General features: G+C 69.7%; 102 protein-coding genes, 2 tRNA genes and 1 riboswitch (1 of these 105 cut by a window edge). Of the genes, 48 read left to right on the forward strand and 56 right to left on the reverse strand.

From position 1 onward, the window contains the following. The first annotated feature begins 151 nt into the window (after window positions 1-151). The 6 genes from AB0L89_RS17260 (at window position 152) to pknB (ending at window position 8,307) form a co-directional block, all read left to right on the forward strand. A complete protein-coding gene (locus AB0L89_RS17260; RefSeq protein WP_365141378.1) occupies window positions 152-1,036 on the forward strand; it encodes a DUF3662 and FHA domain-containing protein in 885 nt (294 codons plus the stop codon). 10 nt (window positions 1,037-1,046) lie between these two features. Next, window positions 1,047-1,562 carry an FHA domain-containing protein gene (locus tag AB0L89_RS17265; RefSeq protein ID WP_365141382.1) on the forward strand — a complete coding sequence of 172 codons (516 nt, stop codon included), beginning with the start codon at window positions 1,047-1,049 and terminating at the stop codon, window positions 1,560-1,562. Between the two features lie 123 nt (window positions 1,563-1,685). After that, entirely contained in the window at window positions 1,686-3,227 is a 1,542-nt protein-coding gene (locus AB0L89_RS17270; protein ID WP_365141385.1) for a Stp1/IreP family PP2C-type Ser/Thr phosphatase, read from the forward strand. Between the two features lie 26 nt (window positions 3,228-3,253). Further along, entirely contained in the window at window positions 3,254-4,675 is a 1,422-nt protein-coding gene (locus AB0L89_RS17275) for an FtsW/RodA/SpoVE family cell cycle protein (protein ID WP_365141388.1), read from the forward strand. Then, window positions 4,672-6,135: a penicillin-binding protein 2 gene (locus tag AB0L89_RS17280; protein WP_365141391.1), complete on the forward strand. Its 1,464-nt coding sequence runs from the start codon at window positions 4,672-4,674 to the stop codon at window positions 6,133-6,135. The genes AB0L89_RS17275 and AB0L89_RS17280 overlap by 4 nt, the downstream gene beginning before the upstream one ends. A 168-nt stretch (window positions 6,136-6,303) precedes the next feature. Next, the gene (gene pknB / locus AB0L89_RS17285) at window positions 6,304-8,307 is read left to right on the forward strand and encodes a Stk1 family PASTA domain-containing Ser/Thr kinase (protein ID WP_365141394.1); all 2,004 of its coding nucleotides are present in this window, start codon (window positions 6,304-6,306) and stop codon (window positions 8,305-8,307) included. A gap of 99 nt (window positions 8,308-8,406) precedes the next feature. On the opposite strand, the gene AB0L89_RS17290 is transcribed toward pknB, so the two are convergent. The 5 genes from AB0L89_RS17290 to AB0L89_RS17310 all read right to left on the reverse strand — a co-directional run bounded on the left by AB0L89_RS17290 (window position 8,407) and on the right by AB0L89_RS17310 (window position 12,989). Then, window positions 8,407-9,147 (reverse strand): class E sortase, encoded by a 741-nt coding sequence (locus AB0L89_RS17290; RefSeq protein ID WP_365141397.1) that lies wholly within the window; start codon window positions 9,145-9,147, stop codon window positions 8,407-8,409. A 24-nt stretch (window positions 9,148-9,171) separates the two neighbouring features. Beyond that, window positions 9,172-10,497 carry a class E sortase gene (locus AB0L89_RS17295; protein WP_365142011.1) on the reverse strand — a complete coding sequence of 442 codons (1,326 nt, stop codon included), beginning with the start codon at window positions 10,495-10,497 and terminating at the stop codon, window positions 9,172-9,174. A gap of 128 nt (window positions 10,498-10,625) precedes the next feature. Beyond that, window positions 10,626-11,285, reverse strand: coding sequence for an aminodeoxychorismate/anthranilate synthase component II (locus AB0L89_RS17300; protein ID WP_365141400.1), 660 nt, complete (start codon window positions 11,283-11,285; stop codon window positions 10,626-10,628). A 210-nt stretch (window positions 11,286-11,495) separates the two neighbouring features. Further along, a complete protein-coding gene (locus AB0L89_RS17305) occupies window positions 11,496-12,191 on the reverse strand; it encodes a class E sortase (protein WP_365142013.1) in 696 nt (231 codons plus the stop codon). Between the two features lie 27 nt (window positions 12,192-12,218). Further along, entirely contained in the window at window positions 12,219-12,989 is a 771-nt protein-coding gene (locus tag AB0L89_RS17310) for a DUF881 domain-containing protein (RefSeq protein ID WP_365141403.1), read from the reverse strand. A 141-nt stretch (window positions 12,990-13,130) separates the two neighbouring features. On the opposite strand from AB0L89_RS17310, the gene crgA reads away from it, so the two are divergent. Next, complete coding sequence (crgA, locus tag AB0L89_RS17315; protein ID WP_055701380.1) at window positions 13,131-13,388, forward strand: cell division protein CrgA; 258 nt, start codon at window positions 13,131-13,133, stop codon at window positions 13,386-13,388. A gap of 272 nt (window positions 13,389-13,660) precedes the next feature. On the opposite strand, the gene AB0L89_RS17320 is transcribed toward crgA, so the two are convergent. Continuing rightward, a complete protein-coding gene (locus tag AB0L89_RS17320; protein WP_365141406.1) occupies window positions 13,661-14,557 on the reverse strand; it encodes a rhomboid family intramembrane serine protease in 897 nt (298 codons plus the stop codon). Between the two features lie 113 nt (window positions 14,558-14,670). Beyond that, window positions 14,671-15,204: a peptidylprolyl isomerase gene (locus AB0L89_RS17325; RefSeq protein ID WP_365141409.1), complete on the reverse strand. Its 534-nt coding sequence runs from the start codon at window positions 15,202-15,204 to the stop codon at window positions 14,671-14,673. Window positions 15,205-15,525: 321 nt separating this feature from the next. On the opposite strand from AB0L89_RS17325, the gene AB0L89_RS17330 reads away from it, so the two are divergent. Then, the gene (locus AB0L89_RS17330; protein ID WP_365141412.1) at window positions 15,526-16,236 is read left to right on the forward strand and encodes a DUF5324 family protein; all 711 of its coding nucleotides are present in this window, start codon (window positions 15,526-15,528) and stop codon (window positions 16,234-16,236) included. A 158-nt stretch (window positions 16,237-16,394) separates the two neighbouring features. Here AB0L89_RS17330 and AB0L89_RS17335 read toward each other — a convergent pair. Next, window positions 16,395-16,467 (reverse strand) — tRNA-Ala (locus AB0L89_RS17335). A gap of 182 nt (window positions 16,468-16,649) precedes the next feature. Here AB0L89_RS17335 and AB0L89_RS17340 point away from each other — a divergent pair. After that, window positions 16,650-17,198 carry a hypothetical protein gene (locus AB0L89_RS17340; RefSeq protein WP_055563954.1) on the forward strand — a complete coding sequence of 183 codons (549 nt, stop codon included), beginning with the start codon at window positions 16,650-16,652 and terminating at the stop codon, window positions 17,196-17,198. 49 nt (window positions 17,199-17,247) lie between these two features. Continuing rightward, window positions 17,248-18,834 carry a protein kinase gene (locus AB0L89_RS17345; RefSeq protein ID WP_365141416.1) on the forward strand — a complete coding sequence of 529 codons (1,587 nt, stop codon included), beginning with the start codon at window positions 17,248-17,250 and terminating at the stop codon, window positions 18,832-18,834. A gap of 28 nt (window positions 18,835-18,862) precedes the next feature. On the opposite strand, the gene AB0L89_RS17350 is transcribed toward AB0L89_RS17345, so the two are convergent. Both AB0L89_RS17350 and AB0L89_RS17355 read right to left on the reverse strand, forming a co-directional pair. Then, window positions 18,863-20,218 (reverse strand): hypothetical protein, encoded by a 1,356-nt coding sequence (locus AB0L89_RS17350; protein ID WP_365141419.1) that lies wholly within the window; start codon window positions 20,216-20,218, stop codon window positions 18,863-18,865. Window positions 20,219-20,730: 512 nt separating this feature from the next. Then, the gene (locus AB0L89_RS17355; protein ID WP_003999697.1) at window positions 20,731-20,859 is read right to left on the reverse strand and encodes a DLW-39 family protein; all 129 of its coding nucleotides are present in this window, start codon (window positions 20,857-20,859) and stop codon (window positions 20,731-20,733) included. A gap of 314 nt (window positions 20,860-21,173) precedes the next feature. Here AB0L89_RS17355 and AB0L89_RS17360 point away from each other — a divergent pair, with 314 nt between their 5' ends. Next, window positions 21,174-21,503, forward strand: coding sequence for a DUF6344 domain-containing protein (locus AB0L89_RS17360; protein ID WP_365141422.1), 330 nt, complete (start codon window positions 21,174-21,176; stop codon window positions 21,501-21,503). Window positions 21,504-21,734: 231 nt separating this feature from the next. On the opposite strand, the gene AB0L89_RS17365 is transcribed toward AB0L89_RS17360, so the two are convergent. The 9 genes from AB0L89_RS17365 to dnaA all read right to left on the reverse strand — a co-directional run bounded on the left by AB0L89_RS17365 (window position 21,735) and on the right by dnaA (window position 34,448). Beyond that, window positions 21,735-21,811 (reverse strand) — tRNA-Ile (locus AB0L89_RS17365). A gap of 317 nt (window positions 21,812-22,128) precedes the next feature. After that, window positions 22,129-22,836, reverse strand: a complete 708-nt coding sequence (locus AB0L89_RS17370; protein WP_365141425.1) for a DUF3566 domain-containing protein — start codon at window positions 22,834-22,836, stop codon at window positions 22,129-22,131. 18 nt (window positions 22,837-22,854) lie between these two features. Continuing rightward, window positions 22,855-25,458, reverse strand: coding sequence for a DNA gyrase subunit A (gene gyrA / locus AB0L89_RS17375; protein WP_365141428.1), 2,604 nt, complete (start codon window positions 25,456-25,458; stop codon window positions 22,855-22,857). Window positions 25,459-25,500: 42 nt separating this feature from the next. Continuing rightward, window positions 25,501-27,573, reverse strand: a complete 2,073-nt coding sequence (gene gyrB, locus AB0L89_RS17380) for a DNA topoisomerase (ATP-hydrolyzing) subunit B (RefSeq protein WP_365141431.1) — start codon at window positions 27,571-27,573, stop codon at window positions 25,501-25,503. A 275-nt stretch (window positions 27,574-27,848) separates the two neighbouring features. Further along, window positions 27,849-28,412 carry a DciA family protein gene (locus AB0L89_RS17385; protein WP_365141434.1) on the reverse strand — a complete coding sequence of 188 codons (564 nt, stop codon included), beginning with the start codon at window positions 28,410-28,412 and terminating at the stop codon, window positions 27,849-27,851. After that, entirely contained in the window at window positions 28,409-29,530 is a 1,122-nt protein-coding gene (gene recF, locus AB0L89_RS17390) for a DNA replication/repair protein RecF (RefSeq protein ID WP_365141437.1), read from the reverse strand. The genes AB0L89_RS17385 and recF overlap by 4 nt, the downstream gene beginning before the upstream one ends. Before the next feature lie 52 nt (window positions 29,531-29,582). Continuing rightward, window positions 29,583-30,458 (reverse strand): phosphogluconate dehydrogenase (NAD(+)-dependent, decarboxylating), encoded by an 876-nt coding sequence (gene gnd / locus AB0L89_RS17395; protein WP_365141440.1) that lies wholly within the window; start codon window positions 30,456-30,458, stop codon window positions 29,583-29,585. An 89-nt stretch (window positions 30,459-30,547) separates the two neighbouring features. After that, complete coding sequence (gene dnaN, locus AB0L89_RS17400) at window positions 30,548-31,678, reverse strand: DNA polymerase III subunit beta (RefSeq protein ID WP_055700792.1); 1,131 nt, start codon at window positions 31,676-31,678, stop codon at window positions 30,548-30,550. A gap of 898 nt (window positions 31,679-32,576) precedes the next feature. Further along, window positions 32,577-34,448 carry a chromosomal replication initiator protein DnaA gene (dnaA, locus tag AB0L89_RS17405; RefSeq protein WP_365141443.1) on the reverse strand — a complete coding sequence of 624 codons (1,872 nt, stop codon included), beginning with the start codon at window positions 34,446-34,448 and terminating at the stop codon, window positions 32,577-32,579. A 367-nt stretch (window positions 34,449-34,815) separates the two neighbouring features. On the opposite strand from dnaA, the gene rpmH reads away from it, so the two are divergent. The 9 genes from rpmH (at window position 34,816) to AB0L89_RS17450 (ending at window position 41,793) form a co-directional block, all read left to right on the forward strand. Further along, complete coding sequence (gene rpmH, locus AB0L89_RS17410) at window positions 34,816-34,953, forward strand: 50S ribosomal protein L34 (protein ID WP_003949374.1); 138 nt, start codon at window positions 34,816-34,818, stop codon at window positions 34,951-34,953. 21 nt (window positions 34,954-34,974) lie between these two features. Next, window positions 34,975-35,346, forward strand: coding sequence for a ribonuclease P protein component (rnpA, locus tag AB0L89_RS17415; protein WP_365141448.1), 372 nt, complete (start codon window positions 34,975-34,977; stop codon window positions 35,344-35,346). Further along, a complete protein-coding gene (gene yidD, locus AB0L89_RS17420; RefSeq protein ID WP_365141451.1) occupies window positions 35,343-35,708 on the forward strand; it encodes a membrane protein insertion efficiency factor YidD in 366 nt (121 codons plus the stop codon). Before rnpA ends, yidD begins: the two co-directional genes overlap by 4 nt. A 3-nt stretch (window positions 35,709-35,711) precedes the next feature. Continuing rightward, entirely contained in the window at window positions 35,712-37,028 is a 1,317-nt protein-coding gene (gene yidC, locus AB0L89_RS17425) for a membrane protein insertase YidC (RefSeq protein WP_365141455.1), read from the forward strand. Between the two features lie 14 nt (window positions 37,029-37,042). Further along, on the forward strand, window positions 37,043-37,558 hold the full coding sequence (locus tag AB0L89_RS17430; protein ID WP_365141458.1) for a R3H domain-containing nucleic acid-binding protein: 516 nt from the start codon (window positions 37,043-37,045) through the stop codon (window positions 37,556-37,558). Window positions 37,559-37,658: 100 nt separating this feature from the next. Further along, window positions 37,659-38,378 carry a 16S rRNA (guanine(527)-N(7))-methyltransferase RsmG gene (rsmG, locus tag AB0L89_RS17435; RefSeq protein WP_365141461.1) on the forward strand — a complete coding sequence of 240 codons (720 nt, stop codon included), beginning with the start codon at window positions 37,659-37,661 and terminating at the stop codon, window positions 38,376-38,378. Between the two features lie 301 nt (window positions 38,379-38,679). Continuing rightward, entirely contained in the window at window positions 38,680-39,756 is a 1,077-nt protein-coding gene (locus AB0L89_RS17440) for a ParA family protein (RefSeq protein ID WP_079036777.1), read from the forward strand. Next, window positions 39,753-40,868: a ParB/RepB/Spo0J family partition protein gene (locus AB0L89_RS17445; protein ID WP_365141464.1), complete on the forward strand. Its 1,116-nt coding sequence runs from the start codon at window positions 39,753-39,755 to the stop codon at window positions 40,866-40,868. Before AB0L89_RS17440 ends, AB0L89_RS17445 begins: the two co-directional genes overlap by 4 nt. A gap of 307 nt (window positions 40,869-41,175) precedes the next feature. After that, on the forward strand, window positions 41,176-41,793 hold the full coding sequence (locus tag AB0L89_RS17450) for a GNAT family N-acetyltransferase (protein WP_365141467.1): 618 nt from the start codon (window positions 41,176-41,178) through the stop codon (window positions 41,791-41,793). An 87-nt stretch (window positions 41,794-41,880) separates the two neighbouring features. Here the strand turns inward: AB0L89_RS17450 and trxA are convergent, their stop codons facing one another. The 7 genes from trxA to AB0L89_RS17485 all read right to left on the reverse strand — a co-directional run bounded on the left by trxA (window position 41,881) and on the right by AB0L89_RS17485 (window position 51,828). Then, entirely contained in the window at window positions 41,881-42,213 is a 333-nt protein-coding gene (trxA, locus tag AB0L89_RS17455; RefSeq protein WP_365141469.1) for a thioredoxin, read from the reverse strand. 42 nt (window positions 42,214-42,255) lie between these two features. Next, on the reverse strand, window positions 42,256-43,215 hold the full coding sequence (gene trxB / locus AB0L89_RS17460; protein WP_365141472.1) for a thioredoxin-disulfide reductase: 960 nt from the start codon (window positions 43,213-43,215) through the stop codon (window positions 42,256-42,258). A gap of 226 nt (window positions 43,216-43,441) precedes the next feature. Further along, the gene (locus tag AB0L89_RS17465; RefSeq protein WP_365141475.1) at window positions 43,442-44,467 is read right to left on the reverse strand and encodes a hypothetical protein; all 1,026 of its coding nucleotides are present in this window, start codon (window positions 44,465-44,467) and stop codon (window positions 43,442-43,444) included. Next, entirely contained in the window at window positions 44,464-45,198 is a 735-nt protein-coding gene (sigM, locus tag AB0L89_RS17470) for an RNA polymerase sigma factor SigM (protein ID WP_365141478.1), read from the reverse strand. Before sigM ends, AB0L89_RS17465 begins: the two co-directional genes overlap by 4 nt. Window positions 45,199-45,240: 42 nt before the next feature. Continuing rightward, entirely contained in the window at window positions 45,241-46,956 is a 1,716-nt protein-coding gene (locus tag AB0L89_RS17475; RefSeq protein WP_365141481.1) for a protein kinase family protein, read from the reverse strand. 119 nt (window positions 46,957-47,075) lie between these two features. Beyond that, window positions 47,076-49,439 carry a murein biosynthesis integral membrane protein MurJ gene (gene murJ, locus AB0L89_RS17480; protein ID WP_365141484.1) on the reverse strand — a complete coding sequence of 788 codons (2,364 nt, stop codon included), beginning with the start codon at window positions 49,437-49,439 and terminating at the stop codon, window positions 47,076-47,078. 46 nt (window positions 49,440-49,485) lie between these two features. Continuing rightward, window positions 49,486-51,828: a DUF6049 family protein gene (locus AB0L89_RS17485; RefSeq protein ID WP_365141487.1), complete on the reverse strand. Its 2,343-nt coding sequence runs from the start codon at window positions 51,826-51,828 to the stop codon at window positions 49,486-49,488. Between the two features lie 197 nt (window positions 51,829-52,025). Between AB0L89_RS17485 and AB0L89_RS17490 the strand changes: the two genes are divergently transcribed. Next, window positions 52,026-53,468, forward strand: coding sequence for a CCA tRNA nucleotidyltransferase (locus tag AB0L89_RS17490; protein WP_365141490.1), 1,443 nt, complete (start codon window positions 52,026-52,028; stop codon window positions 53,466-53,468). 136 nt (window positions 53,469-53,604) lie between these two features. Here the strand turns inward: AB0L89_RS17490 and AB0L89_RS17495 are convergent, their stop codons facing one another. The 4 genes from AB0L89_RS17495 to AB0L89_RS17510 all read right to left on the reverse strand — a co-directional run bounded on the left by AB0L89_RS17495 (window position 53,605) and on the right by AB0L89_RS17510 (window position 57,401). After that, complete coding sequence (locus AB0L89_RS17495; protein ID WP_365141493.1) at window positions 53,605-54,126, reverse strand: hypothetical protein; 522 nt, start codon at window positions 54,124-54,126, stop codon at window positions 53,605-53,607. 114 nt (window positions 54,127-54,240) lie between these two features. After that, a complete protein-coding gene (locus AB0L89_RS17500) occupies window positions 54,241-55,497 on the reverse strand; it encodes an MFS transporter (RefSeq protein ID WP_365141496.1) in 1,257 nt (418 codons plus the stop codon). A gap of 75 nt (window positions 55,498-55,572) precedes the next feature. Beyond that, window positions 55,573-56,655 (reverse strand): inositol-3-phosphate synthase, encoded by a 1,083-nt coding sequence (locus tag AB0L89_RS17505; protein ID WP_365141499.1) that lies wholly within the window; start codon window positions 56,653-56,655, stop codon window positions 55,573-55,575. Between the two features lie 59 nt (window positions 56,656-56,714). Beyond that, window positions 56,715-57,401 (reverse strand): PadR family transcriptional regulator, encoded by a 687-nt coding sequence (locus AB0L89_RS17510; protein WP_055699818.1) that lies wholly within the window; start codon window positions 57,399-57,401, stop codon window positions 56,715-56,717. A gap of 373 nt (window positions 57,402-57,774) precedes the next feature. Between AB0L89_RS17510 and AB0L89_RS17515 the strand changes: the two genes are divergently transcribed. Continuing rightward, the gene (locus tag AB0L89_RS17515; protein ID WP_365141502.1) at window positions 57,775-60,537 is read left to right on the forward strand and encodes a transglycosylase domain-containing protein; all 2,763 of its coding nucleotides are present in this window, start codon (window positions 57,775-57,777) and stop codon (window positions 60,535-60,537) included. Between the two features lie 137 nt (window positions 60,538-60,674). Next, window positions 60,675-62,234 (forward strand): glycosyltransferase 87 family protein, encoded by a 1,560-nt coding sequence (locus AB0L89_RS17520; protein ID WP_365141505.1) that lies wholly within the window; start codon window positions 60,675-60,677, stop codon window positions 62,232-62,234. Window positions 62,235-62,371: 137 nt separating this feature from the next. On the opposite strand, the gene AB0L89_RS17525 is transcribed toward AB0L89_RS17520, so the two are convergent. From AB0L89_RS17525 to AB0L89_RS17535, 3 genes are all read right to left on the reverse strand, one after another. After that, on the reverse strand, window positions 62,372-63,403 hold the full coding sequence (locus tag AB0L89_RS17525; protein ID WP_365141508.1) for an alanine racemase: 1,032 nt from the start codon (window positions 63,401-63,403) through the stop codon (window positions 62,372-62,374). Between the two features lie 66 nt (window positions 63,404-63,469). Continuing rightward, complete coding sequence (locus AB0L89_RS17530; protein WP_365141511.1) at window positions 63,470-64,591, reverse strand: peptidoglycan bridge formation glycyltransferase FemA/FemB family protein; 1,122 nt, start codon at window positions 64,589-64,591, stop codon at window positions 63,470-63,472. Window positions 64,592-64,752: 161 nt separating this feature from the next. Further along, window positions 64,753-65,067 carry a hypothetical protein gene (locus AB0L89_RS17535; RefSeq protein ID WP_365141514.1) on the reverse strand — a complete coding sequence of 105 codons (315 nt, stop codon included), beginning with the start codon at window positions 65,065-65,067 and terminating at the stop codon, window positions 64,753-64,755. A gap of 266 nt (window positions 65,068-65,333) precedes the next feature. Here AB0L89_RS17535 and rpsF point away from each other — a divergent pair, with 266 nt between their 5' ends. The 4 genes from rpsF (at window position 65,334) to rplI (ending at window position 67,073) form a co-directional block, all read left to right on the forward strand. Then, entirely contained in the window at window positions 65,334-65,624 is a 291-nt protein-coding gene (gene rpsF / locus AB0L89_RS17540) for a 30S ribosomal protein S6 (RefSeq protein WP_006604399.1), read from the forward strand. 75 nt (window positions 65,625-65,699) lie between these two features. Then, window positions 65,700-66,296 carry a single-stranded DNA-binding protein gene (locus AB0L89_RS17545; protein WP_055699822.1) on the forward strand — a complete coding sequence of 199 codons (597 nt, stop codon included), beginning with the start codon at window positions 65,700-65,702 and terminating at the stop codon, window positions 66,294-66,296. Between the two features lie 75 nt (window positions 66,297-66,371). Next, window positions 66,372-66,608: a 30S ribosomal protein S18 gene (gene rpsR / locus AB0L89_RS17550; protein WP_003949403.1), complete on the forward strand. Its 237-nt coding sequence runs from the start codon at window positions 66,372-66,374 to the stop codon at window positions 66,606-66,608. Between the two features lie 18 nt (window positions 66,609-66,626). Next, window positions 66,627-67,073, forward strand: coding sequence for a 50S ribosomal protein L9 (gene rplI / locus AB0L89_RS17555; RefSeq protein ID WP_365141519.1), 447 nt, complete (start codon window positions 66,627-66,629; stop codon window positions 67,071-67,073). A gap of 126 nt (window positions 67,074-67,199) precedes the next feature. Here the strand turns inward: rplI and AB0L89_RS17560 are convergent, their stop codons facing one another. Next, entirely contained in the window at window positions 67,200-68,537 is a 1,338-nt protein-coding gene (locus AB0L89_RS17560) for an MATE family efflux transporter (RefSeq protein ID WP_365141522.1), read from the reverse strand. Window positions 68,538-68,997: 460 nt separating this feature from the next. Here AB0L89_RS17560 and dnaB point away from each other — a divergent pair, with 460 nt between their 5' ends. Beyond that, a complete protein-coding gene (gene dnaB / locus AB0L89_RS17565; RefSeq protein WP_365141525.1) occupies window positions 68,998-70,473 on the forward strand; it encodes a replicative DNA helicase in 1,476 nt (491 codons plus the stop codon). A 34-nt stretch (window positions 70,474-70,507) separates the two neighbouring features. Here the strand turns inward: dnaB and def are convergent, their stop codons facing one another. Further along, on the reverse strand, window positions 70,508-71,170 hold the full coding sequence (def, locus tag AB0L89_RS17570) for a peptide deformylase (protein WP_365141528.1): 663 nt from the start codon (window positions 71,168-71,170) through the stop codon (window positions 70,508-70,510). Window positions 71,171-71,228: 58 nt separating this feature from the next. On the opposite strand from def, the gene AB0L89_RS17575 reads away from it, so the two are divergent. After that, window positions 71,229-71,822 (forward strand): helix-turn-helix domain-containing protein, encoded by a 594-nt coding sequence (locus AB0L89_RS17575; protein ID WP_365141530.1) that lies wholly within the window; start codon window positions 71,229-71,231, stop codon window positions 71,820-71,822. 61 nt (window positions 71,823-71,883) lie between these two features. On the opposite strand, the gene AB0L89_RS17580 is transcribed toward AB0L89_RS17575, so the two are convergent. Further along, entirely contained in the window at window positions 71,884-72,837 is a 954-nt protein-coding gene (locus AB0L89_RS17580; protein ID WP_365141533.1) for an SDR family NAD(P)-dependent oxidoreductase, read from the reverse strand. Window positions 72,838-72,903: 66 nt separating this feature from the next. Between AB0L89_RS17580 and AB0L89_RS17585 the strand changes: the two genes are divergently transcribed. Both AB0L89_RS17585 and AB0L89_RS17590 read left to right on the forward strand, forming a co-directional pair. Beyond that, a complete protein-coding gene (locus tag AB0L89_RS17585; RefSeq protein ID WP_365141536.1) occupies window positions 72,904-73,389 on the forward strand; it encodes a MerR family transcriptional regulator in 486 nt (161 codons plus the stop codon). Window positions 73,390-73,398: 9 nt separating this feature from the next. After that, window positions 73,399-74,775, forward strand: a complete 1,377-nt coding sequence (locus tag AB0L89_RS17590; RefSeq protein ID WP_365141539.1) for a serine hydrolase domain-containing protein — start codon at window positions 73,399-73,401, stop codon at window positions 74,773-74,775. Between the two features lie 163 nt (window positions 74,776-74,938). Here AB0L89_RS17590 and AB0L89_RS17595 read toward each other — a convergent pair whose 3' ends face one another. Together AB0L89_RS17595 and AB0L89_RS17600 are read right to left on the reverse strand one after the other, a co-directional pair. Beyond that, entirely contained in the window at window positions 74,939-75,391 is a 453-nt protein-coding gene (locus tag AB0L89_RS17595) for a GNAT family N-acetyltransferase (RefSeq protein ID WP_365141542.1), read from the reverse strand. Between the two features lie 53 nt (window positions 75,392-75,444). Continuing rightward, a complete protein-coding gene (locus AB0L89_RS17600; protein ID WP_365141545.1) occupies window positions 75,445-75,903 on the reverse strand; it encodes a MarR family transcriptional regulator in 459 nt (152 codons plus the stop codon). Between the two features lie 139 nt (window positions 75,904-76,042). Here AB0L89_RS17600 and AB0L89_RS17605 point away from each other — a divergent pair, with 139 nt between their 5' ends. Next, window positions 76,043-77,251, forward strand: coding sequence for an MFS transporter (locus AB0L89_RS17605; protein ID WP_365141548.1), 1,209 nt, complete (start codon window positions 76,043-76,045; stop codon window positions 77,249-77,251). Window positions 77,252-77,346: 95 nt separating this feature from the next. Next, complete coding sequence (locus AB0L89_RS17610; RefSeq protein WP_365141551.1) at window positions 77,347-77,772, forward strand: heme-binding protein; 426 nt, start codon at window positions 77,347-77,349, stop codon at window positions 77,770-77,772. 82 nt (window positions 77,773-77,854) lie between these two features. On the opposite strand, the gene AB0L89_RS17615 is transcribed toward AB0L89_RS17610, so the two are convergent. Beyond that, the gene (locus AB0L89_RS17615; protein ID WP_365141554.1) at window positions 77,855-78,724 is read right to left on the reverse strand and encodes a GNAT family N-acetyltransferase; all 870 of its coding nucleotides are present in this window, start codon (window positions 78,722-78,724) and stop codon (window positions 77,855-77,857) included. A gap of 5 nt (window positions 78,725-78,729) precedes the next feature. Further along, window positions 78,730-79,281: a DUF2269 domain-containing protein gene (locus AB0L89_RS17620; protein WP_365141557.1), complete on the reverse strand. Its 552-nt coding sequence runs from the start codon at window positions 79,279-79,281 to the stop codon at window positions 78,730-78,732. Between the two features lie 76 nt (window positions 79,282-79,357). Here AB0L89_RS17620 and AB0L89_RS17625 point away from each other — a divergent pair, with 76 nt between their 5' ends. Continuing rightward, a complete protein-coding gene (locus AB0L89_RS17625) occupies window positions 79,358-79,990 on the forward strand; it encodes a haloacid dehalogenase-like hydrolase (protein WP_365141560.1) in 633 nt (210 codons plus the stop codon). A gap of 368 nt (window positions 79,991-80,358) precedes the next feature. Continuing rightward, complete coding sequence (locus tag AB0L89_RS17630) at window positions 80,359-81,822, forward strand: globin domain-containing protein (RefSeq protein ID WP_365141563.1); 1,464 nt, start codon at window positions 80,359-80,361, stop codon at window positions 81,820-81,822. Between the two features lie 35 nt (window positions 81,823-81,857). On the opposite strand, the gene AB0L89_RS17635 is transcribed toward AB0L89_RS17630, so the two are convergent. The 5 genes from AB0L89_RS17635 to AB0L89_RS17655 all read right to left on the reverse strand — a co-directional run bounded on the left by AB0L89_RS17635 (window position 81,858) and on the right by AB0L89_RS17655 (window position 85,559). Then, window positions 81,858-82,340 carry an NUDIX hydrolase gene (locus tag AB0L89_RS17635; RefSeq protein WP_365141565.1) on the reverse strand — a complete coding sequence of 161 codons (483 nt, stop codon included), beginning with the start codon at window positions 82,338-82,340 and terminating at the stop codon, window positions 81,858-81,860. 59 nt (window positions 82,341-82,399) lie between these two features. Next, a complete protein-coding gene (locus AB0L89_RS17640; RefSeq protein ID WP_365141568.1) occupies window positions 82,400-83,305 on the reverse strand; it encodes a LysR family transcriptional regulator in 906 nt (301 codons plus the stop codon). Window positions 83,306-83,520: 215 nt separating this feature from the next. Continuing rightward, entirely contained in the window at window positions 83,521-84,687 is a 1,167-nt protein-coding gene (locus tag AB0L89_RS17645; protein ID WP_365141571.1) for a cystathionine gamma-lyase, read from the reverse strand. Next, window positions 84,684-85,172, reverse strand: a complete 489-nt coding sequence (locus AB0L89_RS17650) for a low molecular weight protein-tyrosine-phosphatase (RefSeq protein ID WP_365141573.1) — start codon at window positions 85,170-85,172, stop codon at window positions 84,684-84,686. The genes AB0L89_RS17645 and AB0L89_RS17650 overlap by 4 nt, the downstream gene beginning before the upstream one ends. Window positions 85,173-85,181: 9 nt before the next feature. Continuing rightward, complete coding sequence (locus tag AB0L89_RS17655; RefSeq protein WP_365141576.1) at window positions 85,182-85,559, reverse strand: phage holin family protein; 378 nt, start codon at window positions 85,557-85,559, stop codon at window positions 85,182-85,184. A gap of 162 nt (window positions 85,560-85,721) precedes the next feature. Here AB0L89_RS17655 and AB0L89_RS17660 point away from each other — a divergent pair, with 162 nt between their 5' ends. From AB0L89_RS17660 to AB0L89_RS17675, 4 genes are all read left to right on the forward strand, one after another. Continuing rightward, window positions 85,722-86,039: a cupin domain-containing protein gene (locus AB0L89_RS17660; protein ID WP_365141579.1), complete on the forward strand. Its 318-nt coding sequence runs from the start codon at window positions 85,722-85,724 to the stop codon at window positions 86,037-86,039. A 145-nt stretch (window positions 86,040-86,184) separates the two neighbouring features. Continuing rightward, a complete protein-coding gene (locus AB0L89_RS17665) occupies window positions 86,185-86,406 on the forward strand; it encodes a DUF5326 family protein (RefSeq protein ID WP_365141582.1) in 222 nt (73 codons plus the stop codon). Between the two features lie 587 nt (window positions 86,407-86,993). Further along, entirely contained in the window at window positions 86,994-87,719 is a 726-nt protein-coding gene (locus tag AB0L89_RS17670; protein ID WP_365142016.1) for a helix-turn-helix domain-containing protein, read from the forward strand. Window positions 87,720-87,823: 104 nt separating this feature from the next. Continuing rightward, complete coding sequence (locus tag AB0L89_RS17675) at window positions 87,824-88,261, forward strand: SsgA family sporulation/cell division regulator (protein WP_365141585.1); 438 nt, start codon at window positions 87,824-87,826, stop codon at window positions 88,259-88,261. A 62-nt stretch (window positions 88,262-88,323) separates the two neighbouring features. Here the strand turns inward: AB0L89_RS17675 and AB0L89_RS17680 are convergent, their stop codons facing one another. Continuing rightward, on the reverse strand, window positions 88,324-89,808 hold the full coding sequence (locus tag AB0L89_RS17680) for a YibE/F family protein (RefSeq protein ID WP_365141588.1): 1,485 nt from the start codon (window positions 89,806-89,808) through the stop codon (window positions 88,324-88,326). A gap of 71 nt (window positions 89,809-89,879) precedes the next feature. Beyond that, window positions 89,880-90,035, forward strand: a riboswitch (TPP riboswitch). Here AB0L89_RS17680 and thiC point away from each other — a divergent pair. Beyond that, window positions 90,028-91,815 carry a phosphomethylpyrimidine synthase ThiC gene (thiC, locus tag AB0L89_RS17685; RefSeq protein WP_365141591.1) on the forward strand — a complete coding sequence of 596 codons (1,788 nt, stop codon included), beginning with the start codon at window positions 90,028-90,030 and terminating at the stop codon, window positions 91,813-91,815. Its footprint overlaps the riboswitch before it by 8 nt. Window positions 91,816-91,957: 142 nt before the next feature. Beyond that, entirely contained in the window at window positions 91,958-93,061 is a 1,104-nt protein-coding gene (locus AB0L89_RS17690) for a hypothetical protein (protein WP_365141594.1), read from the forward strand. Between the two features lie 146 nt (window positions 93,062-93,207). Here AB0L89_RS17690 and AB0L89_RS17695 read toward each other — a convergent pair whose 3' ends face one another. The 3 genes from AB0L89_RS17695 to AB0L89_RS17705 form a co-directional block, all read right to left on the reverse strand. Then, the gene (locus tag AB0L89_RS17695) at window positions 93,208-94,095 is read right to left on the reverse strand and encodes a hypothetical protein (protein WP_365141597.1); all 888 of its coding nucleotides are present in this window, start codon (window positions 94,093-94,095) and stop codon (window positions 93,208-93,210) included. 180 nt (window positions 94,096-94,275) lie between these two features. After that, window positions 94,276-95,331, reverse strand: a complete 1,056-nt coding sequence (locus AB0L89_RS17700) for a metallophosphoesterase (RefSeq protein WP_365141600.1) — start codon at window positions 95,329-95,331, stop codon at window positions 94,276-94,278. 242 nt (window positions 95,332-95,573) lie between these two features. Then, window positions 95,574-96,695, reverse strand: a complete 1,122-nt coding sequence (locus AB0L89_RS17705) for a LacI family DNA-binding transcriptional regulator (protein WP_365141603.1) — start codon at window positions 96,693-96,695, stop codon at window positions 95,574-95,576. A gap of 606 nt (window positions 96,696-97,301) precedes the next feature. Here AB0L89_RS17705 and hisC point away from each other — a divergent pair. Beyond that, window positions 97,302-98,381, forward strand: a complete 1,080-nt coding sequence (hisC, locus tag AB0L89_RS17710; RefSeq protein ID WP_365141606.1) for a histidinol-phosphate transaminase — start codon at window positions 97,302-97,304, stop codon at window positions 98,379-98,381. A 28-nt stretch (window positions 98,382-98,409) separates the two neighbouring features. Here the strand turns inward: hisC and AB0L89_RS17715 are convergent, their stop codons facing one another. Continuing rightward, window positions 98,410-98,784 carry a cyclophilin-like fold protein gene (locus AB0L89_RS17715; protein ID WP_365141609.1) on the reverse strand — a complete coding sequence of 125 codons (375 nt, stop codon included), beginning with the start codon at window positions 98,782-98,784 and terminating at the stop codon, window positions 98,410-98,412. A gap of 257 nt (window positions 98,785-99,041) precedes the next feature. Here AB0L89_RS17715 and AB0L89_RS17720 point away from each other — a divergent pair, with 257 nt between their 5' ends. The 5 genes from AB0L89_RS17720 (at window position 99,042) to AB0L89_RS17740 (ending at window position 108,374) form a co-directional block, all read left to right on the forward strand. Then, window positions 99,042-100,583, forward strand: coding sequence for a cytochrome ubiquinol oxidase subunit I (locus AB0L89_RS17720; RefSeq protein ID WP_365141612.1), 1,542 nt, complete (start codon window positions 99,042-99,044; stop codon window positions 100,581-100,583). 19 nt (window positions 100,584-100,602) lie between these two features. Then, window positions 100,603-101,607 carry a cytochrome d ubiquinol oxidase subunit II gene (cydB, locus tag AB0L89_RS17725; RefSeq protein WP_365141616.1) on the forward strand — a complete coding sequence of 335 codons (1,005 nt, stop codon included), beginning with the start codon at window positions 100,603-100,605 and terminating at the stop codon, window positions 101,605-101,607. An 83-nt stretch (window positions 101,608-101,690) separates the two neighbouring features. Continuing rightward, window positions 101,691-105,185, forward strand: coding sequence for a thiol reductant ABC exporter subunit CydD (cydD, locus tag AB0L89_RS17730; protein WP_365141619.1), 3,495 nt, complete (start codon window positions 101,691-101,693; stop codon window positions 105,183-105,185). Between the two features lie 270 nt (window positions 105,186-105,455). Then, a complete protein-coding gene (locus AB0L89_RS17735; protein WP_365141622.1) occupies window positions 105,456-107,192 on the forward strand; it encodes a GAF domain-containing protein in 1,737 nt (578 codons plus the stop codon). Between the two features lie 141 nt (window positions 107,193-107,333). Further along, window positions 107,334-108,374, forward strand: coding sequence for a peptidoglycan DD-metalloendopeptidase family protein (locus tag AB0L89_RS17740; protein ID WP_365141625.1), 1,041 nt, complete (start codon window positions 107,334-107,336; stop codon window positions 108,372-108,374). A 16-nt stretch (window positions 108,375-108,390) separates the two neighbouring features. On the opposite strand, the gene AB0L89_RS17745 is transcribed toward AB0L89_RS17740, so the two are convergent. Further along, window positions 108,391-109,311 carry a Cof-type HAD-IIB family hydrolase gene (locus AB0L89_RS17745; RefSeq protein WP_365141628.1) on the reverse strand — a complete coding sequence of 307 codons (921 nt, stop codon included), beginning with the start codon at window positions 109,309-109,311 and terminating at the stop codon, window positions 108,391-108,393. 161 nt (window positions 109,312-109,472) lie between these two features. Between AB0L89_RS17745 and AB0L89_RS17750 the strand changes: the two genes are divergently transcribed. Beyond that, window positions 109,473-110,384: an LLM class flavin-dependent oxidoreductase gene (locus AB0L89_RS17750; protein ID WP_365141630.1), complete on the forward strand. Its 912-nt coding sequence runs from the start codon at window positions 109,473-109,475 to the stop codon at window positions 110,382-110,384. A 19-nt stretch (window positions 110,385-110,403) separates the two neighbouring features. Here the strand turns inward: AB0L89_RS17750 and AB0L89_RS17755 are convergent, their stop codons facing one another. The 5 genes from AB0L89_RS17755 to AB0L89_RS17775 form a co-directional block, all read right to left on the reverse strand. Then, a complete protein-coding gene (locus AB0L89_RS17755) occupies window positions 110,404-110,865 on the reverse strand; it encodes a hypothetical protein (RefSeq protein WP_365141633.1) in 462 nt (153 codons plus the stop codon). 60 nt (window positions 110,866-110,925) lie between these two features. Further along, window positions 110,926-111,474, reverse strand: a complete 549-nt coding sequence (locus tag AB0L89_RS17760) for an RNA 2'-phosphotransferase (RefSeq protein WP_365141636.1) — start codon at window positions 111,472-111,474, stop codon at window positions 110,926-110,928. 141 nt (window positions 111,475-111,615) lie between these two features. Further along, a complete protein-coding gene (locus tag AB0L89_RS17765; protein WP_365141639.1) occupies window positions 111,616-112,548 on the reverse strand; it encodes a MerR family transcriptional regulator in 933 nt (310 codons plus the stop codon). Window positions 112,549-112,616: 68 nt separating this feature from the next. Continuing rightward, window positions 112,617-113,501: a metal-dependent hydrolase gene (locus tag AB0L89_RS17770; RefSeq protein WP_365142018.1), complete on the reverse strand. Its 885-nt coding sequence runs from the start codon at window positions 113,499-113,501 to the stop codon at window positions 112,617-112,619. Between the two features lie 92 nt (window positions 113,502-113,593). Continuing rightward, on the reverse strand, window positions 113,594-115,343 hold the 3' portion of the coding sequence (locus tag AB0L89_RS17775; RefSeq protein ID WP_365141642.1) for an SDR family oxidoreductase. Its footprint extends 32 nt past the window's final position; the window shows 1,750 of its 1,782 coding nt (coding positions 33-1,782); its start codon lies beyond the right edge, outside the window — the gene reads right to left on this strand; the stop codon is at window positions 113,594-113,596.

The raw sequence follows: 115,343 nt of genomic DNA on the forward strand, positions 1-115,343 counted from the left end.
CTCCTGGGAGGATCCACGGACCCTCGCGCGGGCATGCCTTGTGAGAGGCGACACTCGTCGACTGGGCGGACAGGGGGAACCAGCCGATTTCCCGGCGCGTGGATACGATCAGTAAGCAGTACCAGGATGACTACGACGGAGGAGGTGCCCCATGGGAGTCCTGAAGAAGTTCGAGCAACGGCTCGAAGGTCTGGTCAACGGCACCTTCGCCAAGGTGTTCAAGTCCGAGGTCCAGCCCGTCGAGATCGCCGGCGCCCTCCAGCGCGAGTGCGACAACAACGCGACGATCTGGAACCGCGAGCGGACCGTCGTCCCCAATGACTTCATCGTGGAGCTCAGCGCCCCCGACTTCGAGCGGCTGAGCCCGTACTCGGGCCAGCTCGGCGACGAGCTCTCCGGCATGGTGCGCGACTACGCCAAGCAGCAGCGCTACAGCTTCATGGGCCCCATCAAGGTCCACCTGGAGAAGGCCGAGGACCTCGACACCGGCCTGTACCGCGTCCGCAGCCGCACGCTCGCGTCCAGCACCTCCCAGACGCCCGAGCGCGCCCCCGCGGGCCCCGGTGCCGGTGGCTCCGCGAGCCCCGGCCGCGCCACGGGAGGCGGTGGCTACGGCTATCCGCCCACCGGTGCGTCCGGCGCCGGAGCGCCTCCCATGCCCGCCTCACCACCGCCCGGAGCGGGCCGCCCCGGCGGCCCGGCCGCGGCACCGAGCAGACCTCCGGGCTCCGGCTCCGGAGCCCTTCCGGGCGCCCAGGTGCGGCGCTGGATCGAGATCAACGGCAATCGCCATCAGATCTCCCGCCCGACGCTGGTGCTGGGTCGCAGCACCGACGCCGATGTGCGGATCGACGACCCCGGCGTATCGCGCCGGCACTGTGAGATCCGGACCGGAACGCCCTCGACGATCCAGGATCTCGGGTCTACCAACGGCATCGTGGTAGACGGGCAGCACACCACCCGCGCTACGCTCCGCGACGGCTCGCGGATCGTCGTGGGCAGCACCACCATCATTTACCGGCAAGCCGAAGGGTGAAGCGGGGGCAATGTCAGAGCTGACCCTGACGGTCATGCGGCTGGGTTTCCTGGCCGTTCTGTGGCTGTTCGTGATCGTGGCCGTCCAGGTCATCCGCAGCGACCTGTTCGGTACGCGCGTCACCCAGCGTGGTTCGCGCCGTGAGGCGCGGCCGCAGCAGGCCGGCCGCCAGCAGCAGGCGGCGCCGCCGCAGCAGCGCCAGCAGCAGGGCGGTGGCCGCCAGCGTCGCGGCGCCCCCACCAAGCTGGTCGTCTCCGAGGGCATCCTCGCCGGGACGACGGTCGCCCTGCAGGGGCAGACCATCACGCTGGGCCGCGCGCACGACTCCACGATCGTGCTGGACGACGACTACGCCTCCAGCAGGCATGCCAGGATCTACCCGGACCGTGACGGCCAGTGGATCGTCGAGGATCTCGGGTCCACCAACGGCACGTATCTCGACCGGACCCGACTCACCACCCCGACGCCCGTTCCGCTGGGCGCGCCGATCCGCATCGGCAAGACCGTCATCGAGCTGCGGAAGTAGTACGACAATGAGCGAGCGGAGCGAGCGAGCCGAAGCGGCTGTCCAGGCACTGGACGCCGGCGCGCTCCCGACCGGAGGGTGGGCACCGTGCGGATGTACCCGGAGCCGACGGGCGAGGTGCGCATGAGTCTGTCTTTGCGCTTCGCCGCCGGATCGCACAAAGGCATGATCCGGGAGGGGAACGAGGACTCCGGTTACGCCGGACCGCGTCTCCTCGCGATCGCCGACGGCATGGGGGGCCAGGCCGCGGGCGAGGTGGCGAGCTCCGAGGTCATCTCGACGCTCGTCACGCTCGACGACGACGTCCCGGGCTCGGACATCCTCACGTCGCTCGGCACGGCCGTGCAGCGGGCCAACGACCAGCTTCGGCTGATGGTCGAGGAGGACCCCCAGCTGGAGGGCATGGGCACCACGCTCACCGCCCTGCTGTGGACCGGCCAGCGCCTCGGCCTGGTGCACGTCGGCGACTCCCGCGCGTACCTCCTGCGGGACGGCGTCCTGACGCAGATCACGCAGGACCACACCTGGGTGCAGCGCCTGGTCGACGAGGGCCGCATCACCGAGGAAGAGGCCACCACGCACCCGCAGAGGTCCCTCCTCATGCGTGCGCTGGGCAGCGGCGACCACGTCGAGCCGGACCTCTCCATCCGCGAAGTCCGCGCCGGCGACCGGTACTTGATCTGCTCGGACGGCCTCTCCGGAGTCGTCTCGCACCAGACCATGGAGGACACCCTCGCCTCCTACCAGGGCCCGCAGGAGACCGTGCAGGAGCTGATCCAGCTCGCGCTGCGCGGCGGCGGCCCCGACAACATCACCGTGATCGTCGCCGACGTCCTGGACATCGACAGCGGCGACACCCTCGCGGGCCAGCTGTCCGACACCCCCGTGGTGGTCGGCGCGGTCGCCGAGAACCAGCTCCAGGCCCAGGACGACGGCGCCATGCAGACGCCCGCGGGCCGCGCGTCCGGGCTCGGCCGTCCAGTGCCGCCGCAGCCCTCCGGAGGCGGCTTCGGGCCGCCCGGGAGCGGCGACACCGCGGGCTATGTCCCCGAGGGCAGCTTCGGGGCGTACGACGACGAGGACTTCGTCAAGCCCCGCGGCGGCCGCAAGTGGCTCAAGAGATCGCTCTACTCCGTGCTGGCGCTCGCCGTCATCGGCGGCGGTCTCTACGGGGGCTACCGCTGGACGCAGACGCAGTACTACGTGGGCACGAAGGACGAGCACGTCGCCCTCTTCCGCGGCATCGACCAGGACCTGGCGTGGGTCAGCCTGTCGAAGGTCGAGAAGGACCACCCCGAGATCGAACTCAAGTACCTGCCGCCGTACCAGCGCAAGCAGGTCGAGGCCACCATCGCCGAGGGCAACCTCGACGAGGCCAAGGGCAAGATCGACGAGCTCGGTCTGCAGGCCTCCGCCTGCAAGAAGGACGCCGAGCGCCGCAAGGTCGAGCGCGAGAACAACGCCAAGACCGGCGAGGGCGAGGCGGGCGGCACGACCGGGCTGCGCGAGGCGCCGAACCCGAACCCGACCACCTCGCCGTCCGGCAAGAACGACGCGAACGACAAGACCGACAAGAACAAGTCCGAGACCGCACCGACTCCCACACCCGGCCCCAGCCTCTCCGAGGATGAGCAGAAGCTGGTCCCGCTGTGCGGTAAGCAGTAAGCAGCCGTTGGGGGCCCTTGCACGCCATGAGCAGTAGTACTACACACACGTCGACGATCGGCGCGATCGGTGCGCCGAGCCGGCGCAACACCGAGCTCGCGCTGCTCGCGTTCGCAGTCGTCATCCCGCTGTTCGCCTACATGAACGTGGGGCTGGCCCTCACCGGTGAGCTGCCCACGGGCATGCTCGGGTACGGCCTCGGCCTCGGCATGCTGGCCGGCGTCGGCCACATCGTCGTACGCAAGTTCGCCGCGTACGCGGATCCGTTGCTGCTGCCGCTCGCGACGCTGCTCAACGGCCTCGGCCTGGTCGTCGTCTGGCGACTCGACCAGTCGGAGAAGCTCCAGCAGCGCGCCGAGGCGCAGTTCGGCGCGTTCAGCCCGTCGGCGCCGAACCAGCTGATGTACTCCGCGATCGGTGTCGCCCTCTTCGTCGGTGTACTGCTCCTGCTCAAGGACCACCGCGTCCTGCAGCGCTACACGTACATCTCCATGGTCGGCGCCATCGTCCTGCTGCTCCTCCCGCTCGTGCCGGGCCTCGGCATGAACGTGTTCGGCGCCAAGATCTGGATCCGGGTCGGTGGTTTCTCCATCCAGCCCGGTGAGTTCGCGAAGATCGTCATCGCGATCTTCTTCGCCGGATATCTGATGGTGAAGCGGGACGCGCTCGCCCTGGCGAGCCGCCGCTTCATGGGCCTTTACCTGCCGCGCGGCCGCGACCTCGGCCCGATCATCGTCGTCTGGGCGATCTCGATCCTGATCCTGGTCTTCGAGACCGACCTCGGTACGTCGCTGCTGTTCTTCGGCATGTTCGTCGTGATGCTGTACGTCGCCACGGAGCGCACCAGCTGGATCGTGTTCGGTCTGCTGATGTCCGCCGTCGGCGCGGTCGGTGTGGCCTCGTTCGAGCCCCACGTGCAGCAGCGTGTGGACGCCTGGCTGAACCCGTTCGCCCCGGAGACGCTCGCCCAGACCGACCAGATCGCCCAGTCCCTGATGGCGTTCGGCTCCGGCGGCGTCCTCGGCACCGGCCTCGGCCAGGGCAACTCCGACCTCATCGGCTTCGCCGCCAACTCCGACTTCATCCTCGCCACCTTCGGCGAGGAGATGGGTCTGGCCGGCGTCATGGCGATCCTGCTCATCTACGGCCTGATCGTGGAGCGCGGCGTGCGCACGGCTCTCGCCGCCCGCGACCCGTTCGGCAAGCTCCTCGCGATCGGCCTCTCCGGAGCCTTCGCCATCCAGGTCTTCGTCGTCGCGGGCGGCGTCATGGGCCTGATCCCGCTCACGGGTATGACCATGCCCTTCCTGGCGTACGGCGGTTCCTCCGTCATCGCCAACTGGGCCCTGGTCGGCATCCTGATCCGGATCAGCGACACCGCGCGCCGCCCGGCCCCGTCGCCCGCCCCGAACCCCGACGCCGAAATGACCCAGGTGGTCCGACCGTGAACAAGCCCCTGCGCCGGATCGCGATCTTCTGCGGGCTGCTCGTCCTCGCCCTGCTCGCCCGGGACAACTGGCTCCAGTACGTCCAGGCGGACACCCTCGCCAAGCACGAGAAGAACCGCCGCGTCACCATCGAGCGCTACGCCCAGCCGCGCGGCGACATCATCGTCGACGGCAAGCCCATCACCGGCTCGAAGGCCACCCCGGGCAGCGACCTGAAGTACAAGCGCACCTGGAAGAACGGGGACATGTGGGCCCCCGTCACGGGTTACTCCTCGCAGCGCATCGGCGCCAGCCAGCTGGAGAACATCGACGACGGCATCCTCACCGGCAACGACGACCGGCTCTTCTTCCGCCGCACGCTCGACATGCTGACCGGCGAGAAGAAGGAGGGCGGCAATGTCGTCACCACCCTCAACTCCGCCGCGCAGAAGGCCGCGTACGACGGCCTGAAGAGCAAGGGCAAGGGCGCCGTCGCCGCGATCGACCCGTCGACCGGCGCGATCCTCGCGCTGGCCTCCACGCCGTCGTACGACCCGGGGACCTTCGCGGGCAACACCGACAAGGAAGCCCAGCACTTCCTCGACCTGGACAAGGACAAGGACAAGCCGCTGGTCAACCGCGCGCTGCGCGAGACCTACCCGCCCGGCTCCACCTTCAAGGTGGTCACGGCGGCGGCCGCCCTGGAGCACGGCCTCTACAGCAGCATCGACGAGAAGACGAAGTCGCCGCTGCCGTGGACGCTGCCGAACACGCAGACCCCGCTGAAGAACGAGAACAACATCCCCTGCAAGAACGTCTCGCTGCGTGAGGCGCTGCGCATCTCCTGCAACACCGTCTTCGGCAAGATCGGCTCCGATCTCGGCAAGGACAAGATGCTGGAGACGGCGAAGAAGTTCGGCTTCAACTCCGAGCAGTTCATCCCCGTCCGCTCCAACGCCTCCAACTTCCCCGAGGACATGGACAAGCCGCAGACCGCGCTGTCCTCCATCGGTCAGTTCGAGACGGCCACGACCCCGCTCCAGATGGCCATGGTCGCCTCCGCGATCGCCAATGACGGCACGCTCATGGAGCCGTACATGGTGAGCGAGCTCCAGGCCCGCAACCTCGACGTCATCGAGAAGCACTCGCCGAAGGAGATGAGCGAGCCGCTCTCGAAGGAGAACGCCCAGAAGCTCCAGCAGATGATGGAGACGGTCGTCAACGAGGGAACCGGAACCAACGCCAAGATCCCCGGCGTCACTGTCGGAGGAAAGACGGGTACGGCGCAGCACGGCGTCGCCAACAGCAAGAACCCGTACGCCTGGTTCATCTCGTACGCCAAGACGGACTCCGGTTCGCCGGTCGCCGTCGCCGTGGTCGTCGAGGACAGCGATGCCGACCGAGGTGACATCTCCGGTGGCGGACTCGCGGCGCCCATCGCCCGGGACGTGATGAAGGCAGTCATCGAAAGCAAGAAGTGACCCCCATCACGCTCCCTCCACATCGGTGCACGTTGCGGTACCGGTCCGGTATCGGGTGACGGTCGCGTCCGGGTCACGCAAGTCGAGCCGGGTACGGTATGCCCGGACAGCACACCGCCGGACCACACAACGGTGCGGTCGGGACCGACGGAGAGGGCTGGATTAGCTATGGAAGAGCCGCGTCGCCTCGGCGGCCGGTACGAGCTGGGCCAGGTGCTCGGCCGTGGTGGCATGGCCGAGGTGTACCTCGCGCACGACACCCGGCTCGGCCGCACCGTGGCGGTGAAGACGCTGCGGGTGGACCTCGCACGCGACCCGTCCTTCCAGGCCCGGTTCCGCCGTGAGGCCCAGTCGGCCGCCTCGCTCAACCACCCGGCGATCGTCGCGGTCTACGACACCGGCGAGGACTACGTCGACGGGGTCTCCATCCCGTACATCGTGATGGAGTACGTCGACGGCTCCACGCTGCGCGAGCTCCTGCACTCCGGCCGCAAGCTGCTGCCGGAGCGGGCCATGGAGATGACGATCGGCATCCTCCAGGCCCTGGAGTACTCGCACCGCAACGGCATCGTCCACCGCGACATCAAGCCGGCGAACGTCATGCTGACGCGCAACGGCCAGGTCAAGGTCATGGACTTCGGCATCGCGCGCGCGATGGGCGAGTCCGGCATGACGATGACGCAGACGGCCGCGGTCATCGGCACGGCGCAGTACCTCTCGCCGGAGCAGGCCAAGGGCGAGCAGGTCGACGCCCGCTCCGACCTCTACTCCACGGGCTGTCTGCTCTACGAGCTCCTGACGGTCCGCCCGCCGTTCGTCGGCGACTCCCCGGTGGCGGTCGCCTACCAGCACGTACGGGAAGAGCCCCAGGCCCCGAGCGTCTTCGACGGCGAGATCACGCCCGAGATGGACGCGATCGTCCTCAAGGCGCTCACGAAGGACCCGGACTACCGCTACCAGTCGGCCGACGAGATGCGCGCCGACATCGAGGCGTGCCTGGACGGCCAGCCCGTCGCGGCCACCGCCGCCATGGGCGCGGTCGGCTACGGCGGCCCGGACGACCAGCAGACGGCGATGCTGCGCCCGCAGAACGGCGGCCAGACGTCGATGATGCCGCCGGTCAACCCGGACGACGGCTACGGCTACGACGAGGGCCGCGGCCGCCGCCAGAAGAAGAGCAACGCGTCGACCTGGCTGCTGGTCCTCGCGGGCGTGCTGGTCCTGGTGGGCGCGATCCTCATCGGCAAGTGGGCGTTCAGCGGCGGTGGCGGGGACGACTCCACCAAGGCGCCGAACTTCGTGGGCGAGAAGCTCGATCGGGCCAAGGAGTCGGCCGAGAACGTCGGCCTCAAGCTGGAGATCGGCAAGCGCGAGCCGTGCGCGAAGTACCCGAAGGGTGTGGTCTGCGACCAGGACCCGGCGGCCGACTCCGAGATCAAGAAGGGCGAGACCGTCACGGTGACGGTGTCGACCGGCTCACCGAAGATCATGGTCCCGGACGTCCAGGGTCTGAGCTTCGACGAGGCCGAGAAGCTGCTCAACGACAAGGGCTTCTCGAACATCGAGCAGAAGACCGAGGAGTCCGACCGGACCGCGGGCAAGGTCATCGCCCAGGACCCGGAGGGCGACACCAAGGCGGAGAAGAGCGCGACCATCACGCTCACCGTCGCCAAGAAGAAGGCCCAGAGCACCGTCCCCAGCGTGGCCGGCAAGACCTGGGAAGAGGCCAAGCAGCAGATCGAGGCCAACGACCTCGTCGCGCAGCGCGAGGACGTGGCCAGCGAGGACGTCGAGGAGGGCAAGGTCATCCAGACCACGCCCACGGCCGGCAGCCCGGCCGACCCCGGCTCCACGGTCACCGTCCAGGTCGCCAAGAAGGCCGAAGAAGCCACTGTCCCGCCGCTGGCCGGACAGAAGCTCAAGGACGCCCGCAAGGCCATCGAGGACGCCGGTCTGACGGTCGGCACCATCACCGGCCCGCAGGACGACGACGCCCTCGTGGTCCTGCCGCAGCCCAACACCGGCGAGAAGGTCGCGCCCGGCTCGGCGGTCAACCTGACCACCGCGGGCGGCGGAGGCGGCAACGGCAACGGCGGAAACGGCGGTGAAGACGGCGGAGGCGGCGGCTTCATCGAGGGTGCCGGCGGCTGGGGCCGCCACAACGACGACTGACGCGCCCCACCCCGCCCGATCATGGGAGAGCCCCGGTACCGCTGAGCGGTACCGGGGCTCTCCCGTTCGTACGGTTGCTTCGAGCGGACGTCCTGCCGCTTACTTCAGCTCCGCCGGCGGCGTCCGCTTGTTGTCGACCTTCTCCACGCGCTCCAGCTCGCCCCAGACGATGTAGCGATAGTTCGAGGTGTAGACCGGCGTGCAGGTCGTCAGCGTGATGTAGCGGCCCGGCTTCTTCGCGCCCGATTCCTTGGGGACGGGGTCCAGGACCTTCACGTTGAACTTCGAGGTCTCGGGCAGCGTCGCGTACACCTTGTAGACGTACCACTTGTCCCGGGACTCGTAGACGATCGCGTCGCCCTTCTTGAGCTTGTCGATCTTGTGGAACTTCGCGCCGTGCCCGTCGCGGTGCGCGGCCAGCGTGAAGTTGCCTTCCTTGTCCTGGGGAAGGGCCGACTTGATCGGGTCCTTGTAGTAGCCGGCGACACCGTCGTTGAGGACCTTGCTGCTGGTGCCCTCCTTGACCAGGACCTCACCGTTGCCCATCGCGGGTACGTGCAGGAAGCCGATGCCGTCCTTGGTGTCGATGCTGCCGGGGCCGCCCGCCCAGCGGTCGCGCACGCGGTCGCCCTGCCGGTGCGCCTCGCGGTCCGCTATGACGTTGGTCCACCAGAGCGAGTAGACGACGAACAGGCCGAGCACCAGGCCCGCGGTGATGAGGAGTTCGCCGAAGACGCTGACGGCCGTGGCGACGGGACCGCGGCCCCGCCTCCGTGGCGCAGGCTCGGACGCGGGCGACGCGTCGGCCTGCTTCTCGTCGTGGTCGGTGGTGGCTGCCACTGGATCTGCCCCGTTCTCACACTTCTAGTTGACGAGCGCGCTCGGCTTTCCCTTGCTGCGCGGCCGTTCCTCGACCATCTTGCCCCAGACGATCATTCGATACTTACTCGTGAATTCCGGGGTGCAGGTGGTCAGTGTGATGTACCGACCGGGTTTCGTGAAGCCGGAACCGGGCGGAACGGGGCCGATCACACGGGTGTTGCCGGGGCTCGTCTGCGGCAGGATGCTCGCCATCTTGTAGACGAAGTACTTGTCCTGCGTCTCTACGACGATCGGGTCGCCCGGCTCCAGACGGTTGATGTACCGGAACGGCTCGCCGTGGGTGTTGCGGTGGCCCGCGACCGCGAAGTTCCCCTGCTTGGCGTCCGGCATCGGGGTCTTGGTGGCGCCCTCGTTGTAGTGGCCGACCATGCCGCGGTCGAGGACCTTCTGCTTGTCGATGCCCTCGGCGACCGGCACGACCACGTCGAGGCGCGGGATGTGCAGCAGCGCGAATCCCTGGCCGGGCTCGAAGGCGCCGGGCTTGCCCTTGCCCTTCGCCCAGCTCTCCTGGAGGTCGTGGGCGGCGCCGTCCGCCTGCTGCTGGGCCCGGATGTTCGTCCACCACAGCTGGTAGGTGACGAACAGAAGCATCAGGACGCCGACGGTGATGAAGACTTCGCCGAGCCCCCTGCTGATGACCGCGCCGGGCGACGGCCTGCGGGCACGCTCCGCGCGACGGGCCTCAAGGCGGGAGAGGGGCGCACCCTGCCGGGGCTCCGTGGGATGCGACTCCGTGGGGCGCGTCGACTCCGTGGGGCGCGCGCCGCCCTTCTTGGCGGCCTTGCGGCGCGCCGCGCGGCCCTCCGTGGGCCGGTCGGGGGCCGGCTCGGCTATGCGGCGGGTGTCCTCGGTCCGCAGCGCCACGGTCTCGTCGTCGGGTATCGGCTCGGGCGCGGGCCGTTCGGGGGCGTACGCGCCGTACAGCTGCTCGTACGTGGGCTCGGCAGTCTCCTGGGACTGCGGCTGGGACTGCGGCTGCGGCTGCGGCTGCGGCTGCGGCTGCGGCTGCGGCTGCGGCTGCGGCTGGGATTGATCCCCGTACCAGTCCCGGGCATACCCCGCGGGGTCGTACCACTCCTCTTCCTGAAGTGCCGCAGGCACCGCGGGCCCTTCAGGCACCCGAGGCGCCTCAGGCACGGGAAGCCCCTGAGACCCCTGAGGCACGGCCTGCCGCGGCTCCGAAGCCGTGGCTTGCGGCGGCTCCGCGGGACCGCTGCGGAACCACGGCGAAGGATGCTGCCCCGGCAGGGGATCGGTCAGCGGGTCGGCCAGGTCATCGACGGCCGCCTCCAGCGCGCCGCCCTGCAGCCCGCCGCCCTCCGACGCGCCGTTCCCCGGTGCTCCGGCGCCCCCGGAGGCGACGCCACCACCGTCCCCGTACGCGTCACTCGCGTCGTACGGAGCTCCGGAGGAGTCGCGCTCGGGGCGCAGGGCGGTCACGCCGTGGCCCTGCCCACCACCGGGGCGAGCCCGCTCGACCGTGCCACGGCCCCCTTGTCGCCGCACTCCACCAGCCAGTTGGCGAGCATCAGATGGCCGTGCTCGGTCAGCACCGACTCGGGGTGGAACTGGACGCCCTCGACCGGAAGTTCACGGTGTCGCAGGCCCATGATGATGCCGTCCTCCGTGCGCGCGGTGACCTCGAGGTCCGCCGGGACGGTGGCGGGCTCGGCGGCCAGCGAGTGGTAGCGGGTCGCGGTGAACGGCGACGGCAGCCCCGCGAAGACGCCCTTGCCCTCGTGGCGTACGAGGGAGGTCTTGCCGTGCAGCAGCTCCGGGGCGCGGTCCACCACACCGCCGTACGCCACCGCCATCGACTGCATGCCGAGGCAGACGCCGAAGACGGGCACACCGGTGGCGGCGCAGTGGCGCACCATCTCGACGCAGACGCCCGCCTGCTCCGGGGTGCCGGGGCCCGGCGAGAGCAGGACGCCGTCGAAGCCGTCCTGGGCGTGCCGGAGCTCGACCTCGTCGTTGCGCACGACCTCGCACTCGGCGCCCAGCTGGTAGAGGTACTGGACGAGGTTGAAGACGAAGCTGTCGTAGTTGTCCACGACCAGGACGCGGGTGCGGCCGCCGCCGCTCGCGGTGCTCACTGGCCGTCCACGGTGACGTCGTTGAAGGGCAGCAGCGGCTCGGCCCACGGAAACACGTACTGGAAGAGCACGTAGACCACCGCGAGGATGAGCAGCAGCGAAATCAGCGCCCTCACCCATGCGTTTCCCGGCAGATGCCGCCAGATCCAGCCGTACATGCCGTCCCTTCCGTCGCGTACGGCCAGGCCTCCCGCGCCGTACGGCACCAGACTAACGGCGCAGTGCCTCCGGTTTCCCGGCCTCCACAGGCTGCGTGGCATCCAAATGCGCCCAGACGATCAGCCGGTGACTGTGGCCCCACTCTGGTTCACAGGTCGTAAGGGTGAGGTAACGCCCCGGGCCGTCATAGCCGGATTTGCGCGGCACGGGATCAATGACACCGATGTCGCCGGGGAGCGTCTTGTAGGGCTTCTTGTCGATGCGGTACGTGAACCAGGTCGCGCCGTCGGTCAGGACGACGGGGTCGCCGGGGCGCAGCTCGGGGAAGTCCTTGAAGGGGTCGCCGTAGGTGCGCCGGTGGCCGGCCACGGAGAAGTTGCCCTTCTGCCCGAGCTGGGCGGTGGAGGCGTAGTGGCCGAGGCCCTTCTTGAGCACCTCGGCGCCGGTGCCCTGGAGCACGGGCTTGTTCCACGTGAAACCGAACCGCGGGATGTACATGACGGCGAAGGGCTTGCCGTCCTTGTAGGGGGCGGGCTTGTCCGGGGATTCGTCGACGGCGTCACCGCCACCGTTCGTCCCCGCGGGCACGGAGCCCTGCGCCCAGCGGTCCTGGAGCTCGTCGATCTGGCTGTCCATGGCGCTGTCGGCCTTCACGCCGGTCCAGAACAGGACGTACACCACGAAGAGCACGATCAACGTGCCGACGGTGATGCACAGTTCGCTGAACGTCCTGACGAGCACACGCACCGACACAGGACGGCCCCTCCCTGGGTGCTACTCCACGGGCTTCGCGTAGTGGAGATCCACTGTGCCCGAGTAGCCGGGAAGAGTCACCGCCCCGTCGTCGTCGACTTTCCAGCCGAGCCCGTAGGCGTTGACGTACAGCATGTAGTTCTGGATCTCGGGAGAGGCGGCGAGGGCGCTCTTGAGCTGGTCGGGGTCGCCGACCGCGGTCACCTTGTACGGCGGGGAGTAGACGCGGCCCTGGAGGATCAGGGTGTTGCCGACGCAGCGCACGGCGCTGGTGGAGATCAGGCGCTGGTCCATGACCTTGATCCCCTTGGCGCCGCCCTGCCAGAGGGCGTTGACCACGGCCTGGAGGTCCTGCTGGTGGATGACCAGGTCGTTCGGCTGGGGCTCGGGGTAGCCGGGGAGCTTGGCACTGGCGTCGGGCGGGGCGTCCGCGAGGGTGACCGTGACCGCCTTGCCGCTGAGCTTCTTGGTGCCGGCGTTCTTCTCCAGCGCCTTGAGCCGGGCGTCGTCCGCCTTGGTGCTGCCGTTGTCGCGCTGGGCGAGCGATTCGACGTCGTCCCGGAGCGAGCCGTTGGACTCGTCGAGCTCGCCGTTCTTGTGGCTGCGCTCTTGGATGAGGTCGGAGAGCTTCAGCAGGGAGGCATCCGTACGGATGTTGGTGCCCTTGGCCGTGTTGAAACTCGTGAAGAAGATCAACCCGGCGAGCGCGAAAACCGCACCCGTAAGCACCCGAACCGGACGCCATCGGGGGCGACGACCGGCACCTTTGTGGGAGTCGGCAGAATTGCTCAACGTACCCTTATCTCCTTCAGCGCCGCGGAAGCACTACGCTAACGGACGCCCGGGGGAGGCCTCAGCTCCCCGCAGCGTCCGCCCGGCGCCAGACCACAGTTACCTGCGCGGCCACGCAGCGCATCGACAGGAGAGACCCTCGTGCCGAAGTCACGTATCCGCAAGAAGGCAGACGACTACACGCCGCCGCCCTCGAAGAAGGCGACGAACATCAAGCTGACGAACCGCAGCTGGGTGGCCCCGGTGATGCTGGCGATGTTCATCATCGGGCTCGCCTGGATCGTCGTCTTCTACGTCACGGACGGCAAGCTGCCGATCGACCCGCTGGGCAACTGGAACATCGTGGTCGGCTTCGGCTTCATCGCGGCGGGCTTCGGCGTCTCCACCCAGTGGAAGTAGCCCCCGTTCCACGGGAGTGTCCACCGGAGTACCGGCACCGCCACGCGCAAGCCTTGCCCTGAGTTATCCACAGCGCTATCCACATGGGGAAAAGGTCTGAAGATCTGTGGATAACTCTCAGCCGGTTGACGCCGGTGTGACTGACCCACCGGATCTCTGTTCGTGCCACGCCCCTTGTCCTTCCTGGGGAAACCCAGGTCAGGGACAAGGGGCACGGTTGTTCCCCACAGGATGCACAAGATCCACCACACGCTGTGGACAACGTGGGTACGTCAGGTGAGCTGCCCGGTCCTGATGACGACCATGACCACAGCCGCGACGAGCACCAGTGCACAACTGCCGAACTGGATGAGACTCCGCCGCTCGCGGGGCGCGTGCACCATCGCGTAGCCGACGATGATGCCGCCGACGAGGCCGCCGATGTGGGCCTGCCACGAGATGTTGGGCCAGAAGGCCGTGATCACCAGGTTGATCGCCAGGAGTGCGATGACCGGCCGCATGTCGTAGTTCAGCCGCCGCATCAGGATGGCGGTCGCGCCGAACAGACCGAAGATCGCGCCGGAGGCACCGAGCGAGGGCTGGTTCGGCTCCGCGAGGAGATACGTCAGCGCACTGCCGGCGAGCCCCGACGCCATGTACAGCGCCAGGAAGCGGGCACGGCCGAGCGCCGCTTCGAGCGGACCGCCGATCCACCACAGGCTGAGCATGTTGAGGGCGATGTGCATGATGCTGCTGTGCAGGAACATCGCCGTCACCAGGCGATACCACTGCCCCTCGGCGACGCCTTCGACCGAACCGAGCTCCGGCACGAAGGCCCGCCCGAGCATGTCGTACTGATCGGTGAAGCGGTCCCCGACCGTCAGCTGCACCAGGAACAGGGCGAGGTTCAGCCCGACAAGGATCTTCGTGACCAGCCGCGGGTCGGCGGTGATCGCGCCGCCCGCCATCGTGCGCGGCTGGTTGGCCGCCGGCGCGTGACCGGTGCCCGAGCCGCCGCGGACGCAGTCCGGGCACTGGAAGCCGACCGAGGCGCTGATCATGCACTCGGGGCAGATGGGCCGCTCGCAGCGCGTACAGGTGATGCCGGTCTCACGGTCCGGATGCCGGTAGCAGCCGGGCAGGCCCGATGCACCCTGCGGCTCCTGCGGGCTGCCTGGCACCTGGTCCATGGGGTCCCCTCAATCTCCGTACGAAGGCACAGTGACGGCACACGTGGCAACGCACCGCCCCGCCCTTCCTTACGGACGGGCGGGGCGGTTTTGTTCCCTCGCGAATACGCAGGTCAGGCGTCGCGGGTCTCGATGACCACGGACTCGATGACCACGTCGTTGACCGGACGGTCGGTGCGCGGGTTGGTCTGGGTGGTCGCGATGGCGTCCACGACCTTCTGGCTGGCCGCGTCGGTGACCTCGCCGAAGATGGTGTGCTTACGGGTCAGCCACGCGGTCGGCGACACAGTCACGAAGAACTGCGAGCCGTTCGTGCCCGGACCTGCGTTGGCCATGGCCAGCAGGTAGGGCTTGTCAAAGGCGAGGTCCGGGTGGAACTCGTCCTCGAACTCGTAGCCCGGACCACCGGTGCCGTTGCCCAGCGGGTCGCCGCCCTGGATCATGAAGCCACTGATCACGCGGTGGAAGACGGTGCCGTCGTACAGGCGGTCCGAGGTCTTCTTGCCGGTCGCGGGGTGGACCCACTCGCGCTCGCCCTGAGCGAGCTCAACAAAGTTCTTGACCGTCTTGGGCGCGTGGTTCGGCAGGAGCCGGACCACGATGTCGCCCTGGTTGGTCTTCAGGGTGGCGTAAAGCTGCTCAGCCACGATCTGCCTTCCGTTGTCTTCTGTGACCCCCCGATCCTCGCACGGACCGGATTGGGACGAGTAGCCACCGAGTGGGCGCGCGCCGAAGGGATCCGTGGCATTGTCGGCCAAGAGCGCTTCTTGCACCGATTCGATCGCATTGAACGGGGGCAGGCGATCCATCGGGCTGAGCAAAGACAAGCCGTGATCACAGAACGGCCGGAGTCCGTGTTCTCGTGACCCGGATGCCCGCCCGCGCATGCCTCGGAGCGATCCGGAAGGCATGATCCCTGAAAGGGTGGAAAGGTGACATACCTATACGCCACCGAGGAGGAGGATCCCGTGACCCGCATCGACAGCGTGCGCGCCGCGACCGGCTCGGCGAAGGACAGCGTCCGGCACGCCGCGGAGGCGGTGGCCCCCTATGCCGGCACGGCCAAGGACCAGGCAACGCACTACGCGCACGAGATGCGCGCGCGTCTGGCGCCCAAGGTGTCGCAGGCCGCGCACCAGGCCGCCGAGCAGGCCCGTGTCCAGTACGGCGCGCATGTCGCCCCCCGCGTCGAGCAGGCGCGCACCCACGTGCCGCCGAAGGTCGACCACGCCGCGCACGAGGCCGCTGTCCGTACCCGTAAGGCCGCTCGCCAGGCCGCCGAGTACTCCAGGCCCCGCATCGAGCACGCGGTCGCCGCCGCGCAGCCCGTCCGCGAGGAGGCCGCTTCCCGTGGCACGGCGGCCCTCGCCGCGCTGCGCGGTCAGGTCTCGCCGAAGGAGATCCAGCGGCTGGCCCGCAAGCACGAACGCCGGGCCAGGGCGGCCCGCCTCGCCAAGGGACTCGCCGTGGCCGGCATCCTCGCCGCGGGCGCCATCGCCGCCTGGAAGTGGTGGGACAAGCAGGCCAACCCGGACTGGCTGGTCGAGCCGCCCGCGGCCACGGAGGTCCCGGACCGCACGCCGCTGACCTCCGTCGACGGCAGCGGCCAGTCGTCCCTCGACCCCGAGGTCCAGGCCAAGCAGGCCGAGGCCGAGGCCGCCGACCGCGACGAACACTGACCCGAGCCCGGACAGGCCCGCACAGCACGACGACGTGGGGCGGAGGACCTTCTGGTCCTCCGCCCCACGTCGTTTCACGTGAAACGACGGCCCCTCCCCGGGACACAAAAAAGCTCCTCCGCCCTACGTTTCCGCAGGTTGGAGGAGCTTTTGTGCTGTGGAGCCTAGGGGAGTCGAACCCCTGACATCTGCCATGCAAAGACAGCGCTCTACCAACTGAGCTAAGGCCCCGTGAACGATGCGTCGGACCGGAAGAATCACCTCCCGGCGTGCATCGCAGACCAGAGTACCGGGTCTCCCCCCGGATCTCGCAAAAGGATTGGGGGTCCCGGTCCACGACCACGCTCCGTAAGATGCTCGACGTGGTTCGCGGCAGCGAACCGCGGTCTTAGGGGAAGCGATGGGGAGACGCAATGGACGCCGCACAGCAGGACACCACCGCGAGAGCACGGGAGCTCCAGCGGAACTGGTACGGAGAGCCGCTGGGGGCGCTCTTCCGTCGCCTCATCGATGATCTGGGCCTGAACCAGGCCCGCCTCGCCGGAGTCCTCGGCCTTTCCGCGCCCATGCTCTCCCAGCTGATGAGCGGTCAGCGGGCCAAGATCGGCAACCCCGCCGTCGTCCAGCGCGTCCAGCTCCTCCAGGAACTGGCGGGCCAGGTCGCCGACGGCAGCGTCAGCGCCGCCGAGGCCACCGACCGCATGGACGAGATCAAGAAGTCCCAGGGCGGCTCCGTCCTGACCAACACCTCGCAGACGGCGACCAGTTCGGGCGCGCCCACCGTCAAGCGCGTGGTGCGCGAGATCCAGTCCCTGCTGCGCTCCGTCGCGGCGGCCGGCGACATCATCGATGCCGCGGACTCCCTCGCCCCCACCCACCCGGAACTGGCAGAGTTCCTCCGGGTGTACGGCGCCGGGCGCACCGCGGACGCGGTCGCCCACTACGAGGCGCACCAGAGCTGAGCCGTCGACCGGGCCGCCGCGCGGCCCGGAAGGGGAGCGGAGCGCGACCATGGGTGAGGTCTTCGCCGGCCGGTACGAACTGGTCGACCCGATCGGCCACGGGGGAGTCGGAGCGGTCTGGCGCGCCTGGGACCACCGGCGGCACAGATATGTGGCCGCCAAGGTCCTTCAACAGAGCGACGCACATTCCTTGTTGAGGTTCGTGCGGGAGCAGGCGCTGCGCATCGACCACCCCCATGTGCTCGCGCCCGCCAGCTGGGCCGCCGACGACGACAAGGTCCTGTTCACCATGGACCTGGTCGGCGGCGGCTCATTGGCGCATGTCATCGGGGACTACGGCCCGCTGCCGCCCCGCTTCACCTGCGTCCTCCTCGACCAGCTCCTCTCCGGCCTCGCCGCCGTCCACGCCGAAGGCGTCGTCCACCGGGACATCAAGCCGGCCAACATCCTGCTGGAGGCCACCGGCGCGGGTCGACCGCATCTGCGCGTCTCCGACTTCGGCATCTCGATGCGCAAGGGCGAGCCCCGGCTGACCGAGACCGACTACGTGGTGGGGACGCCCGGCTACTTCGCCCCCGAGCAAATGCTGGGCGCGGAACCGGACTTCACCGCCGACCTCTTCGCCGTCGGCCTGGTCGCCCTGTATCTCCTGGAGGGCGCCAAGCCCGATGCCAGGGCCCTGATCGAACACTTCGCCGAGCACGGCACTCCACGCGCCCCACGCGGCATGCCTGAGCCCCTCTGGCAGGTCATCGCGACCCTGCTCCAGCCGGACCCCCAGACGCGCTTCCGCACCGCCACAGGCGCGCGCAAGGCGCTTGCCTCCGCCGCCGAGATGCTGCCCGAGCCGGGCCCGGACGACGAGCTCATCGAGATATTCGACCAACTCGCCCCGCTACCGACGGGGTTCGGCCCCGATGGCCCGCTGACGACAGCGCCCCGGCCGGCCCCGCTGTCCGGTCCCGGGACCTCTGCCCACGGGCATCCCGGCCACGCGCCCTCTGGTCACGGGCATCCAGTCCAAACGCCGTCTGGCCAGACGTACCCAGGCCACACCCACTCCGCCCCGGGCCCCGGAGCGCCCGCCGCCCATGCGTCGACCGGCACCTCGTCCGGCCCCACGCCGTACCTGCCCGCCCCATCAGGCCTCACCCCGCCCGCTCCGGCCCCATCCGTGCCTACGCCATCCGCTCCCTTCGCACCAGCCCTCTTCCCACCCGAGCCCTTCGCACCCGCTCCCTCCCCCTCCGCCTCGGAGACGGGCAGCTTCCACCTCCCGCCGCCGGTGCAGCCACCTCAGCCTTCGACTCCCCCCACGCCGACTCCCGTGCCGCCACAGGCGCCCACGCCCGGCCCCACAGCTGTGCCCTCCCCCCACCAAGCCGCGCGCCACGACCCCGCACAAGCCGTGACGTCGTCGGTGCCCCGCGCCCACGCCTCTACTTATCCATACACCGCTCAAGCCGCTGAGGTTCCACCTCGGATCCCGCTGAATCCGACGGTCCCGCAGCCCTACGCCATGGCGTTCCCCACCCCGCCGCGGCGCCCCGGACCGCCCGCGAAGGTCGCGGTCCCGATGCTGCTCCTCGCCCTGCTCTGCCTCACGGTCGGCACCTGGGCGCTGACCCGGATCTGACGGCCCCACAGCAGTCGGCCGGCGGCCCTCACCACCCCTGAGGCGGCCCGAACCGCGCCGGCTGCCCGGCCCCGCCACCAGACCCGGCACCCGGCACGCCACCGCCACCGGCACCAGCCCCGCCACCAGCACCAGCACCAGCACCAGCACCAGCACCAACCGAAGCCGCCACAGCGGCCGCCGCGTCCGCTGCCGCCGCTGCCGCCACGGCCGCCCTCCGCCGCGCCACCAGCGTCCACACCCCCAGAATCCCCAGCAGCACGACCCCGGTCCCGATCCCCCCGGCGGCGACCACCACCATCACCTCGTCGCGACCGCCCCCGCCCTCGCCCCCGGCGGCCGTCTCCCCCCGCCTCGCCGCCGCCGTGTCCCGCTCGGTCACCCGGAACTCATCGGCGGGCCGTGGCGAGCCCGCGTACGCGGGACCCGGCTTCGGCGCCCCTGCCACATCCACACGCAGCGTCAGGTCCAACGGCCCGTCACCGAACTTCTCCGCGACATCGGAGCCGAGGTGGACCGCCAGGTAGTACCAGCCCGCGAACCTCATCGCCGCCACCTCGTCGGCGGGGGCGAAACGATTCTCGTAGGCGATCGGCGGCAGCGGGTCCAGAGCCGCCGCCTTCTGCCTGCCGTCGTAGGCCGTGCGTGCGTCGTCCACCTGGGCGCGCACGGGGTTGTACAGCGACATGACCAGAGCGGACGAGACGTACCCGCTGCCGCGCGCCGTCCCGCGCCGCCCCACGCCGTCCTGCTCACCGCTCCCGTCGGAACCGGCCCCGCCCGGACCGTCCCCCCGCACACTGCCGAGCTCCGCCGTGGCGGAGAGCCGCTGTCCCCAGTCCACCGGCACGCGGTAGAAGAGGGTCTCTCCGGGCTCGATCTCGGCGCCCCAGACCCCTGCCTCCAGCCCGCGCGCCCTGTTGAAACTCGTGCCGCCCTCGCGCGAGCGCCGCTCACCGGCAGGCGGCACAGGCGTCGAGGAGTCCCACGACCCCGGCGGCTCCTTCTCGCCCGCCGCCCCATCTCCCGCCTTCAGCGCGGGTTCTGACGCGACGTGAATCTCCAGGTCCCAGTCCCCCTGGGCGGTCCCGGAGGACCTGGTCCGCTCGACGAGCACGTAGTACGTACCGGCTTCCGCGCAGCTCCTCTCGTCAGGGCCGACCCTGCGCGACGCCGTGGCCGTGATGGGCCGCGGGCTCTCCGAAGAGCCGAACCGCGCCTCCTCCGCCTCCAGGGGACTGCAGTTGTTGCCGTCCGCGTCCTGCACGGACACCTCGACCCCGTCGGCGTACGACACCTTGGCGCCGGGCTCCGGGACCGCGGTGACCGCGACGTACGCGCTCTCCTTCGCGTCGAGCTCCAGGCGGTAAAAACGCTGTCCCACGCGCGGGAGGGTGCTTTTGTACGTCCTACCGGGGCTGAGCCGGTGCCCCGCGACGTTGCTCGTCGCGCCCTCGACCGTCTCGGCGCCCTCAGCGAACGCGTACGGTCCGGGCGTCCCCGCAGCCCCCGCCTGCCCCGGAAGCGCCGCCACCGCGCACAGTGCGGCGGCGACGACCGCGGCCGGCACCGCTCGGCCACGGACCCGCCCCGCCGCTCCCCGGCACCCGCCCAGCCGCCGCCCCATCACGCGCCACCCCTCGTCGTGAACACAGCCGTCCCACCCGTCCCGACCGTCCTGCCCGCCGGGCACCGCGCGGACACCACCACGGCCCGGCCGACGCCGCAACCGAGCCACGGCGTGACCACACTCCGCACAAATTCGCTTAAGCAACCATTCGATTCACGCAAGCGAACCCCTGCGGTCACGTCCGCCCCTGCCCCCACACCAGCCCCGGGACAGCACAAAGCCCCGGCCGCAAAAGCGACCGGGGCTTGTGAAGTGACTGCTGATACTCACGAACCCGTGGGCACGGAGTCAGTCGCCTCCGTCCACAGATCCTGCTCGGCGCGATCCGCCTGGATCTGGCGGTACACGAGGAGCCCGCCGATGGCGGCCAGTGCGACCAGGAGAAGCTTCTTCACCGCGCGACCTCGTCTTTCCTTGACGTAGGGGACTTCTGGCGCCCGACTATACACACCGATCGATATCGATCGGTGACCTGGATCCACCCCCAACTCCCGCCCCCTGCACAGCAATCGAACCGGACTCGAATACTCCGCTTCGATACCGTCCACTGTGATTTTCGCCGCTCTTGCCCCTTTACCTGGCCTCTTGGGGCCATCCGGGTGGTGTTCATCTGAACATCGACGCGGCGCGAGCGTCGGTCCACCACTCTCGGCCCCGCATACACATCATGAGGAAAGTACGCAAATCGCCCAACCTGAATTGAGGGGTCATGACCGGCAACACGGCCAAGAACCTGTGGACCACGATCGTCACCGCCTTCCTCGCGCTGTTCGCCGCGCTGGGGCTCACCACGACGGCCACCGCGGCCACGGCGGTACAGGAGACCACGAACGCACGCCACGCCACGGCGAGCGCGCCCGCGCCGGCCACGGCCTTCTGGTCGGCGGCGCACGAACGGTCCTTGCCCCCGACGATGAAGCAGCGCATCCGCGCCGAGGCCCACGGTTCGTCGCCCAGTTGCCGGCACCTGTCCCCGACGGACACGGAAGCCGAGACTGAGAACACCGCCCAGGAGCCCGGCCTCGCCGCGGAGCCGTAATCCGGCCCGCCCGGCTCACCGGGCCTTTCTGACCGGCCCGGACAGGGCCCACGCCCTCCCCAAGCCTCAGCAGAGACCCCCAAAGCCTCAGCAGACCCCCAGCCACCGCCCGGGCTGGGGGTTTCTTGCGGCCCTGCCGCCGGGAGGAGGTGTCCCGTTGCCGAAGGGGCGCCCCGGCAACCCCCTCGGAAACGCCAAAACCCCCAACCGCAATGGTTGGGGGTTTCGTGCTGGTGGGGCTAACAGGATTTGAACCTGTGGCCTCATCCTTATCAGGGATGCGCTCTAACCAACTGAGCTATAGCCCCGCCGCGCTTCGGTGTGTGTCCCGCGCGCTGACCTCTGAAGATTAGCGCACCTGGTGGCCAGTCCCAAAATCGATACCCGCGCAGCGACGGGACGGGGACCGCGCGGCAGGCAGAAGCCGGGCTTCAGCAGTACAGGAACCACGCTCAAGCCATGGGACGGAAGGCAACAGGAGAAGAGCGGAAGCGCCTCAAGAGCCGAACCAGCCAGACCGAGCAGTCCCGCACGGCACCGTCCCGCCCGGCTGCGTCCCTCTGGGACCGACTCCCCGCTCCCCGCACCCGCCCCGCTACGCCCGGCTCACCGCCGCGCCTGCGTCCTACTCGTCCTCCGCCAGCGTCAGCTCGACGCCGCCCACGAAGCCCGCGGAGAGGTTGTAGATGAAGGCGCCGAGCGTCGCCAGGGCCGTCGCCAGGACGACGTCGATGACCGCGATGATCGACGTGAACATCAGGACGCGCGGCAGCGACAGGAAGGACTGCAGGTCGAAGCCGTTGGACTCGTTCGAGCCCGTCGCCTCGGAGATCGTGCCGCCGACCGTGGAGAAGACGCCCATCGCGTCCATGACCATCCACAGGACGGCCGCCGCCACGATCGTGCAGATACCGAGCGCGATGGAGAGCAGGAAGCTGACCTTCATCACCGACCACGGGTCGGCCTTGGCCACCCGCAGCCGCGCCTTGCGCGTGCGCGGGGTCGTGCGCGCCCCGGTCCGCGGCCGGCGCGCGCCCGTCTGGCCGCCCTGCTGATACGCCTGCGGCGGGTGGTACGGCTGGGACGCCTGCTGCTGGGGCTGGCGCTCACCGGGCAGTGCCCCGCCCCCCGTCGCGCCCTTGGCGCCCCCGTACGAGGCGTCGTACTGGCCAGAAGCCTGACCAGCGGTCCCTGGCCCTCGGGTGTCCGTCACAGTCCCCCCCTGGGATCCATGAGACTCATCTGAGTCGTGTGCATCTGTGGCGGAGCCACGGGCACCGTCCGTGCCGGTAGTGCCGGTCCGATTCGCCCCGGCGCCCGTGGCTCCACTCACGATGACTCACTCCTCGCGCTACTCGGCCGAGGAGTCCGTTCCCTCGTCCGTACCGACGACCGGCTCGGCGGCGTCCGACTCGTCGACGACGACATCGCCATCGACTTCCTCGGCCTCGCGTCCGGCCTCGGCGTTACGAGCGATACCGACCACGGCATCGCGCTTGCCCAGGTTGATCAGTTGGACGCCCATGGTGTCACGGCCCGTCTCCCTGACCTCGTTGACTCGCGTACGAATCACACCGCCGGACAGCGTGATGGCGAGGATCTCGTCCGTCTCCTCGACCACCAGCGCGCCGACGAGGGAACCCCGGTCCTCCACGATCTTGGCGGCCTTGATGCCGAGGCCACCGCGACCCTGAACGCGGTACTCGTCGACGGCAGTCCGCTTCGCGTACCCACCGTCGGTGGCGGTGAAGACGAACGTACCCGGACGCACGACATTCATCGAGAGCAGCTCGTCGCCGTCGCGGAAGCTCATGCCCTTGACGCCCGAGGTGGCGCGGCCCATCGGGCGCAGCGCGTCGTCCGTTGCGGTGAACCTGATCGACTGGGCCTTCTTGCTGATGAGCAGCAGGTCGTCCTCGGCCGAGACGAGCTCGGCGCCGATCAGCTCGTCGTCCGAACCGTCCTCGGTCTCGCGGAGGTTGATGGCGATGACGCCGCCCGACCGGGGTGAGTCGTAGTCCTTGAGCGGGGTCTTCTTTACGAGGCCGCCCTTGGTCGCGAGGATCAGATAGGGCACCGCTTCGTAGTCACGGATCGCGAGGATCTCGGCGATCTGCTCGTCCGGCTGGAAGGCGAGGAGGTTCGCCACGTGCTGGCCGCGGGCATCGCGTCCGGCATCGGGCAGTTCGTACGCCTTCGCGCGGTAGACGCGGCCCTTGTTGGTGAAGAACAGCAGCCAGTGGTGCGTCGTCGACACGAAGAAGTGGTCGACGATGTCGTCCTGCTTCAGCTTGGTGCCGCGCACGCCCTTGCCGCCGCGCTTCTGCGAGCGGTAGTCCTCGGTCTTGGTGCGCTTGATGTAGCCACCGCGCGTGATGGTGACGACGATGTCCTCTTCGGCGATCAGGTCCTCCATGGACATGTCGCCGTCGAAGGGCACGAGCGCCGAGCGACGGTCCTCGCCGAACTTCTCGACGATCGCCGCGAGCTCCTCGCTGATGATCTGGCGCTGCTTCTCGGGCGAGGCCAGGATCGCGTTGTACTCGTTGATCTTCGCCTGGAGCTCGTCGTGCTCGGCGACGATCTTCTGGCGCTCCAGGGCGGCGAGCCGGCGCAGCTGCATCTCGAGGATGGCGTTGGCCTGGATCTCGTCGATCGAGAGGAGGCCCATCAGGCCCTCGCGCGCGATGTCGACGGTCTGGCTGCCGCGGATGAGGGCGATGACCTCGTCGATGGCGTCGAGCGCCTTGAGCAGGCCGCGCAGGATGTGGGCCCGCTCCTCGGCCTTGCGCAGGCGGAACTTCGTACGCCGGACGATGACCTCGATCTGGTGCGTCACCCAGTGGCGGATGAACGCGTCCAGCGAGAGGGTGCGCGGCACACCGTCGACCAGGGCCAGCATGTTGGCGCTGAAGTTCGACTGCAGGTCGGTGTGCTTGTAGAGGTTGTTCAGGACGACCTTGGCGACCGCGTCCCGCTTCAGGACGATGACCAGGCGCTGGCCGGTGCGCGAGGACGACTCGTCGCGGACGTCGGCGATGCCGCCGACCTTGCCGTCCTTCACCAGGTCGGCGATCTTCTGCGCGAGGTTGTCGGGGTTGGTCTGGTACGGGAGTTCGGTGACCACCAGGCACTGGCGGTTCTGGATCTCCTCGACCGCGACGACCGCGCGCATCGTGATGGAGCCGCGGCCCGTGCGGTAGGCCTCCTCGATGCCCTTGCGGCCCACGACGAGCGCGCCGGTCGGGAAGTCGGGGCCCTTGATGCGCTCGATGAGCGCGTCCAGGAGCTCCTCGTGGGAGGCGTCGGGGTGCTCCAGCGCCCACTGGGCGCCCGCCGCGACCTCGCGGAGGTTGTGCGGCGGGATGTTGGTGGCCATGCCGACCGCGATGCCCGCGGAGCCGTTGATCAGCAGGTTCGGGAAGCGCGCCGGCAGGACCGTCGGCTCCTGGTTGCGGCCGTCGTAGTTGTCCGTGAAGTCGACGGTGTCCTCGTCGATGTCACGGACCATCTCCATGGCCAGCGGCGCCATCTTGCACTCGGTGTAGCGCATGGCGGCGGCCGGGTCGTTGCCCGGGGAGCCGAAGTTGCCGTTGGAGTCCACCAGCGGCATCCGCATCGACCACGGCTGGGCGAGGCGCACCAGGGCGTCGTAGATGGAGGAGTCGCCGTGCGGGTGGTAGGTGCCCATGACGTCGCCGACGACGCGGGCGCACTTGTAGAAGCCCTTCTCGGGGCGGTAGCCGCCGTCGTACATCGCGTACAGGACGCGGCGGTGGACGGGCTTCAGACCGTCGCGCACGTCGGGCAGCGCGCGGGACACGATGACGGACATCGCGTAGTCGAGATAGGAGCGCTGCATCTCCGTCTCGAGCCCGACGGGCTCGACACGCATGCCCACGCCAGGAACGACGGGTTCCTCTTCGGGCGTCACAGGGGTGTTCTCGTCGGCCATTGCTGGTCAAAGTCCTTTCGAGGTGCGGCTTGTACGGCCGACTCAGATGTCGAGGAAGCGGACGTCCTTGGCATTGCGCTGGATGAACGAACGACGCGCCTCGACGTCCTCGCCCATCAGCACCGAGAACAGGTCGTCGGCCTGCGCCGCGTCGTCCAGGGTCACCTGGCCGAGAACGCGGTGTTCCTGGTCCATCGTCGTGACGCGCAGCTCCTCGGCGTTCATCTCGCCGAGACCCTTGAAGCGCTGGACCGAGTCGTCCTTGATGCGCTTGCCGGCCTGCCGGCCGAGCTCCACCAGGGCGTCGCGCTCGCGGTCCGAGTACGCGTACTGGAAGTCGTCCCGGGTCCACTTGATCTTGTACAGCGGCGGGCGCGACAGGTAGACGTGCCCGGCCTCGACCAGCGGCCGCATGAAGCGGAAGAGGAAGGTCAGGAGCAGCGTGTTGATGTGCTGACCGTCGACGTCGGCGTCCGCCATCAGGATGATCTTGTGATAGCGGAGCTTCTCGATGTCGAAGTCCTCGTGCACACCGGTGCCGAACGCCGAGATCAGCGCCTGGACCTCCTGGTTGTGCAGGATCTTGTCGACGCGCGCCTTCTCGACGTTAAGGATCTTGCCTCGGATGGGCAGGATCGCCTGGTACATCGGGTCGCGGCCGGACTTCGCCGAGCCACCGGCGGAGTCACCCTCGACGATGAAGATCTCGCACTTCGTCGGGTCGTTCGACTGGCAGTCGGAGAGCTTGCCCGGCAGGGAGGCGGTCTCCAGGAGGCCCTTGCGGCGGGTCAGGTCGCGCGCCTTGCGGGCGGCGACGCGGGCCGTGGCGGCCTGGATGCCCTTGCGGATGATGTCCGCGGCCTCGTTCGGGTTCCGGTCGAACCAGTCCGTGAGGTGCTCGTGGACGACCTTCTGGACGAAGGTCTTCGCCTCGGTGTTGCCCAGCTTGGTCTTGGTCTGGCCCTCGAACTGGGGCTCGCCCAGCTTGACCGAGATGATCGCGGTCAGACCCTCGCGGATGTCCTCGCCCGTGAGGTTGTCGTCCTTCTCGCGGAGCAGCTTCTTGTCGCGCGCGTAGCGGTTGACCAGGCCCGTCAGCGCGGCCCTGAAGCCCTCTTCGTGCGTACCGCCCTCATGCGTGTGGATCGTGTTCGCGAAGGAGTACACGCCCTCGCTGTACTGCGAGTTCCACTGCATCGCGATCTCGGCCGAGAGGAGACGCTCCTTGTCCTCGGCCTCGACGTCGATGACGGTCGGGTGGACGACCTCGCCCTTGCGGGAGTTGAGGTACTTCACGAAGTCGACGATGCCGCCTTCGTAGTGGTACGTCACCGAGCGGGCCACGTCGTCGTCGGCGCCCTCGGCGCTGTCGGCACCGGCGACGGCCTTGGCCGACTCGCGCTCGTCGGTGAGCTTGATCGTCAGGCCCTTGTTGAGGAAGGCCATCTCCTGGAAGCGCCGCGACAGCGTCTCGAAGGAGTACTCGGTGGTCTCGAAGATGTCGCCGTCGGCCCAGAAGGTGACCGACGTACCGGTCTCGTCGGTGGCCTCGTGCTGGGCGAGCGGCGCGGTCGGCACGCCCGCCTTGTAGTCCTGGGTCCAGCGGTGGCCGTCGGTCTTGATCTCGACGGAGACCTTCGTGGACAGCGCGTTCACGACGGAGACACCGACGCCGTGCAGACCACCGGAGACGGCGTAGCCGCCGCCGCCGAACTTTCCGCCCGCGTGCAGGACGGTGAGCACGACCTCGACGGCCGGCTTCCCCTCGGAGGGGATGATGCCGACCGGGATGCCGCGGCCGTTGTCGATGACGCGGACGCCGCCGTCGGGCAGGATCGTCACGTCGATCGTGTCCGCGTGGCCGGCCAGTGCCTCGTCGACGGAGTTGTCCACGACCTCCTGCACCATGTGGTGCAGGCCACGCTCACCGGTCGAGCCGATGTACATGCCGGGTCGCTTGCGAACTGCGTCCAGTCCTTCGAGGACGGTGATCGCGCTCGCGTCGTAGGAGGCGTCTGTGGCCCCTACGTTCGCGTGCGCCTCAGCGTCGGTGGACGGGATGTTCTCGTTGGGGTTGCCGGAATCGGCCACGAAGCGCCCTTTCTGGCACAGCACAAGCCAAGCACCCGGCGGTGGCCGGAGCGGCTGCGGCGTGTTTGTTCGGTAAGCCCTAGTCAGCGTTGCTCGGTGCGTCCCACAAGTGGGGCGGGATTAGCTTCCAGTCTACCGGTAGCGCCGACAGTGATGGGGGTTTGCCGGTACCTGAGTCCTCATGTGCCGCCCTGAACCGGCCTCGGCCGACTCCCCATATGGGGCCCAGGGCTCCAGAACGCTCACAGCGGCACTCAGCGCTTCGGGACGTCAACCACGAGCTACCGCCGGGAACGGCCTCAGCCGTAGGTGTCACCGGGGCCCGTGCTGCCCGGTGCGCGCAAGGGTCCGAAGCGACGCGCGGGACCCCCGGGACCCAGGACTTTGATGAGGCGTACGGTGCCGTGGCCGAGGTCCTCGTTGAGGCGCGCGACCAGCTGTGGGGCGAGCAGGCGCAGGTTCGTCGCCCAGGCCGTCGAGTCGCACTGCACGGTCAGGACGCGCTCGTCCTCGTCGTACTTCTGCGGGACGCAGTGCTTGGCCAGATCGTCGCCGACGATCTGCGGCCAGCGGCCCATCACACCGCCCACCGCGGCCGGCGTCTCCCAGCCGCGCTCGGTGATCAGACGGTTGATGGCGGAGCCCAGCGGCAGCGGATCACGCCCGTCCGCGCGCGCACCGGAGCGCAGGCCGCCGCGCCGGGCCTGCTTCTTCTGCTGTGCGGCATCGCCACGCGCGCGTGCCTGCTCCTTCGCGGCGCGCAGGGCGACCCGGGCGAGGTCGACGCCGGAGGGCTCGGGGGTCTTCGGAGCGGGTCCCGGGGTGTCCCCGGCCGCGTCCTTGGCAGGCTCTTCGCCGCTCATACGCGCTCCACCGCGCCGTCGGACACCGCATACCGCGTGCCGGTGAGCACCTCCGGGACGTCGTCGTCCACCGCGGCGGTGACCAGCACCTGCTCGCCCGGGGCGACCAGCTCCGCGAGCCGTTCCCTGCGGCGGGCGTCCAGCTCCGCGAAGACGTCGTCGAGGACGAGCACCGGCTCATTGCCCTCGGCCCTGAGCAGGTCGTACGAGGCCAGGCGCAGCGCCAGCGCGTACGACCAGGACTCGCCGTGGCTCGCGTACCCCTTCGCGGGGAGCTGGCCCAGCTTGAGCACCAGGTCGTCGCGGTGCGGGCCGACGAGGGTGACGCCCCGCTCGATCTCCTGCTTGCGGGCTTCTTCGAGGGCGGCGATCAGCTGTTCGTAGAGCGCCTCGCGCGTGTGGGCCTCACCGGGGGCCGACGGCTTGTACTCCAGGGAGATCGGTCCGCCGCCGGGCGCCAGCTGTTCGTAGGCCTTGTCGGCCAGCGGCTGAAGCGTCGAGATCAGGTCGAGCCGCTGCGCGAGCAGCTCGGCGCCCGCGCGCGCGAGGTGCTGGTCCCAGACGTCGAGGGTGGACAGGTCCATGGAACGCCCGCCGTGCCGGCGCGCGAGCGCGGCGGACTTCAGGAGGGTGTTGCGCTGCTTGAGGACACGGTCGTAGTCGGACCGGACGCCCGCCATGCGCGGGGAGCGGGCGGTGATCAGCTCGTCGAGGAAGCGCCGCCGCTCCCCGGGGTCGCCCTTGATCAGCGCGAGGTCCTCGGGAGCGAACAGCACGGTCCGCACGATCCCCAGCACATCACGCGGTCTGACCTGCGAGGACCTGTTGATGCGGGCGCGATTGGCCTTGCCGGGATTGAGTTCGAGCTCGATCAGCTGCTGGCGCTCGCCCTGCCGGACCGCGGCCCTGACGACGGCGCGCTCCGCGCCCATGCGCACGAGCGGCGCGTCCGAGGAGACCCGGTGGCTGCCGAGCGTGGCGAGGTAGCCGACGGCCTCGACGAGATTGGTCTTCCCCTGGCCGTTGGGCCCCACGAACGCGGTGACGCCCGGATCGAGAGGGACCTCGACCCGGGCGTACGAGCGGAAGTCGGCCAGCGACAGATGCGTGACGTGCATGGTGTGCGCCGACCTCCCCCGGCTGACCCGTGCTCAGCGCACAGGCTGTGGATTACTTCTTCTCCACCGCGTGGCCGCCGAACTGGTTGCGCAGCGCGGCGATCATCTTCATCTGCGGCGAGTCGTCCTGACGCGAGGCGAAGCGCGCGAAGAGCGACGCGGTGATCGCCGGCAGCGGGACGGCGTTGTCGATGGCGGCCTCGACGGTCCAGCGGCCCTCTCCGGAGTCGGCCGCGAAGCCGCGCAGGTTCTCCAGGTGCTCGTCGTCGTCCAGGGCGTTGACCGCGAGGTCGAGCAGCCAGGAACGGATGACCGTGCCCTCCTGCCAGGAGCGGAAGACCTCGCGGACGTCGGTGACCGAGTCGACCTTCTCCAGGAGCTCCCAGCCCTCGGCGTAGGCCTGCATCATCGCGTACTCGATGCCGTTGTGGACCATCTTGGCGAAGTGGCCCGCGCCGACCTTGCCGGCGTGCACCGAGCCGAAGTCGCCCTCGGGCTTGAGCGCGTCGAAGATCGGCTGCACCTTGGCGACGTTCTCCTTGTCGCCGCCGTACATCAGCGCGTAGCCGTTCTCCAGGCCCCAGACGCCGCCGGAGACGCCGCAGTCGACGAAGCCGATGCCCTTGGCGGCGAGCTCCTCCGCGTGCTTCTCGTCGTCCGTCCAGCGGGAGTTGCCGCCGTCGACGACGATGTCGCCGGGCTGGAGGAGCTCGGCGAGCTCGTCGATGGTGGACTGGGTCGCGGCACCGGCCGGGACCATCACCCACACCACTCGCGGGCCCTTGAGCTTGCCCACAAGCTCTTCGAGGCTGTGGACATCCGCGAGGTCCGGGTTGCGGTCGTATCCGATGACGGTGTGACCTGCGCGGCGGATGCGCTCGCGCATGTTGCCGCCCATCTTGCCGAGGCCGACGAGACCGAGCTCCATCAGAGGTTCCTTCACTAGCGACGTGGCGTTACGGCACTTTCGTACCTGCGTCCGAGCCTACGCCCGGACGCACGCACACACCTGTGGGCTCAGCCGCTCAGACGTACCGGCATGATCAGGTACTTGTAGGCCTCGTCCGCCTCGGCGTCCAGGGCCGGCTTGCCGCTCAGCAGCGCGGGCTTCGTCGAGGTCGTGAACGACAGCTGGGCGACCGGGGAGTCGATCGCGCTCAGGCCGTCGAGCAGGAACGTCGGGTTGAAGGCGATCGAGATGTCGTCGCCCTCCAGCTGGGCGTCGACCCTCTCCACAGCCTGTGCGTCGTCGCTGGAGCCCGCCTCCAGGATCAGCACGCCCTGCTCGAAGCTGAGCCGCACCGGGGTGTTCCGCTCGGCGACCAGGGCCACACGCTTGACGGCCTCCACGAAGGGGGCGGTCTCGATGACGGCGACCGAGTTGAACTCGGTCGGGAACAGCGTGCGGTACTTCGGCAGGTCGCCCTCGAGGAGACGCGTGGTCGTACGCCGGCCGGCGCCCTCGAAACCGATCAGGCCCTCGCCCGCACCCGAGCCGGAGAGCGCCAGGGTGACCGTGTCGCCGCTCGTGAGCGCCTTGGCGGTGTCCAGGAGCGTCTTGGCGGGGACCAGGGCGACCGCGGACGCCTCGGGGTTCTCCGGCTTCCACAGGAACTCGCGGACCGCGAAGCGGTAGCGGTCGGTGGAGGCCAGGGTGACCGTGTCGCCCTCGATCTCGATGCGGACACCGGTCAGGACGGGCAGCGTGTCGTCGCGGCCCGCGGCGATGGCGACCTGGGAGGCGGCGGAGGCGAAGACCTCACCGGGGACGGTGCCCGTGGCGGTGGGCATCTGCGGCAGCGCCGGGTACTCCTCCACAGGAAGGGTGTGGAGTGTGAATCGCGAGGAGCCGCAGACCACCGTCGCCCGTACACCGTCTGTGGAGATCTCCACCGGGCGGTTGGGGAGCGCGCGGCAGATGTCCGCGAGCAGTCGGCCCGACACGAGGACCGTGCCCTCTTCGTCCACCTCGGCGTCCACCGAGACACGTGCCGAGACCTCGTAGTCGAAGCTCGACAGGCTCAGCGCGCCCTCTTCGGCCTTCAGCAGCAGGCCCGCGAGGACGGGCGCTGGCGGCCGTGCCGGGAGGCTGCGTGCCGCCCACGCCACTGCCTCCGCGAGTACGTCGCGTTCCACCCGGATCTTCACCTAAGCCGCCCTCCTGCTGTTGCTGGCTGCTCTCGCCCGCTGGGCCTGTGGCCCTCGTCGTCTGACTCGGTGTCTCTCAGCCATGCCGTGGGAAGGACACCGGGGACCAGTCTGACGCACCGCACTGACAGTCGGTGCCCGTCGGGGTCAAGTCGTGCCGAGCCGCACCGGAGCTCCGGAGAGCGAGTTGTGCACAGGCCCCCCTTCCAAACGAATTCCCCGGACTCTCTAGTTGGGAGTAGTAGTAGGGCCTGTGGAAACCGTGGATAACCGCGAATGCGCTGGTCAGGGCCGGTTTTTTATCCACTGCGCCTGTGGGCGGAGGCGGTGGACAACCAGGGGTTTCTGTGGACGGGCGAAAGTTCTGCACACCCGATGCACAGGGAGGGGCCACTTCTCCCCAGCGCTGTCCCCAGCTTTACCCAGCTTCCCCACAGGCCAACCGACCACATTGGTGTGACGCCTTTCACTCGACCCGGTGAGAGGGCGCGTTGCGTTGCCGAACAGTGGACAGCCGTGTGGAGAAGCTGGGGACGGCTGGGGACAACGCGTCCGAGCCTGTGGGCAGCCGGTGGACAACTTCATGCACAGCCTGTGGATGAAGTTTTGATCCACAATCTGTGGACAGTCTTCGTCCACGAATCCACAGCCACCTGACCTGGCCTGATGATCTCTCAGCAGGGTCCCCTGTGGACAGCGTCTGGACAACTTCCCGGTCCCCAGGGTGTGGACGCGAAAAAGTTCGCACATCTGTGGAGAACCCCCGTCTGAGCAGGGGAAATCGAACAGCTCCGCCCTCCACGCGCGCGTGCCGGAGCCACCGGAACACGTCCGCACACACCAAAAGGGCGCCCCAGGAGATGTCCTGGAGCGCCCTCGGAGGCCTTCTCGGCGGCTGTCAGCCGTTCTTGATGCGGTTGGTGAGCTCGGTGACCTGGTTGTAGATGGAGCGCCGCTCGGCCATCAGCGCGCGGATCTTGCGGTCCGCGTGCATGACGGTCGTGTGGTCGCGGCCGCCGAACTGCGCGCCGATCTTCGGCAGGGAGAGGTCCGTCAGCTCGCGGCACAGGTACATCGCGATCTGGCGTGCCGTCACCAGCACGCGGCTGCGCGAGGATCCGCACAGGTCGTCCACCGTCAGGCCGAAGTAGTCGGCGGTCGCGGCCATGATGGCCGTCGCGGTGATCTCCGGAGCCGCGTCCTCACCGCCCGGGATGAGGTCCTTGAGGACGATCTCGGTGAGCCCGAGGTCCACGGGCTGCCGGTTCAGCGACGCGAACGCGGTGACCCGGATCAGCGCGCCCTCCAGCTCACGGATGTTCCGCGAGATCCGCGACGCGATGAACTCCAGGACCTCCGGCGGGGCGTTGAGCTGCTCCTGCACCGCCTTCTTACGGAGGATCGCGATACGTGTCTCCAGCTCCGGCGGCTGGACGTCGGTGATCAGTCCCCACTCGAAGCGGTTGCGCAGCCGGTCCTCCAGGGTCACCAGCTGCTTGGGCGGCCGGTCGCTGGAGAGGACGATCTGCTTGTTCGCGTTGTGGAGCGTGTTGAAGGTGTGGAAGAACTCCTCCTGCGTCGACTCCTTGTCCGCGAGGAACTGGATGTCGTCGACGAGCAGGATGTCCATCTCGCGGTAGCGCTTGCGGAAGCTGTCGCCCTTGCCGTCGCGGATGGAGTTGATGAACTCGTTGGTGAACTCCTCGGAGCTCACGTAGCGCACGCGCGTCCCGGGATAGAGGCTCCGGGCGTAGTGCCCGATCGCGTGCAGAAGATGCGTTTTGCCGAGTCCCGACTCCCCGTAGATGAAGAGCGGGTTGTACGCCTTCGCCGGCGCCTCGGCGACGGCGACCGCGGCCGCGTGCGCGAAGCGGTTCGACGCGCCGATGACGAAGGTGTCGAAGAGGTACTTCGGGTTGAGGCGCGCGGTGGGCTCGCCCGGCCCCGTCGCGGGCGCCGGCTGCGCGGCCAGCGGGCCGGGGGCGCCGCTCGACGAGGTGGGACCGACCGGGCCTCCCCGGTGCACGCCGTGGCCGTTGCCCCGGTGGTCGCCGGACGGCTCGGGCAGGTCGTGGCGCTCGCGCCGGTCCTGCGGCTCGTGGCGCTGCTGCTCGTACGGCGGGCGCTCCTGCGGCGGCTGCGAGCGGTAGTCGCGCTGCGGCGGCTGGACCGGGTTCGCGTACGGGTCGCGGTCGGGGAAGCCGAGCCGCGGCTGCTGCCAGCCGTAGTCGTCCTGCGGCGCGGGCTGCTGCGGCCAGGCGCCGGGGGTCGGGCGCTGGTAGTCCGGGTAGGCGGGCCGCGCGGTCGGCAGCTGGTCGGGCCGGCCGCCGCCCTGGTGCTCGTCGGAGGGGCGGTGTCCGTAGCTCTCGTACGACTCGCGCCCCTGCCCGGAGACGGGCGGCAGCTCGGGCTCTTCGTAGCGCTGCTGGTGATGCTGCTGTTGCTGAGGGGGCTGCTGCTGGATCGGCGGCGCCGGCGGACCCACGGGCTCGCCCACGGAGTCGTCGACCGTGATGGCGATGCGGATCGGGCGGCCGCACTCCCGGCTCAGGGTCTCGCTGACGACGGGCGCGAGACGGCCCTCCAGTACGCCCTTCGCGAATTCGTTCGGCACGGCGAGCAGCGCGGTGTCGGCGACCAGCGCCAGCGGCTGGCAGCTCCTGAGCCAGCGCTCGTCCTTCGCCTCGACGCCCTGCCCGCGGCCCTCACCCAGCAGATGTTCCAGAACTCGTGGCCACACTGCGGCAAGATCGGCAGGTACGTCAGCCACAGGGCACGCTCTCTCACGGGGTCCCACGAAGGTGTGGTTCATGGGACGGAAATCGGGATCGGCAGGGGGAAGGGAACGAATCGGAGTTCAGCCACGGTAGTCAGGGCGACGGCTGCGGTTCAAGTTGTTGTCCACAGGCTGTGCACAGTGTCTCTCCAAGGGGGCCGGTTTGACCGGATGGCGTAGCCCCGCGTACCGTAACCAGGTCGAGTTGTCGATGGCTGCTGCCGCCTGCCTCCGATGGGCAAAGATCACGATCAGTGATTGTGAAGCGGTGCACTCGGTGCGTATTCGCGAGCTTCTCGTGGGCGCACGGTGACAGCCAGGCGATGTCCCGCCATCAACGAATCATTTCTGGAGCCCCCGAGTGAGCAAGCGCACCTTCCAGCCGAACAACCGTCGTCGCGCCAAGACCCACGGCTTCCGGCTGCGCATGCGCACCCGTGCCGGCCGCGCGATTCTCGCGTCCCGCCGTGGCAAGGGTCGCGCCCGCCTGTCCGCCTGATCCCAGTCAGGTCATGACGTCGTGCTGCCTACCGAGCATCGGCTGAGGCGGCGCGAAGACTTCGCGACCGCTGTACGCCGAGGGCGCCGGGCCGGACGCCCGCTCCTCGTCGTACATCTACGTAGCGGTGCAACGGACCCGCACGTGCCGGGGGAGAGCTCTCCTCCGACACGTGCGGGTTTCGTCGTCAGCAAGGCCGTGGGCGGAGCGGTCGTACGCAACAGCGTGAAGCGCAGGCTTCGCCACCTGATGCGCGACCGGTTGGCCCTGGTGCCCCCCGGTAGCCTGGTAGTCGTACGAGCGCTGCCCGGAGCGGGCGACGCCGACCACGCACAGCTGGCCCGAGACCTGGACACCGCCTTGCAGCGGTTGCTCGGAGGGGGCGCGCGATGAAGTACCCGCTGCTGGCTCTGATCAAGCTGTACCAGTGGACGATCAGTCCACTGCTGGGCCCAGTGTGCAAGTACTACCCGTCGTGTTCCCGCTACGGCTACCTGGCCATCGACCGGCACGGTGCGATCAAGGGAACGGCGCTCACCGCCTGGCGCATTCTGCGGTGCAATCCGTGGTCGCTCGGCGGTGTCGATCATGTTCCGCCGCGCAAGCGTCCGCGGTGGCACGAGATGCTGCGCGCTGCCTGGCGCGAACGCAAGGGCGGGCCCTCCGCCGCAGGCGTGCCGACCGGAGATCTCCCCCGAGAGACCCGAGCGACGGCCGCCGAGACCGAGACCCCGTCCCATGCTCAAGGAGCCTGATTAGTGGACACGATTGCCAGTCTCTTCAGCTTTATCACGACACCAGTCTCGTGGGTCATCGTCCAGTTCCACTCGGTGTACGGGAAGATCTTCGGTCCCGACACGGGCTGGGCCTGGGGCCTGTCCATCGTGTCCCTGGTGATCCTGATCCGGATCTGCCTGATCCCGCTCTTCGTGAAGCAGATCAAGGCCACTCGGGCGATGCAGACGCTGCAGCCCGAGATGAAGAAGATCCAGGAGCGCTACAAGAGCGACAAGCAGCGCCAGTCCGAAGAGATGATGAAGCTGTACAAGGAGTCGGGTACCAACCCGCTCTCCTCGTGCCTTCCCATCCTGGCGCAGTCGCCGTTCTTCTTCGCCCTGTACCACGTGCTCAACGGCATCGCCACGGGCAAGACGATCGGTGTCATCGACGACCAGCTCCTGGAGAGCGCGCGTAAGGCGCACATCGTCGGCGCCCCGCTGGCCGCGAAGTTCACCGACAGCGCGGACAAGGTCGCCTCGCTGGGTGCCACGCTGACGGACGTCCGCGTCGTCACCGCGATCATGATCATCCTGATGTCGGCGTCGCAGTTCTTCACGCAGCGCCAGCTGATGACGAAGAACGTGGACACGACGGTCAAGACGCCGTTCATGCAGCAGCAGAAGCTGCTGATGTACGTCTTCCCGATCATGTTCGCCGTGTTCGGCATCAACTTCCCCGTCGGTGTCCTCGTCTACTGGCTGACCACCAACGTGTGGACCATGGGCCAGCAGATGTACGTGATCCGCCAGAACCCGACGCCGGGCTCCAAGGCCCAGGCCGCCTTCCTGGAGCGTCTCGGGAAGCAGATCGAGCACACCCAGAAGGTGCGGGGCCGCGGCAAGACCAACGTCATCAAGGCGATCGTCGCCAAGGGCCGGGACCGCAACGAGTTCGAGCGGAAGTTCATCAACGGCCTGAGCAAGGCCGGACTCTCCGCCCAGGCCGACGGCACCATCGTCCAGAGCGAGGCGGCCGTCGCCACGGAGACCGAGGACGGCTCGCCCGCCGCCGGTACGCCAAAGCGTCAGCAGCCCAAGCGCCAGAGCAAGGCCAAGCGCCAGTCCGGCAGCACCACGCAGGCGGGCGCCAAGACGGACGCCCCCGCGGACGAGCCCGCCGAGACGAAGCCCTCCCTGGACAAGGCCGACAAGCCCCAGGGCGACGCCCCCAAGACCAAGCAGGCCGGCGGCAGCACGACGGGCGACAAGCCCGGCGCCGGTCAGCGCAGCCGAGCCAAGTCGGGACAGCAGCGCAAGGGCCAGCAGCGGCCCAAGCACCCGTCCTCCAAGAAGTAGAAGGAGCCCATCCCGTGACGGAAGGCACCACCACCTCCGCCGCAGCTGAGGCCGGCGACACCCTCTCCCGCCTCGAGCAGGAGGGCGAGATCGCGGCGGACTACCTCGAGGGTCTGCTGGACATCGCCGACCTCGACGGCGACATCGACATGGACGTCGAGGCCGACCGGGCCGCTGTGTCGATCATCAGCGACTCCGGCAGCCGCGACCTGCAGAAGCTGGTCGGCCGTGACGGCGAGGTCCTGGAGGCGCTCCAGGAGCTCACGCGTCTCGCCGTGCACCGCGAGACCGGCGACCGCAGCCGCCTGATGCTGGACATCGCGGGCTATCGCGCCAAGAAGCGCGAGGAGCTGTCCGAGCTGGGCGCCAAGGCCGCGGCCGAGGTGAAGAGCTCGGGCGAGCCGGTCAAGCTCAAGCCGATGACGCCGTTCGAGCGCAAGGTCGTGCATGATGCGGTCAAGGCCGCCGGCCTGCGCAGCGAGTCCGAGGGCGAGGAGCCGCAGCGCTTCGTCGTCGTGCTGCCCGCCTGATCGGCCCAGCGCATTCCCGGCCCCGTCTGTTCGCAGGCGGGGCCGATCTTTGTCAGCCTGTTAGTCAGCCACCCCAGTGCGGTACGGAAGGACGGTCCCCGTGACGGAGGCAGCGGAGCTCCCCCCGGCGCCGGAAGAGGCCCGGACAGTATTCGGTGATCGCTTCCCGGACGCGGTCAGGTACGCGGAGCTGCTCGCCGATGCGGGAGTGCAGAGAGGCCTCATCGGCCCTCGCGAAGTGCCCCGTCTGTGGGAGCGGCACCTGCTGAACTGCGCGGTGCTCTCGGAGGTCGTGCCCGAGGGAGTCACAGTCTGCGACGTCGGCTCCGGCGCCGGCCTTCCCGGCATCCCGCTGGCCCTGGTCCGTCCGGACCTCAAGATCACGCTCCTTGAGCCGCTGCTGCGGCGCACGAACTTCCTCACCGAGGTCGTCGAACTGCTCGGCCTCGACCATGTGACGGTCGTGCGGGGCCGCGCCGAGGAAGTCCTCGGCAAGCTGCCTCCGGTCCACGTAGTGACCGCGCGCGCCGTCGCGCCGCTGGACCGTCTGGCGGCCTGGGGCGTTCCGCTGCTCCGTCCGTACGGGGAGATGCTGCTCCTCAAGGGCGACACCGCCGAGGAAGAGGTCAAGGCAGCGGGAGCCGCCCTGAGCAAGCTCGGCGCGGTGGACACTTCCGTCCTCCAGGTCGGTGAGGGCGTGGTGGATCCGCAGTCCACGGTCGTGCGCGTCGAGGTCGGGGAGAGCCCCGGCGGTGTGCGCTTCGCCGCCAAGCGGGCGAAGGCCGCTCGCGCAGGGCGCGCTCGGCGCCGACGCGGCTGACCGAACCCCATTCCGCTCGTCGTGACCCAGTGCCTCTGATCCGTCCTGACGACGAGCCGTACTCCACAAAAGCTGTCAAACGTATACATACCGGGGTGTCGCACCAGCGGCACCCCGGCTGCCGTGCATCGTGTTTCACGTGAAACGTCGCTCACTGCTGCATGGCATCATCAGTCGCGGCCGCGCTGCGGAACCCCGCGACCGTCGACCACTCGGTTCCCTCGATAAGGGCACGGAGTTGTCCACAGAGGTGGATTCGTCCACAGAAGCCAGGGCCTCGCTGGTTCACGAACCCGAAAGCATGGGAGGCTCTGTTCATTGCGAGCCTGATGTCGAGGAGAGTGAATCCTTGCGGTCCGACGCCAACATCGCGGGACCGATGACCGATCCGGTCCCCGGTCCCCGTACCGAGTCGGCGGGGGAGGATGTTTCACGTGAAACACCGACCCCGATGGACGACACACCCATCGGTCGTGCTGCCCAACTGGCGGTGGAAGCACTCGGCCGCGCAGGCGAGGGCCTGCCCCGCCCCGAGCAGACCCGCGTCATGGTGGTCGCCAACCAGAAGGGCGGGGTGGGCAAGACGACGACGACCGTCAATCTCGCTGCCTCGCTCGCTCTGCACGGCGCACGGGTCCTGGTGATCGACCTCGACCCGCAGGGCAATGCCTCCACGGCTCTCGGTATCGATCACCACGCCGAAGTCCCCTCCATCTACGACGTCTTGGTCGAGAGCAAGCCGCTGGCCGAGGTCGTCCAGCCGGTTCCCGACGTCGAGGGTCTCTTCTGTGCCCCCGCCACCATCGATCTCGCCGGTGCGGAGATCGAGCTGGTGTCTCTGGTGGCGCGGGAGAGCCGGCTGCAGCGAGCGATCCAGGCGTACGAGCAGCCGTTGGACTACATCCTCATCGACTGCCCGCCGTCGCTGGGCCTCCTGACGGTCAACGCCCTGGTGGCCGGCGCAGAGGTGCTGATCCCGATCCAGTGCGAGTACTACGCGCTGGAAGGCCTCGGCCAGCTGCTGCGCAACGTCGATCTGGTGCGGGGTCACCTCAACCCGAACCTGCATGTGTCGACGATCCTGCTCACCATGTACGACGGCAGGACCCGTCTCGCCTCCCAGGTGGCGGACGAGGTGCGCAACCACTTCGGCGACGAGGTCCTGAGGACGAGCATCCCGCGCTCGGTGCGCATCTCCGAGGCGCCGAGCTACGGCCAGACGGTGCTCACCTACGATCCCGGATCGAGCGGCGCTCTCTCCTACTTCGAAGCGGCACGTGAGATCGCGCTGCGCGGAGTCGGGGTGCGCTACGACGTCCAGCACGCCCACTCGGGCGCTCAGAACGACCAGCAGAGCATGACGGAGGGGATGCAGTGAGCGAGCGACGGAGAGGGCTGGGGCGAGGCCTCGGCGCCTTGATCCCTGCAGCCCCGACGGAGAAGCAGCCCCCGCAGACCGTGAGCGGGGCCTCGACCTCCCCCACGGCCGTGCCCGTGCTCACGGCCGAGCGCGGTGTGGCGGCCGCGAAGGTGACGGCGCTTCCACAGAGCCCCGTTTCACATGAAACGGCGGAGCCGCCCCAGCGGGCGGCGGAGGCGCCGGAGACCGCGACCGTGGCCGGTGCGCACTTCGCCGAGCTTCCGCTGGACTCCATCAAGCCCAACCCGCGGCAGCCGCGTGAGGTCTTCGACGAGGACGCCCTCGCGGAGCTGGTGACCTCCATCAAGGAGGTCGGGCTCCTCCAGCCGGTCGTCGTGCGGCAGTTGGGCCCGGCGCGCTATGAGCTCATCATGGGTGAGCGGCGCTGGCGGGCCTGCCGTGAGGCGGGACTGGAGCGCATCCCCGCGATCGTGCGGGCCACCGAGGACGAGAAGCTCCTCCTGGACGCGCTGCTGGAGAACCTGCACCGCGCTCAGCTGAACCCGCTGGAAGAGGCCGCGGCCTACGACCAGTTGCTGAAGGACTTCAACTGCACGCACGACCAGCTGGCGGACCGCATCGGCCGGTCCCGTCCGCAGGTCTCCAACACGCTGCGGCTGCTGAAGCTGTCGCCGGCGGTGCAGCGCAGGGTCGCCGCCGGGGTCCTCTCCGCAGGACACGCCCGTGCGCTGCTCTCCGTCGAGGACTCGGAGGAGCAGGACAGGCTCGCCCACCGGATCGTGGCCGAAGGCCTCTCGGTGCGTGCCGTCGAGGAGATCGTGACCCTCATGGGGTCCCGGCCGCAGAGCGCTCCGAAGTCCAAGGGGCCCCGGGCCGGCACTCGGCTCTCCCCGGCGCTGAGCGGTCTCGCCACCCGACTTTCGGACCGGTTCGAGACCCGGGTGCGGGTGGACCTGGGCCAGAAGAAGGGCAAGATCGTCGTCGACTTCGCCTCTCTGGAGGACCTGGAGCGCATCCTCAGCACGCTGGCTCCGGGAGAGGGGCCCGTCCTGAAGAACGGCCTCGCCGAGGACGCCTCCGACGAGGACAACGAGGACGGCAAGGCCTGATCCTCAGAGCTCGGCACCGCGAGAGCGGGCCGTGTCCGGTCTGTACCGGAACACGGCCCGCTCTTTGCTTTCTTACGGTATCGATGCAATCACATCGTGGATACGATGCCGTCGGGTATGGCGCATCCACCTGACGGCACCTCATTGGGGAGGCGGGGGCCATGCGAGCGATGAGCCGCACCGGACTGATGACCGCGAGCCTCGGCCTGGGAGCGGTCGGCGGCTTCGTCGGCAGCCTGCTCAGGGAACGCAGTGCTCTGACAGCCGCTCGCAGCGCGGCGGGCGAAGGAAATGAGGAACTGCCGTCATGGGGCGTCGGCTCGTACCGCTCACGCTGGACAATCTCCCGGACCTCCCCAACCGCTGCCGCGCGTGCGTCTTCTGGGAGCTGGACCCGGTCAGCGGCCAGGCCGCGGTAAAGGCCGGCACCCCGGAGCTGGAGAAGGAAGCCTGGATCTCCGCGGTCCTGCTGGAGTGGGGATCCTGCGGCCGGGTCGTCTACGTCGACGACGTGCCGGTGGGCTTCGTGCTCTACGCACCGCCGGCGTATGTCCCGCGCTCCACCGCGTTTCCCACGAGCCCTGTCTCGCCCGACGCCGTGCAACTGATGACGGCCTGGATCATGCCCGGCTATCAGGGGCAGGGGTTGGGCAGAGTGATCGTCCAGACGGTCGCGAAGGATCTCCTGCGCCGAGGGTTCAAGGCGATCGAGGCCTTCGGCGACGCACGGTGGGAGAAGCCGGCGTGTGTCCTGCCCGCGGAGCATCTTCTGGCGGTGGGCTTCAAGACGGTCCGGCCGCACCCCGCCTATCCGCGGCTGCGGCTCGAGCTGCGTACGACGATCTCCTGGAAGGAGGACGTCGAGCTGGCGCTCGACCGTCTGCTGGGAGCCGTACAGAAGGAGCCTGCGTTGCGGCCGCTGTGACGCCCGCGCCCGGCCCTTGAACGGCGAATGGACCAGCCCCCGCAGGGACTGGTCCATTCGTGTTTCACGTGAAACATCGCCGCCGAGTTACTCGGCGATGAAGTCCGCGAGGTCCCTCTCGATCGCGGCCTTCGGCTTGGCGCCGACGATCGTCTTGGCCACCTCGCCACCCTGGTACACGTTCAGGGTCGGGATGGACATGACGCCGTACTTGGCGGCCGTGCCGGGGTTCTCGTCGATGTTGAGCTTGACGATCTCGATCTTGTCGCCGTGCTCGGCCGCGATCGCCTCGAGGGACGGGGCGATCTGGCGGCACGGACCGCACCAGGCGGCCCAGAAGTCCACCAGTACGGGCTTGTCGTTCTTGAGGACGTCCTCCTCGAAGGAGGCGTCGGTCACGTTCTTCAGGGTGCCGGCCACGGCAGTCTCCTTAACTTGGTGCGGTGGGGAAGAAGCGGGGGGTCAGACGGTGGCAGCCGCGGTCTCGCTGTCGGCGAGAGCAGCGAGGAAACGCTCGGCGTCGAGGGCGGCGGAGCAGCCGGTGCCGGCCGCCGTGATCGCCTGGCGGTACGTGTGGTCGACGACGTCACCGGCGCCGAAGACACCGGTCAGGTTCGTCCGGGTCGAGGGCGCCTCGACCTTCAGGTAGCCCTCGTCGTCCAGCTCCAGCTGGCCCTTGAAGAGCTCCGTGCGCGGGTCGTGGCCGATCGCGATGAACAGGCCGGTCACCGGCAGCTCGGACGTCTCGCCGGTCTTGAGGTTGCGCAGCGTCAGACCGGAGAGCTTCTGCTCGCCCTTGACCTCGGCGACCTCGCTGTCCCAGATGAACTTGATCTTCGGGTCGGCGAAGGCGCGCTCCTGCATCGCCTTGGAGGCGCGCAGGCTGTCGCGGCGGTGCACGATGGTCACGGACTTGGCGAAGCGCGAGAGGAAGGTGGCCTCCTCCATCGCGGTGTCGCCGCCGCCGATCACGGCGATGTCCTGGTCCTTGAAGAAGAACCCGTCGCACGTGGCGCACCAGGAGACACCGCGTCCGGAGAGAGCGTCCTCGTTCGGGAGGCCGAGCTTGCGGTGCTGCGAGCCGGTCGTGACGATGACTGCCTTCGCGCGGTGCACGGTGCCCGCGGTGTCCGTCACGGTCTTGATCTCGCCGCTGAGGTCGACGGCGACGACATCGTCGGGGACGAGCTCGGCGCCGAAGCGCTCGGCCTGGGCCCGCATGTTGTCCATGAGCTCGGGGCCCATGACGCCGTCCTGGAAGCCGGGGAAGTTCTCCACCTCGGTGGTGTTCATCAGCGCACCGCCGGCGGTGACGGCGCCCTCGAACACCAGCGGCTTCAGCGACGCGCGCGCGGTGTAGAGCGCCGCCGTGTAGCCGGCGGGCCCGGAGCCGATGATGATCACGTTACGGACGTCGGTCACGGCTTGATTCCTCGTCTCTGGGGACTGCTGCGTACTGCGCGGGGGTGCCTGTCTCAGGACTCTCACCCCACCCAACGGATCCTACGGGGCTTGCATTCCCCGACGTGTCCGAGCGCACGGAAGCGTGTCAGGGCGGGAGGGTGCCATGCACCACAAGACTGCTGGCCGCAGCGTCGAGCGCACGTAAAGAGCGCCGTGAAAATCCGGGCTGGTGGTGCCCGCGACGTCAGCTCCGGGGGTACGAGTGCGTCTCGAGGACCTTGCCCGTCGACGGCGAAGACTTGCCGACACAGGCGGCGTCGACGACGTACGCGGAGACCTTGGTGCTGTCCGATTCATGGGGCACCACGACGAGGTAGGCCCGCTTGTCTTCGTAGGAGCCCTCTTCGGCGGCGAGAGGCGTCTTGTCGCCGATGCCGCGCTGAATGCACTCCGGCACCTGGACCGAGGACTGCTCGTGCACCGGGTCCTTCGACTTGGGTGACTCCGGGCTGGAGCGCGTGTCGAAGGACGGTGTCGACTCTTCGACCTTCCCTCCGACGTCCTTGGAGCCCTTGACGGGGGTCTTGGCCAGGAGGTCGGCGACTTGTCCCTTGAGCTTGCCCTCGGAGAAGGAGTTCGCGGAGTTCTGGCGTCCCGGTGTCTCTCCGGTCGTCCCTGAGTCGCTGCCCAGGGTCTGGATCAGCAAGGAGCCGAGGCCGATCGCGGCCGCGGTGAAGACAGCGCCGAGCACGGCGGTACGCCGACGCGTCCTGCGCAGTCGGCCGCCGCGTCCCGGGCCGGTGGTGGCCGCACGGGGGTGTCCGGCCGGCCGATCGACGGTGCCGGAGGACGTGGAGGACGAGGAAGCGGGCGATGTTTCACGTGAAACACGACTGGCGGTCGACGACGAAGAGCCGGACGCCCTTACGGTCGCCGCCTCGGCTGCGGGCTCGGACATCGATTCGGACGGTGCACCGGACGTCACTTCCGCCGTGAGAAGGCCGTCGGAAGCGGTGGAGTCCAGTAGTGCTTCGGCGGCCAGCGCGGCGTCGATGCGCCCCGCGACATCGGCGGGCATGCGCGGCGGGCCCGGCAAGGTGCCGAGCATGCCGCGGATCTCCTCCAGCGAGGCGTAGACGTCGGCGCAGAGCTCGCAGCTGTCCAGGTGCTGTCGCACGTCGCTCGTACGCGACGGAGAGAGCAGACCTTCGGTCAGATCGGAGATCTCAGTGACTTCCGGGTGCCCGGCCGAGTCGGTCGTGGTTGTCACGCTCGCCCACCTCCGCCCTTCACGGCAGCTGAATCGCTTGGTCCTGTATCCCGTGGCCCTGCTGCCGGTGGGACGGATGTCCCCTGCGTCCGGTTCCTTCCTGAGCCGGGCTTCTTGCTTCCGTTGTCGTCGCCGCTGTCCCTGTTCCGCGTGGGTGCTTCCGTGCGCAGGTGTGTGAGCAGCGGCAGCAGTCTGGCTCTGCCGCGTGCGCAGCGGCTCTTGACCGTGCCGGTGGGGACGTCGAGGACCCGGGCCGCCTCGGCCACCGGGTAGCCCTGCATGTCGACCAGGACGAGGGCGGCACGCTGATCGTGCGGGAGCGTGCCCAGCGCCTCCACGAGCTCTCGGTGCACATCGCCCCGCTCGACCGGAGCGGCCGCCGACTCCTCCGGCTCCAGGAGCTGCTCCAGCCGTTCGGTGTCGTCGATCGGGGAGGTCTTGCGCGAGGCCGCCTTGCGGGCCCGGTCGAGACAGGCGTTCACGGTGATCCGGTGCAGCCACGTCGTCACGGCCGACTGGCCGCGGAACGTGTGCGCCGCGCGGTAGGCGGAGACCAGCGCGTCCTGCACCGCGTCGGCCGCTTCCTCGCGGTCCCCCAGCGTGCGCAGGGCGACGGCCCACAGCCGGTCGCGGTGGCGCCGCACCAGCTCACCGAAGGCGTCCTTGTCGCCGGCCACATGGCAGGCGAGGAGGTCCTGGTCGCTCATGTCACCGTGCGCGGTGCCGTCCACCGAACCCCCTCCTCCCCCTGTGAGCCTCGTCGAGCCGGTCGCTCAGCCCTTGAACTTCACGTCCGTGATGCCTTGCTTGAATCCCGCCCCGTAGTACCCGTCCGTGCCGGAGTTCGGCACCTCGGTCATCCACAGGAGCACGTACCGCGCCTTCACGGGCTTCTTGGCCGCGATCTTCAGATTCTTGCCCGATGTGGTGGCGTTAGCGATCTTCTTCATGGACTCGATGCCCGCGGAAGGCGTCAGCGAATCCGTCGCGTACAGCGCGGCCGTGGTGCGGTTGCCGCCGTAGCGAAGGCCTATCGACGCCTCGGAGACGTTCTGTTCGGAACCGAGGTCGTAGACGATACCGACACCGGGCTTGTACGGCGCGAGCTTCGGGCCGTCGTTGAACGTCTTGGTGCGCCAGAGCGTGGCCGGGTCATTGTCGTAGGTGTTGCCGACGGTCTCCGAGCTCTGGACGCGGCCATCCAGTGAGAACTCCTCGGCACCCTTGACGGCGATCGGCTTCTTGGGCCGGGGCTGGCCCTTGTCGCCGCCGTCATTGGTGTGGGACGTGCCGGGGTCATCGGAGTTCTCGCGGTCCATCAGGGCGTCCGCCAGCTGCCAGCTGCCCAGACCGAGCGCGGCGATGAGGAGTGCGGACACGGCCCACTTCAGGGCCCGGCCCGTACGGCTCTGCAGCGGGGGCGGCGGGGCCTGTACGGGCTGCGTGGCACCCGGAGGCGCGGTGCGGCCGTACGTGCCCTGCTGGTAGGTGGTGCGCTGGTACTCCGGCGGCGCGGTGAAGGCGGGCTCCGGCGGGCGGATGCGAGGCATCTCGCCGATGGCCTTCACCAGCTCCTCCGGCGTCGTGCACGGCGGGTCCTGGCGGGACGCGGTCGCGCCGTCGTTGACGAGCGCGCGCATGGCGAGCTCGGAGAGGCCGCGATGGACGCCCGCGCGCACCTGGTCGGGGGCGATGAGCCCGACGCCCTTGGGAAGCCCGGAGAGGCCGTACGCGTCGTCCTCGTAGGGCCAGCGCTGGGTCAGCGAGGCGTACAGAAGTGCGCCGATCGCCTCGGTGTCCGTGCGCTGGGGGGTGTCGGAGCTGATGCCGCGCAGCGCGGCGTTCACGGCGAGGCCGCGGATGCGGTACTGGCCGGTGGACGTGCGCAGGACGGCGCTCGGCGTCAGCCGCAGATGCGCGAGGCCCTCGCGGTGCGCGGCGGCCATGGCCTGGGAGACCTGGCTGACGAGCTGGTACGCGTCGTGGGCCTCGAGCGGGGCCGCGGCGAGGAGCGTGGTCAGCTCCGTGGCGTCCGGGAGCCACTCGTGCACCACGTAGACGAGGTCGTTCTCCTCGACCGCGTCCAGGACCTGGACGAACCGCGGGTCGCCGAGCAGCGCCGAGGAACGGGCCGCGGCGAGCACCGAGCGGGCCCGGGGATGATCCGCGGGCAGGAGATGCACGCCGACGGCTCGGCGGAGCTTCTCGTCCACCGCGCGCCAGCTACTGAAACCGTCCAGACGGGTGACGCACTCCTCCAGGCGATAGCGTCTGGCGAGCTTGTGGCCACTGTGCAGTTCCGGGGGTGAGGAGGCCCCGCGGCCCGTGGGCGTGTCGGTCTTCTTCTCCGCCGCGTCTTCGTCTGCTGCCGTGTCCCGCTCCCGGGTCTGGGCCACCCCGTCGGCCGTGGCCTGCTCCGCCTTGGCGGTCAGCGGCTCGTCACCGCTGTTGTCTGCCACGTCGACGGCAGACGTGCTCCGTTCCGCCACCGTCGTTCCTGCCTCCCCATCCATTGCGCTTCGTCAGACGCCAAAGCCAATTGTGCCCACAGTCCGGCGCTATGCACGACACGCGGTGGCCCACGATGGTTGTGCGAACCCCGTTCGTCTCAGCGGCCGAGACGCCCGCGGACCATGCCGACCATCGAGTTGAGCTCCGCGATGCGCATGCGCTTCGCCGCGACGAAGAAAACTCCGAGCAGTACGGCACCACCGGCGATCAGTGCGGCCAAGGACCCGAGGACCCCCTGTCCGAGGCCCTGGGTGACCGCGTACGCGGCGCCGCCGCCGAGCAGCGCCGCGGGCACCGCGGCGATACCGAGACGGGCGTAGGTGCGCAGCACGTGGACGCCGTCCAGATCGCCGCCGAGGCGCTTGCGCAGCCGGCGCCAGGCGACGCCCACGCCGATGGCGTACGCGAGGCCGTACACGGCCGCCATGCCGGTGACCGCCCAGCGGGTCGGCAGCACCATGTAGCAGGCCGCCGATGCGGCCGCGTTGACGGCGGCGACGATGACCGTGTTGTAGAAGGGCGTCCGGGTGTCCTCGTAGGCGTAGAACGCGCGCAGCACGACGTACTGCACGGAGTAGGGGATCAGGCCGAGGCCGAAGGCCATCAGCATGAAGCCCATGTTCGTGGCCTGGGCGCTGCCCGAGGAGCCGAAGATCAGGGTGCACATCGGGATGCCGAGCGCGACGAACCCGAAGGCGATCGGGACGATCGCCACGGCCGTGGTGCGCAGGCCCTGCGAGATGTCGTCGCGGACCGCGCCGGTGTCCCCGTCGTGCGCGGACCGGGACAGCCGGGGCAGCAGGGCCGCCATGAGGGAGACCGTGATGATGGCCTGCGGCAGGCCCCAGATGAGCTGGGCGTTCGCGTAGGCGGCGAAGCCGATGCCGCTGGTTGAGGGCAGGTCGGTGGTGGCCGCGGTGGCCAGCTGGGTGACGACGAGCGCGCCCGCCTGGTTGGCCAGGACGAAGAGGATGGTCCACTTGGCGAGCTTGGCGGCCTTCCCCAGGCCGTGGCCCTTCCAGTCGAAGCGGGGACGCAGCCGGAACCCGGTCTCGCGCAGGTACGGGATCATCGCCAGCGCCTGGACGACCAGGCCCAGCAGGATGCCGACGCCGAGGAGCTTCTCGGCCTGCGGCGGGATGCTGTTCACGGTCATGCCGGACTCGGCCGACGACCCGTACACCCAGATGAACATGCCGAGCGTGAAGATGATGACGATGTTGTTCAGGACCGGCGTCCACATCATGGCGCCGAACCTGCCGCGCGCGTTGAGGATCTGCCCCATCACCACGTGGACGCCCATGAAGAAGATCGAGGGCAGGAAGTAGCGGAGCAGCGTGGTGCCGACCTCGGTGGCCGCCGGGTCGTTCGCGACCGGTACGGACATCACCTTGACCAGTTGCGGGGCCAGGACGATGCCCAGGACGGTGAGCACACCGAGCGCCACCATCACGAGCGTCAGCAGGCGGTTGGCATAGGCCTCGCCGCCGTCCTCGTCCTCCTTCATGGAGCGCACCAGCTGCGGTACGAACACGGAGTTGAGGCCGCCGCCGACGGTGAGGATGTAGATCATCGTCGGGATCTGGTAGACGACCTGGAAGGTGTCACCCAGGAGGCCGACGCCGAGCGCCGAGACGATCAGGGCGGAGCGGATGAAGCCGGTGAGACGCGAGACGAGCGTGCCGGCCGCCATGACGGCGCTCGACTTCAGCAGGCTCGACGCGCGGCCGCCCGACTTGGGGGCGGGGGCAGGCGCGGGAGCGGGCGCCGGGGGCGCCGCGGGGGCGGGCACGACCGGCTGCTCCGCCTGCGGGTAGCCGCCGTCGACGGGCTGCTGCTGGTAGGCGCCGGGCTGCTGGTAGCCGTTGTCCTGGGGGTACGCGGTGCCCTGCTGGTACCCGTCGCCCTGCTGATAGCCGTTGTTCTGGGGGTAGCCGCTCTGTTGCTGCTGGCCCTGGTAGCCGTGCTGCTGGCTGCGGTAGCCGCCGGGCTGCTGGTCGCGGAAGAGGTGGGCGAAGGCGTCCGGCTCGTGGTGCTCCTCGCCGGCCTGGGTGACCAGGTCGTCGACGCCCACGAACTGCGTCGTGCGGGCGTCGTCGCCGTACGGGAGGTGCCGGGTCGGGCCCTCCGGCTCGGGGGCCGGGGTCTGGGCCCACACGCGGGGGTCCGGGGCGTGCTGCGAGGCGGGCGGCTGTCCGTAGAGCGGTTGCTGCTGCTGATAGGTGCCGGGCGGCGGCGGAGGGTGTGCCGCGCGGTCGTAGAGCGCCTCCGTCACCGGGTCCTGGGCGGAGAGGTCCTGCGCCCGGTAGGGGTCCTGGTCGTAGGCGTCCTGGAGATACATGTCCGGCGCAGGCTGCGGCGGCGGCACCTGCCCGTGCTCGGGGGAGCCGGGCGGCGGGCCCCCGGGCGAGGCGGAACCGCCCGCGCCCTGGCCACGGTCACCGTCGTACGGCGCGTTCATGGTTACCCCACCTCATCGTCCCCGGGCCCACCGGCCACGACATCGCTCAACGGTCCACTCTCTCACCCGTGTCCGACGGGTCGGTGCTTTCCGGAGCGGTGTTTGGTGTCGGGTCACTCGGCTGCTCGGGGTCGCCTGCCCCCGGCTCGTCGCCGGAATCGCCGTCGGAGCCCGTGTCGGGGCCTTCCTGGGCGCGTTTGCGGGCCGCGCGCTTGCGCTGGGTGTACATCCGGAATCCGGCGAGCACGAGCAGCAGGAGGCCGCCCGCGATGACGAGCATCACCGTGAGGGTGACCTCGGTGACGTTGACCTCGAAGGGCACGGCGTCGCCGTAGGGCTCGTTGTCCTCCGTGTAGAGCTGGGCGTACACCGGGACCGGACCGTTGGCGTTGGCCGTGGTCGTGAACTTCACCGACTGCGAGTGGCCGCCCGAGATCTTGATCGGCTTCTCCTCGCACCGCTCGTCGCCGATCTTGAGGCGGGTGGGGTTGCGCGAGCAGAGCCGCAGGATCAGGTGGTCGACACCCTGCACCAGGTTGTTCTGCACCGAGACCGGGATGGTCGCGCTGCGCCCGGAGAGCTTCGCGCCGGACCTCGGGATCAGCGCCACCTGCTCGGTGAGCTCGTTCAGGTAGTTCCACACGCTCGACTGGTAGGCGCGCGCGTCCGCCGGGCGTCCGCGCCAGGACGTCGACATCTCACGGTCTATGGCCCTCCCGAAGGGGGTGACCACGCGGTCCTTCTCGGTGAGGATCACCTGGAAGCGCTCGAGCCGCTTCTGGGTGTTCTGAATCTTCTCGAAGGCCTGCTGCGGCAGCTCCTGCTTGCGCAGCGAGGAGGGGTACGCCGAGGCCGACGGCACCCGGGTGGTGGCCTGCGGGTCCGGCTTCGCCTTCGCCGCGGCCGTCAGGTCCTCCGGCTGCGACCACCGGCCGTCGGCGAGGCCGGTGAGCGCCTTCGCCATGGCCTGGGCCTGGCTCGCCGAGGGCATGCGCTGCGGGGCCACGACGATGCTGCGCTGCTTCTCGGGGTCCTGGAGGTTGACCATCAGGCTCTGGGCGAGGAACTCCTGGACGGCGAGCGTGGAGTTCTCGGCCTCCGTCATGTCGCCCTCGAAGGCCGTCGAGAGGCGCGTGTCGGCCACCACGGCGGTCGTGCCGCCGCCGATGGGCCGCGCCGCGGTCGGCGCGTACTGCAGGTTCGTCTCGCGCATGCTGTCGCCGCGGGCGATCACGGTGTGGGCGCCCGCGGAGGTCGCGACGTCGACGATCGACGGGTCGACGGCTCCGTCGGCGGGCCAGGCGAAGTCCGTGCTCGGCTTCACGTGGAGGATCGTGTCCACGGCCTCGGCACCGACTTCGGTGGCCTCCTTGAGGTGGCCCAGGGAGCCGCTGACGGCCTTGCCGTTGTGCGCGAGCGAGGCGAGGTCGGGGTCGGCGAAGGGCAGGGCGACGACCTTCTTGCCCTTGACGGCGCTCTCCAGGTCGTTGAGCCACTGGTTGGCCACCGCCTGGTGCCGGCCGGCCCTGGTGGTGCTCCCGTCGGGGTTCTCGATCCGGTAGTTCTTCGTCATCGCCTCGACCGAGGCGAGCAGGTCCGGATCGATGACCCAGGTGACGTCGAGCCCACTGCCGAGGGACAGGAGCTGTTCCAGGCGCCCGCCCGAGGCGAGCTCGTCGGCCAGGTCGTCGTTCTTGAAGACGGGCGTCTGCTGCTCGTCGGACTCGGTCTTCGCCGTGAGGTGCGTGGCGGAGATGAGCGGCCACAGATAGGTCGTCTTCGTCTTCGTGTCCGGGGCGTCCGTCTGCCACGGCAGGAAGGTGCGCTCGGCGCCGAGTACCTGCGGGTAGGGCTGGGCGCTGCTCTGGCCGGTGAGGGAGACGCCCAGCTGGTAGACGCCGTCGGCGCCGAGGTCCAGCGCCTTGACCGGTACGGAGATGCTGAAGTCCTGACGCACACCGGGGACCAGCTTGGAGAACTTGTCGACGTACTTTCCGTCGACCTCCGTGCCCTCGGCGCCCGGCTGGAAGCCCGTGCGCTTGGCGGCGGCGTCGATCTCGCTGCGGCTGTTGAGGACCGGCCCCACGCGCAGGCCGACCTTGGCGTCCGTCACCGTCTGCTTGGTGTTGTTGGTGACCGTGCCGGACACGACGAGTGTGTCGCCCTCACCCGGCGTGGTGGGGGTGAGCTTGTCCAGCGAGACGTCGACGGAGCGGGAACCGGTGGCGTCGGCCATCGCGCTCGGCGCGTCGGCCTGCGCCACGGGGAAGGCCGGCACCTGGAGGAGGCCGGCCAGCAAGGGGGTGCCCGCCAGCAGTGCTGCGGTGCGCCGCAGCCACCGGCGGGCAGGTGAGGGACTGGTCCCCGGGAAGTCTGCCGCCTCGGCCACGCGTTCGCCCGTCCCTCGTCGTCGTCAGTGGTCGTCGGTTGTGCGTCCACGCATGGTAACGATGCGCGCTGTGGCGAAGTGCCGCGGACTGCTCCACATGATCGGAAGACCTGGCCGGATCAGCAGGTGTGGGGCTTGCGCGGCCCGGCGGGAATCGGGTCGGCCCCGGGGGCCGGGGCCACGTACCCTTTTCTGTTGTGCCGAACGCCAATGAAGACAATCCCAGCGCACTGAGCCAGGTGCAGCGCCGCGCGGTCAGCGAACTGCTGCGTGTGTCCCCTGTCGCGGACGATCTCGCCCGCCGTTTCCAGGAGGCCGGGTTCTCCCTCGCCCTGGTCGGTGGCTCGGTCAGGGACGCCCTGCTGGGGCGGCTCGGCAACGACCTGGACTTCACGACGGACGCGCGCCCCGAGGACGTCCTGAAGATCGTCCGTCCCTGGGCCGACGCGGTGTGGGAGGTCGGGATCGCCTTCGGCACGGTCGGCAGCCAGAAGGACGGCTATCAGATCGAGGTCACGACGTACCGCTCCGAGGCGTACGACAGGACCTCGCGCAAGCCCGAGGTGTCCTACGGCGACTCGATCGAGGAAGACCTCGTGCGCCGTGACTTCACCGTCAACGCGATGGCCGTGGCACTCCCCGAGAAGGAGTTCGTCGACCCGCACGGCGGGCTTGAGGACCTCGCGGAGCGTGTCCTGCGCACCCCCGGCACCCCCGAGGAGTCCTTCTCCGACGACCCGCTGCGGATGATGCGGGCCGCGCGCTTCGCCGCGCAGCTGGACTTCGAGGTCGCCCCCGACGTCGTCGCCGCGATGAAGGCGATGGCCGAGCGCATCGAGATCGTCTCCGCGGAGCGCGTGCGGGACGAGCTGAACAAGCTGATCCTCTCCGCGCACCCCCGCAAGGGGCTGGCGCTGCTCGTGGAGACGGGGCTCGCCGACCGCGTCCTGCCCGAGCTGCCGGCGCTGCGTCTGGAGCGGGACGAGCACCACCGGCACAAGGACGTCTACGACCACTCGCTGATCGTCCTTGAGCAGGCGATGGCGCTGGAGACGGACGGCCCGGACCTCACGCTGCGCCTCGCGGCGTTGCTGCACGACATCGGCAAGCCGAAGACGCGGCGCTTCGAGGGCGACGGCCGCGTCTCCTTCCACCACCACGAGGTGGTGGGCGCGAAGATGACCAAAAAACGTATGACCGCGCTCAAGTACTCCAACGAGCTCGTGAAGGACGTCTCGCGCCTCGTCGAGCTCCATCTCCGCTTCCACGGCTACGGCACGGGTGAGTGGACCGATTCGGCCGTACGACGCTACGTACGCGACGCGGGCCCGCTCCTGGAGCGTCTGCACAAGCTGACCCGCTCCGACTGCACGACGCGCAACAAGCGCAAGGCGAATGCCCTGTCGCGTGCGTACGACGGCCTGGAGGAGCGCGTCGCCCGCCTCCAGGAGCAGGAGGAGCTGGACGCGATCCGTCCTGACCTCGACGGCAACGACATCATGGAGGTCCTGGGCGTGCGCCCCGGCCCGGTGATCGGCCAGGCCTACAAGTTCCTGCTGGAGCTGCGGCTGGAGAACGGCCCGATGGAACGGGACGCGGCCGTGGCGGCGCTCAAGGAGTGGTGGGCCGAGCAGAACTGAGGCTCTCCGAGCCGGGCACGAGCGGTGTGTTTCACGTGAAACACACCGCACTGCTGGGACAGAGTGCGACATAGCTGGATATGCCGAGGGGCGCTGTTTCACGGTTTCACGTGAAACAGCGCCCCTCGGCTGTCTCCTACTTGGTCTTCTTCAGGCAGAGCACGACGTTGTGGCCCTTGCCCTGCTGGTAGTAGGCGATCTCGGAGGTCTTCACGGCCTCGCACTTGTCGGCGTCACTGGTGTTGTCGAACTTCTCGACGACCTTGTACTGGGAGTCGCTGGAGGAGCAGTCGACTTCCTCCAGGTCCGGCCGGAACTCGGTGCCCTTGTTGTGCATGCAGCTGCCGACCGTGGTGGATTCGGCGTCGCTCTTGCCGAGGTACCACTTGCCGACGCCGATGAGGATGGCGACCAGGATGAAGCCACCTATGCGCAGGAGCAGCTTCCGGCCACCGCGCCTGGGAGCGGCCGGCGGCGGAACGGGCGCGCCCTGGTTGAAGGCCGGATATGGCTGCTGGGGCATGCCCGGCTGGCCCTGCTGCGGGTACGGGGCCGTCGGGGCCTGCTGGCCGTACGGAGCGCCGCCCTGGGGCTGGCCATAGGGGTTCTGGCCCTGGGGCGGGTACGGAGTCTGGCCCTGGGGCGGCGGAGTGGTCACTTTGGGGGTCCCCCTCGAACGAGAGCGCGATGGCGCGAATAAGACGCCCGTAAGTTATCCGGGAGGACTGACATCTCTGAAGCCCAGAGGGGCTCTGTGTCACTGATGTGACACTTACTGCGCGTCAAAACGGGCCATAGCCGCAGCAATTGCCGCGTACAAAAGCGCCACCCCCACGACCAGCGGAACCGATCTGCCGTCAGGAGGCAGGACCAGCGCGGCCACCGCTGCCGCGCCGACGAAGGCGACGTTGAAGAGCACGTCGTAGACGGAGAAGATGCGGCCGCGGAAGCCGTCGTCCACCGAGGACTGCACCACCGTGTCCGTGGCGATCTTCGCGCCCTGGGTCGTGAAGCCGAGGATGAAGGCTGCGATCAGCAGGGGGGCCGGTTCGAAGGCGAGGCCGAGTGCCGGCTCCAGGACCGCCGCCGCTCCCGCGCAGGCCACGATCCAGCCGCCCGCGCCCAGCCGCGCCACCGCGGAAGGCGTCACCACGGCGGCCGCGAAGAAGCCCGCGCCGGAGATGCCCACGGCCAGACCGAGCAGCGCGAGCCCGTCGGACTCGGTCGACGACCACGCGTACCGGCACAGCATCAGGAACATGACCGTGAGGGCGCCGTAGCAGAACCGCATCACCGTCATCGCGGCCAGCGCGCGGGCCGCCGAGGGGCGCTCGGCCAGGTGCCGCACCCCCGCCCGCAGCCCCCGTGCCGTCCCGGCCAGCGCGGCCGCGAGCCGCGGCTGCACCAACTCCGGATCCGGGCCGAGCAGTTCCCGGGCCATACGGAGCGAGGCGAGCGCCGCGCAGAGGTAGAGGGCGGCGCCGAGCAGGACCACCGCCGCGTCCGAGTCCGACCCCACCAGGCGGACGACGAAGGCGAGGCCGCCGCCCACGGTCGCCGCGAGCGTCCCGGCGGTCGGCGAGAGGGAGTTGGCGATGACCAGGCGGTCGGCGTCGACGACCCGGGGCAGGGCGGCAGAGAGACCGGCCAGGACGAAGCGGTTGACGGCCGTGACGCAGAGCGCGGAGGCGTAGAAGAGCCAGTCGGGCACGTCGCTGAACATCAGCACCGCGGTCAGCGTCGCCAGCCCGGCCCGCAGGAGATTGCCGTGGAGGAAGACCTGGCGGCGCTGCCAGCGGTCCAGCAGGACGCCGGCGAAGGGGCCGATCAGGGAGTAGGGGAGCAGCAGCACGGCCATGGCGGACGCGATCGCTCCGGGCGAGGTCTGCTTCTCCGGGGAGAACACGACGTACGTGGCGAGCGCGACCTGATAGACCCCGTCCGCGCCCTGGGAGATCAGCCGTACGGCGAGCAGTCGTCGGAAGTCCCGCAGTCGCAGCAGTATCCGCAGATCACCGACGACAGCCATGAGCCAAGCCTCACATACGTCGAGGGTCCCCGGGCGTCATGCCCGGGGACCCTCGACGGTGACAAGGAGAGCTGTTTAGCGCTCGACCTCGCCCTTGATGAACTTCTCGACGTTCGCGAAGGCCTCGTCGTCGAAGTACTGCACCGGCGGGGACTTCATGAAGTACGAGGACGCGGAGAGGATCGGGCCACCGATGCCCCGGTCCTTGGCGATCTTCGCGGCGCGCAGGGCGTCGATGATGACACCGGCCGAGTTCGGGGAGTCCCAGACCTCGAGCTTGTACTCCAGGTTCAGCGGGACGTCACCGAAGGCGCGGCCCTCGAGGCGGACGTACGCCCACTTGCGGTCGTCGAGCCACGCCACGTAGTCCGACGGGCCGATGTGGACGTTCTTCTCGCCCAGCTCGCGGTCGGGGATCTGCGAGGTGACGGCCTGCGTCTTCGAGATCTTCTTCGACTCGAGGCGGTCGCGCTCGAGCATGTTCTTGAAGTCCATGTTGCCGCCGACGTTGAGCTGCATGGTGCGCTCGAGACGGACACCGCGGTCCTCGAACAGCTTCGCCATCACGCGGTGCGTGATGGTCGCGCCGACCTGCGACTTGATGTCGTCGCCGACGATCGGGACACCGGCCTCGGTGAACTTGTCCGCCCACTCCTTGGTGCCGGCGATGAAGACCGGGAGGGCGTTGACGAAGGCGACCTTGGCGTCGATGGCGCACTGCGCGTAGAACTTCGCGGCGTCCTCGGAACCGACCGGCAGGTAGCAGACGAGAACGTCGACCTGCTTGTCCTTGAGGACCTGGACGACGTCGACCGGGGCCTCGGCGGACTCCTCGATGGTCTGGCGGTAGTACTTGCCCAGGCCGTCGTGGGTGTGGCCACGCTGGACCTGCACGCCCGAGTTCGGCACGTCGCAGATCTTGATGGTGTTGTTCTCGCTGGCGCCGATGGCGTCCGAGAGGTCGAGGCCGACCTTCTTCGCGTCGACGTCGAACGCGGCGACGAACTCGACGTCACCGACGTGGTAGTCGCCGAACTGGACGTGCATCAGGCCCGGGACCTTGGTGTCCGGGTCTGCGTCCTTGTAGTACTCGACGCCCTGGACCAGCGAGGCGGCGCAGTTGCCCACGCCGACGATGGCTACGCGAACCGAACCCATTCCGGTTGCTCCCTGTGTGATCTCGGTATTCCGGATGAAACCCCGCGGAACGCTGGGTCTCACTTGGCGGGGTCGTCGGACGGATCCGGCGGCGGGTCGTTCTCCCGCCGCCGGGGCAGGACCGTCGACTCCCCTGATGTGCTGTTCTGCTGAGCGGAGCTTTCGGGGGCGGACCGTTGCTGGTCGCGTCCCGCTCGCTCGCTCTCGATGAGCTCGTTCAGCCAGCGCACTTCGCGCTCCACGGACTCCATGCCGTGCCGCTGCAGCTCAAGCGTGTAGTCGTCCAGGCGCTCCCGGGTACGGGCCAGGGAGGCGCGCATCTTCTCCAGGCGCTCTTCGAGGCGGCTGCGGCGGCCCTCGAGCACCCGCATGCGTACGTCTCGCGAGGTCTGCCCGAAGAAGGCGAAGCGGGCGGCGAAGTGCTCGTCCTCGTACGCGTCGGGGCCGGTCTGCGAGAGCAGGTCCTCGAAGTGCTCCTTACCTTCCGCCGTCAACCGGTACACGATCTTGGCGCGACGCCCTGCGAGTGGAGCTGCGAGGGCGTCCTCGGAGGTGCTGCCCGACTCCTCGATCAACCAGCCGTTGGCGACCAGCGTCTTGAGGCACGGATAGAGGGTCCCGTAGCTGAAGGCGCGGAACACTCCCAGCGACGTATTGAGTCGTTTCCGCAGCTCATAGCCGTGCATCGGGGACTCGCGGAGCAGACCGAGCACAGCGAATTCCAGGATGCCGGAGCGCCTGCTCATCGTCGCCTCCCGTCTGCCGCGGTCTCTCAGTACGACCTTTATGCCGAGCTGATGTATCGACTCGATACATCGAGACGATAGAACGGTGACCCGGCTGAAACAAGAGGGGGCACGGTGAACGGCGTCACATCACCGATTCGTAGGAAGTAACTTGCCTGATTTGGGGTGAACTTCGGCTCTAAGAGGGTTTTGACGGTGCGTAGTCTGTGCGCCATGCATGCCGCCGGGAACCATGTGACGCCAGGGAGCGTCGTCGTCCCCGGTGTAGTGCGGGTGGGCGCCGGAACGGGCGCATCCGCACGTCGGGGGGACCGGAAACCAGCCGCCGTTTCCAGGCGTGGACAGCTGCGCCTGCCCGAGGAGTAATCGTTCGATGAGCGAGCACCGTCGCAAACCGCCGCAGCCTCAGGGCGGCGGACGCGCCGCGGCCAGGCGCGGCGCCCAAGGAGCGCCGTCGGGCCGCCGCGCGGCACCGCGGGGCGCCACTGGATCGCCCTCTTCCTCATACGGGTCGCACGGCTCGGAGGCCCCCGAGGACGGGGACCGTCCCTACGGCGGCCGGGCCGAGGCCCGGCGTGCCGCGCAGCGCAGCGGCTCGACCGGCGCGGGAGGCGGTCGCCGCAGGGCATCCGAGGGTGCCGGCGGCGGACGTTCCGGTGGTGGTGGCCGTCGGGGCGGTGGCGGTTCCGGAGGTCCGGGTGGACCCGGGCGCGGCAGGGGCCGCGGTGCCGAGCCGCCCCGCAAGAAGAGGTTCATCGACTATCCGCGCGCGAACCGGGACGGCCTGAAGCGCTGGATCCCGTCGTGGCGTCTGGTCACGGGACTGTTCATCGGCTTCCTCGGCAGCCTCATGGCGGTCGCCGGCATCTCGTACGCCTTGGTGGAGGTGCCCGAGGTCGACAAGGCGGCGAAGGCCCAGAACAACGTCTACTACTGGGCCGACGGCAAGCAGATGGTCGCCACCGGCGGTGAGCGCAACCGTCAGATCATCGACTACGACGACATCCCGGAGGAGATGCGCTTCGCCGTCATGTCGGCGGAGAACAAGACCTTCGAGGACGACAAGGGCATCGACCCGATGGGCATCACGCGCGCCCTGGTCAACATGGCCAAGGGCGGGCAGACCCAGGGTGGCTCCACCATCACCCAGCAGTACGTGAAGAACGCGCGCCTGGGCGACCAGTCGCAGACGTTCACCCGTAAGTTCAAAGAGCTCTTCATCTCGATAAAGGTCGGCCGGACGGTCTCCAAGGAAGACATCATGGCCGGGTACCTCAATACCGCCTATTACGGGCGTGGTGCCTACGGCATCCAGGCGGCCGCGCGGGCGTACTTCGACAAGGAGGCCCGCGAGCTCGACCCGAGCGAGTGCGCGCTCCTCGCCACGGTGCTCAAGGGCGCCACGTACTACGACCCCGCCGGCTCCCCCGAGATCGACCCCGCGGCGAACCGGCAGGACAACACCGCGCGCGCCAAGAAGCGCTGGGCCTGGATCCTCGACGAGGAGGTCAAGGACGGCCGTCTGACCGCCGAGCGGCGGGACAAGTACAGGAAGTTCCCCAAGCTGCAGAACCCGCGGTCCAACGCCCAGCTGGCCGGCCAGACCGGTTACCTGGTGGACCTGGCCAAGGCGTATGTCATCAGGAACACCGACATCACCGCCGAGAAGCTCCAGCAGGGTGGCTACGAGATCCACACGACCTTCGACCGGAAGAAGGTCAAGGAACTCGAGAAGGCCGTGAAGAAGGTCCAGAAGGCGAAGATCAAGCCGAAGCTGAGGCCGGAGAAGGACACGCACGTCCAGTTCGGTGGCGCCTCGGTGGACCCGAAGGACGGCGCGATCAAGGCCATCTACGGCGGTGAGGACGCGACGAAGCACTTCACCAACAATGCCGACCAGACCGGTGCCCAGGTCGGTTCGACGTACAAGCCGTTCGTGCTGGCCGCCGCCTTCAAGTACGGCGTGCGTGACCCGGACGGCCCGGAGGTCCAGTCCGAGGCCGAACGCAGCATCGTCAACCCGAAGAGCCTGTACAGCGGCAAGAACAAGCTCAAGATCCAGAAGTACAACGGCGACGTCTGGACCGACCGCGAGGGCCAGCAGTGGAACCAGCGGAACGACGGTGACCGGTCCTACAACGAGCCGACCTACCAGATCGACCTCCGTGAGGCGATGAGGGAGTCGGTCAACTCCGCCTATGTGCAGCTCGGCATGGACGTCGGCCTGGACAAGGTGAAGGAGACGGCCATGGAGGCCGGTCTCAAGGACGACAGCTCCATGGCCAGCGCCAACTACCCGTCCTTCTCGCTCGGCACCTCCTCGCCCAGCGCGATCCGGATGGCCGGGGCGTACTCCACCTTCGCGGCCAGCGGCAAGCAGAACGATCCGTACTCGGTCACCGAGGTCAAGCACGAGGGCAACACCGTCTACCAGCACGAGAAGAAGACCCAGCAGGTCTTCACGGACCAGGTGGCCGACAACGTCACCGACGTGCTGAGGACCGTCGTGGAGAAGGGCACCGGCACCTCGGCGCAGCTGCCGGGCCGCCAGGTGGCGGGCAAGACCGGTACGACCGACGGCAACAAGTCCGCCTGGTTCGTCGGCTACACGCCGCAGCTCTCGACGGCGGTCAGCATGTACCGCCTCGACGACGACGAGACCAACAAGAAGCGCGAGTTCCTGGAGATGTTCGGCACGGGTGGCGAGGAGAAGATCCACGGCGCCTCGTTCCCCGCGCAGATCTGGCAGGACTACATGTCGGAGGCGCTCAAGAACGCGAAGGTGATCAACTTCCCGGTGCCGGAACCGATCGGCAAGGTCGTCGGCGAGACCCCGCCCCCGCCGCCGTCCCCGACGGAGACCGAGGAGCCGGAGGAGAGCCCGACGCCGACGCCGACGGAGACCGAGCCGTCGAAGCCGCCGTCGGAGTCACCCGACCCCAGTGAGTCCTGCGATCCGTTCGACTGGGACTGCAACCACGACGGTGGCGGGCAGAACGGCGGTGCCGACGGCGGCGCCAACGGCGGACCCGGCGGCGAGTCGCCACCGGCCACCGAGGACCCGGCCGGTGGTGGCGCGAACAACGGCAACGGCAATGGCAACGGAGGCGGCTTCATCGCCGGGCCGGACAGCTGAGCCGAGACCGTAGGGCGCCGGGCCGGCGGAACGCCGGGGACTCCCCCGCTCATGTTTCACGTGAAACGAGGGCCGTCGCACCCATCGGTGCGGCGGCCCTCTCCGTGTTCTCAGTCGCGTACGGCAGGATGGCGGGCATGCCCAGTGCAGACCGCAGCGCAGACCCCAGCGCACAGACGCCGCACGCGAGTGTGTACGAGCCTGTGAGCCCGCAGGAGCCGGAGCCGGTACGGCCCACGAAGGAGGACGAGGTCGCCCGGGCCGGCAGCGAGCTGATCGGCGGCCCCATCGGCCGAAGAGTGCTCTACGCGGCGACCTGGTGGACTCCCGTCCGCGTCATCATGCTCGTTGCACTCGGGATGTTCGCGCTCGGCATGGTCCAGAAGATGCCCTGCTACAACGGCGCATGGTTCTTCGGGGCGAGCTCGCAGTACACGCACGCGTGCTACTCCGACATCCCGCACCTCTACCAGGGGCGCGGCTTCGCCGACGGCCTCGTGCCGTACTTCGACAAGCTGCCCGGCGACATGGAGTACCTCGAATATCCGGTCCTCACCGGGGTGTTCATGGAGGCGGCCTCCTGGGTGACGCCAGGCGGCGGCTCCATCCAGCACCAGGAGAAGATCTACTGGATGGTCAACGCCGGGATACTGATGGCCTGCACGGCGGCCATCGCCGTCTGCGTCGCACGCACCCACCGGCGCCGTCCCTGGGACGCTCTGCTCGTCGCCCTGGCGCCCGCCTTCGCGCTGACGGCCACCATCAACTGGGACCTGCTCGCCGTCGCTCTCACGGCCGCCGCGATGCTGATGTGGGCCCGCGCGCGTCCCCTGGCCTTCGGTGTGCTCCTCGGGCTGGCGACGGCCGCCAAGCTCTACCCCGTGCTGCTGCTCGGACCGCTGCTGATCCTGTGCTGGCGCGCGGGCAGATGGCGGGAGTACGGGACCGCCCTGCTCGGCACGGTGGCCGCCTGGCTGGTCGTCAACCTTCCGGTGATGCTGCTCGCGAGCGACGGCTGGGCGAAGTTCTACACCTTCAGCCAGGAGCGCGGCGTCGACTTCGGCTCCTTCTGGCTGATCCTCTCCCAGCGCATGGACTCCCCGCTGACCACCGACACCGTCAACACCCTGGCGGCGGCCCTGATGCTGCTCGCCTGCCTGGGCATCGGCGCACTCGGGCTCACCGCACCGCGCCGTCCGCGCTTCGTGCAGCTGGCCTTCCTGGTGGTCGCCGCCTTCATCCTCACCAACAAGGTCTACTCGCCGCAGTACGTCCTGTGGCTGATCCCCCTCGCCGCGCTCGCGAGGCCGCGCTGGCGCGACTTCCTGATCTGGCAGGCGTGCGAGGTCGCGTACTTCCTGGGGATCTGGCTGTACCTGGCCTACACGACGAGCGGAGACGCCCACAAGGGACTGCCGACCGAGGGCTACCAACTGGCCATCGTCGTGCATCTGCTGGGGACGCTGTATCTCTGCGCCGTGGTCGTGCGCGACATCCTGATGCCGGAGCGGGACGTGGTGCGCAGATCCGGGGACGACGACCCCTCAGGGGGCGTTCTGGACGGTGCGGAGGACGTGTTCGTCCTGGGGGACCTCGGCCGTCCGGCACGGGGCGAGGCGCTCTCCGGCGCCAGCCCGTGCGTGAAGTGGGGCTCGGCGACCGATGGCCGCGCTGAGGCTCCTGGGGTTTCACCCTGAGCGAACGAAGGGCGGCGCCGACGAAGGCGCACGGCTCATGCGGAAGGGCCGGTACGACGTGTGTCGTACCGGCCCTTCCGCAATGCTGACGCGGTCCGCGCCCAGCGGCCTCGGTGGCCTGAGCCGCTTCGGTGACCTCAGCGGTCGACGAGCCGGTCGAACTGCGTGGTGGTGTGCCGCAGGTGGGCCACCAGCTCCTCGCCGACCTTCGGCTCCTGCGCGTCGGAGGGCACGAAGAGGATGGAGACCTGCATGTGCGGCGGCTCCGCGAACCAGCGCTGCTTGCCCGCCCAGACGAACGGCGAGAGGTTGCGGTTGACGGTCGCCAGACCGGCGCGGGCGACGCCCTTGGCCCGCGGCATCATGCCGTGCAGCGCCTTCGGGGCCTCCAGGCCGACGCCGTGCGAGGTGCCGCCGGCGACCACGACCAGCCAGCCGTCGGAGGCGGCCTTCTGCTGGCGGTAGCCGAAGCGGTCGCCCTTCGCGACGGCGGTGACGTCGAGGACGGCACCGCGGTACTCGGTGGCCTCGTGGTCGCCCAGCCAGAGGTTCGTGCCGATGCGCGCCCGGAAACGGGTCTGCGGGAACTGCTGCTGGAGGCGGGCGAGTTCGGCGGCCTTGAGGTGGCTGACGAACATCGTGTGCAGGGGCAGGCGGGCCGCGCGCAGGCGGTCCATCCAGCCGATGACCTCCTCGACGGCGTCCGAGCCGTCGGTGCGGTCCAGCGGCAGGTGGATCGCGAAGCCCTCGAGGCGCACGTCCTCGATGGCCTGGTGCAGCTGCGGGAGCTCCTGCTCGCTGACGCCGTGGCGCTTCATCGAGGACATGACCTCGATGACGACGCGGGCGCCCACGAGGCCGTGCACGCCGTCGAGCGACGACACGGAGCGGATGACGCGGTCGGGCAGCGGCACCGGCTCCTCGCCCCGCCGGAACGGGGTCAGGACGAGCAGGTCGCCGCCGAACCAGTCCTTGATCCTGGCGGCTTCGTAGGTGGTGCCCACGGCGAGGATGTCGGAGCCGAAGCGCGTGGCTTCCTCCGCCAGGCGCTCATGACCGAAGCCGTAGCCGTTGCCCTTGCAGACCGGGACGATGCCCGGGAACTGCTCCAGCATGTGCTTCTGGTGTGCCCGCCAGCGCGCGGTGTCGACATAGAGCGTGAGCGCCATGGCTGGATCCCGGAACCTTTCTCGTGTCTGCGGTGTATCAGAGTTATGGAAGGAAATTGTGCGGGATCAGCGGCGCGACATGTAGATGTCGAGAGCCTTGTGCAGCAGCTTGTTGAGCGGGAAGTCCCACTCGCCGATGTACTCGGCGGCCTCGCCTCCGGTGCCGACCTTGAACTGGATCAGACCGAAGAGGTGGTCGGTCTCGTCCAGCGAGTCGGAGATGCCGCGCAGGTCATAGACGGTGGCGCCCATGGCGTACGCATCGCGCAGCATCCGCCACTGCATCGCGTTCGAGGGCCTGACCTCGCGCCCGATGTTGTCCGACGCGCCGTAGGAGTACCAGACGTGCCCGCCGACGACCAGCATCGTCGCGGCCGAAAGGTTCACGCCGTTGTGCCGCGCGAAGTACAGGCGCATGCGGTTGGGGTCCTCGGAGTTGAGGGCCCGCCACATCTGCTCGAAGTAGGCGAGGGGACGCGGGCGGAACTTGTCGCGGATCGCGGTGATCTCGTAGAGCCGCTGCCACTCGGCGAGGTCCTGGTAACCGCCCTGGACGACCTCGACGCCGGCCTTCTCGGCCTTCTTGATGTTGCGGCGCCACAGCTGGTTGAAGCCCTTCTGGACCTCGTCCAGGGAGCGGTTGGCCAGCGGCACCTGGAAGACGAAGCGGGGCTGCACGTCGCCGAAGCCGGCGCCGCCGTCCTCGCCCTGCTGCCAGCCCATGCGGCGCAGCCGGTCGGAGACCTCGAAGGCACGCGGCTCGATGTGCGTCGCCTCGGTGTCGCGCAGGCGCTTCACATCGGGGTTCTGGATGCCCGCCTTGATCGCCGGAGCGTCCCAGCGGCGGATCACGACCGGCGGACCCATCTTCACGGAGAAGGCGCCCTGCTGCTTCAGATGCGCGAGCATCGGCTGCAGCCACTCGTCCAGGTTCGGGGCGTACCAGTTGATGACCGGGCCCTCGGGGAGGTACGCGAGATACCGCTTCAGCTTGGGCAGCTGCCGGTAGAGCACCAGGCCCACACCGACCAGCTCACCGGTCCTGTCGTCGAACCAGCCCAGGTTCTCCGAGCGCCATTCGCTCTTCACGTCAGCCCATGCCGGGACCTGGCAATGACTCGCCGACGGCAGGGTCTGGATATATGCCAGATGCTGCTCGCGACTGATGGTCCTCAGGGTCAGACTCATTCGGGGCGCTCCTCGGGCTGGTGTGTCCCCATGGGTACAGGGGCTCCGGCTCTCGCGCCGAAGCCTACTGCGCCCTGCGAGCGACCCGTCTGGGCGTATGGGACCCGGGCCCCCGGCCGACCGCGCGACCGGGGTGCCGTGAGGCCCTCAGCCCCGGTGACTCAGCCGACGACTCCGCCGAAGAGCCCGCCGTGCGCCATGCCGAGGAAGAAGCCGACCGCGGAGGCGCCGAGCCCCAGGATCAGTCCGAAGCGCTCCCTGGTCGTCACGGAGATGAACTGGCCGTACGCCCCGGTGGCGATCCCGACCAGGCCCGCCCACGAGCTGAGCAGATGGAGGTTGTGGAACATCGCGGTCACGAAGGCGATCGCACCGAGCACCAGCGTCACGCCGACCAGCGTGTCCTGGAGCGGATGGGGCTTGCCGTCCGTGGCGAAGAGGGAAGTGGCGGTGTTCGGTCGCATTGCCTGTGCCATGTGAGGCACCTCCTACGGAAGGCGGCGGATCGTAGCGCCATACACACCCGATGTGTACAGATTCTGCCCGCCCGCCGCCGGATTTCAACCGGAAGCCTCGGTGCGGGTACTCTGTACCGTCTGCACCGGTGTCTGCCCAGGCCACAGCAAGAGCCCCCGCTCGCGGGAGCCGATTGTCAGTGGCGGCCGATACCGTTGCGTACGCATCACGACCCTCCTGCCACGGAACGACCGTGGCCGCTGAGTCCAAAGGAGGTGGGTTCCACATGCGTCACTACGAGGTGATGGTCATCCTCGACCCCGATCTCGAGGAGCGCGCTGTCTCCCCGCTGATCGAGAACTTCCTCTCCGTCGTCCGTGAGGGCAACGGAAAGGTCGAGAAGGTCGACACCTGGGGCCGTCGTCGTCTCTCGTACGAGATCAAGAAGAAGCCCGAGGGCATCTACTCGGTCATCGACCTGCAGGCCGAGCCTGCGGTCGTCAAGGAGCTCGACCGCCAGATGAACCTGAACGAGTCGGTCCTCCGGACCAAGGTCCTCCGTCCCGAGACCCACTGAGCTTCCTAGCTCAGCGGCACTCGGGATTCGAGTAGCAGCAAGCAGCCAGCAGCAAACCCGCCGAGAGGTTCCCCCATGGCAGGCGAGACCGTCATCACGGTCGTCGGCAATCTTGTCGACGACCCCGAGCTGCGCTTCACCCCCTCCGGTGCGGCGGTCGCGAAGTTCCGTGTCGCGTCCACCCCCCGCACCTTCGACCGTCAGACGAACGAGTGGAAGGACGGCGAGAGCCTGTTCCTGACCTGCTCGGTCTGGCGTCAGGCGGCGGAGAACGTCGCGGAGTCGCTCCAGCGAGGCATGCGCGTCATCGTGCAGGGCCGGCTGAAGCAGCGGTCCTACGAGGACCGTGAGGGCATCAAGCGCACGGTCTACGAGCTGGACGTCGAGGAAGTCGGCGCCAGCCTGAAGAACGCCACGGCCAAGGTCACCAAGACCACCGGTCGCGGTGGCCAGGGTGGTTACGGCGGCGGCGGTGGCGGCGGCCAGCAGGGCGGCGGCTGGGGCGGTGGCTCCGGCGGCGGTCAGCAGCAGGGTGGCGGCGGTGCTCCCGCCGACGACCCCTGGGCGACCGGTGCGCCCGCCGGCGGCGGCCAGCAGGGCGGCGGCGGTGGCGGCTGGGGCGGAAGCTCCGGCGGCTCCGGTGGCGGCTACTCGGACGAGCCCCCCTTCTAAGCCCTCAGGGCTTTGTGGCCCTCGGGCCAGGGGTGGGGCCGTACCCACACTTCTTGATCACACAGGAGAAACACCATGGCGAAGCCGCCTGTGCGCAAGCCTAAGAAGAAGGTCTGCGCGTTCTGCAAGGACAAGGTCACGTACGTGGACTACAAGGACACGAACATGCTGCGGAAGTTCATTTCCGACCGCGGCAAGATCCGTGCCCGCCGCGTGACCGGCAACTGCACGCAGCACCAGCGTGACGTCGCCACGGCCGTGAAGAACAGCCGTGAGATGGCGCTGCTGCCCTACACGTCCACCGCGCGATAAGGGAAGGGTGACCGACTAATGAAGATCATCCTCACCCACGAGGTCTCCGGCCTCGGCGCCGCCGGCGAGGTCGTAGACGTCAAGGACGGCTACGCCCGCAACTACCTGATCCCGCGGAACTTCGCGATCCGCTGGACCAAGGGTGGCGAGAAGGACGTCGAGCAGATCCGTCGTGCTCGCAAGATCCACGAGATCGCGACGATCGAGCAGGCCAACGAGATCAAGGCCCAGCTCGAGGCCGTCAAGGTCCGCCTGGCCGTCCGCTCCGGCGACGCCGGTCGTCTCTTCGGTTCCGTCACCCCGGCCGACGTCGCCACGGCGATCGAGGCTGCCGGTGGCCCGAAGATCGACAAGCGCCGCGTCGAGCTGGGTGCGCCGATCAAGACCCTGGGCGCCCACGCGACGTCCGTGCGTCTGCACCCCGAGGTTGCCGCCAAGGTCAACGTCGAGGTTGTCTCCGCCTAAGCACTGCGCTTGGCAGGACTGAGTGAAGGGGCCGCACCCAATGGGTGCGGCCCCTTCCTCGTGAGAACTTCTGCTGTGGTTTCCGCCGCCGTTTCACGCTGTTTCACGTGAAACAGCGTGAAACGCTCAGCGCGTGGCGCCCGTGACGATCCAGCGGCCGGAGCGGGAGCGCAGCCACAGGGTCAGCATCCGGACCGCCATCATCAGCGTCATCGCCCCCCACACGGCCGTCAGACCCCCGCCGAGGCTCGGTACGAGCAGGGCGACCGGCGTGAAGACCGCCAGGGTGGCGAGCATGGCCCAGGCGAGATACGGACCGTCGCCCGCGCCCATCAGGACGCCGTCGAGGACGAAGACGACGCCGCAGACCGGCTGGGCGAGCGCCACCACCACGAGGGCGGGCAGTGCCGCGTCCTGGACGGCGGCATCACTCGTGAAGAGCGGGATGAACAGCGGCCTGGCGAGGACGACCAGCAGACCGAGGACGACGCCCGAGGCGACGCCCCACTGCACCATCCGCCGGCAGACGGCGCGTGCGCCGTCCGGATCGTCGGCGCCCAGATAGCGCCCGATGATCGCCTGCCCGGCGATGGCGATGGCGTCCAGGGCGAAGGCCAGCAGGCTCCACAGGGACAGGATGATCTGGTGGGCGGCCACGTCGGCGTCGCCGAGGCGGGCGGCGACGGCGGTCGCGATCATCAGGATGGCCCGCAGCGAGAGCGTACGGACCAGAAGGGGAACCCCGGCCTGGGCGGAGGCCCGGATGCCGGCGGCATCGGGGCGCAGCGAGGCGCCGTGCCGCCGGGCGCCGCGTACGACGACGAAGAGGTACACGGCGGCCATGCCGAACTGGGCGATGACGGTGCCCCAGGCGGAGCCGGCGATGCCGAGGTCCGCGCCGTAGACGAGGCCCACGTTGAGGACGCCGTTGGCGACGAAGCCGCCGATCGCGACGTACAGCGGGGTCCTGGTGTCCTGGAGGCCGCGCAGTACTCCGGTGGCGGCGAGCACCACGAGCATGGCGGGGATACCGAGGGAGGAGATCCGCAGATACGTGACGGCGTAGGGGGCAGCGGTGTCCGAGGCGCCGAAGAGTTCCACGAGCGCCGGCGCGGTGGGCAGGACGACGGCGATGACGGCGGCGCCGAGCAGCAGGGCGAGCCAGATGCCGTCCATGCCCTGGCGGATGGCGGCCTGGAGGTCGTCGGCGCCCACTCTGCGGGCGACGGCGGCCGTGGTGGCGTAGGCCAGGAAGACGAAGACGCTCACCGCGGTGGTGAGGAGGGCCGAGGCGACACCGAGGCCGGCCAGTTGGGCGGTGCCGAGGTGGCCGACGATGGCGCTGTCCGCCATGACGAAGAGGGGCTCGGCGACGAGTGCGCCGAAAGCGGGGACGGCGAGCGCGATGATCTCTCGGTCGTGTCTTCGCCGGGCGGCCTTGGGCGCCGCGGGAGCCTGTGTCATGGGCACCAATCTAATCTTCCACAGGTAAGAGATGCAATGTTCTTTGGACCCTTACCAGAGCTCTCGCCGGATGCTCCGCGGCGCGCCGTTTGCGTCGATCTTGGTCCGACTGGGAAAGTTTTTCTTCTGCACAGCCGGTGGATGGGAAAGTCGCAGGTCAGAGGGGATTTCTCGGACTGCCTGAGGGCTTGTTCACAGGGCTGTCCACCGGGCCGTGCACAGGTTTGGCGGGGTTCTCCACAGCATCGGGCCCGTCATCCACACCGCCTGTGGATAACCAGATTGGCTGACGGTGCCCACAGGCCTAACGTGGTCCGGCGCCCGCCTCGTCGTACGACCTCGGAAACCCAGCAAAACCGACGCGTCAGAACCGGAGTTGGGCCCCCTTATTTGTCAGTGTCGTGCCATAGGAAAGAGGGGCACGGCGAGGTCCGCTCGGCGGACGGGAGGAGGTGGCCCGGTGAGTATCTCCGAGCCTTTGGACGACCCCTGGGCCGACAGCGGTCCCAGTGATCGTCTGCCCGTCTCCCGCCAGCGCCGCGACGGTGGCCGGGGCGGCCGCGACGAGCAGCACGAGCGCGGCCGCGAGGGCGGGTGGGACGGCGGAGGTTCGTCCTTCGAGCGCGTTCCCCCGCAGGATCTCGACGCGGAGCAGTCGGTGCTCGGCGGCATGCTGCTGTCCAAGGACGCCATCGCCGATGTCGTGGAGGTCCTCAAGGGCCACGACTTCTACCGCCCCGCGCACGAGACGATCTACGCCTCGATCCTCGACCTGTACGCGAAGGGCGAGCCGGCCGACCCGATCACCGTGGCGGCCGAGCTGACCAAGCGCGGTGAGATCACCAAGGTCGGCGGCGCATCGTATCTGCACACCCTGGTCCAGACGGTCCCGACCGCGGCGAACGCCGAGTACTACGCGGAGATCGTCCACGAGCGCGCGGTCCTGCGCCGTCTCGTCGAGGCCGGTACCCGCATCACGCAGATGGGATACGCGGCCGACGGCGACGTCGACGAGATCGTCAACAGCGCCCAGGCCGAGATCTACGCGGTCACCGAGCAGCGCACCGCCGAGGACTACCTGCCGCTCGGCGACATCATGGAGGGCGCCCTCGACGAGATCGAGGCGATCGGCTCGCGGTCGGGGGAGATGACCGGCGTGCCGACCGGCTTCACCGACCTCGACCAGCTCACCAACGGTCTGCACCCGGGCCAGATGATCATCATCGCGGCCCGTCCCGCCATGGGTAAGTCGACACTGGCCCTCGACTTCGCGCGCGCCTGTTCGATCAAGCACAACATGCCGAGCGTGATCTTCTCGCTCGAAATGGGGCGCAACGAGATCGCGATGCGTCTGCTCTCCGCCGAGGCCCGGGTGGCGCTGCACCACATGCGCTCCGGCACGATGACCGACGAGGACTGGACCCGGCTCGCCCGGCGCATGCCGGACGTCTCGGCCGCGCCGCTCTACATCGACGACTCCCCGAACCTGTCGATGATGGAGATCCGCGCCAAGTGCCGTCGGCTCAAGCAGCGCAACGACCTGAAGCTCGTCGTCATCGACTATCTGCAGCTGATGCAGTCGGGCGGCAAGCGGTCCGAGAGCCGCCAGCAGGAGGTCTCCGACATGTCGCGAAACCTCAAGCTGCTGGCCAAGGAGCTGGAGCTCCCGGTGATCGCGCTGTCCCAGCTGAACCGTGGCCCCGAGCAGCGTACGGACAAGAAGCCGATGGTCTCCGACCTGCGTGAATCCGGCTCGATCGAGCAGGACGCGGACATGGTGATCCTGCTGCACCGCGAGGACGCCTACGAGAAGGAGTCGCCCCGCGCGGGCGAGGCGGACATCATCGTGGGCAAGCACCGTAACGGCCCGACGGCGACGATCACCGTCGCCTTCCAGGGCCACTACTCGCGCTTCGTGGACATGGCGCAGACCTGATCCGGGGCCGGACGGCTGCCCCGGCGGCGGATGCCTAGCCGGCCAGTTCGGCTGCCCTGCTCGCGCGCTGGGCGAAGACGTCGTCCTGGCGGCTGTCCATCTGTCGCAGGGCGTCCTTGCGGTCCCGCTTGGAGAGCCGGTCGAGGTAGGTGTGGCCGACGAGGTGGTCGAACTCGTGTTGCAGGCATCGGGCGAAGTAGCCCGTTCCCTCGACGACCACGGGTTTGCCGTCCTTGTCGGAGCCGCGGACGACGGCACGGTCGGTGCGGGGGACCTCCATGGTGGCGCCGGGGACGGACAGGCAGCCCTCGAAGTCGTCCAAGAGCCGCCGGTCGGCCGGATCGGGCAGCTCCAGAACGGGGTTGGCGATGTGGCCGACGTGCCGGATGCCCTGGTCGTCCGGGCAGTCGTAGACGAACAGGCGCAGATCGACGCCGACCTGGTTGGCGGCGAGACCGGCGCCGTCGGCCACGTACATGGTCAGGAACATGTCGTCGATCAGCGTCGACAGCTCCGCGGTACCGAACTCCGTCACGTCCCGGCAGGGGCGGCCCAGCACGTCCTCGCCCACCACGGTGATCCTGCGGACCGAGCCCCGTTCCGCCTCGGGCGGCAGGGTCGGGAAGCTGTCGACGGGGCTGCCCTGGACGCGGACTCGCCGGTCGACCGGACGGGATCCCTCGTGCTGAACAGACATGACTGCCTCCCCTTCGTCGTGCTTGCCAAGAGCTTTGCAAAGTAGCAGAGTTTGCAAAGTGACTGAAGATGATGTCAACCACCGCCCGGACTCCAGCGGCACTGGTGGCACCGGAGACGGCGAGCTGCGCGAGCACGAAGTCCGCACCGCCCTCCTGGGTCTGCTCGCCGAAGTCGGCACCGTCACAGCGACCGAAGCCGCCTCCCGGCTGGGCCACAGCTCTGGCCTCTGCTCCTTCCATCTGCGGCAGCTCGCGCGCCACGGGTTCATCGAGGAGGCGCCCCACAGCGGCGGCCGCGTACGGCCCTGGCGGCTGAAGCGGCACACTCCCGCCGACGGCGAGGCCGCGGCGGAGGCCGGGTTCGGCGACCTGGCCCGCGGACTCGAGGACGAGAGCTGGCAGCGGTGGCTGGCCCAGCGGGACGCGGCACCGGCCGAGTGGCGTCACGACGAGGCCTTCAGCGCCATCGCCTATCTGACCCCCGACGAGATGAGCCGGGTCGCGGACGCCGTCCGGCGGGCGCTCGCGCCCTACCAGGACCGCGAACAGCGCCCGCTGGCCCGGCCCGACGGGGCTCTGCCGGTCGCTCTCATCACCCGCCTGTTCCCCCTGCTGCCCCACTCGGCGGACGGCGCGGCGGAGCAGGACTGAACCACGCGCGTGGCGCGGCTCCAGGAAATCTGACGCGGGCCCGGGAAGCGGGTGCAGCGGCTCAGAACGCGCTGAGTCCGGTGAGTTCGCAGGAGAGGTCCCAGAGGCGGGACGCGGCGTCGGGATCGACGGCCCACGGCTTGACGCCGCCGATGAGCATGTCGTCGGTGGCGGCCGGTTCGGCGATGTCGCAGTCCTGGCAGTACGCCCCTCCGTGGCCGTCGAGGAGTGGCGACGTCGCCGCCCACACAGCCGTCGCCGCGCCCTGCTCAGGGGTCTTGAACCCGTCGGCGGGGGTGCCGTCCTCGGTCACCCAGCCCTGGGCGTGCCACTCCTCGCGGGGAATGTGGCGCTGCAGCGGCGTGAGGATGCTGCCGGGGTGCACGGCGAAGGCATGCAGGCCCTGCGCGGCGCCGAGTCGGTCGAGGTGGCGGGCGAAGAGGGCGTTGGCGGTCTTGGACTGGGCGTACGCCAGCCATCGGTCGTAGCCGGTACGGAAGTGGAGGTCGTCCCAGCGGATGTCCGACAGGAAGTGTCCGGAGGACGCGACGGCCACCACCCGGGCCCTGCCGGGGGTGAAGGCCGGCCGCAGGTGCTGGGTGAGCGCGAAGTGCCCGAGGTGGTTGATCGCGAAGTGCGCCTCCCAGCCCGGACCGAGACGGGACTCGGGGCAGGCCATCACGCCCGCGCCGTTGATGAGGACGTCGAGGGAGCGGCCGGTCTCCAGGAAGCGTCCGGAGAAGGTACGGACGCTGTCCAGGTCGGCCAGGTCGAGGGCGTGCACCTCGGTCCGCGGTATGCCGCGCAGGGCCTCTTCGGCGGTGTCGGGGCGGCGCGCCGGTACGACGACGTGCGCACCGGCGCGGACGAGCGCGCGGGTGGTCGCCAGCCCGAGGCCGGAGTATCCGCCGGTGACCAGGGCGGTGGTGCCCGTCAGGTCGATGCCGGCGAGGACGTCGTCGGCCGTGCTGCGGGCGCCGAAACCGGTGCCGAGCTTCCGCTGTGCTGTGATCATGTCCGCGACGCTAGGACCTAGACCGCGCGCTAGGTCAAGGGATCGGCACGGCCGTACGGTCGTGGCATGAGTGACAATGCGGCCGGTCCTGCCGGTGGAAGAGCGGGCGAGGGCGGTCTGCCCATAGGCAAGGTCGCCGAGGCGACCGGTCTGAGCGTGCACGCGCTGCGGTTCTTCGAGCGCGAGGGGCTCTTCCTGCGCGACATCCCGCGCTCCGGCGGCGGCCAGCGGGTCTATGAACAGGCGGATGTGGACTGGCTGTTGCTGTGCGGGCGGCTGCGCGACTCGGGGATGCCGATCGCCACGGTCAAGAGGTTCGCGGCGCTCGTCCGCTCGGGGCCCGGCAATGAGCGTGAACGGCTCGCGCTGCTCCAGGAGCACGAACGCGACGTACGCGCCAGGATCGACGACCTCAGCGCCTGCCTGGACGTCATCCAGGGGAAGGTCGCCGTCTACGAACAGCACGTGCGTGACGGCACGGCCGCCGGACTGTGGGCGCCGGTGTCGGGATCGCCGTCGAATTCGCTCGACCAACCGACGTCTCCCAGGTGAACTGGTCCCATGACGACACCCCATGAAGAGCTGCTCCCCACCACCCGCCGAGCCCTGCTGCACCGCATCGCCACCGCGCAGACGGAGGGCCGGGCCCCCTCGGTGGTCGCCTCGGTGGCCCGCGACGGTGAGCTGGTGTGGAGCGGCGGCCGCAGCATGGTGGACGGGCACGAGCCGGACGAGAACGTCCAGTACCGCATCGGTTCGATCACCAAGACCTTCACCGCCGTGCTGGTGATGCGGCTGCGGGACGAGGGGGTGCTGGACCTGGGTGATCCGCTGGAGAAGCATCTGCCGGGGACCGGCGCGGGCGAGGCCACCATCGCCGAACTCCTCGCGCACACGGGTGGGTTGGCGGCCGAGACGCCGGGCGAGTGGTGGGAGCGCACCCCCGGCACGACGCGCCCCGAGCTCGCCGACGTCCTCGGCGAGCACCCCTTCAAGCACCCCGTCGGCCGCCGCCACCACTACTCCAACCCCGGCTATACGTTGCTCGGATCGCTGGTGGAGGCCCTGCGGGGCGCCCCGTGGGAGGACGTGCTGCGCCGGGAGATCCTGGAGCCGCTGGGGCTGAGCCGTACGAGCGCGCAGCCCGAGGCCCCGCACGCGGGCGGCTGGGCCGTGCATCCCTGGGCGGACGTGATGATGCCGGAGCCCGTCGAGGACCTGGGCCTGATGGCTCCGGCCGGTCAGTTGTGGTCCACGACGGCGGACCTGGCGCGCTTCGCATGGTTCCTGGTGAAGGGCGACGACCGGGTCCTCGGCGCGGAGTCCGTGCGGGAGATGCGGACGCCCGCGGGACCCTCGCAGCCGGGGGAATGGGACAGGTCGTACGGCCTGGGCATGGACCTGCTGCGCTGGGAGGGGATCGGGCTGGCCGGGCACACCGGCTCGCTGCCGGGCTTCCTGGCTTCGCTGTGGGTGAGCGAGCAGGAAGGCGTCGCCGCGGTGGCCCTCGCCAACTGCACGTCCGGGCCGCTGATGGGGACGCTGGCCGCGGACCTGGTGAAGATCGTTGCCGAGGCCGAACCCCGTATCCCGGAGCCGTGGCGCCCGCTGCCCGAAGTCGACGAGAAGGTACTGGAGTTGACGGGTCCCTGGTACTGGGGGACCCAGGTGCTCGCGCTCCGGCTGACGGCCGACGGCGGAGTCGAGCTCGGCCCGCTCTCCGGTGCGGGACGCCAGGCCCGGTTCCGGTCCAATGGCGACGGTACGTGGACGGGGCTCAACGGCTACTACGCGGGCGAGCTGTTGCGGGCGGTACGGCGGCCGGACGGTTCGGTGAGCCACCTCGACCTGGGGTCGTTCGTCTTCACCCGCGAGCCGTACGACGCGGGGGCGCCGGTTCCGGGCGGGGTGGACCCGCAGGGGTGGCGCGGCTTCTAGCGGCGGAACGGGATCCCACTGGAGGGGGCTCGCCAGAGCGGTTTCGCTGGAGGGGTCTACCTGGAGGGATCTACCTGGAGGGGCTGTTTCACGTGAAACAGCCCCTCCACCACATCGGCCGAGCCCATCAACCGCGGCCACGGAAGCGCCGCGCACCGCCCTCTCAGAGCTGCAGCTTGAAGCCCACGTGCGACGCCTCGAACCCGAGCCGCTCGTAGAAGCGGTGGGCGTCGGTGCGGGTGGCGTCGGAGGTCAGCTGCACCAACTGGCAGTTCTGGCGACGGGATTCCTCGACGGCCCACTCGATGAACCGCGTGCCGAGCCCGCTGCCGCGCTCATCGGCGTGGACGCGCACGCCCTCGATGATCGACCGCGTGGAGCCCTTCCGGGAGAGCCCCGGAACGATCGTGAGCTGGAGCGTGCCGACGACACGGCCCTCGCGTACGGCGACGACCAGATGCTGGTTCGGGTCGCCGGCCAGCCGCTCGAACGCGGTGACGTACGGAGTGAGGTCGTCCGGCGACTCACGTGCGGCGCCCAGCGGGTCGTCGGCGAGCATGCCCACGATGGCGGGCAGATCCTCGGTGACGGCAGGACGTATTTCAAGATCTCCCATGGCCGCAGCTTATGCGGACCGGCCGCTCCGAGGGCAGGTGCCCGTGGGCATTCCTAGGCGGGCACGCGCAGTGTCTCGACGGCCTTGACCAGCGGCGCGAGCTCCGGGTTCTGCGCGGCCTCGTCGAGGGCCTCGCGCAGGGCGGCGTCGTTGGTGGGGCGGGCCTGGTCGAGCAGTGCGGTGCCGGCCGCGCTCACGTCCGTGTAGATGCCGCGCCGGTCGGTCGGGCACAGGTAGCGGGACAGCAGTCCGCGCTCCTCGAGGCGGGTGACCAGGCGCGTGGTCGCGCTCTGGCTGAGCACCACGGCGTCGGCGACCTGCTTCATCTGCAGGTGGCCGCCCTCTCCGTCGTGCTGACGGTTGAGGACGTCGAGGAGGCTGTACTCGCGCACGCTCAGGCCGTGCTTGGCCTGGAGAGCGCGCTCTACATGGGCCTCGATCTTCCCGTGGAGCAGGGAGAGCGCGCACCAGCTCTGTGCGAGCGCGGTCAGCGCGGGGTCTGTCGCTGTCATGGCTGTTGTTCCTCCGTCCCGGAGCGGCTGCACCCAGAGTAATCCACCGGTGCAATATCCGGCGCTTGCAATTAACCAGCGCGTGCAACTATTGTGGACGCACGCTAAGCGCACCTGCAACCGTCTGGAAGGTAGATCCATGCCTCTCGCGCTTCTGGCCCTCGCGATCGGGGCTTTCGGAATCGGAACCACCGAGTTCGTGATCATGGGACTGCTCCCCGAGGTCGCGGGTGACTTCGGCGTCTCCATCCCCACGGCCGGCTTCCTCGTGACCGGCTATGCCCTCGGCGTCGTGCTCGGCGCCCCCCTGATGACCGCCCTCGGCACGCGCGTCTCCCGCAAGCGGATGCTGATGCTGCTGATGGGACTCTTCATCGTCGGCAACCTGCTCTCCGCCGTGGCCCCGGCCTTCGGCGTGATGCTGGCGGGCCGCATCGTCGCCTCGCTCGCCCACGGCGCCTTCTTCGGCATCGGCTCGGTCGTCGCGGCCGAACTGGTGGCACCGGAGAAGAAGGCGGGGGCCATCGCCATGATGTTCTCGGGCCTCACGGTCGCCAACGTCATCGGTGTGCCGCTCGGCACCTTCGTCGGCCAGGCCATCGGCTGGCGGATCACCTTCGTGATCGTCGCCGCCCTCGGCGTCCTCGGCCTCGCCGGTGTCGCCAAGCTCGTGCCGGACCTGCCCAAGCCCGAAGGCGTACGGCTGCGCGACGAGATCGGCGCCTTCCGCAACGTACAGGTGTTGCTCGCCATGGCGATGACGGTCCTCGGCTTCGGCGGTGTCTTCGCGGCCATCACCTACATCACGCCGATGATGACCGACGTCGCCGGCTACGCGGACTCCTCCGTCACCTGGCTGCTCGTCCTCTTCGGCCTCGGCATGGTCGGCGGCAACCTCGTCGGCGGCCGGTTCGCGGACCGCGCCCTGATGCCGATGCTGTACGTGTCACTGGGCTCCCTCGCCCTGGTGCTCGCCCTGTTCACCCTCACCGCGCACAACAAGATCGCCGCCGCCGTCACGGTCATGCTGATCGGGGCCCTGGGCTTCGCGACCGTGCCGCCGCTGCAGAAGCGGGTCCTGGACTACGCCTCGGGCGCCCCGACGCTCGCCTCCGCGGTCAACATCGGCGCCTTCAACCTGGGCAACGCGCTGTCGGCCTGGCTGGGCGGGCTCGTCATCTCCGCAGGCCTCGGCTACACCGCCCCGAACTGGGTCGGCGCGGTCCTCGCCGCCTCCGCCCTCGTCCTGGCCCTCGTCTCGGCCGCCCTGGAGCGCCACTCCAGCGCTTCGAGCCTGGTCGTGACCGGTGCGGCGCCCGTCGAGCGGGCCACCCCGGTCCACCACTGACCTCCCGGCTCCCCCGCACCGGGCTCCTGGCCCCCACTGACCTCCTGAATCACCTCCGTTCCACCACAGCACCACCCCTCAAGGAGAAACCCCTCATGAGCACCACCACCGCTGCCGTCGCCCCACTGACCATCGAGGACGCCGAGGCACTGGTCACCACTGCCCGTCGCGCGGCCGAGGAAGCCGGTGTCACGGTCAGCGTCACCGTCCTCGACGCGGGCGGCCACCTCCTCGCCTTCCGGCGCGACGACCGGGCCGTGCTGATCTCCGGCGAGACCAGCACGCGCAAGGCCTACACCGCCCTCCAGCTGAACGCCCCGACCGCCGACCTCGTCGACGCGGTACAGCCCGGCGGTCTCTTCCACACCCTGCCCACCGCCCTCGACCGGCCGCTGCTCTTCATCGCGGGCGGCATACCGGTCCACCGCGACGGCCGTCTGATCGGTGCGATCGGCGTCGGTGGCGGTGCTCCGGAGCAGGACCACGGCTTCGCGACGGCGGCCGTGGAGGCTCTCGCGTAACGCCTGCGAAAGGCGCACCGGCGACGCATGCGAAAGGCCCGCTCCCTTCGGGGGGCGGGCCTTTCGAGGTGCGGCGGCGGGGTCAGCCGGCCGCGACCGTGAGCGGTGCGAAGCGGCGGGTCCAGTCGCCGGGCAGCTCCGGAGTGCCGTACGCCATCACGGAGTTGAAGGCGACGGACTCGAGACCGTTCTCCTTCACCCATGCCAGGAGCTCTTCGTGCCGTACGTCGATGTCCGTGCGCAGCGGACGGTGGGTGTGGGCGGCGAGCGAGGCGACGAGGGCCTTCGCGGTCTCGGTGTCGCGGGCGATGAGCGGGCCCACGACATGGGTCTCCATGTTCGGCCAGGCGCCCGCGTAGCCGATGATCTCGCCGCCGGCCTCCGCGACCCGGAGCTGGTCGGTGAAGGCGGGCAGCCGGGCGATCACGTGCGTGCGGTCCTGGCCGAAGACCTCGGTGTCGAGCCGGAGGATGCCGGTCAGGTCCTCCGCGGTGGCGGCCCGGGTGGCGACATCGGGCAGCGGGCCGGTCGGGGCGAAGCGGCCCCGGACCATCTCGGCGCGGCCGATCGTCTTGAAGCCGAGCTGCTCGTAGAGCGGGCGGCCGTTCGGGGTGGCGTGGAGCGTGAGCGGGGTGGTGGCCGACTCTTCGACGGCGTGCTGCATCAGGCGGCGGCCGATGCCCCGGCGGGCGTATCGCTCGGCGACGAGGACCATGCCGATCGCCGCCAGACCGGGGCGTTCCTGAGGGCCGTACCGGGTCACGACATAGGCACCGATCAGGCCGTTGCCGTCGGGGTCGTCGATGCCGTAGCCCGTTCCGGCCGAGAGCAGCAGGCCCCACTTGTGTTCCTCGCGGGGCCAGTCCCGGTCATCGGACAGGTCGGCGCAGGCCTTCAGATCGCGGGGGGTGAGCCGGCGGATGGGCAGTGCGGAGAGGGAAGGTGTCGACACCCGGGTCAGGCTGTCTGACGTACGTCCTCGGCGTCCACCCGTTTGTGGGCAGAAGCACGTTGCTTTTCGCCGCGTTGCTTCCGCCCGCGCCGGGTGAGCCCCCAGGGCTTGAGCACCGAGATGACCGTCATGAAGAGATAGGCGCTGAGCGAGACGATGGGGCCTGCGATCAGGCCGCTCGGATCCGTCAGGGGGTCGCCTGCCGCCACGGTCGCGGCCGTGGCGTCGACGCCTGGGCGCAGCGAGAAGGCAGACGCGACGGTGGTGGCCAGCGTCAGCCAGAACTTCGCATAGACCCAGCGATGCCTGGCCAGCCCCCAGGGCGTGCCCAGGGACAGCAGCAGTCCGCTCAGCAGGGTGAGCAGAGCTAGGGGGAGTACCAGCCAGTCCGTGAAGACCTTCATCGAGCGGACGGAGGCCTCGATGCTCCCGGGGGATTCCGTCGTGACCGCGGGCAGGGCGAGAGCGAGCAGCCCGAGCGTGAGCCCGAGCCAGCCGGCTGCGCCGACGACATGGACAACCAGGGTGGCCCGACGTGCGGGGCGGCTTAGTTTCACGTGAAACACGGTGCCAAGCAGAGTCGACAGGGGCGTCTGACAGCGGGAGTAACCGCGGGTACTAGCCTCGGCGTACATGGCACGCCTACATCTCTTCGACATGGACGGAACGCTGCTGCACGGCACTGCGGCGCCCGTGGAGATCTCCCGGCAGCTCGGCCTGGACCAGGAGATCGCCGAGCTGGAGCGGGACTTCGTGGCGGGGCACATCGACTCGCCGACGTATGCGGTGCGGGTGCATGCGCTGTGGGCGGACCTCACGGACGCGCAGGTGACGGCGGCCTTCGAGGGGGCGCCCTGGCTGTCCGGCATCCGGGACACCTGGGCCGAGATCCGTGAGGGCGGTGACTATTGCGCGGTGGTGTCCCTGTCTCCGTCCTTCTTCGTGGAGCGGCTCCTCGGGTGGGGCGCGCATGCCGCGCACGGGTCGCTCTTCCCGGCCGTGCCGTTCACCGAGCCCGTCGATCCGACGGGCATCCTCGACCCGGCGGCCAAGGTGAAGATCGCGAACCGGCTCTGTGAAGAGTTCGGGGTGGGCCTGGGCGATTGCGTCGCGTACGGCGACTCGTTTTCCGACCTCGACTTGTTCGGTGCCGTGCCGGTTTCCGTGGCCGTCAATGCGGACCAACGGCTGGTGGGAGTGGCCACCCACTCCTATGTCGGGCGGGATCTGCGTAAGGCGTACGAATTGGTGCGGCACGCCCGGTAATTGAGGCAATGGGCAGTCCGGCGCATTGAATTCAGGGTGAAGGGAAGGGGGGCTTGTGTGCCCGGCGCCTGCCGGTATGGTCGACTCCGATTCGAGCCGGGTGCGCTTCTTCGCACTCTGGGGGGCACAACGCAGGTCAATGAAGCCTAACGGGCCCAAGAGATCCAGAACCCGTACTTCTCGTAATACGACCGGCGCGTCGGCGGTGAATGGGATGCTGCAGTGAGGGACTGCGGCCAATGTCACATTCTCTACCTACTTGTCCGTAGGGTCCCGGAACCCGAGGTTCAATGTGGCCGTATCGGCCATCGAGGCAGAGCGAGGAAAGCAGGCAGCTTCCGACCGGAAGTGCGCAGACCGACCGAGAGATGTTCGAGGCGAGGCACAGCATGGAGGCTCCGACCACCACGTCGGCGGACGACGGCACTGCCGGTGACGGGGGCGGCTGGTTCACCCCGCGCAGGCCGTCCCAGCGGCAGGAGGAGGGCGTTCCGCGGCAGTCCGGCGCATCCAGGCCCGGCCCCGAGCCCGCACCCGCACACGAGCGCGCCGGCGAGCGAATAGCCGCCCCGGCGACCGCGCCGACCGTGACCGCCGAGGGGCCCGCACCGAGCGCCGCGACCGCGAGGAGCGCACCGCCCGCGGTGCCCACCGAGACTGCCCCGGCACCGGCACCGGCCCCGTCGCCCGCGCCCGTCCCGCAAGCGGAGCCGTCGGCGAAGGCCTCCCCCGACGCCGTCCTGGTGCAGCGCACGATGGCCGAGGTCGGCCCTGTGGCCGACAAGGTCACCTCGTACTTCTACGCGCTGCTCTTCACCCGCCATCCCGATCTGCGCGCCCTGTTCCCCGCGGCGATGGACACCCAGCGGGACCGGCTCCTCAAGGCTCTGCTGACCGCGGCCGAGCACATCGACGACACCGCCGTGCTCGTCTCGTACCTGAAGAACCTCGGCCGCGGACACCGCAAGTACGGCACTCGGCCCGAGCACTATCCGGCCGTCGGTGAGTGCCTGATCGGCTCCTTGAGCCGGTACGCGAGCGCCGTCTGGGACGAGGAGACCGAGGCCGCCTGGGTCCGGACGTACACCACCATCTCCCAGGTCATGATCGACGCGGCCGCCGAGGACGAACTGCGTGCCCCCGCCTGGTGGTACGCCGAGGTCGTCTCGCACGACCTCAGGACCCCGGACATAGCCGTCGTCACGGTCCGTCCCGATCAGCCGTACCCGTTCCTCGCCGGGCAGTACACCAGCCTGGAGACGCCCTGGTGGCCGCGGATATGGCGGCACTACTCCTTCGCGTCGGCACCCCGCTCCGACGGGCTGCTGTCCTTCCACGTCAAGGCCGTGCCGGCCGGCTGGGTCTCCAATGCCCTGGTGCACCACGCCCGTCCCGGCGACGTCCTGCGGCTCGGCCCACCCTCCGGTTCGATGACCGTCGACCACACCACCGACAGCGGCCTGCTCTGTCTGGGCGGCGGCACCGGCATCGCACCCATCAAGGCCCTGGTCGAGGACGTCGCCGAGCACGGCAGACGGCGCCCCGTCGAGGTGTTCTACGGCGCTCGCACCGATCACGACCTGTACGACATCGACACGATGCTGCGGCTCCAGCAGAGCCACCCCTGGCTCGCCGTCCGCCCGATCGTCGACCAGCAGGCCCAACTGCCGGACGCCGTGCGCGAGTACGGCCCCTGGAACGAGTACGACGCGTACCTATCGGGACCGCCCGGCATGATCCGCAGTGGCGTGGACGCCCTGCGCGACGTCGGCATCCCTGAGGGAAGGATTCGCCACGACTCCGTCGAGGACCTGGTGGCGCACGGAAGCTGACGAAGCGAGACGAGGGCAGGCTCCGTGAGGAGAGCTCAGCCCAGGTCGGGGGCGTGCATCGCGCGTACGCCCTCGATGTTGCCGTCGAGGTAGTGCCGCAGCGACAGCGGTACGAGATGGACCGAGGCGATGCCGACCCGGGTGAAGGGCACGTGCACGATCTCGTACTCGCCGCACGGCTCCTCGATCTCGGGGCCGTGCCGCAGGCCGGTGTTCATGGACTCCAGGCGGCAGACGAAGAAGTGCTGCACCTTCACACCGGTGGCCCCGCCGTCCTCACCGATGTGCTCCACGGTGTCGACGAAACAGGGCACGACGTCGGTGACCTTGGCGCCGAGCTCCTCGTGGACCTCGCGGTGCAGCGCGTCGACGACGGTGGCGTCCTCGGGCTCCACTCCACCGCCCGGGGTGACCCAGTACGGATCGACGCCGGGCTTGGTCCGCTTGATCAGGATCAGGTCGTCTCCGTCCAGCAGGACGGCACGTGCGGTGCGCTTGACCACGGGTCGGACGGTCATGGGTGAAATGTGGCCCGGACTGTTCCACGTGAAACATCGCGAACCATCGGCGACCTCCATCAAGCCCAGTGGACGGCGGCACGCAGCAGCCACTCGTGCGCCCGCGCGATGTGCGGCATCGCGAGCGTGCCCGCGCGCACCACCAGAAAGTACGTGCGCAGCGGCGGCACCGTGGGGTCGAGCAGCGCGACGACGTCGCCGCTCCTGAGAGCCTCGGCGCACAGATAGCGGGGCAGTACGGCCAGGCCGGCGCCCGCGGCCGCGCAGGCGAGGACCGCGCGCAGATCCGGCACGATGACGGCGCCGGACGCCGTGGGGCGGGCGTCGAAGACCGCCGCCCAGTAGCGCGAGACGAACGGCAGCGACTCGTGCACCTCGATCAGCGGAAGGTTCTCCAGTGACGGAGCTCCCCTGCGGCGCGGTGTGCCCGGACCGACGTGGGCGGCCCAGCGCTTTCCCGCGACCAGGACGTGCTCCTCGTCGCAGAGAGGTGTCGCGGTGAGCAGCGCGCCGCGTGGCCGGGCCGTGGTGATGGCCAGGTCGTGGTGTCCGGCGGCGAGCCCGTCGAGGACCTCGTCGGCGGTGCCGAACGAGGCGCGCAGGGCGTAGCCGTGGCCGTCCTGGCCGGTCAGCGTGGCAAGGGCGGGCAGGGCGCGTTCCGCGGTGAACTCCGGAGGGCCCGCGAGGTGGAGCGTGCGCACCGCCGAGTCCTCGTCGAGCCCGGACTCGGCGATCTCCACCAGGGCGTCCAGATGCGGGGCGGCCTTGTGGGCGAGCTCGTCGCCGATGGTCGTGGGCGTCACGCCACGGGCCTGGCGCAGGAACAGCGGGCGGCCCAGCTGCCGCTCCAGCGTGCGGATCTGCGAGGTCACGGCGGGCTGGGAGAGTCCCAGCAGTGCTGCCGCGCGCGTGAAGGAGCCGGCCCGGTGCACCGTCACGAAGGTGCGCAGCAGGGCCAGATCCATGGCGGCGTCCCTCCCCTCCCTGCCCTCAGGGCGCGCCCAACTATAAATATGTCGATAGGTCTCTGTCGCTACTGTGATTGGACACTGACACAGAGTCAACTAGCCTTGTTCGCGCGGTTCTTCGCGCGCAGAACCGGAACGGTCCGAGCCACGAGGGGGGAGGCTCGGACCGTTCGTTGTGCGTAGAACAGCTGCGTGCGGCCCGCCGGAAGCGGTCAACCCGTCGAATCGCCCGACTCGTCCAGCGCGCGCAGCACGTCCGCCACCAGGTCGGCGGGGTCCTCGGCGCCCGCGGAGAAGCGGATGAAGCCCTCCGATACGGCGTCGCCGCCCCAGCGCCGACGGCGCTCGGCCGTGGACCGCACCCCGCCGAAGCTCGTCGCGTCGTCGACAAGGCGCAGCGCCTCGAGGAAACGCTCGGCACGCGCGCGCGTGGGCAGCGTGAAGGAGACCACGCACCCGAAGCGCCGCATCTGCTGCGAGGCGATCTTGTGCGAGGGGTCGTCGGGCAGTCCGGGATAGCGCAGCCCCGACACCTCGGGACGGTCGCGCAGCGCCTCGGCGAGGGCCAGGGCGTTCGCGTTCTGCCGGTCGGCCCGCAGCTGGAGCGTGGCGAGCGAGCGGTGCGCGAGCCAGGCCTCCATCGGCCCCGGGATCGCCCCGACGATCTTGCGCCAGCGCCGCACGGACGCGGTCAGCTCCGCGTCGCGACAGGCGACGTACCCCAGAAGGATGTCGCCGTGCCCGGTGAGCATCTTGGTGCCGCTGGCCACCGAGAAGTCGGCGCCGAGCTCCAGAGGACGCTGGCCCAGCGGTGTGGCCAGGGTGTTGTCGACCGCGACCAGGGCGCCCCGCGCGTGTGCCGCCTCCACGAGCCGGCGCACGTCGCACACGTCGAGCCCCGGGTTGGACGGCGTCTCGATCCACAGCAGCTTGGCGCCGTCCAGCACGTCGAGCTGGGCGTCACCGCCGGTCGGGGCGGTGCGCACCTCGATGCCGTAGGCCGTGAGCTGCTCGCGGACCAGCGGGAGCACCTGATAGCCGTCGTCCGGCAGGACCACCGTGTCCCCGGCGCGCAGCTGCGAGAACAGCACCGCAGAGATCGCGGCCATGCCGGAGGCGAAGACCAGCGTCTCGACGCCCTCCGAAGAGCCCGCGTCCGGAGCCTCCAGCTGGCCGATGGCGCGCTCCAGATGCGTCCAGGTGGGGTTCTCGTCCCGTCCGTAGGCGTATCCGCCCGTGGGGTCGCCCGGCAGGTGGAAGTGGGCCGCGAACACCGGGCCGGGAAGAGTCGGTTCGTGTTTCACCGGCTCGGGGAGACCGGCCCGCACCGCGCGCGTGCCGTCGCCTATGGGACCCGTGGGCTCCGATTCCGTCGTCATGCCGCCCGCCTTTCCACCGCTTCACGTACCGCGTCGAGCAGGCCTTCGCTCGCCGCCTCCACCATTCTCAGGCACTCCTCGAACCCCTCGAAGTCCCCGTAGTAGGGGTCGGGCACGTCCAGGTCGTCGGCGGCCGGGTCGTACGAGCGCAGCAGCCGCACCTTGTCCGCGTCGGCCTCGGTCGGCGCGAGGCGGCGCAGCGCCCGCAGATGCCCGGCGTCCAGCGCGATGACGAGGTCGAGCCCCGCGAACCGGTCGGCACGGAACCGACGGGCCACGTGGTCGCTCTCGTAGCCGGCCGCCCGCAGGACGGAGACGGTGCGGGGGTCGGCACCGTCCCCCTCGTGCCAGCCGTCGGTGCCCGCGCTGTCGACCGTGACCAGGTCGCCGAGACCGGCCTCTTCGACGCGGGCACGGAAGACGGACTCGGCCATCGGGGACCGGCAGATGTTGCCGGTGCAGACGAAACACACGGAGAAGGGCATGGGGCGGGATCAGTCCTCGTCGGGGAGCACGACGTTCATGGCCCAGGACACGACCGAGATGATCAGGCCGCCCAGGACGGCGGTCCAGAAGCCCTCGACGTGGAAACTGACGTCGAGCTTGTCGGCCAGCCACGAGGTGAGCAGCAGCATCAGCGCGTTCACCACGAGGGTGATCAGGCCGAGGGTCAGGATGAACAGCGGGAAGGTGAGGACCTTCACCACCGGCTTGACCAGGAAGTTCACCAGCCCGAAGAGCAGGGCGACGATGATGAGCGTGCCCGCCTTCTTGCCCGTGCTGTCGCCGGTCAGGGTGATCTTGTCGAGCAGCCACACGGCGACGGCCAGGGCCGCGGCGTTGGCGATCGTCTTGACTACAAAATTCTTCATGTGTCTGATCGTGGCAGACGCGGGCCGCGAACAGTCGGCTCGCCAGGGACGGCGGGCGCCGGCGCGACGTGCGGCGGCAGGATGAGCGGCGACGAGCGGCAGCAGTGGCGAGCAGCGGCTGCGGCACACGACATGAGCAGCGGCAAGGGGCGTAAGAGGGCGATGAAGGCATTCCGACTGGACGAGCTGGAGGCGGAGCGGGCCGCGAACGACGGCGCGTATCTGCAGTTTCTGCGGGAGCGGAACATGTCGGTCGGGCTGTACGCGCTCAACGCCGGGGACAGCGACCCGCAGCAGCCGCACGGGCAGGACGAGGTGTACATGGTCGTCAGCGGCCGGGCCTCGATCACGGTCGGCATGGAGACCACGCAGGTGGCACGAGGAAGTGTCGTCTACGTGCCGGCCGGGGTCGCCCACAAGTTCCACCACATCAGCGAGGACCTGCGCGTACTCGTCGTCTTCTCCCCTCCTGAAGGCTGACTCGTTCAGGGCTCCGACCTCGGGGTTCCCTCAGGGTCGGATCAGGGGAGTACGGGGGATCCGGGGCCCCCGTTCGGCTCTTCGGCGCCCTAGCATCGAATGCAAGAAGAACGAACGTGCGCAGACACGGAGAGAGGTAAGGGCGATGGCGGCGAAGGAGATCTTTGCGGGAATGCCGTGGTGGGTGAAGTGGGTGGCCGTGCCGGTCATCGCGCTCGTCGTGTTCGGCAGCCTGATAGCGAGCGTTGTCGGATTCGTGGTCGCCCTGCTCTTCAAGGCGCTGCTTTTCGTCGCACTGGTCGGTGGACTCATCTACGTCGTACGGAAGTTCATATCCGGCTCGTCTTCTTCCCGCAGCGACTGGTGACGTCCGCTCGGTACTGCTGTTCGGTAACTCCCGCGCGGTGACTGCTGATCGGTGAATGCTGTTCCGTGACCGCTGTTCGACCGTTGTTCCATGACCACCGACTGGTGACTTTTCGCAACGGTTCCCTCGCGCGGGGGAAGTTTCCCCGGCAGGACTCCGTAGAGCGGTGGCCAAGGGTTAGAGTCCGAAAGGCCGACGCGGGGGCGATCCCCGCGGACGGGCGCACTGCCCCTTCCCGCGGTGATCCGGGCAAGGGCGGAGACCCCCACGCGTTTCGGGAGCGAACCTTGGCCGCGGTCGACATCACCACTTCACCGGTTGACGCCCCTTCGCCAGTCGGCACTTCACCGGCCGCCGAGGTATCCGCGACGGACGTGGTTTCCGCGGCGGACGTGGTTTCCGGGACGGGCATGGCCTCCGCGACGGAGGTGGTGTCCGCGAGGGATATGGCCTCCGCAACGGACGGGGTGTCCGCGACGGACGCGGGCCGCCTGACGGATCCGACCTCCGAGACCACCGCACTCTCCCCGACCACCACAGTCCCTCTGGGCGAGGCAGCCGCTGTCGCACCCACTCTCATCGGCTCCGTGCAGCGGGCCATGCGGCTCCTGGAGGCCGCCGCCTCGCACCAGGACGGGGCGCCGGCCAAGCAGCTGGCCCGCGAGGCGGGCCTCGCGCTGCCCACCGCGTACCACCTGCTGCGCACCCTGACCCACGAGGGCTATCTGCGCCGTGAGAAGGGCGTGTTCGTGCTCGGCGAGGCCGCCGAGCGACTGAGCAGCAGCGGGGCGCAGCAGAATCGTCGCGGCACGATCGACGAGTCGCTGGCGCACTGGCGCGACACCATCGGCGTCCCCGTGTACTTCGCGGTCTACCGCGAGGGCGAGATCGATCTCGTGGCCGTGGCCGACACCCCGAACAACCCCGCCGTCGAGGAGTGGGCGGACTTCCGTGAGACGGGGCACGCCCACGCGATCGGGCAGTGCCTGCTCGGCCAGCTCGACGAGCGGGGGCGGCAGGACCACCTCGCCCGCTATCCGGTTCAGTCGATCACTCGCTACTCGGTTCGGGACGACCGCACCTTCATGCGGCGGCTCGATGCGATGGAGCGGATGCGACCTGTCGTGGAGCGCCAGGAGTACGCGCTCGGGACCGTCTGCGCGGCGATTCCGATCACGGCGGGGGACACCGCGGCGACCATGGCCATCTCGGTTCCGGCCGCTCACGCGGACCGGCTGCTGCCCGCGGCGCAGAGGTTGCAGCGGGAGATCGGAAAGCTACTAGGGACACTCGCCTTCTCTATCAGCATCTGAAAACTCACTCCTTGTGATCTGGTGTGTACGTTAAGCAAGATGCCAGGAGTGTCAGGGAGTTGGTTCCTGGCCATGTGCGGGCTATATGACGGGGTAGGGCGGCGATGGGCGAGTCGGTGCAGGCAGAGGTCATGATGAGCTTCCTTGTTTCCGAGGAGCTCTCGTTTCGCATCCCGGTGGAGCTGCGCTATGAGATCAACGATCCCTATGCCGTGCGGCTGACGTTCCATCTGCCCGGTGATGCCCCGGTGTCGTGGACCTTCGGGCGGGAGCTGCTGATCGACGGCGTGAGCAGGCCGTGCGGGGACGGGGACGTGCGCATCGAGCCCACCGATCCCGACCTGCTCGACGAGGCGCTGATCAGGCTTCAGGTCGGCGGTGACCAGGCGCTGTTCAGGGTCGGCATTCCGCCGCTGCTCGCCTTCCTCGACCGTACGGACAAGGTGGTGCCGTTCGGGCAGGAGCGGGCGCTCGCCGACTTCGACACGCATCTCGACGAGGCGCTGGACCGGATCCTCGCGGAGGAGCAGAACGCGGGCTGAGCTTTTGGGGGCAACGGGCCGACACGAATGGCAGATTGCTGCATTTTGCATCCGCCCCGGCGTCACGTCTTGCGGCGCCGCCCCCGTCCACCGCGTGAGGGGCGGGCGGCGGGGACGCCGGACGCCGAAGCCGCGGCACCGGCATGGGAGCCGGCACCGCCGCGCCCCGCACCGGCCCCCGCACCCGCACCGGAGGAGCGGTCGGCGGAGACGACCAGGGCGGCCAGCGCGGTCGTCACCGGCACCGAGGCGACCAGGCCGATCGACCCGATGAGGGTGCGCACGATCTCCTCGGCGACCAACTCGCTGTTGGCCACGGTGCCCATGCTGGACTGGGCGATGGAGAAGAGCAGCAGGAGGGGCAGCGCGGCGCCCGCGTAGGCGAGTACGAGGGTGTTGACGACCGAGGCGATGTGGTCGCGGCCGATGCGGATGCCCGCGCGGTAGAGGCCGCGCCAGCCCATCGAGGGGTTGGCCTGGTGGAGTTCCCAGACCGCGGAGGTCTGCGTGACGGTCACGTCGTCGAGCACGCCGAGCGAGCCGATGATGACGCCCGCGAGCAGCAGGCCGCTCATGTCGATGGACGGGTACAGGCCATGGATGAGGCCGGTGTTGTCGTCCGTGTTGCCGGTCAGCGCCGCCCAGCCGATGAAGAGCGAGCCGAGGAGGCCGATGAGCAGCAGGGAGATCAGCGTGCCGAGTACCGCGACGGAGGTGCGGGCCGTGAGGCCGTGACAGAGATAGAGCGCGATCAGCATGATGGCGCTCGCCCCGATCACCGCGACGACCAGCGGGTTCGAGCCCTGCAGGATCGCCGGCAGGATGAAGAGGGTCAGCACCATGAAGCTGATGGCGAGCGCGACCAGGGCCATCACACCGCGCATCCGTCCCACCACGACGACGGCGAGCGCGAAGATGCCGGCGAGCAGGGCCATCGGGATCTTGCGGTTCACATCGGTGACCGAGTACTGGAGCCCCTCGGGTGCCTTGGGTTCGTAGGCGACCACCACCTCCTGGCCCGTGCCGAGTTGCCGGGGCGAATCCGGCTGGATGATCTCGATGAAGGTGCGGCCCTTGTCCTTGCCGCTGGTCACCTCGATCGTCGCCTTCTTGCAGATGCCCTGGGCGTTGGACTGCGCGGACTGGCCCTCGGCGGTGGACGTGTCGCCGTTCGGCGTGGGCTGCGAGGGGCTGAGTTCCTTGCAGGGCAGCTCCAGCACCTTCGTGACCTTGGCCGACTGCATCTGCCGGTCGAAGCCGACGCCGGTCCGCTCGTGCGACGGCGCACCGCCCGGCCAGAGCACCACGAGCCCCACGACGACCGCGGTGGCGAAAGGAATCAGCACCGCGGCGATGACCTTGCGCAGATGCTGGGAGACCGGCGCGGCCGGGCCGTGACTGTGACTGTGGGAGTGCCCTCCGTGCCCATGTCCGGGGGACTGTCCAGGGGAACGCCCCTGCCCGGGAGGCTGGCCCGGACCCTCCGGAGGCGGTCCCGGGACGGGCGGTTGCGACGGCGGCGGGGACGGCGGCGGTGTGGTGGTCACTGACCGATCATCGCAAGAACGGAGGGGGCCCTCTGTTCAGCGCGCCCGACATGACGCTAGCGTGGAGGCACCTTTGCAATCGCGGGAGCTCGGAGCACCGGGCTGAGAGGGCGCTGACCTCCGTACGAAAGGCACCAGTGGTGGTGCGGACCGTACGGGATCCGCTGCGTCGACCGCCGAACCTGTTACCGGGTAATGCCGGCGTAGGGAGTAGGTCTCATGACCACATCGGACGCACGCACGCCTGCCTCGACGCAGCACGAGAGCGACGAGGCCGGGAAGTCCATCGGCTGGCACAAGGCGTACGTCGAGGGCTCGCGCCCCGACCTGCGCGTGCCGGTCCGCCAGGTGCACCTCACCAACGGCAAGGCCGTGACCCTGTACGACACTTCCGGTCCGTACACCGACCCGTCGGCCGAGACCGACGTCCGCCGCGGTCTGCCGCCGCTGCGGGAGAACTGGATCATCGCCCGCGGCGACACCGAGGAGTATGCGGGCCGTCCGCCCCGTCCCGAGGACGACGGCATCAAGCACACCTCGCCGCGCGGCGGGCTCAAGAACCTCGACGCGGTCTTCCCCGGCCGCCCCCGCCAGCCGCGCCGCGCCCGCCAGGGACAGGCGGTGACGCAGCTCGCGTACGCCCGTCGCGGCGAGATCACGCCCGAGATGGAGTTCATCGGGATCCGCGAGAACCTGGACCCCGAGATCGTGCGCGCCGAGGTCGCCGCGGGGCGCGCCGTGATCCCGGCCAACGTGAACCACCCGGAGATCGAGCCGATGATCATCGGCAAGAGGTTCCTGGTGAAGGTGAACGCCAACATCGGCAATTCCGCCGTCACTTCCTCCATCGAGGAGGAGGTGGACAAGATGACGTGGGCGACCAAGTGGGGCGCCGACACGGTCATGGACCTGTCCACCGGCCGCAACATCCACACCACCCGCGAGTGGGTCCTGCGCAACTCCCCCGTCCCGATCGGCACCGTTCCCCTCTACCAGGCCCTGGAGAAGGTCGACGGCCGCGCCGAGGAGCTGACCTGGGAGATCTACAAGGACACGGTCATCGAGCAGGCCGAACAGGGCGTGGACTACATGACGGTGCACGCGGGCGTGCGCCTTCCGTATGTCCCGCTCACCGCGCGCCGCAAGACCGGCATCGTCTCGCGCGGCGGTTCGATCATGGCGGCCTGGTGCCTCGCGCACCACAAGGAGAGCTTCCTCTACGAGCACTTCGAGGAGCTCTGCGAGATCCTCGCGGCGTACGACGTGACGTACTCGCTCGGCGACGGCCTGCGGCCCGGCTCGATCGCGGACGCCAACGACGAGGCGCAGTTCGCCGAGCTCCGCACGCTCGGGGAACTCAACACGATCGCCAAGCGTCACAACGTACAGACGATGATCGAGGGCCCCGGTCACGTCCCGATGCACAAGATCAAGGAGAACATCGACCTCCAGCAGGAGATCTGCGAGGAGGCGCCGTTCTACACCCTCGGCCCGCTGACCACGGACATCGCGCCCGCCTACGACCACATCACCTCCGGCATCGGCGCCGCGATGATCGGCTGGTGGGGCACGGCGATGCTCTGCTACGTCACGCCCAAGGAGCACCTGGGTCTGCCCAACCGCGACGACGTGAAGACCGGTGTCATCACGTACAAGATCGCGGCGCACGCCGCCGACCTCGCCAAGGGGCACCCGGGCGCGCAGGACTGGGACGACGCGCTCTCGGACGCCCGCTTCGAGTTCCGCTGGGAGGACCAGTTCAACCTGGCCCTCGACCCGGTCACGGCAAGGGAGTTCCACGACGAGACGCTGCCGGCCGAGCCCGCGAAGACGGCGCACTTCTGCTCGATGTGCGGGCCGAAGTTCTGCTCGATGAAGATCTCCCAGGACATCCGCCGCGAACACGGCGGCGACCTGGCCGCCGACGACATCGAGGCGGGCATGGAACAGAAGTCGAAGGAATTCGCGGCGTCGGGCAACCGGGTCTATCTGCCGATCGCCGACTGACCCTGCGCCATGGGCTGAGTTCCTGGTCAGGGCCCCGGTCACCATGCCCGGGGCCCGCCAGGCTCTGGCCGGCCCTGCTCCGTGCCGTAACGGAACAGCCAAGATCGCGCACGGGACGATCCGCGTCCCTACCCTGCCTGACATGGGCGGGATCGATGTGGCCAACGGAGTCGTCGGCGCGGTACTGGGGATGTTGTTCGCGGTGCTGTTCCAACAGCCGTTGCAGAACTCCTGGTACAGGCTGCGGACTCGCTCCACGAGAGCGGTACGCAGCCTGAGGCAGCGCGAGGAGTCCAGCCCCGCGTGGAGCACCTTCTCGCTGGGCCCTCTCCACACGTCCGCCCTGATCGTGGAGGGTGACGGCGAGTCGTCCATACCGGCCGACGCCATCTACGTGCAGGTCCTCGACGAGGAGATCGAGCTGCCGTCGCAGATGGCCGGGTGGCGCGCCGAGATCGAGGCCGAAAGCGCACTCTTACGCGCGGAGGGCCGAACACCGCTGTGGAACGGTCCTCGCTACGCGGTCGATTCCTTCGACGTCTCCCGCACGGCCCTCGACGAGCAGCCCGAAGTCCACCTGCGACTGCGCCCGACCGACTACCACGCGTTTCTCGTGGCTCAGCAGCTCGACCGTCGGCTGGCCGATGGGACGACTCCTCGGTCCCGCTATCTCGACCCGGACAAACCACTGGAGGCACCTGCGTTTCTGCAGTGCAGTTTCGCCACGAACATCGCGGTGGTGACCGCTGACGACATGCTGGTCGTCAGCCAGCGCAGTGACCGGGTCCGGATGGCCCCGGGGGTCTGGAACTCCTCCGTGAACGAGGGCATGTCACGGCATATCGATTCATCCGGCCGGAGCGCTCCTGACCTGCATGCCGTCGCGCGACGCGGCATGAGGGAGGAACTCTCCCTCGAACCGAACGAGTACTCACTCGACCTGCTTGCCTTCGTGCTGGACATCGAGAAGCGCCACTGGAGCGCCCACTTCTACGCCAGGCTCAAGGACTTGACCCGCGAAGGTCTGCAGGCGCGTATGAGCAGAGGAGTCGCGGACAGATGGGAGCATCAGACCATCGACTGCGTGCCTTTCCGCCCGGCAACCGTGGTCAAGTACATGCTGCGTGCCGATCGGATTCACCGGTGGGCACCCCTTGCGCCGGCGCTCTTCCACCTTGCGTTGGTGCACGTCTACAGCCGCACAACGGTCGAAAGGGCCGGGGCACAGGTACTTCGGCGTATGTAGGGGCCACGAGGCCTCGATCCCGCGCCGCCGTTCGCCGGCGGCGGCGCGTCGAGGTGGTGTGGTGCTCGGGCACGTGGCCGGGCTCGGGCTTTGGCCCGAGCTCCGGCTCGGCCGGACCTCATGGTCCGGGGCTCCCCTGTTCCGGCCTACTCCGGCTTGTGGTCGGGGCCGCCGAAGTCCGGGCTGGAGAAGTCGGGGCTCGAGAAGCTCGGGCGCGGTCCCGCTGTCGGGCCGCCGTCCGGGCTGCTGAACCCCGGCCTGTGATAGCCGAGTTGAGGCATGCGGTTGTTGCTCGCCGCGGATCCCGACGACGGCCTGCGAGCGGCGGGAGCTCCGCCCGGGTCCATCAGCGCGTCCCGCAGGAACGGCACGACGCCCCGCTCCAGGAGCGCCCGGCCCCAGGCTTCCCTGGCCCGCGACACCTCCTGATGTCGTTCGCCGTGCGGTCCTGCCTGGAGCGAGGTGGAGCCGTTGCGCAGAGCGGTCAGCAGCAGGCCGACCGCGGCGACCAGGATGCCCCCGGCGGTGAGCGCGCCGAACAGCCATCCCGCGGTGAGCAGGGTGTCCGCGAAGGCGGGCTCGGGGTCGAGCATCTTCAGGATGTAGCCGACGAGCAGGAAGATGGCGGCGGCCGTCCCGGCGAGGACAGGTGCGAGGACCGCGACGACGGCGATCGCCCCGGCTCCCGCGGCCGCCGGTTCGGCGACCTCGCCCATCGTGGTGGCGAGGCTGACGCCGCCGGAACCTGACTCCGCGGCGCTCTGTCCGCTCCCTTCGCGGATCGATGTGGACGACGGTCGAGGTTCGCGCAACTCCTCGCGGACCTTCACGTAGTGCGCGTATTCGGCCGCGGCCGCGGCCGTGATCAATGCTGTCGCGTTCAGGGCCATGGTGCGCAGTTGTTCGGTGTTGAGCCGCTGGCCCACTGCGGCGAGTTCAGGACGGTCAGGTGCGGTGCGCAGCGCCTCATCGAGGATCCGCTCGTACTCGGGGCGGTCCTCATTGAGCAGGTGTGGAGCGCTGTTCATGTGCATCCCCCGATGCTCCGTAGGGCTAAGGCTCGCATGGCTACGAGCCGTCGGGCAGAAACGGAGGGGAGCCTGCTACGGATAAGCCGATGGTAGAGCCGTGACGGCACGCGGTGACAGGGGGTTTCCAGAATTGGCCCCCCTGGCCAGCGTGATCCTGTAAAGGGGCGCCTGCCCGCAGAACGCTCAGATACCCAGGGGGAGTTGGCAGACCAGTAGCTTTCCGGCCATGGTCACTCCGCCGTCCATGGCGATGGCGAGGCCGTCCGCATAGACGTGCGGGCCCTCGATGACCGGACCGCCGCCGTCCGAGTCGTCCTCGGAGCCGACGTCGCCCAGGAGATAGGGGATGGGGCTGTGACCATGGACGATGCGCGTGCCGCCGTACATGTCGAGGAGTTCGCGTACGGCCGACGGGCCCGACTCGTCGCGGAAGGCGAAGCGCTTGGTGAACTTCCGGAAGAGGTCCCAGCACTCGTCGGCGTCATTGCGCGTGAGGGTCTCCCGGATGGTGTCGTTCACCGCCTCGATCGAGTCGCCGTAATCCAGATAGGCGGTCGTGTCGGAGTGCACGAGGAGATGTCCGTCGGCTTCCTCCATCGCGTCCAGACGGGCCATCCACTGGAGGTGGTGGTCCTCCAGGCGCTCCATGTCGGTCTTCTGGCCGCCGTTCAGCAGCCAGGCGGCCTGGAAGGTGGCGGTGCCCGCGCCGGAGTTGACGGGGGTGTCGCCGAAGCGCTTGGCGCCGAGCAGGAGCAGCTCGTGGTTGCCCATGAGCGCCTTGCAGTAGCCGCCGGCGGCCGCGGCCTCGGCGGAGAGCCGCATCACCAGGTCGATGACGCCGATGCCGTCGGGCCCGCGGTCGGTGAAGTCGCCGAGGAACCACAGGCGCGCGTTCCCCGCGGACCAGCTGCCCTCGGCGTCGACGAGGCCCTGCTCCTGGAGGGCGGCGACGAGCTCGGCGAGATAGCCGTGCACATCGCCCACCACGTACAGCGGGCCGTGTTCCTCGCTCGCCCGCGGCTGCGGGGGCTCCGGCATGACCTGCACCTGGACGGTGTCACCGCGATTGATCACGGGCAGGTCCCGCTGCGTCGGGGTGTAGCCGTCGTCCGGCGCCTCACCGGGTGCCCCGGGGTGCGCCTCGGCGGGACCGGCCGTCTCATGGACGTACGCCGGTACGCGGAAGTCGCGCAGCGTCGCCGTCCGCACATCGGGTCCCTGACCGGCCCCCTGAGTCATCGACCCCTCCACCACCATTGCGCCGCATCTGCACCGAGATCGGACTGCCTGGTCGCAGCGGCCCGCGGTGTCGTCCGCCCATCATAGGAATGCGGCTCCCGCTGTGTGGTGCACCAGGGGTGGTGAATCGGTGCCGGACCCCTGTTCACCGCGGTTTTCTCCCGAATTGGGCAGAGGTTTCCCCACTGGTTGCGGGGAGGTGACCGGCCTCTGCCCGGTGCCGCGGGCGGGAGCGGGAGCGATCAGCCGTGGCCGGGCGAGCGGGGCGGGCTGACCGTCGTGCGCGGCGGACGTCGCTCGGACGAGGTGCGCACGATCAGTTCGGTCGGTATCACCTGCTCGACGGGACGGCCCGCGTCGAGGCCCTCGATCGCGTCGATCAGGAGCTGGACGACGGCGGTGCCGATGCGGCGCGGTTTGAGGGAGAGCGTGGTGATGGGCGGTTCGGTGGTGGCGTACACCGTGGACTCGCTGCAGCAGACGAGCAGCAGGTCGTCGGGGACGCGCAGGCCGTACCGCCGGGCGGCGGCGAGCAGGTCGGTGCCGTTGGGGTCGAAGAGGCCGTAGACGGCGTCGGGCCGGTCGGGTCTGGCGAGCAACCGGTCGGCGGCGACCGCGCCCGCGCACGGGTCGTGGGCGGGATAGGACTCGTAGACCGGGTCCTGGCCCACGCGCTCGCACCAGCGCAGGTAGGCGGTGGTGGACAGATGGGTGTACGTGTCCGTGGTGGTGCCCGTGAGGAGGCCGATGCGGCGGGCGCCCGCGGCGGCGAGGTGGTCGAGGATCTCCAGGACGGCGGCCTCGTGGTCGTTGTCGACCCAGGCCGTGACCGGGAGCGAGCCGGCCGGGCGGCCGTCGGAGACCACCGGCAGGCCCTGGCGGACCAGCTCGCTGACCACCGGGTCGTGGTCGGAGGGATCGATGACGACGGTGCCGTCGAGCGCCACGTTCGACCACACGTCGACCGGGCTGCGGCGTGAGGTGGCGGGCAGGATGACCAGGGCGTAGCCCCGGGCGAGCGCGGCCGAGGTGGCGGCTCTGGCCATCTCGGCGAAGTACGCGAACTCGGTGAAGGTGAAAGGTTCATCCCCGTACGTCGTCACGGTCAGGCCGATGAGGCCTGACTTGCCGGTACGGAGGGTGCGGGCCGCGGCGGACGGGCGATAGCCCAGCCGCTCGGCGACCTCGCGTACATGGCGTCGGGTGGCGTCGGGCAGCCGACCCTTGCCGTTGAGGGCGTCGGAGACAGTCGTGATGGAGACACCGGCGGCGGCGGCGACGTCTCTGATGCCCGCTCGGCTCTGCCGGTTGCCCCGGCGTGCGGTCTCCGCTCGGCTCACCTGGTGCTTCCCTGCTGCTGTCATGGCGAGCCGATAGTAGGGCTCATGGGGGCGGGTAGTAGGGACGCATATGCACGCGTTGACAGGCACGTTTCTGCATGGTGAGCGTGGGGCAATGACCTTGGAATTCAAGGGAGTTGAGCAGATCAATGAGCAGCTGGCCCTGATCGTCGCGCGCGGGCCTGCCAAATGCGCGAGGTCTCGAAGAGGTCTCAACTCACCTTCACGGGGGACGCGCGCCACGGAGCGAGCCACCGGCGCATGGGGGAGCACGGGGCGCTCCCCCCTCCCCGCACGCCTTGGCGGGCGGGGGTTCGGGGGCTGTGCGGGGCCTGCGGCAGGCCTGTGCCGGGGCCTGTGCCGGGGCCTGTGCCCCGGGTCCCGTACAGGGGCTGGGGGTGCCTGTGGGGTGTCTGTGGGTCCCTGTGGAGTTCCGTCGCAGGGCTCTGTGGAGCGCGCTCCGAGGGGACCGGCGCGGAGATCGTTCCGGAGGCCGGCGCGGGGCTTCGCGAGGGGGCCGGCGCCGGGGCCGCAGGGGCGACCGATGCGGGGCCATTCGCAGCGGCGCCGAATCCTCATAAGGTAAGCAGTATTCGAACCTGTCTGTGACTGGCTACGAGGAGGACTGCGGTGAGCGAGACGAGCCCGAGGCTGCGTGCCGAGCTGGAGGGTATCCCCACCTACAAGCCGGGCAAGCCCGCCGCGGCCGACGGACCGGTGGCCTACAAGCTGTCCTCCAACGAGAACCCCTATCCGCCGCTGCCCGGCGTCATGGAGAGCGCGCTCGCCGCTGCCGGGTCCTTCAACCGCTACCCCGACATGGCGTGCACGGGCCTGATGGGCGAGCTGGCCGAGCGCTTCGGAGTGCCCGTCTCGCACATCGCCACCGGCACCGGTTCCGTCGGCGTCGCCCAGCAGCTGCTCCAGGCCACGTCGGGACCGGGCGACGAGGTCATCTATGCGTGGCGGTCCTTCGAGGCGTACCCGATCATCACGCAGGTGAGCGGCGCGACGTCGGTGCGGGTGCCGCTGACCGACGGCGAGGTGCACGACCTCGACGCGATGGCCGCGGCCATCACCGACCGCACCCGGCTCATCTTCGTCTGCAACCCCAACAACCCCACGGGCACCGTGGTCCGCAGGGCCGAGCTGGAGCGCTTCCTGGACCGGGTACCGAGCGACGTCCTGGTCGTGCTCGACGAGGCGTACCGCGAGTTCATCCGCGACCCCGAGGTCCCGGACGGCATCGAGATCTACCGCGACCGCCCGAACGTCTGCGTCCTGCGTACGTTCTCCAAGGCGTACGGCCTCGCGGGGCTCCGCGTCGGCTTCGCGGTCGCGCACGAGCCGGTGGCCGCCGCGCTGCGCAAGACGGCGGTGCCGTTCGGCGTGAGCCAGCTCGCGCAGGACGCGGCGGTGGCGTCGCTGCGGGCCGAGGACGAACTGATGGGCCGCGTCGGCTCGTTGGTCGCCGAGCGCACCCGTGTGGTGGAGGCGCTGCGCGGCCAGGGCTGGACGGTGCCCGAGACGCAGGCGAACTTCGTGTGGCTGCGGCTCGGGGACCGTACGGCGGACTTCGCGGCGGCGTGCGAGCGGGCCGGCGTCGTCGTGCGGCCGTTCGCGGGCGAGGGGATGCGGGCCACGATCGGCGAGACCGAGGCCAACGACATCTTCCTCCAGGCGGCGGAGGCGTTCCGCAAGGAGCTCTAGTCCCGCAAGGAGCTCTGGTCAAGGAGCTCTAGCCGTCGGCGAGTTCGACGCGGACCGGGTCGCCGGCGCGCACCGTGGCCAGTGTCCTCGGGTCGCCGTCGATCCGCCCCAGCAGGTTGCACGGGCTCGCGAGGCGGCACTCGTCGCCCCGCGAGATGGGCGTGGGTCCGTAGGGGAGGGCGAGGGCGTCGCCGTCGGTCCAGAAGGCGACCGTGCCGGGCTCGACGACCTGCTGGGCGCCGGGCTCGCGCGGGACGCTGACGCCGGTGTCGAAGTAGACCTCCTCGCCCCATGTGGCGGCGGAGGCGGAGAGCGGCAGTACCTGGGCGAGGGCCCGGCTGGTCGGGGTCTCGTCGAGCGTCGCGGTGAGGTGGCCTGCGGGCCAGGAGATCCGTATCTGCATGGCGCGGATTCAACAATATGTTGAAGTTCTTGGGAAGGCCCCGGAGAGCATCTCTCCGGGGCCTTCGTGCGTTCCCTGCGGGCGATCGGGACGTTCCTCGCGGTAAGGGGACCCCCGCGTCAACGTTCCGACAGCCAGTACGACATAATGCTTGTGAATGTGAACGCGTTCACAAGCGTGTCCCGGTTCCTCCGGAGATCAGTGGGATTAAAGGGGCAAACTGCCGCTATGACCACGGCGAGTAAGGAGAAGACGCAGTGGACCTGGCTCTAGCGCCGGAAACCCTGGCGCGATGGCAGTTCGGCATCACGACCGTCTACCACTTCCTGTTCGTTCCCCTGACGATCTCTCTCGCCGCCCTCACGGCGATCCTCGAGACGGCGTGGGTGCGGACCGGCAAGGAGCACTACCTCAGAGCCACCAAGTTCTGGGGAAAGCTGTTCCTGATCAACATCGCGATGGGTGTCGTCACCGGCATCGTCCAAGAGTTCCAGTTCGGCATGAACTGGTCCGACTACTCGCGCTTCGTCGGTGACATCTTCGGGGCGCCGCTCGCCTTCGAGGCGCTGATCGCCTTCTTCTTCGAGTCGACCTTCATCGGTCTGTGGATCTTCGGCTGGGACAAGCTGCCGAAGAAGCTGCACTGCGCCACCATCTGGATCGTCTCGATCGGCACGATCCTGTCGGCGTACTTCATCATCGCCGCGAACGCCTTTATGCAGCACCCGGTCGGCTACAAGATCGTGGAGCGGGACGGCACCAAGCGCGCGGAGCTCACCGACTTCGCGAAGGTGCTCTTCCAGGAGACGACGCTCGTCAACTTCTTCCACGTCATCTCGGCGGCCATCCTGGTCGGCGGCGCCTTCATGACCGGCATCGCCATCTTCCACCTGCGCAAGAAGCAGCACGTCCGCACCATGCGGATGTCGATGCGGCTCGGCCTGGTCACCGCGTTCGTCGGCACCCTGCTCACCGTCATCAGCGCCGACACCCTCGGCAAGGTGATGTACGAGCAGCAGCCGATGAAGATGTCGGCCGCCGAGGCGCTGTGGGAGACCGAGAAGCCGGCGCCGTTCTCGCTCTTCGCGTACGGAGACGTCTCCAAGGGCCACAACGACGTCGCCATCGAGATCCCCGGGATACTGTCCTTCCTCGCCAAGAACAACTTCAGCGCCGAGATCCCCGGCATCAACGACCTCAACAAGGAGGCGCAGGAGAAGTTCGGGCCCGGTGACTACCGCCCCAACATCCCCACCACCTACTGGTCGTACCGCTGGATGATCGGCTTCGGCGGGGTCTCGATGGTCCTGTGCACCGCCGGACTCTGGCTGACGCGGAAGAAGTTCTGGCTCGCGCCGGAGCACCGCACCGGCGCGGACGACGTGCCGAAGCTGATGCTCACCAAGAACAAGGAGCTCACCCCGAAGCTCGGCAACTGGTGGTGGCGGCTCTCGCAGTGGACGCTGATCTTCCCCCTCATCGGCACCGCCTGGGGCTGGATCTTCACCGAGACCGGGCGGCAGCCCTGGGTGGTCTACGGAGTGCTGCGCACCAGGGACGCGGTCTCGCCCGGGGTCTCGCAGGGCGAGGTGCTCACCTCCCTGATCGGGTTCACGCTGATCTACGCGATCCTCGCCGTGATCGAGGTGAAGCTGCTGCTCAAGTACGTCAGGAAGGGCCCGCCCGAGCTGACCGAGGCGGATCTCAACCCGCCCACCAAGATCGGCGGACCGGGCTCGGGCAAGGGTTCCGACTCCGATTCCGACGACGCCGACCGGCCCATGGCCTTCTCGTACTGAAGGAAGGAGCGACGAGGACATGGAACTTCACGACGTCTGGTTCGTACTGATTGCCGTCCTGTGGATCGGCTACTTCTTCCTGGAGGGCTTCGACTTCGGGATCGGCATCCTGACCAAGCTGCTCGCCCGTGACCGGGTCGAGAAGCGGGTCCTGATCAACACCATCGGTCCCGTCTGGGACGGCAACGAAGTGTGGCTGCTCACGGCGGGCGGCGCGACGTTCGCCGCCTTCCCCGAGTGGTACGCGACGCTCTTCTCCGGGTTCTACCTGCCGCTGCTGATCATCTTGATCTGTCTGATCGTGCGCGGTGTCGCCTTCGAGTACCGCGCCAAGCGGCCCGAGGAGCGCTGGCAGACCAACTGGGAGCACGCGATCTTCTGGACCTCGCTGATCCCGGCGCTGCTGTGGGGTGTGGCCTTCGGCAACATCGTGCGCGGCGTGAAGATCGACGCCCACAAGGAGTACGTGGGCAACTTCTGGGACCTGCTCAACCCGTACGCGATCCTCGGCGGGCTCGTCACCCTGACGCTGTTCACCTTCCACGGCGCGGTGTTCGCCTCGCTCAAGACGGTGGGCGACATCCGGGTGCGGGCGCGGAAGATGGCGCTGGGCCTCGGGCTCGTCACGGCCGTGCTCGCGCTCGGGTTCCTCATCTGGACCCAGGCGGACAAGGGCGACGGCAAGAGCCTGGTCGCGATGATCGTGGCGGTGCTCGCACTGGTCGGCGCGATCGTGGCGATCAAGGCGGGGCGCGAGGGCTGGTCGTTCGCGCTGTCGGGCATCACGATCGCGGCGGCCGTCGCGATGCTCTTCCTGACGCTCTTCCCGAACGTCATGCCGTCGTCGCTCAATGACGAGTGGAGCCTCACGGTCACCAACGCCTCGTCGAGTCCGTACACCCTGAAGATCATGACCTGGTGCGCGGCTGTCGCCACGCCCGTGGTGCTGCTCTACCAGTCGTGGACGTACTGGGTGTTCCGCAAGCGGATCGGCACGCAGCACATCGCCGACGCCGCGCACTGAGTCCGTACTGAGCTCCTGATGTCCCTGATGTTCCTGACCGAGCTCCCGATGTTCCTGCTGGTTTCTCGGAGGGTGTGTTTCACGTGAAACCGATCGACCCGCGCCTGCTTCGGTACGCCCGCGCCACCCGCTTCTTCCTCGTCGCGGTGGTGGTGCTGGGGCTCGTCGGGGCGGGCCTGGTCATCGGTCAGGCGATGCTCATCGCCGAGATCGTGGTGGGTTCCTTCCAGAAGGGGCTCTCCGTCGGGGAGTTGAGGACTCCGGTCGTGCTGCTCGCCCTGGTGGCGGTGGGACGGGGGCTGGTCTCCTGGCTGACCGAGCTCGCCGCGCACCGGGCGAGCGCGGCGGTCAAGTCGGAGCTGCGGGGACGGCTCCTCGAACGGGCGGGGGAGCTCGGTCCCGGATGGCTGACCAGCCAGCGGACCGGCTCGCTCGTCTCGCTGGCGACGCGGGGCGTGGACGCGCTCGACGACTACTTCTCGCGCTATCTGCCGCAGTTGGGGCTCGCGGTGGTGGTACCGGTGGCGGTGCTCGCCCGCATCGTCACCGAGGACTGGGTGTCGGCGGCGATCATCGTCGTGACGCTGCCGCTCATCCCGGTCTTCATGATTCTGATCGGCTGGGCCACGCAGAACCGGATGGACCGTCAGTGGCGGCTCCTCTCCCGTCTGTCGGGCCACTTCCTCGACGTGGTGGCGGGGCTGCCGACGCTGAAGGTGTTCGGCCGCGCGAAGGCGCAGGCCGAGTCGATCCGCAAGATCACCGGCGAGTACCGCCAGGCGACGATGCGGACCCTGCGCATCGCCTTCCTGTCGTCGTTCGCCCTGGAGCTGCTCGCGACGATCTCGGTCGCGCTGGTCGCGGTGACCATCGGCATGCGGCTCGTCCACGGCGAGATGGATCTGTACGACGGTCTCGTCGTCCTCGTCCTCGCGCCCGAGGCCTATCTGCCGCTGCGGCAGGTCGGTGCGCAGTACCACGCGGCGGCCGAGGGACTCTCGGCCGCCGAGGAGATCTTCGAGGTCCTGGAGACCCCGGTGCCGGCCGCGGGGGACGGGGCGGTGCCCTTTGGGCCGATCGCCTTCGAGGACGTGACGGTCCGGTACCCGGGGCGGGAGTCGGACGCCGTGTCCGGGGCGAGCTTCGAAGTGGCGCCCGGGGAGACCGTGGCGCTCGTCGGGCCGAGCGGGGTGGGCAAGTCGACCCTGCTGAACGTGGTGCTGGGGTTCGTGGCGCCGACCTCGGGCCGGGTGCGGGCGGGCGGCGTGGACCTCGCGGACGTCTCCCCCGAGCGGTGGCGCGAGCGGATCGCGTGGGTGCCGCAGCGGCCGCACCTGTTCGCCGGGACCATCGCGGAGAACGTGCGGCTCGCGCGGCCGGACGCGGACGACGTGGCGGTGCGGGGTGCGCTGCGCTCGGCGGGGGCGCTGTCCTTCGTGGACGCCCTGCCCGACGGGGCCGCCACCGTCCTCGGGGAGGACGGGGCCGGGCTCTCGGCCGGGCAGCGGCAACGGCTGGCGCTGGCGCGGGCGTTCCTCGCGGACCGGCCCGTGGTGCTGCTCGACGAGCCGACGGCGGCGTTGGACGGTACGACCGAGGCGGAGGTCGTGGAGGCGGTGCGCCGGCTGGCCGTCGGGCGGACGGTGCTGCTGGTCGTGCACCGGCCGGCCCTTCTGGCTGTCGCCGACCGGGTGGTGCGACTGGACGCCTCCGATGCCCGTGCCCGGCAACGGGAGTTGCGCACACCCGTACCGCCCGGCGGCACGATGGCCCACAACGGTGACGGTCCAGGTGCCGCACCCGGCGAGGCGGTTCAGGTGCCCCGTCCCAGGGGTGGGGTGTTGGCCCGGGTCAGGGCTGCCGCTCGGGCCCGGCGCGGGCAGTTGGCGCTCGCGCTGCTGCTCGGGTCTCTCGCGCTCGCCAGTGCCGTGGGGCTGATGGCCACCTCCGGGTGGCTGATCTCCCGGGCGTCGGAGCAGCCGCCCGTGATGTACCTGATGATCGCCGTGACGGCGACCCGCGCCTTCGGCATCGGCCGTGCCGTCTTCCGCTACGCCGAGCGCCTCGTCTCGCACGACGCCGTGCTGCGGATGCTCGCCGACACCCGCGTCGCCGTCTACCGGCGCCTGGAGCGGTTCGCCCCCGCGGGCCTGCGCGGCACCCGCCGCGGCGACCTCCTGTCCCGGCTGGTCGCCGACGTCGACGCCCTCCAGGACTACTGGCTGCGCTGGCTGCTGCCCGCGTCCGCCGCGGCCGTCGTGAGCGCCGGAGCCGTCGGCTTCACCGCGTGGCTGCTGCCCGAGGCGGGCGCCGTGCTCGCCGTCGGACTGCTCGCCGCGGGCCTCGGCGTGCCGCTGGTGAGCGGGGCCGTGGCCCGGCGCGCGGAGCGCAGGCTGGCCCCCGCGCGCGGGGTGCTCGCCACCCGCGTGGCCGATCTCCTCACCGGGACCGCCGAGCTGACCGTCGCCGGCGCGCTGCGGCGGCGCACGGCCAAGGCGGCCGAGGCCGACGCCGAGCTGACCCGGATCGCCTCCCGGGGCGCCACCGCCACCGCGCTCGGCGACGGGCTCGGCGCCCTCGTCACCGGGCTCACCGTGGCCGCGGCGGCCGTCGTCGGCGTGCAGGCGGTCCAGGACGGGCGGCTCAGCGGGGTCGCTCTCGCCGTTGTCGTCCTCACACCGCTCGCGGCCTTCGAGGCGGTGACGGGTCTGCCGCTCGCCGTGCAGTACCGCCAGCGGGTCAAGAAGAGCGCCGAGCGCGTCTTCGAGGTCCTCGACGCGGCCGAGCCCGTCCCGGAGCCCGCCGAGCCCGCACCGGCGCCGCAGTCGCCCTTCCCGCTGCGTGTGGAGGGGCTGCGGGCCCGCCACGAGGGCCAGTCCGCCGACGCGCTCGCCGGTGTCGGCCTGACGCTGGAGCGGGGGCGGCGGATCGCCGTGGTCGGCCCCTCCGGGTCCGGCAAGACGACGCTCGCGCAGGTGCTGCTGCGGTTCCTGGGCGCGTACGAAGGGACGTACACGCTCGGGGGCACGGACGCGGCCGCGCTGGACGGCGACACCGTGCGCGGCATGGTCGGGCTGTGCGCCCAGGACGCGCACATCTTCGACAGCTCGGTGCGCGAGAACCTGCTGCTCGCCAGGAAGGACGCCACCGACGGGGAGCTGCGGGACGCCCTGGCGCGGGCGCGGCTGGACGACTGGGTCGGTTCGCTGCCCGAGGGGCTCGACACGCTCGTCGGCGAGCACGGCGCCCGGCTCTCCGGAGGCCAGCGACAGCGTCTCGCGCTGGCCCGCGCGCTGCTCGCGGACTTCCCCGTCCTCGTCCTCGACGAGCCCGCCGAGCACCTCGACCTGCCGACCGCGGACGCCCTCACCACGGATCTGCTGGCCGCGACCGAGGGCCGTACGACGCTGCTGATCACGCACCGGCTCGCCGGTCTGGACGCGGTGGACGAGGTGCTCGTCCTGGACGCGGGCCGGGTGGTCCAGCGCGGCACGTACGCGCGGCTCGCGGCGGAGGAGGGGCCGCTGCGGCGCATGCTGGACGTGGAGCGGGCGGCGGACCTGCTGACGGCGGGCTGAACCGTGTCGGGCCGCGTCGGCGGGCGCCGGGTCGCGGGAGGCCGTTCTCCCCGTTCTCCCCGTGGACGCCGGGTGACGCGGGGCCGCCTCGGCCGGCGCCTGGTCGTGGCCGCCCGCGCCGCCGCTTCCACCGAGTCCGCCGTGGTCCGGTTGCTCACGAAGGCGCTGGCCCGCGGGCGGGTCGGTTTGCTCACGAAGCCGCTGGCCCGCGGGCGGGTCGGTCGTGGCCTCGACTTTCCCCTGCAAATAGGACTTACTAGGCTCAAAGGCATGTCAGCACCCTCGGCCTCCGCCGATTCCCCGCTCCCCGACGGCACGCCGGACTCGGTGGAGGCGGCGGCGCGGGCGACCCGCAGCCTCCAAGGTCTCTCGCCCGAGCTGACGTCACGGGTGCCCCAACTGCTCGAAGCCATGAGGTCGGTCGGCACCGGACTCGAACTGCACACCACCCTGGACCGCATCTGCGAGACCGCGGCCGAGCTGGCGGACGCCCACTACGCCGCGATCGGCGTCGTCGCCGAGGACGGCGAGGGGCTCTCCAACTTCGTCTACCACGGCATCGACAAGGAGTCCGCCGAGCGGATCGGACGCCTGCCCGACGGCCACAAGGGGCTCCTCGGCGCCCTCATCCACCAGCCGAGGACGCTGCGCCTCGCCGACCTCTCCGCCGACCCGCGCTCGTGCGGCTTCCCGCCCCACCACCCGCCGATGCGGACCTTCCTCGGCGTACCGATCCGCGTCCAGGGCGAGATCTTCGGCAACCTCTATCTGACCGAGAAGCGGGGCGGGGGCGAGTTCAACGACTACGACGTGCACATGGTGCGCGTCCTCGCCACGGAGGCGGGCATCGCCATCGGGAACGCCCGCCTGTACGAGGCCGCCAAGCAGCGCGAGCGCTGGATCGACGGCTCCGTGGCGGTCACCACCGCCCTGCTGTCCGGCAGCGACGCCGAGGACGCGCTCGCGGTCGTCGCCGAGCAGGCCAGGCACCTCGCGGACTCGGCCGCCGGCATCGTGCTGCTGCCCGACAAGGAGGGCGGCATGGAGATCGTGGCCGTCTCCTCGGACGAGCCCAGCGGCGCGCTCGGCGTGATCGTGCCTCCGGAGAGCCGCATCGTCGCCGACCTCCTCGACGGGGAGTCCGTCTTCATCGACGACGCGGCCACCGACCCGCGCATCATGACCGACCTCGCGCGCGGCTACGGCCCCGTCATGATGCTGCCGTTGCAGAGCGACGGCCGGGTCCTGGGGACGCTGGTGACGCCACGCGCGCGCGGCGCACGGCCGTTCAGCGAGGCCGAGCGGACGCTCGCCACGCAGTTCGCCTCGCAGGCCGCGCTCGCGCTGATGATGGCCGAGGCGCAGCGGGACCGGGAGCGGCTCGCGGTGTACGAGGACCGCGACCGGATCGCCAGGGACCTGCACGACCTCGTCATCCAGCGGCTCTTCGCCACCGGGATGATGCTGGAGAGCGCCCAGCGCCGGTCGGTGGTGCCCGAGGTGCAGGTCGGCGTCGGCAGGGCCGTCGACGAGCTGGACGTGACGATCCAGGAGATCCGTACGGCGATCTTCGCGCTGCAACAGGGCCCCGCCGAGGCGCCCTCGGGGCTGCGCACCCGCGTCCTGCGCGAGATCAACATGGCCGCCGTCCCTCTTGGCTTCAAGCCCACGCACCACTTCGTCGGCCCCGTCGACACGGTCGTCGGCGAACTGACCGGAAAGAACCTCATCGCGGCCCTCCGGGAGGCCCTGTCCAACGCGTTCCGGCACGCGCAGGCCGCCCGCATCGACGTCGTCGTCGACTCGACCGTGGTCCTCCCCGACGGGCAGCAGGGCGTGCGCCTGACCGTCGCCGACGACGGCGTGGGCATCGCGGAGGGCGGTCGGCGCAGCGGCCTGAAGAACCTCAAGCGGCGGGCCGAGTCGCTCGGCGGCGACAGCTGGTACGGGCCCGGGATCGGCGAGGAGGGCGGCGGCACGACGGTGGTGTGGGAGGCGCCTTACTGAGGCCTTCGGCGGGCGCTGCGCCGGGCTGACCCCAGGGGACGCCGTTCGGCGGTACGCCCATGGTCCGTACGGGGCACCGTGCCCCCCGAGTGCACGAGTCGCGCAGGAACCCCACCGCCGTCGCGGGCAACGATCCGTGACATGTGCCTGAGCCTCCGCCGTCCGCACCCGCTCGTCAGTGTGTCGGTGCTCCTGTGCGCGCTGCTCGGCCCCACGCCGCCGGCCACCGCCTCCGAGGGGCCGAGCGCGAGCGCCGACGTGGCACGGCTCTACGAAGAGGCCTCCGCCGCGACCGCACGCTACGAAGAGGGCCGTCGGGCGGCCGGCATCCAGAAGAAGAAGGTCCGGAAACTGGACCGACTCCTCGCCAGGGAGCGGCACGAGGTGGCGGTGCTCCACGGCGACCTGGGCCGGATGGCCCGCGCCCAGTACCGCACCGGCGGCGGCCTCCCCTACACCGCGCAGCTCCTCCTCGCCGAGAGCCCCGACGCCCTGATGCGCGGCAAGCAGGTGCTGTGGCAGGCGGACCTCGCCGTCAACAGCGCCGTCGCCAAGACCCAGCGGGCCGCGGCCCGGCTCGCCACGGCCCAGGGCAGGGCCGCACGGGCCAAGCGCTCCCTGGACCGGCGCAACGTACGCCTGGAGGAGCTGAAGCGCGGCATCGAGCGGAAGCTGGAGTCGGCGCGCTGGTCCCTGCAGGGCGAGGCCGACGCGTCGGTCGCCGCGGGCAAGTGCCGGGGCGCCGTCCGCCTGGACCAGCCGAGGACGGCCGCCACGCGCGCGTGGGTCACGCCGGTGGAGACCTACGAACTGTCGGCGGGCTTCGACAGCGCCGGTGCGCGCTGGGCCCACCGGCACACCGGGCAGGACTTCGCGGTCGGCATCGGGACACCCGTGCGGTCGGTCGGGGCGGGCCGGGTGGAGAGCGTGTCGTGCGGCGGGGGCTTCGGCATCGAGGTCGTGGTGCGGCACAAGGGCGGGTACTTCACGCAGTACGCGCACCTCGCGGCCGTCACCGTCGACCAGGGCGACCGGGTGCGCACCGGCCAGTGGGTCGGGCAGGCGGGCACGACCGGCAACTCGACCGGTCCGCACCTGCACTTCGAGACCCGGCTGACGCCGTATCTGGGCTCGGGCGTGGACCCCAGGAAGTGGCTGGCCGAGCGGGGCGTCAGGCTGTGAGGGCCCTGCGCTCGCCCTAGCGGCCCTGCGCGCGTTCCGCCAGGATCCGTTCGATCACGACCGCGACGCCGTCCTCGTTGTTGGCGACGGTACGGCCGGAGGCCGCGGCGACGACGTCCGGGTGGGCGTTGCCCATCGCGTACGACGTACCCGCCCAGGTCAGCATCTCGATGTCGTTCGGCATGTCCCCGAAGGCGACGACTTCCTCCGGAGTGATGCCGCGCTCGGCGCAGCACAGCTCCAGGGTGCTCGCCTTGGAGATGCCGGGGCCGCTGATCTCCAGGAGGGCGCTGGGGCTCGACCGCGTGACGGTGGCCCGGTCGCCGATGGCCGCGCGGGCCAGCACCAGGAACTCGTCGGGCGCGAGGCCGGGGTGGAAGGCGAGCACCTTCAGGACCGGCTGCTCGGCCACGGCGGGGTCCGAGGGGACCTCGGCGAGGAGCTTCTCGGCGGGCGCGACGCTCTCGCCGGGCTCCATGTGCAGCGGCGGATACGTCTCTTCGTGGTGCAGTCCCCCGGTCCGCTCGATCGCGAAGGACGTGCCCGGAGCCGCGGCGCGCAGCCGGTGGACGACGTCGAGGGCGCACTCCCGCGTCAGCTCGCGGACCTTGACGAAGCGGTGGGTGCCGGGACCGCCGTGCAGGTCGACCACCGCCGCGCCGTTGCCGCAGATGGCGAGGCCGTGACCGTGGACGTGGGCGCTGACGACGTCCATCCAGCGGGCCGGCCGGCCCGTCACGAAGAAGACCTCGATGCCGGCCTCCTCGGCGGCGGCGAGCGCGGCGACCGTGCGGTCGGAGACCGACTTGTCGTCGCGCAGCAGCGTGCCGTCCAGGTCCGTCGCTATCAGCCGGGGCCGCGGGCGCGAGCCGGACGGGGCGGGGGGAGCCGGGTCGGTGGCGGCCGGGGGTCGGGGCCCTGGGGTAGCTGAGGTCACGCCGTCGATTGTCCCGCATATGCCTGCACGACCGTGCGCTGGGGCGCACATCTGAGTGCCTTTGAGCCTCATCCGTGCCAGTGCTCGGCCGCTGTTCGGCCATGTCCGCGCCCGCCCCCACGACCGGCGGGACCCCTGGTGCCCGCCGTAAGCTCTGAGGCATGAGCCTGCGCCTGAGCACCGTGATTCTTCCCGTCCGTCGCTGGCACGAGGGCGGCCGTGAGCAGTGGTCGCGCGCCGAGGAGCTGGGCTTCCACACCGCGTACACGTACGACCACCTGTCCTGGCGCACCTTCCGCGACGGGCCGTGGTTCGGCGCGGTGCCCACGCTGACCGCCGCGGCGGCGGCCACCTCGCGGCTGCGGCTGGGCACGCTCGTGACCTCGCCCAACTTCCGGCACCCCGTGACCCTCGCCAAGGAACTCATCTCGCTCGACGACATCTCCGGCGGGCGGATCACGCTCGGCATCGGCGCCGGTGGCAACGGCTTCGACGCCACGACGCTGCTCCGGGCCGACGAGGAGCCCTGGACGCCGCGCGAGCGCGCCGACCGGTTCGGCGAGTTCGTGCCGCTGCTCGACCGGCTGCTGACCGAGGACTCGGTGACGTACGAGGGGACGTTCTACTCCGCGACCGAGGCGCGCGACATCCCCGGCTGCGTGCAGCGGCCGAGGCTGCCCTTCGCCGTCGCGGCGACCGGCCCGCGCGGGCTGAAGCTGGCGGCGCGGTACGGGCAGGCGTGGGTGACCACCGGCGACCCGAGGCTCTTCGAGAACGGCACGCCCGAGCAGTCGCGCGAGGCCATCCGCGGGCAGGTCGAGAAGCTCGGCAAGGCGTGCGCGGACATCGGCCGTGACCCCTCGGAGTTGGACAAGATCCTGTTGACCGGATTCACCCCGGACCGCAACGGTCCGCTGGAGTCCGTCGACGCCTTCGTCGACTTCGCGGGCCGGCACGCGGAGCTCGGTTTCACCGAGATCGTCGTGCACGCCCCGATCCCGGACTCCGATTTCGCCACCGATCAGGGCGTCTTCGAGCGGATCGCGACGGAGGCGCTCGGGCAGCTGGGCTGAGGCCCGGGACGCCCGCGCCTCAGCGCACCCGGCCGCTGAGCCAGGGCGTGAGCGTGACCATCGGGATGTACTCCTTGTACGTCTCGTCGCCGGGCAGCGGCACGACCAGCCGGTAGCCGGGCGGGAAGCGCCTGCCCTTGACGTACGCGAGGCCGCCGAGGACCGACCGCACGAAGGCGGGCACGGAGTCGCGCGGGATGTCGTGGCACTCGACGCCCTCGACGGTGATCAGCGCGTCGGCGTCGGCGTCTTTGTCGTCGGGGTAGAGCCGCACCGAGATCCGGGGCGAGCCGCCGAACTCGACGTACGCCTCGTGCGGCAGCGAGCCGTCGGGGTCCGTCGTCACGCCGAGACCCGCGGTGGTGCGGCGTGAGGTCCGGTCGGCGCCGATGTCGTGGGAGACGGTGATTTCCCGGTCGTACTCACGGGCGAGCTCGCGCAGGGCGGTGAGGGCGGCCTCGGTGCTGTGCAGATGCTCCATGCGGCCGATCATGCCTGGTCAGCGCAGGTGGGGAAAGCCGGGCCAGGTCGCTTGACGCGGTCAGGAGAACCGCAGGTAGGCGGGCGGGACGGCGTCCGTGAGCCAGACGCCGTTGCCGCTGACGCGAAAGACGTGGCCGTCGCGGTGCAGGGCGCCCGCGTCGACGGGCAGGACGACGGGCCGCCCGCGCCGGGCGCCGACGCGCGTCGCGGTCTCGCGGTCGGGCGAGAGGTGCACGGCGTGCCGGTTCATGGGCCGCAGCCCCTCGGCGCGGATCGCGGCCAGCCGGTCGGCGACGGTGCCGTGGTAGAGGTACGCGGGCGGGGTCGCCGGGGGCAGGCCGAGGTCGACGTCGACGGAGTGCCCCTGCTGGGCCCGGATGCGCCCGCCCTCGACGGCGAAGCGCCGCTTGTCGTTGGTGGCGACCACGTGGTCGAGCTCGGACCGGGTGAGGGGGAAGCGGTGCGCGGCGGCCGCGGCGAGGAGGGCGTCGATTTCCACCCAGCCGTTCTCGTCGAGGGTGAGGCCGATCCGCTCGGGCTGATGGCGCAGGTGTTTCGAGAGGTACTTCGACACCTTCACGGTGCGTTGTTCATGAGGGTCTTTCATGACGCCAGCGTCCCGGTGTTCCGTTTTCCGCGCACTCGATTTTCGTCCACCGAGTTTTCATCCATGAATTTCGGTCCACAGGTTTGATCCACAGCCAAGTCCAGTTATCCACAGGCTAATTGGCGATTCTGTGGACAACTCTCAGGCGGTTGGCGGTATTTGGTCAACTGTTTCGCTATTGCGGTGAGTTGTCGTAAGTGAGTCCAATGTCCGTGTCTGTACTTCCCGTTCCGTGGCCGCCGCGATGAACGCCGCCGCGTTGCCCTCACCAACAAGGGCCTGCACAGCCCGCATTGTGGACGCCGGAAGCACCACGCTCTGCGGCTCTTCCGCACGCTGCCGGGGCTCTTCGGGGGCCAGGTGCTGCCGGAGGTGCTGGGTGGCGAACATACGCATGGCGCGCGCCAGTTCGGCGTCCACCGACTGCTGGGCGAGTGGCCTGAGTCTGCGGACGAGAGACGCCGCCTCGGCCGCGTCCGCCTCCGTCGGCGGATGATTTCCGAGATAGCGGGCGAAGACGTGCTCCGTCGTGAACTCCAGGAAACGGGAAGCGATGTGCTCCACCTGTCCCCTCAACTCCCGCAAATGGCCCGAGATGGCCGACAGCGGAACTCCGGCCGCGTGCAACTCCACCGCCACGGAGAGCTCTTGGGGGCTCGGCACCAGGAACTCGTCCTCGCGCCCCGCCATCGGTTCGAGCACGCCGAGCGCCACCGCGTCGGCCACCGCCGCGTCGTCCGAGGTGCCGCCGAACGCCGCGTCCAGCTCGGCGCGCGTGATGCGGTCGGCCTTCTCGTCCGTCCACGGACCGTCCACCTCCGCGGCCAGGCCGAGCACCCCGCCGAGGCCACGGCCGGCGTCCCAGGCCTCCAGGAGCTCCTTGATGGAGGCCAGGGTGTACCCGCGGTCGAGGAGGTCGGCGATCTGCCGGAGCCGCGCCAGATGCGCCTCCCCGTACACATTGGACCGGCCGCGCCGCTCCGGGCGGGGGAGCAGGCCGCGGTCCTGATAGGCGCGGATCGTGCGGACCGTCGCGCCGCTGTGGTGCGCCAGGTCCTCGATGCGGTACTCCACGCTGCCCGTCCTCCGTGTTGCCTCGTGCTGCTGCCGTACTGCGTGGTGGCCGTCGGGACCGTTCCCCGTCAGGCGATGGCCGCCCGGCCCACCGCGCCCGCCGCCGCCCGCGCCGCGGGCGACTGCGCCAGATACGCGACGGCCCTGCGCAGCGAGCCCTCCTGCGAGGGATGGTACGACCGCCGCAGATAGCGGGGCAGCGCCGATCCGATCTCGCGCCAGGTGGGGAGCAGGCCCTTCGCGACCGCCTTGTTGTGCTCGGTCAGTGAGTACCGCAAGCGGCCCGCCAGTTGGGGGTCGTGGCGGATCAGATACGCCGATCCCCAGATCCACAGGTACAGCATCACGGGGGCCGTGACCGTCATCCCGGCGACCCTGCGGGCGTACCGGGGCAGGCCCTCGCCGCCGCAGTGCCGGTACATGTCGAAGGCCACCGCGCGGTGCTCGACCTCCTCCGCGCCGTGCCAGCGCAGCAGGTCGAGCATGACCTCGTCGGCCCGCGCGCGGTCGAGGCCCTCGGCCTCCAGCACCCAGTTCCCCAGGACCGCCGTGAACTGCTCGATCGCGGCGACGACCGACAGACGGAAGCGCAGCCACTCCTGCGTCGGTATCGGAGCGCCCAACGGCGGCCGCTCGCCCAGGAGTTTCTCGAAGAGGAAGTCGACGTACCTGGTGAACGCGGTGGTGTCCAGGTGCTGCGCCGCCAGGTGGTCGAGCACGTGCGCGTGCTGCACGCTGTGCGTGGCCTCCTGTCCCATGAACCCCTTCACGTCCTGTCGCAGCACCGGGTCCGTGATCAGCGGCAGGCCCTCCTTGAAGACCTTCACGAACCACCGCTCCCCCGCCGGGAGAAGCAGATGCAGGACGTTGATGACGTGGGTGGCGGTCGGCTCGTCCGGTATCCAGTGCAGCGGGGTCGCGTCCCAGTCGAACGAGACCCGGCGCGGGACGATCGCGTAGTGCTCTTCGGCGGCTGTGCCCTCTGCGGGCGTGTGCTGTGTCGGCGGGGGCTCCTCGGGGTGCGGTCCGGCGCTCTCGTCCGTGCTCACAACGGCGGCTCCAATCGGGCTATCGCGCGCAGGGCCTTGGGAGTGAAGCGGGACATGAGGTGGGCGCCGCGGGCCTCGGGGGTGACCGGGACGACCGCCTGGTTCCTGACGACGGCGCGCAGGACGGCGTCGGCGACCTTCTCCGGCGGGTAGTTGCGCAGGCCGTACAGCCGGGACGTCCGCTTCTGGCGGCGCTTCTCCTCGTCGGCGTCGACCCCGACGAAGCGGGACGTCGCCGTGATGTTCGTGTTCACGAAGCCGGGGCAGATCGCGGAGACCCCGATGCCCTGGTCCGCGAGCTCCGCGCGCAGGCACTCGCTGAGCATCAGGACGGCGGCCTTCGAGGTGCTGTAGGCGGGCAGGGCCTTGGAGGGCTGGTACGCCGCCGCCGACGCGGTGTTGACGATGTGGCCGCCCTGGCCGCGCTCGGCCATCTGCCGGGCGAAGAGGCGGCAGCCGTGGATGACGCCCCACAGATTGACGTCCAGGACCTTCTTCCAGTCCTCGGCGCTGGTCTCCAGGAAGGAGCCGGAGAGGCCTATGCCCGCGTTGTTCACCAGGACGTCCACGACGCCGTACTCCCTGGCGACCTTCTCGGCGAGCTTCTCCATGGCCTGCTCGTCACTCACGTCGACCGTCTCGCCCCACGCCTCGGGGGCGCCGATCAGGCGGGACATCTCCGCGGTGCGGGCCGCGCTCTCCGCGTCCCGGTCGACGGCCACCACACGGGCGCCCGCCTCGGCGAACGCGAAGGCGGTGGCCCGCCCGATGCCGCTGCCCGCGCCGGTGACGAGGACGAGCTGGCCGCCGAAGCGGTCCGCGTGCTTGCCCGTGGCCAGGGTGTCCTTGGCGGGTATGCCGTCCTCGTTGGCCGTCACGAACTCGCCGATCCACGCGGCCAGCTGGTCGGGGCGGGTGCGGGGCACCCAGTGCTTGGCCGGCAGGGTGCGGCGCACCAACTGCGGCGCCCACAGCTCCAGCTCGTCGTAGAGCCGCTCGGACAGGAAGATGTCGCCGGAGGGCGTGATGAGCTGCACGGGCGCGTGGGCGTACGCGTCGGCGCGGGGCCTGCGCAGCCGCGCGCGGACGTTGTCCCGGTAGAGCCAGGCGCCGTGCGCGGCGTCCTGCGGCAGCGACGGCGTCGGATAGTCGCCCGCCGGGACCTTCTCGACGCGCTCCAGGATCTTCGGCCACCGCTTGCCGAGCGGGCCGCGCCAGGCGAGCTCGGGGAGCGCGGGGGTGTGCAGCATGTACACGTACCAGGACTTGGCGCCCTGGCCGAGCAGCTGGCCGACCCTGCGGGGCGTCGGCCGGGACATGCGCTTCTTGATCCAGTGCCCGAAGTGGTCGAGCGAGGGGCCCGACATGGACGTGAAGGACGCGATGCGGCCCTCCGTCCGCTTGACCGTGACGAACTCCCAGGACTGCACCGAGCCCCAGTCGTGCCCGACCAGGTGCACCGGCCGGTCCGGGCTCACCGCGTCGGCGACGGCCAGGAAGTCGTCGGTCAGCTTCTCCAGGGTGAAGCCGCCGCGCAGCGGGCGCGGGGCGGTGGACCTGCCGTGCCCCCGCACGTCGTACAGCACGACGTGGAAGCGGTCCGCGAGGCGCTCGGCGACCTCGGTCCACACCTCCTTGGAGTCCGGGTAGCCGTGCACCAGCAGGACCGTGGGCCGGTCCGGGTCGCCCAGCTCGGCGACGCACAGCTCCACCCCGCCCGTGCGCACCCAGCGCTCGCGCGCGTCC

The organism is Streptomyces sp. NPDC052114 (genome assembly GCF_040680155.1).
Taxonomy (GTDB): Bacteria; Actinomycetota; Actinomycetes; order Streptomycetales; family Streptomycetaceae; genus Streptomyces.

Bases quoted from the DNA above. Each gene is read 5' to 3' on its own strand.
- AB0L89_RS17525 (WP_365141508.1), bottom strand. From the start codon at position 63,403: ATGGCGCTCACGCTCTATGTCGACACCGCGCGCTGGCGGGCACACCAG.
- AB0L89_RS17440 (WP_079036777.1), top strand. From the start codon at position 38,680: ATGGGAGGCTCTGTTCATTGCGAGCCTGATGTCGAGGAGAGTGAATCC.
- AB0L89_RS17450 (WP_365141467.1), top strand. From the start codon at position 41,176: ATGGGGCGTCGGCTCGTACCGCTCACGCTGGACAATCTCCCGGACCTC.
- AB0L89_RS17700 (WP_365141600.1), bottom strand. From the start codon at position 95,331: ATGACTCAGGGGGCCGGTCAGGGACCCGATGTGCGGACGGCGACGCTG.
- AB0L89_RS17535 (WP_365141514.1), bottom strand. From the start codon at position 65,067: ATGGCACAGGCAATGCGACCGAACACCGCCACTTCCCTCTTCGCCACG.
- cydB (WP_365141616.1), top strand. From the start codon at position 100,603: ATGGAACTTCACGACGTCTGGTTCGTACTGATTGCCGTCCTGTGGATC.
- AB0L89_RS17610 (WP_365141551.1), top strand. From the start codon at position 77,347: ATGAGCACCACCACCGCTGCCGTCGCCCCACTGACCATCGAGGACGCC.
- thiC (WP_365141591.1), top strand. From the start codon at position 90,028: ATGACCACATCGGACGCACGCACGCCTGCCTCGACGCAGCACGAGAGC.
- recF (WP_365141437.1), bottom strand. From the start codon at position 29,530: ATGCACGTCACGCATCTGTCGCTGGCCGACTTCCGCTCGTACGCCCGG.
- AB0L89_RS17275 (WP_365141388.1), top strand. From the start codon at position 3,254: ATGAGCAGTAGTACTACACACACGTCGACGATCGGCGCGATCGGTGCG.
- AB0L89_RS17360 (WP_365141422.1), top strand. From the start codon at position 21,174: ATGACCGGCAACACGGCCAAGAACCTGTGGACCACGATCGTCACCGCC.
- rplI (WP_365141519.1), top strand. From the start codon at position 66,627: ATGAAGATCATCCTCACCCACGAGGTCTCCGGCCTCGGCGCCGCCGGC.
- rpsF (WP_006604399.1), top strand. From the start codon at position 65,334: ATGCGTCACTACGAGGTGATGGTCATCCTCGACCCCGATCTCGAGGAG.
- AB0L89_RS17500 (WP_365141496.1), bottom strand. From the start codon at position 55,497: ATGGCTGTCGTCGGTGATCTGCGGATACTGCTGCGACTGCGGGACTTC.
- AB0L89_RS17530 (WP_365141511.1), bottom strand. From the start codon at position 64,591: ATGAGTCTGACCCTGAGGACCATCAGTCGCGAGCAGCATCTGGCATAT.
- def (WP_365141528.1), bottom strand. From the start codon at position 71,170: ATGTCTGTTCAGCACGAGGGATCCCGTCCGGTCGACCGGCGAGTCCGC.
- gyrA (WP_365141428.1), bottom strand. From the start codon at position 25,458: ATGGCCGACGAGAACACCCCTGTGACGCCCGAAGAGGAACCCGTCGTT.
- AB0L89_RS17265 (WP_365141382.1), top strand. From the start codon at position 1,047: ATGTCAGAGCTGACCCTGACGGTCATGCGGCTGGGTTTCCTGGCCGTT.
- AB0L89_RS17665 (WP_365141582.1), top strand. From the start codon at position 86,185: ATGGCGGCGAAGGAGATCTTTGCGGGAATGCCGTGGTGGGTGAAGTGG.
- AB0L89_RS17260 (WP_365141378.1), top strand. From the start codon at position 152: ATGGGAGTCCTGAAGAAGTTCGAGCAACGGCTCGAAGGTCTGGTCAAC.
- rpsR (WP_003949403.1), top strand. From the start codon at position 66,372: ATGGCGAAGCCGCCTGTGCGCAAGCCTAAGAAGAAGGTCTGCGCGTTC.
- AB0L89_RS17385 (WP_365141434.1), bottom strand. From the start codon at position 28,412: ATGAGCGGCGAAGAGCCTGCCAAGGACGCGGCCGGGGACACCCCGGGA.
- AB0L89_RS17640 (WP_365141568.1), bottom strand. From the start codon at position 83,305: ATGGATCTGGCCCTGCTGCGCACCTTCGTGACGGTGCACCGGGCCGGC.
- pknB (WP_365141394.1), top strand. From the start codon at position 6,304: ATGGAAGAGCCGCGTCGCCTCGGCGGCCGGTACGAGCTGGGCCAGGTG.
- AB0L89_RS17595 (WP_365141542.1), bottom strand. From the start codon at position 75,391: ATGGGAGATCTTGAAATACGTCCTGCCGTCACCGAGGATCTGCCCGCC.
- AB0L89_RS17635 (WP_365141565.1), bottom strand. From the start codon at position 82,340: ATGACCGTCCGACCCGTGGTCAAGCGCACCGCACGTGCCGTCCTGCTG.
- AB0L89_RS17580 (WP_365141533.1), bottom strand. From the start codon at position 72,837: ATGATCACAGCACAGCGGAAGCTCGGCACCGGTTTCGGCGCCCGCAGC.
- AB0L89_RS17735 (WP_365141622.1), top strand. From the start codon at position 105,456: ATGTCAGCACCCTCGGCCTCCGCCGATTCCCCGCTCCCCGACGGCACG.
- AB0L89_RS17320 (WP_365141406.1), bottom strand. From the start codon at position 14,557: ATGGACCAGGTGCCAGGCAGCCCGCAGGAGCCGCAGGGTGCATCGGGC.
- AB0L89_RS17690 (WP_365141594.1), top strand. From the start codon at position 91,958: ATGGGCGGGATCGATGTGGCCAACGGAGTCGTCGGCGCGGTACTGGGG.
- AB0L89_RS17630 (WP_365141563.1), top strand. From the start codon at position 80,359: ATGTTCGAGGCGAGGCACAGCATGGAGGCTCCGACCACCACGTCGGCG.
- murJ (WP_365141484.1), bottom strand. From the start codon at position 49,439: ATGAACGCGCCGTACGACGGTGACCGTGGCCAGGGCGCGGGCGGTTCC.
- AB0L89_RS17515 (WP_365141502.1), top strand. From the start codon at position 57,775: ATGAGCGAGCACCGTCGCAAACCGCCGCAGCCTCAGGGCGGCGGACGC.
- AB0L89_RS17645 (WP_365141571.1), bottom strand. From the start codon at position 84,687: ATGACGACGGAATCGGAGCCCACGGGTCCCATAGGCGACGGCACGCGC.
- AB0L89_RS17750 (WP_365141630.1), top strand. From the start codon at position 109,473: ATGAGCCTGCGCCTGAGCACCGTGATTCTTCCCGTCCGTCGCTGGCAC.
- AB0L89_RS17625 (WP_365141560.1), top strand. From the start codon at position 79,358: ATGGCACGCCTACATCTCTTCGACATGGACGGAACGCTGCTGCACGGC.
- gnd (WP_365141440.1), bottom strand. From the start codon at position 30,458: ATGGAGCTCGGTCTCGTCGGCCTCGGCAAGATGGGCGGCAACATGCGC.
- AB0L89_RS17605 (WP_365141548.1), top strand. From the start codon at position 76,043: ATGCCTCTCGCGCTTCTGGCCCTCGCGATCGGGGCTTTCGGAATCGGA.
- AB0L89_RS17510 (WP_055699818.1), bottom strand. From the start codon at position 57,401: ATGAGCAGGCGCTCCGGCATCCTGGAATTCGCTGTGCTCGGTCTGCTC.
- AB0L89_RS17675 (WP_365141585.1), top strand. From the start codon at position 87,824: ATGGGCGAGTCGGTGCAGGCAGAGGTCATGATGAGCTTCCTTGTTTCC.
- AB0L89_RS17740 (WP_365141625.1), top strand. From the start codon at position 107,334: ATGTGCCTGAGCCTCCGCCGTCCGCACCCGCTCGTCAGTGTGTCGGTG.
- AB0L89_RS17270 (WP_365141385.1), top strand. From the start codon at position 1,686: ATGAGTCTGTCTTTGCGCTTCGCCGCCGGATCGCACAAAGGCATGATC.
- AB0L89_RS17650 (WP_365141573.1), bottom strand. From the start codon at position 85,172: ATGCCCTTCTCCGTGTGTTTCGTCTGCACCGGCAACATCTGCCGGTCC.
- AB0L89_RS17345 (WP_365141416.1), top strand. From the start codon at position 17,248: ATGGGTGAGGTCTTCGCCGGCCGGTACGAACTGGTCGACCCGATCGGC.
- AB0L89_RS17340 (WP_055563954.1), top strand. From the start codon at position 16,650: ATGGACGCCGCACAGCAGGACACCACCGCGAGAGCACGGGAGCTCCAG.
- AB0L89_RS17655 (WP_365141576.1), bottom strand. From the start codon at position 85,559: ATGAAGAATTTTGTAGTCAAGACGATCGCCAACGCCGCGGCCCTGGCC.
- yidD (WP_365141451.1), top strand. From the start codon at position 35,343: ATGAAGTACCCGCTGCTGGCTCTGATCAAGCTGTACCAGTGGACGATC.
- AB0L89_RS17715 (WP_365141609.1), bottom strand. From the start codon at position 98,784: ATGCAGATACGGATCTCCTGGCCCGCAGGCCACCTCACCGCGACGCTC.
- AB0L89_RS17590 (WP_365141539.1), top strand. From the start codon at position 73,399: ATGACGACACCCCATGAAGAGCTGCTCCCCACCACCCGCCGAGCCCTG.
- AB0L89_RS17545 (WP_055699822.1), top strand. From the start codon at position 65,700: ATGGCAGGCGAGACCGTCATCACGGTCGTCGGCAATCTTGTCGACGAC.
- AB0L89_RS17560 (WP_365141522.1), bottom strand. From the start codon at position 68,537: ATGACACAGGCTCCCGCGGCGCCCAAGGCCGCCCGGCGAAGACACGAC.
- AB0L89_RS17760 (WP_365141636.1), bottom strand. From the start codon at position 111,474: ATGAAAGACCCTCATGAACAACGCACCGTGAAGGTGTCGAAGTACCTC.
- AB0L89_RS17520 (WP_365141505.1), top strand. From the start codon at position 60,675: ATGCCCAGTGCAGACCGCAGCGCAGACCCCAGCGCACAGACGCCGCAC.
- AB0L89_RS17505 (WP_365141499.1), bottom strand. From the start codon at position 56,655: ATGGGTTCGGTTCGCGTAGCCATCGTCGGCGTGGGCAACTGCGCCGCC.
- AB0L89_RS17705 (WP_365141603.1), bottom strand. From the start codon at position 96,695: ATGACAGCAGCAGGGAAGCACCAGGTGAGCCGAGCGGAGACCGCACGC.
- AB0L89_RS17600 (WP_365141545.1), bottom strand. From the start codon at position 75,903: ATGACAGCGACAGACCCCGCGCTGACCGCGCTCGCACAGAGCTGGTGC.
- AB0L89_RS17755 (WP_365141633.1), bottom strand. From the start codon at position 110,865: ATGGAGCATCTGCACAGCACCGAGGCCGCCCTCACCGCCCTGCGCGAG.
- AB0L89_RS17660 (WP_365141579.1), top strand. From the start codon at position 85,722: ATGAAGGCATTCCGACTGGACGAGCTGGAGGCGGAGCGGGCCGCGAAC.
- AB0L89_RS17695 (WP_365141597.1), bottom strand. From the start codon at position 94,095: ATGCACATGAACAGCGCTCCACACCTGCTCAATGAGGACCGCCCCGAG.
- AB0L89_RS17585 (WP_365141536.1), top strand. From the start codon at position 72,904: ATGAGTGACAATGCGGCCGGTCCTGCCGGTGGAAGAGCGGGCGAGGGC.